This is a genomic window from Bradyrhizobium sp. Kon69, assembly GCF_055807515.1.
Window position 1 is genome coordinate 220,028 of the sequence record NZ_JBVVOS010000003.1, and the last position, 113,971, is coordinate 333,998.

The following is a 113,971-nucleotide window of genomic DNA, read 5'->3' on the forward strand; positions in this document are numbered from 1 at the left end:
ACGCTTCCTGGCATCGTCGACGAAATCCTGCGCCGTCTTCCACGGCGCCGAGGCCGGCACGGCGAGCAGCGTGGGATCGGCCAGCACCCGCGCGATCGGCATGAACTGCGAGACCTCATAGGCGACCGGACGCTCGAACAGCCGGTCGGCCTCGGGCAGCACCGCAAGCGAGGACAGCGTCATCAGCAGAGTGTAGCCATCGGGCTCGGCGCGTGCGGCGGCGGCGTTGCCGACCGATCCGCCGCCGCCTCCGGCGCGGTTATCGACGATGACCGCCTTGCCGAGGATCCGCTCCAGCGCCTGTGCGACGGGGCGCGCCGCGAGGTCCGCCTGGCCGCCGGCCGGAAACGGCACGATCATGGTGACGTTGCGCGCGGGATAGGCTTGCGCGAAAGCCGCGCTCGACAACGCAGGCAACAACGGCAATGCGGCAGCAGCGCGCAGGACATCGCGTCGATCCATGGCAGATTTCCCCCTGTTTTCTTATTTCGGCTCCAGCCTAGCGTGACCGTCCGCAAGAACAAGACGCGCGGCGGGATTAACGAAGCATTATCCATGTTCCGCCCGGTCAGGAACGTCCCTCGGATCCTACCGTTGCCTCCCAGGGAGTGGAGCGATGAATAGACTTCAGACCATTGACGTGGCGCTGGACGAGATGCTGGTGAATCTCGCCGCCATCGTCCTGCGGCTTTCAAAGCCCGACGTGACGCGAACGCCGGAAGCGCGACGCGCCTTGGCGCAATCCGTGCATCAATACGCAGTCTGCGCGAAGCGCTCGCGCGATCCGCGTGTCCATGATTTGAAGTCGCAGCTGGAAGAGACGTTGAAGCCGAACTTGCGCGTGGTCGCGCGTAATGATGTGACGGTGTCTTAGTCCAACTTCGTCATTGCGAGCGAAGCGAAGCAATCCAGAATGCCTCCGCGGAGACATTCTGGATTGCTTCGTCGCTTCGCTCCTCGCAATGACGGAGGTCGCTGAAGCCACTCGCTCTACGACGGCTTTGCTACGACGGCTTTGCCTTTCCGCGCACCTGCCGCTTGCACGTACCCGGCAGCTTCGCCGCGAGAAAATCGCCGAGCGCCTCGACGCGTGCGGGGCGCGGGCCGCCAGGTGGCGTCACCAGATGTACGGCGCCTTCGACCTGCTTCCAGTCCTTCAGGACCACTTCGACCTCGCCGGAGGAGATGGCGTCACCGACGATGAATTCCGGGAGGTCGGCGATGCCGAGGCCGGCGATCAGCGCCGGCATCACCGCTTCGCCATTGTTGACGCGGAGCTGTCCGCCTGGGCGTACACTCGCCTGCTCGCCGGCCGCATTGGTGTAGTGCCAGACGTTGGGCGTCGAGAGATAGGCGTAGCTGAAGCATTTGTGCTCGGCCAGATGCATCGGATGCGTCGGCCGTCCGTATTGCCTAAGATAGGACGGCGCGGCCACCGTAAAGCGCGGCATCGTGAAGAGCCGCCGCGCAATCAGCGAGGAATCCGGCAGCCGCGCGATCCGCACCGCCATGTCAAAGCCCTCGCCGATCAAATCGATGGTCGCATCGCTCAAGTGCAGATCGACCGAGACCTCCGGATAAGCTTCGAAGAACTCCGGCAGCAATGGCGCCACCGCCTTGATCCCGAACGACATGGGCACGGCGAGCCGCACCAGGCCGCGCGGCGCGACCGACTGCGCCAGCGCCTCGTTCTCCGCCGCCTCGCCGTCGGACAGCAGGCGCGTCGCACGCTCGGCGAGCTTATGCCCGGCATCGGTCAGCGCGAGCCGGCGTGAGGTACGGTTGAACAGCCGGGCGCCGAGCCGCTCTTCAAGGCGCGTAACCGCCTTGGACACCGTCGCCTTCGACATCGCGAGCTCGCCCGCCGCCCCCGCAAACGACCGTAATTCCACGACTTTTGCGAAAATCGCGAGTGCCTCGAAATCGGGAAGTTTGGCCATGACAGCGGATCCAATTGGGCTGCTTAGGGAAACAATGCGTTTCAACAGTTTCTATTTCTATACCACAGACGGAGGCTTATCCAAGGGTCATCAGAAATTCAGCAATGGAGAAATCCAATGACCAAGAAGCTCTCAGGCAAGGTTGCCCTCGTCACCGGCGGCTCGCGCGGCATCGGCGCGGCCTCTGCCCGCGCACTCGCCGATCAAGGTGCTGACGTCGCGATCAGCTACGTCGCCTCTCCCGATAAGGCGGAAGCGGTCGTCACCGAGTTGAAGGCTCGCGGCGTCAAGGCGCGCGCCTTCCGGGCGGACCAGGCCTCGGCCAAGGACGTGACGCAGCTCGTCAACGACGTCGCGAAGGAGTTCGGCCATCTCGACATCCTCGTCAACAATGCCGGCGTCGCGAGCGGCGGCGCGATCGACGATGCCAATGCCGACACCGAAGCGCTCGCCCGCCAGGATGCCGTCAACGTGCATGGCGTGATCGCCGCGATCCGCGCCGCTTCGCAATTGATGGGCGAAGGCGGCCGCATCGTCACCGTTGGTTCGATGCTCGCCGACCGCGCCTCGTTCCCGGGTCTTGCAGACTACGTCGCCACCAAGGCCGCCGTGGTCGGCTACACCAAGGGCGCAGCCCGCGACCTCGGCCCGCGCGGCATCACCGTGAACGTGGTGCAGCCCGGCTCGATCGACACCGACATGAATCCCAAGGACGGCGGCGAGTTCGCCGAGACCCAGCGCAAGCAGCACGCGCTGCAGCGCTTCGGCCGCCCCGAGGAAGTCGCGGCCGGAATCGTCTTCCTCGCAAGCCCGGAAGCCTCCTTCGTCACCGGCACGGTGCTCAACGTCGATGGCGGTTTCGGCGCCTGATCAAGGCGCCACCCGCCAACCAAGGAATTACGCAGATGATCGAACTCAGACCCTTCGCAAAGCTCGGCGGCGCCGATCACGGCTGGCTCAACGCCAAGCATCATTTCTCCTTCGCAAGCCATTATGACCCCAACAACATGGGTCACGGCGCCTTGCGGGTGTGGAACGACGACGAGATCGCGCCGAACACCGGCTTTCCCGCCCATCCCCACGCCAACATGGAAATCATCACCTATGTGCGCGAGGGCGCGATCACCCATCAGGACAGCCTCGGCAACGAAGGCCGCACCGAGGCGGGCGACGTGCAGGTGATGAGCGCCGGCAGCGGCATCCGCCACTCCGAGTACAATCTCGAGCCGACCAAGGCACGCATCTTCCAGATCTGGATCGAGCCGACCGCACGCGGGGGACAGCCGACCTGGGGCTCGAAGCCGTTTCCGAAAGGAGACCGCTCGGGCAAGCTCGTCACCATCGCGAGCGGCTTCGAGCATGACACGGACGCGCTGCCGATCCGCGCCGATGCGCGGGTGCTCGCCACCACGCTGAAGGCCGGCGAGAGCGCGGAGTACATGCCGCACAAGTCGCGGCACCTCTATCTGGTGCCCGCGGCGGGGTCAGTCGAGATCAACGGCGTGCGCGTCAACGCCCGCGATGGCGCTGCGATCCGCGACGAGGACCGGCTGAAGATCACGGCACTGGAAGATTCCGAGCTCGTGCTCGTCGACGCGGCTTAGCAACGCATCCGTCATGGCGGGGCTTGTCCCGGCATGACGCTCCCGACACCCACTCATCAAATCTGCATCCAACGGAGATCATCATGACCAAAGTTCTCGTCCTTTATTATTCCGCCTATGGCCACATCGAAGCGATGGCCAATGCCGTGGCCGAAGGCGCGCGCGAAGCCGGTGCCACCGTCGACATCAAGCGCGTGCCCGAACTGGTGCCGGCCGAGGTCGCCACGGCGTCCTATTACAAGCTCGACCAGGCCGCCCCCGTCGCGACGATCGAGGACCTCGCAAACTACGACGCGATCATCGTCGGCACCGGCACCCGCTTCGGCCGGATGGCCTCGCAGATGGCGAACTTCCTCGACCAGGCCGGCGGTCTCTGGGCCAAGGGCGCGCTGCACGGCAAGGTCGGCGGCGCCTTCACGGCGACCGCGACCCAGCATGGCGGCCAGGAGACGACGCTGTTCTCGATCATCACCAACCTCTTGCATTTCGGCATGGTCGTGGTCGGCCTGAACTACGGCTTTGCCGGCCAGATGAAGCTCGACGAGGTCACCGGCGGCGCACCTTACGGCGCCACCACGATCACCGGCGGCGACGGCAGCCGGCAGCCCAGCGCCAACGAGCTCGCCGGCGCACGCTATCAGGGCCGCCAGATCGCGGAGACAGCCAGGAAGCTGCACGGTTAAGCTACACGGCTGAGCTGCACGTCTGATGCGAGGGCAGCGCGTCAGCGCGTCCCCTTGCCAATCGCCTTCGCCGCAAAGGCGGCGAGCTGGGGATAACGGCGCAGGCCCTGCGCGGCGTGGTCACGCCACGCGAAGGGCATTCCGCGCCAGGACAGCGCGACGCTGACGTCGGTCAGCGGCACCGGTTCGGCGCCGAAGCGGCGCTTATAGTCCTGGTTGCCGATGCTGAGGTCGAAACGGCGCACGCCATCTGCATGCAGCGCCGCCATGGTGCGCTCGGTCACGAGCAGCCCCGGCGAGCAGCTCGACCAGGAATCGCCAGCGTGGCTGATGCGCAGCAGGAAATAGGTCGCACCAAACCTGACGCCGAGCGTGGTGGCGACGACGGCCTCGTCGCAGACCAGCGCCGAGATGACGGCGTAACCGTCCGCGACACCCTGACGGGCGACGTCGCGATAGAACTGCGCATGGGTTTCGTCGTTGAGGACGAAGCGCGAACCCAGCTTTCGCATGCGCGCCTGCTGCTGGGCATCCATCACGTCCAGGAGCTCGCGCGCACGCGCGACATCGGTAGCGATCTCGAATCGCGCGCCGTCGTGACGGCTGAAGACGCGCCAGCAGCGCGGCATCTGCATGCGCTTGATCGAGGCCTGGTAAGCTTCATAGTCGTCGCCGGTCAGCACGACGTTGCCGTTGAGCGAGCAGGATCCTATCCGGCCGAGCGCCACCAGCGGGTTCGGCCTGCCGCCGATCTGGGCCGGCATCTTCCTCAGGCGCAGCAGATCGAAGCGGTCCGGCAATGCGCGCAATGCGTCGATCAGCGCCATGCCGATCGCCTCCGTCGCCGCGGCGTCCAACGCGGCATCCAGCGCCAGGATTGGCGCGTTGTTGTCGGAGACGCCGCAATCGGCGAACTCGACGATGCGGATGCCGCGCCTGAGATGGCTGATCATCGGCACGATTACGATGTCCCTGCCGGTCGTGGCGTCGGAGATCAATGCAATCAGCGGCGAGAAATCGTGGAACGCCTCATACCAGGCGCCGAGCCAGTATCCATGCTGGAATGCAGTGCGATGGCCTGCGTTCAGGCGGGATGCGGCCCGCTGCCAGTCACGCACGAAATCGACCGCGATTCCCGACGTACTGGACACAAGACCATCTGGTTGCTCGACGCTGAGGATCGTCATCCGCGGGACATGCGATTACTGGGTGTTTCCAGATAGATTATGTTTTGTCGCGGCCACAAGTGACCTCATTGCTTATCGTTAAGCCGATGCCACTGCGGCGGCACCGGCTGCGACAAGTCGTCCGGTTCCGTTTCCGCAACGCATTGGAACCTGGCCAGGAAGTTCAGGCCGGCCACGGCAACAGCGAACATGAACCAGATCGGATTCTGCCGTTCGAGCAGGAAGGTCTCGGTGGCCCCGTAGTACAGGCCGAACAGCCACACGGTCAGGAACAGCTTAGCCAACGCACCGCTGCGGTTGTGAGTTCGGGCGGTCTGGAAATTGCCTAGCGGCGCGAGCACGAAGACGAGGATCACCAGCAACAGCCCCGGCAGGCCGATGGTGACCGCGAGGTCGAGATAGCTGTTGTGGCTGTGCGCCGCACTCGTCGCCCATTCGGCGCCCTGGACGGTCTGCCGCGCGGTCACGTCGTCCCAGAACGCGGCGTAGCCGTGACCGATGATCGGCTTCTCGGCGACGGCTGCGAGCGCGAACTCCCAGATGGCGGAACGGCCGGTGAAGGTGGGATCGAGCGGAAGCAGCCGCGTCATCGCCCCGAGCGCCGGGCTCAGGACGCTGCCGACCGTCAACAGGTTCATCACGATCAGCGGCACGAAGCAGATGATCCGCCTCAGCCACAGGCTCGGCGTGACGCAGACCAGCGAGGCGAGCGCGTAGATCGCAAGACACAGCACCGACGACGTCTTGCCGCCGGTGAAGATCAGGAAGAGTCCGGCCAGCGCGGCGATGGCCGGCCCCATCACGAACGAACCAATGGCAGACAAGTAAATGCCGACATAGACCAGGATGGTCATCACGGGCGAGGCGATGTTCTTGTGGCCGAAGCTGCCGCGCCAGTCGCCGGCCAACTGCGGCTCGGTGACGTCGAGTGCGGTGTGCATCGAGTATTGCGGCGCCACGAAGACGCCGAGATAGCAGAGTGCGAGCAATACGAGCGCGGCGCCGCCGAGACACAGGTTGAAGCTGCGCTGCGTCGGCGGCAACAACGGCAACAGCACCGCGAGCGACATCACGCTGGCTGCGAGCACGAAGCGCTGCATCGAGATTCCGCGATTCTCGGAGAAGACGATGTTGATCAACAGCCAGCCGACCAGGCAGAGATGCAGCGGCGTCACCAGGGTCTTCAGCGCGGGCGCATCCGTTGCGGCGACCAACAGGACTGCGACCGCGGCCAGCAAACCCCAGGAAACATAGGTGAGCGCCATTCGTCCGCCAACCACGGTGGCGACATCCTCGCTGCGCAGGTCCGGAAACGGATCGAGTGTCACCAGCACGAGGAGCAGCGCCGCGACTGCGACGAGGCAGCGCGCCGCCCGCACGGCGTTGACTCCCGCAAGCCCGTCGCGCAGGGCGTGGCCGAACGATCGGGCCTCGACGTCGGTCATGTCAGTGGCGCTGCGATCCATGGCTCGAGGCTGGTGGTGAAGCCGGGGGAAGCTCCAAGTCCTAGCCGATCCCTGTTAAGCATCCGTCAACCAGTCCGCCGGAGCTCTGCGGCGCCTGCTGCCGCACGATGCTCCGCGCGATCTCGTAATATTGCAGGGCACGCTGTTCCAGCGTGAGGTTGTCGAGCACGAAACCGCGCGGATCGAACGCGTCGGCGGCGCACCCGGCCCAGAAATCATCCCAGCCCGCCTCGAACCCGGCGATGTCGACGAACTTGGCGCCGCAACGATCGTCCCAGTACGGCACCGACGACACCGGCGCGAACTGGACGCGATGCGGATAATAGTCGGGGTCCCGCCAAGGGCCGCCGGGATCCCAGGCCAGCACCGGCACGCCGCAAGACAATGCCTGCTGGTAGGCAATGCCCTGGCTCTCGTTCTGGCAGAGGAAGATCATCGCACGCGATTGCGCGAGCGCGGCCAGATAGTCTTCCTCCTTGTAGCTGCCGTAACGCAGCTCGGTGAACGAGCGGCCTTCCCTCGTGAGCCGGGCGCGGACGGGTTCGATCAGCTCCGCCGCATGGCGATCGCGGTCCCAGTGCACCTTGTCGTAGATCAGGACATCGACGCTCTTTTGCAACGTCGGCGACGGCGCCCAGAGGTCCGTGTCGATGCCGATCGGCCAGGCCTCCGTGTCGGGCCAATGCGGCCGATACATGTCGGCGTACCACGGGCCGGGCACCACGACCTTCTTGACCGGCAGGCGCTTGAACAGGTCGGGATCGTCAAGCGGATGATTGTGGGCGGCGACGCCGAGCAGGATCGGATTTTTCCAGGCAAACTTGTCGAGCAGGAAGGTGCGGCCGATGATGCAGGCGAGTTCGCCCGGATGTCGCGCGATGTAGCTGTAGTCGTTGACGCGATAGCGGATACCGAGCCGATCGAGTCCCGCACAGAGATTGAGGAACACGCGGAGCTGCCCGCTCATGCGCGGCTCGCCGAGCAGCATGCGACGCGCCACGCGGCGCAGATGCCGGTCGCCGGGAAACCAGCGATCATCCTTGTCCTCGTAGAACAGGTTGAGGACCATGTCGTCGGGATCGTAGTCGAATGTCTTTGCGGGCACTGGGTCCATCCGCCGGCAGCCAGGATGCGCATTCTCGCATGGGACCGGCTGTCGCACTCTTCCAAATTTGCCACAGGCTTAATGCCGGCGGCTTAACGCTAATTGACGAAACCAACGCTGCGGCAACCTTCACGGCGACGTTTTTTTCCCCAATGCGAGTATCATTCGCGACGGCCAAAGTTGCGATCGATCGCATTGCCAACTCGCAGATGCCCCCTGGTTAACAGACCGTTAAAGGCGAGCCGTATCTTGATCACCGCGGAAGACATTCTCGAATTGCCGGAGACATCGCGCGTCGTTCCGGCGGCGCGCGTCCCGCTGCAGGTCGGCTCGACCACGTCGGTGTCCGTTGTCATTCCGGCCAAGAATGTTGCGGCCTATGTCGGCGAAACCCTCGCCAGCGCACTTGCGCAGGCCGAGGTCAGCGAAGTGATCGTCGTGGACGACGGCTCGACCGACGACACTACCGCCATCGTCCGCGCCATTCGTGACCCTCGACTGCGCCTGATGACCAACGGCGCCGCCGGCGTATCGGCAGCGCGCAATCTCGGTGCGCAGCAGGCGAGCGGCCAATGGCTGCTCTTCCTCGATGCCGACGATCGCCTGCGGCCCGGCGCGGTCGCGGCGCTGCTGGCGGCTGCGCGGGGTGCGCCGCGAGCGGTTCTCGTCTACGGCGACTACAACACGATCGACAGCGAGGGACGACAGATCGGCCGTCGGGATCTGCTGAAAGGACGCCGCAAGCCGTCCGGCGACGTGCTGGCGCGGCTCGCGGCCGGCAATTTCATCGTCAATGGCGGCATTGCGCTGGCGCGTGCAGAGGCTTTCCGCGCCATCGGCGGGTTCGACGTCTCGCTCAGATATTGCGAGGACTGGCACTGCTGGTGCCGCCTTGCCGCGATCGGCGAATTCGAATTTGCGCCCAACCTGCTGCTCGACTACCGCCTGCACACCGCCAACACCATGAACGCGGCGGTGCGGACACCGCAGGATTTCTTTCCGGCGATCGCGCGGGTGTTCGACGACGGGCTGATCATGGCGCGACTGCCCGCGGGCATGGCAGCCGGGCTGCGCCAGGCCGCCGAGGTTCATCTCGTCACGTATTCGGCGATGCAGGCGGTCCGCTTCGGCAGATATCGCCAGGCCTTCGCCTATCTCGGGATGGTCGGGCGCCGCTCGCTCAAGTCGCTGCCACGCTCCGCGGTCAGGGTCGCCCTCGCCTGTTTTGGTATTTAGCCCGCCGCCTCGGCGTCAGGACACAATCTTCGAGGCCTCATAGGGCTTCGGCTCGATGCCGAACGCGGCGAGCACCGAGCCGAGCGCGACCATCACGGGATGCATCGCGACGACGGCCTTCGACGATTTCAGCAAAGCGGCCGCGCGCACCAGCGACAACGGCAATCTCCCGAGCATCTGCGCAAACACCCACACGCGCGCCGCGGCGCCCTGCGCGGCCTTGGCCTGCACACGATAATTGATCGCGCCGATGCGCAGGCCTCGCTTCACGATCCAGCCGAAACTGGTGCGGCTTTGCGGCACCGTCTCGGTAATGACTGCCTCCGCCGTCCAGTGGAACGTCATGCCGACATCGCGGCACCGCACGAAGAAATCACAATCGCCGCCGCCGAGGAAGTTGAAGCGCGGGTCGAAGGCGGGACGGGCGAACCTCTCGAACGCCGCACGCGTGATCAGGCAATTGCCGCAGCCGTAGATCAGAGGCACAGCGCCGCTGTAATCATAGGCGGGACAGAAAACGGGGTGGCGCGAAAGCCAGGGCATGCTGCGGTCCTCGAAGACCGGCAGCACCGGCCCGCCGACCAGATCGGCGCCGGTCGCCTCCGCGGTGCGGACCATCAGCTCGAGCCAATCGGGCGAGGCGATCTCGTCATCGTCGATCATCAGGAACCGGGTCGCGGCGGGAAACAGCGCCAGCGCCGTCTCGAACGCGGCGTTGATCGCCTGAACGTTGCCTTGCCGTTTCTCGACCAGGCAGACACCCTGAAGCCTGCCATCGGCGAGATATTCCGCGGCCACCGGCGCGCTTTCGCGCCGGGCCGCATCGTTCTCGACCATGACGACGGCGAAGGAGCGCGGAGTGCGCTGGCTGGCGAGCGAGTCCAGCGTCAACCGCAGATGCTGCGGGCGGCGGAAGCAGGGGATGCAGACGACGATACCAACCGACAGGTCGATGATCCGGGAGCTGGCCGCGATCTCCCGGTTGGGATCGCGCACGGCATCCGAGATACGCGTGGCGGACAGGTCTGTCGGGATCAATGTCATGACGTCCTAGATGTCCGAGATAGATTGAAAAAGCCCTGCGTCGATCCCGGGGATCAGCGCCTTCCCGCGACGGCACATCGCCGCGGGACAGATGCGTCCCAAAATGAACGGCCGGTTTGAGCCTCGCGACGGCGCCGCCGATTTACCGCCATCCATGCACTTAACTGCTTTCGGGTGTTTCTGCTGCGAAGCCTTGCGCGCGTGATACTGCAATTCGCGGTCCACCGTGCCGACGGTGGCTGGCGCGGACGATACCGTAGTTAACGCACATGGTCATTAACCCGATCGTAAGTACCGCGACGGGTGAAGCGGCGCGGCATCGGATTTGCTCTACGGGTAGACGAGATTTTTCCTGTAAATTTAAGTCGAACAAGCGCGGTCAGAAAAAATATGAACAAGCCAGCCACGATCGATTTCGCGACAGCCACGGCGGTCCAAATTCCCGCAGCCATCACCCACACTCAGGCGCTGCACGATCTCGTCCCCGGTGAAGCCCGCGACAGCCTGCTCGCCGTTCACCACGTGCTGCGCCGCGAACTGCCGCAGGGCCAGCTCGCCACCTATGAAGCCGGCGGCGGCTCGCGCAGCGTACTGCCACCAGAGTTGCTGAGCCGCAGCAAGGTCACCGTCGTCGACATCGACGAGGACCAGGTTCGCAACAACAGCTACGCGGACGAAGCGATCCTCGGCGACGTCCAGACCTACCGCTTCGGGCGCGGGACCTTCGATCTGGTGATCTGCTACAACGTGATCGAACATCTTCCCAATGTCGACGCCGCACTCTTGAATTTCCGCGACGCGCTCAAGCGCGGCGGGATGATCCTGATCGGCGCGCCAAATCCGCGTTCGCTGTCCGGAGTCGTCACCAAATACTCGCCGCACTGGTTCCACGTCTGGTTCTACCGGCATATTCGAGGCATCAAGGATGCCGGCTTGCCGGGCGAGCCGCCGTTCCCGACCTTCTTCCATCCCCTGGTGTCGTTGCCGGCGCTCGAAGCGTTCGCCGCCGCCAATGGCCTCGAGATGATCTACCGCCGTGAGGTCGAGAGCCCGCGCTATCCCGAGATGCGCCGGCGCAAGCCGCTGTTCGCAGCCCTGGTCGACGCCGGCGCCGCCGTGCTCAACGCCGTGCTCCCGCGCGGGACCGACGTCCGCCGCGGCGATTATCACGTCATCCTGCGGAAAAGCTGACGGCCATGGTGCGCGCGCGGCCGATGGCAAGACCAGCGAACCCTCGCGGCCACGACGCACGCGGTAACGAACCGTTAATCTCTGAAGGATCGCGCCATCGCACGCGTCACGAGGGCGCGTCGAAGAGTGGCATGCGCTTAAACGCTTTGTTTGCCATTTCGGTGAATAGTCCCTCAATGAGTATGGTTAATTTTCCCTGTTGCGTTGAGTGGGCACCTATATCTGAGGTGCGTGGCGTAGAGAGAAGAGTACCCCCTCAGCACGCGGCACTTGGAATGAAAGCTGGGGATCATGCTTGACTACAACCAGCCGATAGACCGGGCCAGACCGGAGGCTCCGCAGCAACGGCCTCAGGCCGGCTTCAACGTGCTGGAGCTGGTCAATCTGCTCTGGGGGCGGAAGATCGCGATTGTCGTTGCCGCGCTGCTCGGTGCGACGCTTGCCGTCACCGTGGGCAAGAGCCTGGCGCCCCGCTACACCGCCACCGCCCAGCTCTATGTCGATCCGCGCGAGCTTCAGCTCGTCGATCGCGAGCTAACGCCTCGCGCGCAGGACGTCTCCGGCATGTCGATGGTGGTCGAGAGCCAGGCGCGCCTGATCACCTCCAACAGCGTGCTGCTCCAGGTGATCCAGCAGGCTGATCTGGACAAGGACCCCGAATTCGGCGGGGCAGATGGCAAAGGCGTGATGTCGTCGCTGCTCGGCCTGATTGGCCTTCAGCCCCACGCGCCCTCCGCCACGGAGAAAAAGGAAGTGCAGCTCGCCGCCCTCGAGGCGCTGAACCGGCACATCACGATCCGCAAGACCGAAAAGAGCTTCATTGTCGACGTCGAGGTCTGGTCGACCGATCCGGCGAAAGCGGCGATGCTCGCCAACACGCTGACCAGCGCCTACCTCGCGGAATCCCGCAACTCGCAGGCGTCGGCCGCACGGCGCGCCACCAACGATCTCTCCGGCCGCCTGAAGGAGCTGCGCGAGCGGCTGCGCAACGCCGAGACCGTGCTTGCGACCTACAAGGCTCAGAACAATTTCGTCGGCACCCAGGACGCGCTGATCAGCGACCAGCAGCTTTCCGCCAGCAACCAGCGGCTTTCCGCCGCCCGCGCCGCGACGATGGACGCGCAGGCGCGCCTCGACCAGATCGAGGCGAGCCGGCGCACCACGGCAGATGCAGGCGCAAACTCCGAGGCGCTGCAATCGCCGACCATCGCGAACCTGCGCGCGCAATATGCCGACGCGCGCAAGAAATATGCGGAGCAAGCCGGCGAGCTCGGCCCGCGTCATCCGGCGCTGCGCCAGACCGAGAAGCAGGTCGAAGATCTCAAGCGCACCATCAACGAAGAGATCGACCGCTTCGCCCAATCCGCCAAGAACGATCTGACACGCGCGCGCGACTTCGAAGCCTCCCTCAGCCGGGCGCTGGAGGCGCAGAAGCGGCAGAGCGTCCAGCTCAGCCAGGCCGCCGTGCGCCTGCGCGAGCTCGAGCGCGAGGCCGATGCCAGCCGTGACGTCTATCAATCCTTCCTCAAGCGCTCGCGCGAGACCGAGGAGCAGGAGACGCTGAACACCTCGGCGGCCCGCATCATCGGCGAAGCGACGGTGCCGCAGCGGCGCTCGTTCCCGCCGGCGATGAGCCTGTTCGCCATGATCGGTTTCATCTTCGGCGCAATCGCTGCATCAAGCTGGTTCGTCGCGGCCGAACTGCTGTTCGCCGGTGCGTTCGTGCCGGCGCCGGCGCCGGCCCGTCCCAATCGTACTCCGTTGCCGCAAGCTCCGCGAGCTCCAGAGCCTTCGCGGGCGCCGGAGACTGCCCGGCCCCAGCCGGTCTCGCGAGCCCCGGAAGTCGCGGAGGCACTGCCGGAACTCGCCGCCCCGCCGCTGCAACCTTCGATGGTCGAGAAGCCCCTGATCGAAAAGCCGCTGATCGCGCGCCTCCAGGAGGCCGACGTCATCCACACGCTCGGTGCCATTCTCGCCACCGGCGGCGGCATCGACCTCACTCGGCTGGGCTGGCCGACGCTGCGCCCCGGCTTTCCACTGACGACGCTGCTCAACGCCTGGCGCGACATGCGCGCTACGGCGGCCCGGCGCGCCGGCGGAAAGACAATGCCTGTTATCGCGCTCGTCGGTGCCAGCGAGACCACCGGGCGCAGCGTGACGGCGCTGAATTTCGCGCTCGCGGCCGCGAGCGACGGCGCCCGGGTGCTGATGATCGATGCCGACCATCAGGCGCACTCGCTCTCGAACAAGGTCAACCGTCCCGGCAAAAGCGAGCCGAGCAAGGTCGGATGGCTTTCGATCGGCAGCAAGGCCGCACGCGAGATCAAGACACTCAACGGCATCTCGGTATTGCCAGCCGTCGAAGGCGACCCAACCAAGGCCACTGACGCCATCCGCAAGGCCATCGCGCAGGCGCGCTCCGCCGGCGGCTATGACCTCGTGATCCTCGACGGCCCCGCGGCGCCACTCACGGCCAGCAGCCGTAAGCTGCTCGATGATGCCGACGCCCTGGTGGCGGTGCTGCCGACCAGCCTCGACATCAACGACGGCCTGGAAGAGATATTGAGCACGCTCGGCCGCGCCGAGCGCAAGCTCGTCGGCGTCGTGCTCGACGAACTCACCCCTATGGCCCAAGCTCGCCAACGAGGCAGACAATATGCTTGAGCGCCGCATCAATCTCGATGGCCGGGCCGCAACCGCCGACGTGCCGCGGATCACCATCGGCGGCCTTCGCATGGCCGCGCTCGACCTGGAAGCGACCGCAGATTTCATGATCGAGGCGACCGATCCGCGCCATCGCATCGGCCGTCCGCTGCACCTGACCTCGGCCAATGGCGAGGTGCTGGCGCGGTGCTCGACGGAACCGGAGACCGAACGCCTGTTCCGCGGCGCCGACCTCATCAACGCCGATGGCCAGCCGCTGGTGGCGGCGTCCAGGCTGCAATCCTGGTTTCCGCTGCCCGAGCGCGTCGCCACGACGGACCTGTTTCACGTCGTCGCGCGCAAGGCTGAAGCGGTCGGCCGCACCTTCTACATGTTCGGCGCCAGCGAGGACGAGAACGCCGCTGCGGTCGAGAACGTCCGGAAGATGTATCCAAACCTCAAGATCGTCGGCCATAGCCACGGTTATCTCCGCGGCGATGCGCTGCGCGCGAAGGTCGACGAGATCAACGCGCTCGCGCCGGATTATCTCTGGGTTGCGCTGGGCGTGCCAAACGAGCAGGCGTTCGTCGAGGAATTCACCCCGCATCTCACCAATGTCGGCGTCATCAAGACATCCGGCGGCCTGTTCAACTTCTTGTCGGGCAGCCGCGCGCGCGCGCCGCGATGGATGCAGAAGATCGGGCTGGAATGGGCTTGGCGCACCTTGCTCGAGCCCCGCCGCCTGTTCTGGCGTTATTTGACCACCAATCCTCGCGCGATCTATCTGCTGTTCAGCCGCAATCGACCCTTTAATCGCTGAGTTGACAACGACATGACCGCCGCCGGTTATCAGCCCCGCCTGCGCTATTTCAGCGCCGGCGGCGCCGGTATTGCGGCTTGCGGGTCGGGCTCATAAGCGGCTAAAGAGACTGTCACAGTCGGCGTCGGCAACTTTCCCGGCCGCCGCATGTTTTTGTATGGCCGCCGACACGAGCGGCACAATCGGCTCAGCCAATAGTGCGAGCCAGCTTTTCACAGCGAAGGCCACGATCGAGTCCGCGCATCGGCCTGCTTTCAGGCGCGACCCAAGGGAGCACGGAACGAATGCATCAGGCTGCAAGCCTGCAATTCGAGCGCATGATGGACGAGCTCGTCCTCTGGCATGCCGTGCCGGAGCACGAACGGTCGGCGGCGCCGGCCTGGTGGTGGGGCCCGGCGATGGCCGTGCTCGACACGCACGAGCCGATGCGACAGGCGTGGTGTCGTGAGCTCGGCATTGCCGACGGGTCGAGCTTTGCGGATGGAGCGCATGTCCTTGTCACGCTCTTCGCCGAACAAACCTCGCTTCCCTGGCCGGATGATTTTCCACGCAAGGCGGAGATCAGGGACGAGGACGCCCGCGAGCTTCACCCGCAGCCATCAGACGACAGCGCCTTTCAACCGTAGCACCGCGGCCGCGGTGGCGGCTTGGTCCGGCTCCGGCTGGAGCGGCGGCGCGCCGGGCAGCTCCATCGGCCGCAGCAGCTCGGCCATCTGCCGCGCCGGCACCGGCTTGGAGATCAGGAAGCCCTGCATCTCGTCGCAGCCATGGGCGCGCAGGAACGCCTCCTGTTCGGCGTTTTCGACGCCTTCCGCCACCACGGTCATGCCGAGCGCCTTGCCCATGCTGATGATCGCCTGCGCGATCGCCTGGTCTTCCAAATCCTGCGGCAAATCGCGCACGAAGGAGCGGTCGATCTTGATGGTGTCGATCGGAAAATGCTTCATCAGCGACATCGACGAATAGCCGGTGCCGAAGTCGTCGATGGCCAGGCGAATGCCGCGGCTCTGAATGGCGTCGAGCACCTTGAGCGCACGTCCGACATTGCGCATCATCATGCTCTCGGTGACTTCGAGCTGGAGCAGAACCGGCGACATGCCGCTTGCGGCGAGCGCCTCGTCGACGTCCTGCAACAGATGCTCGTCGACGAACTGCCGCGGTGACAGGTTGACCGCCATCGACACCGGCAACAGGCCGCGGCGCTGCCAGGCCATGGCCTGCGCGCAGGCCTCCTTTACCACCCAGCGGCCGATCGGCACGATCAATCCGGTCTCTTCCGCAAGCGGAATGAACTGCGCCGGCGAGATGCTGCCGAGATCCGGGTGCATCCAGCGCAGCAGGGCTTCCACGCCCGTGATCTGGCCGGTCTCCATGTCCACCTTGGGCTGGTAGTTCAAAGTGAACTGATGCCGCTCCAGCGCCCGGCGCAGCGCACTCTCCAACGACAGCCGCTCGATCGACTGCGTCTTCACTTCCTTGGAGAAGAAGCGATAGCCGTTCTTGCCGTCTTCCTTGGCGAGATACATCGCCATGTCGGCGTTCTTGGTTAGCGTCTGTACGTCGGAGCCGTTGGTCGGATACATCGCGATGCCGATCGAGGCCGTGGTGTGGCACTCGTGCCCCGCTAGCTGCATGGGTTCGGCAAGCGCCGTCAACAGCCCGGTCGCGATGCGCTGGACGTCGTCGATCTCGCCACATCGATCGAGGATCACCACGAACTCGTCGCCGCCGAGCCGCGCCACCACGTCGCTTGCGCGCAGCGCGCCACGCAGCCGGTTGGCCACTTCGAGCAGGAGCAGATCGCCGGCCTCGTGGCCCAGCGAATCATTGATGACCTTGAAACGATCGAGGTCGATGAACAGCACCGCAAAGCGATGATCGTGGCGCTGCGCTTCGTCGATCGCCTCATGCAGCAGCGCGTTGAAGGTCTCTCGGTTCGGCAGGTCGGTCAGGCTGTCGTGCGAAGCGAGGTATTCGATCCGCTCGTCGGCCTGGTTTTTCTCGTCGGCCCGGTCGAAATTCTCCATCGCGAAGGAGACGTTGTCGGCGAGGCGCTGCAACAGCTCGACGAACTCGGCCGTGAAGGTGCCGGGCTCGGTCGACATGTAGATCATGACGCCGACGGCTCGATCGTGTGCGACGAGGGGAAAAGCCGCGCCCGACCGCGCGCCGTCGTTGCGGACAATGGAATGAAAGGCGCGAACGCGATCGTCGTTGAGATAGTCGTTGCTGATGCAGGGCTGGCGGGTGCGGAACGCCGTGCCGCTCATTCCGCGCCCCTCGGGGCGCTCGGGGTCGATTGACAGGCGGACATTGCGCGTGGTGTCAGACGATGGTCCGGCGCTCGACACGATCTCCAGCTGATCGCTATCGACCCTCGCCAGCGCAATGGTGGTCGAGGTGAACTTGGCGCCGTTGGATGCGGCGAGACAGACGAGGTCGAACAGTTCGGCGCGCGACTTCGCCCGCATGATCGCCTCGTTGGTCGCGCTCAGCGCCGCGAACATGCGAGCCAAACGCTCCGTCCGCGCCTCGTTGCGGGACTTTTCCTCGGCGCGATCGAAATTATCGAGTGCAAATGACACGTTCTCGGCGAGGCGCCCGAGCAACTCGACCATATCGGGTGTGAACGTATTCTCTTCCGGCGCGAGGAAAAGCAGAATGCCGATCGGCTCCTGGCCGGCGCGCAGCAGCGGGAAGCTGGCAGCTGCTCGCGTTCCATCTTCGATCGCCTTAGAGTGCCAATGCGCCGCTCGGGGGTCGTGGAGATAGTCGTTGATCACGCTGGGCCCGCGGGTCCGCAGCGACATCCCTATGATTCCGCGACCCTCAGGATGGTCGGCGGAAACAAAACAGGTGCGTCCCACCATCCGCTCCTGGAGGCGCCCCTTCACGGCAACCACGCGAACGAGTTCACGCTGGTCGTCCATAATGCCGATTGTCGCCGAGGCGAATACGCCGCCGAGCACGGCTGCCTGGCACGCCCCTTCGAACAGCTCCTCGCGCGTCTTGGCGCGCATGATTGCTTCGTTCGTCGCGCTCAGCGCCTCGAACATGCCGCTCAACCTGTCACGCTGCCTGTCGGCCTTCGCCTTCTCGTCGGCACGGTCGAAGTTCTCCAACGCGAAGGCGACATTGGCCTGGAGCTTGCGCAACAGCTCGACGAATTCGTCCGTGAAAGTGCCGCACTCGGGCGAATTGAACAGGAATACGCCTTCGACGCTGTCGCCGTTGAACAGCGGCATCGCGGTTGAGGACCTAATGCCATTGCGATGCGCGCTGGCGTGCCAAGGCTTGAGGCGGGCGTCTGCCAGGACGTCGTTGCTGATACAGGGCCGCCGCGCCCGGAACGCGGTGCCGGTCAGCCCGCGTCCTTCCGGCTCCTTGTCGCTGACGGACAGTCTGAAGGATCGCACTTCCTCGGCATTCGGTCCGAAGGACGCGACAACACGAAGCAGTCCCGCATCGCGGTCAAGCAATGCAATGGAGGTCGAGGCGAACTTGGCGCCGTGCACCGTGGCTTCGCAAACCAGATCCAACAGTTCGCTGCGCGACCTTGCCCGCAGAATGGCTTCGTTGGTCGCGCTTAGCGCCGCGTACATGCGCGCCAGCCGATCCTCCTCCAAGGCGATCTGGGCCTTCTCCTTGTCGCGGTCGAAGTTCTCGAGCGCAAAGCACACGTTTTCGGTCATGCGCAGCAACAATGCGACGATGCCTTCGTCTTTCGCCCAGGCTTTGCTCACGAAGAAAAACAGCACGCCGATGCTGGTGCCACGCTTGATCAAGGGAGCAGCCACGCAGGCGACGGCGCCGGCATTGACGTTGGCCTGCTCCCAGGTGGTCCCCTTGGTACGATTGACGAGGTCGTCCTCGACGATCGCTTGCTGGGTCCGGAACACCTCGCCGGAGATGCCCTTGCCGTAGGGACTCTCCGGATCAATCGAGTAGCGCGATTGTCTGATCAGATCCAGATTATGTCCGGTCGCTGCCACCGGCGTCAGCCATTCGGAATCCGGCTCGTGCAGCAGAACGAAAGTGGCAAGCGATTTGCCGCTATAAACAGCGGCGTCGCAGACCCGCTGGTACAAGTCCAGCTCAGTGCTGGCTTGCAGAATTGCTTCGTTCGTCGCACTGAGCGCGCCGAACATGCGGTTGAGCCGCCGCACTGCCCGCTCGCCATCCAGGCGGGCTCCCTCGGTCGCGAAGCTCTCCAGCGCGTGAGAGATATTGGCCGACATCCGCTCGAACAACGAGACCATCGCCTCGTCGAGCGAGCCGGCGCCCGACCGCGTAACATACAACACCCCAATACTGCGTCCCATGCAGATCAGGGGTAGCGCCGCGGCCGCGCCGACACCCGCCGCCACCGCGCCGTTGCGCCATGCCAGCGAACGCGGATCGTTCAGGAAATCGTTGCTGATGCAGAGCTTCTGGCTGCGGAACGCCTCGCCGCCCACGCCCAGGCCTTCCGGCGTGCCAGCCTGCGTGGTGATCTCGATCGCGCTCAGCCGCGCCACGTCATCGCCGCGACCAGCGGCAAAGCGAAGCTTATGGCCATCCGGCTCCACAAGGAACACGGCCACGGCCATGAAGTCTCCACTCGCAAACCCGGCGTCGCAGACCTTCTGGTACAGCTCATCCGGCGATTTCGCGTAGAGGATCGCTTCGTTGATGGCGCTCAACGCCGCAAAGGTGCGCGCGAGTGTCGTCGGCACGATCTCAGCTCCCGGGCATTTCTGCCTTTTTTTCCCGGATGACGTTATGACCGGCGATCGCCTAAGTGGTCGTTATTGCGCGCTGCAAACCGTCGATCAAAGTGAACGAGCTGCGAACGACCTGCGCCAATCTGTCGAAAATGCCACCGCGCGGGACGAATCTTCGCCCGACGGCCCTGCTCGCTTCGAATTTGCAGCCCTGTATTGGTTTACAGGAGATTGATATCGCATCTGTGCTTTGAGACGATGGCCCTCAAGAACCAGAGCCCGCCAAGGGCGAGACCTGAGGAAACGCCATGCCGATCGTCCAGGCCGACCGCCTCACGCGCATCAGCGCCGCGCTGCTTCGTGCCGCCGGGGCTTCCGAGGAAGAGGCCGACGCGGTCGCAAGCGGATGCGTCAACGCCAATCTCGCCGGCCACGATTCCCACGGCGTGATCGCCATTCCCACCTATGTCGACCGGATCAAGGCCGGCCACATCGTGCCCGGCGCCAAATGGACCATCGTGCAGGAATCGCCGACGACGACCGTGATCGACGGCCAGTGGGGTTTTGGCTTCCACGTCAACGCCAAGGCGATGGCGCTCACGATCGAGAAAGCGAAGACGGCGAATGTCGCCGCCTGCACCGTGTTCCGGCAGAGCCATGTCGGCCGCCTCGCCGCCTATCCGCTGATGGCGATGCGCGAAGGCATGATCGGGATCGCGACGGCGGATTCCGGCCGCTCGCCGAAGCACGTGGCGCCGTTCGGCGGCAAGGAGGCACGGCTTGGCACCAATCCGATCTCGATCGCGGTGCCGTCCGACCTCGATGCGCCGTTCTATCTGGACATGGCGACCTCTGCGGTCGCGGCCGGCAAGATCCAGCTCGCGGTCGCCCGCGGCGAGGAGATCCCGTCGGGGTGGATCATCGATGCCGAAGGACGACACACCACCGATCCGACCCAGTATCGCAAGGGCGGCGCGCTGCTGCCGCTCGGCGGCACCGAGGGCTACAAGGGCAGCGGCCTCGCCGCCATGGTCGAGGTCCTGTGCGGCCTGCTCACCGGCCTCGGTTTCGGCGTCGAGCCTACGGGCCGGCACAATGACGGCTGCTTCATGGCCGTGTTCAACGTCGCCGCGTTTCGCCCGCTGCAGGACTTCAAGCGCGAGGTCGCCGAGTTCGCACACTATCTCAAATCGACCCCGCCCTCCGAGGGCAGCAAGGGCGTGTTCTATCCCGGTGAGATCGAGGGCGTACGCGAGCAGCAGCGCCTGCGCGACGGCATCGAGATCGAGGATGCGACCTGGGAAAAACTGCGCGCGCTGGCGCGCGAGTACAGGCTCGATACGGTCCTCGACCTGGCCTGACGGATTTCGGCCTGACGCAATTCGGAGAACAGCAGCATGACGCGGCAGATGGCACTGGTCGGCTTCCTTCAAGCCCAGAATTGCACGAATTTGCCGAGCTCGTGGCGACATCCGGACTCGCGCGACGATTCGATGTCGGCGGATTATTATCAGGAGATCGCCAAAATCCTCGAAGCCGGCAAGTTCCACATGGCCTTCTTCGACGACCGGCTGGCGATGCCGGACCGCTACGGCAACGATCACGCCCACACCGTCGAATACGGCATCCGCTGCGTGAAGATGGATCCCCTGATCGTGCTGACGACGATGGGCATGGCTACGGAGAAGCTCGGGTTGGGGGCGACCGGCTCGACGACTTATTTCGAGCCCTTCGACATCGCCCGCCGCTTCGCAACGCTCGACCTGATGTCCGGCGGACGCGCCGGGTGGAACGTCGTGACCTCGCTCAATGACGGCGAGGCACACAACATGGGGCGCGACTCTCATCCCGAACATGATTCTCGCTACGACAAGGCCGACGAATTCATGGAAGTCGTGCTCGGCCATTGGGACACCTGGCAGGATGGCGCGCTCATCATGGACAAAAAGAGCGGCCGCTTCGCCGATCCAGCCAAGGTGAAGCGGCTCGATCACAAGGGCCCATTCTACAAGTCGCGCGGTCCCTTCACGGTGCCGCGCTCTGACCAGGGCCATCCCGTGATCATCCAGGCCGGCGCGTCCGGCCGCGGCCAGCGCTTTGCCGGACGGTGGGGCGAGGTGATCTTCACTGCTGCACGCAATCTCGCCGCCGCCAAGGAAGGCTATGCGTCGGTGCGTAACGAGGCCGCGAAAGCCGGCCGCGATCCGGAGGCGATGTTCCTCTGCAACCTGACGACACCGGTTTGCGCCGCGACCAAAGCCGAGGCCGAAGACAAGATGGCGCTGATCAACAAGCTGCCGCTGCAGATCGACGCGCTGTCGCTGCTGGCCGAAGCGCTCAACTACGACTTCGCCTCCAAGGATCTCGACGAGCCGCTGACGACTGAGGAGTTGAAGAGCATGCAGGGCATTCTGGGCATCCGCGACGGCGTGCTCAAGAACTCCGGCAAGAGCAATCCGAGCGCGCGCGACTTCGTCACCTTCTCCGGCCGCGGTCAGGTCCAGGATGCGATGGTAGGCGGCCCCAAGGAGATCGCGGACAAGCTCGAAGAAATGTTCGTCGAGCGCGGCTGCGACGGGTTCGTCATCGCCGCGACCTATGTGCCCGGCTCCTATGCCGATTTCGTGCAACATGTCGTACCGGAATTGCAGCGGCGCGGATTGTTCCAGAAGGAATATCGCGGCAAGACGCTGCGGGAGAATCTCGGGCTCAAGCGGCCGGCGGCCGGCGACTGGAAAGTGCAGCCGCACGATGCCGCGGAATAACAACGGAGACACGGCATGCGCTGGCTGAAATTCACCGCTGCGGACAAGACGGCCTGGGGGATCATCGGGGGCGACCACGTGATTGCGGTCGAGGGCGGTCCCTTCGGCGAATGGCAACGCACCTCGCGCACGCATCCGCTGTCGCAGGTTAAAATCGAGCTGCCGCTGGTTCCGCGCACCTTCTACTGCGTCGGCTTGAATTACCTCAAGCATCTGAAAGAGGCCGCCGACAAGCGCGGCGAGGTGCCAGCGGTGCCGGACAGACCCGAGATCGGCTATCGCGCCCAGAATGCGCTGATCGCACATGACGAGGACGTGGTGATCCCGTCCTTCGCGACGGACAAGATCCACTACGAAGGCGAGCTCGTCGTCGTCATCGGCAAGAAGGTCAAGCACCTGACCAAACAGAATGCGATGGATTGCGTGTTCGGCTACACCATCGGCAACGACGTCAGCGAGCGGAGCTGGCAGAAGGCCGACCGCAGCCTGTGGCGCTCGAAGAACGCCGACACGTTCAAGCCGATGGGCCCGTGGATCGAGACCGAAGCCGACCTCGACAAGATGGAAACGATCGTCCGGGTCAACGGCAAGGAGACCAACCGCTTCCACACCAACGACATGATCTTTGGCCTGGTGCCCTTCCTGGTCGAGCTGACCAAATACTTTACGCTATGGCCGGGCGATGTGATCTGGATGGGCACGGACGGAGCCTCGCCTGATATCACCCACGGCGACGTCGTGGAGATCGACATCACCGGCATCGGGACGCTGCGGAACAGGTTCGTGCGGGAGGAGCGGTAGCCCACGTTGCACCAACATTGTCGTCCCGGCGAAGGCCGGGACCCATGCGCCGCAGCGGATGTTTTGATTACTACGCGTCGTTACGGCTTCGCAAGGCAATTGGCATTCGTGGTTTATGGGTCCCGGCCTTCGCCGGGACGACGAAGCGCTGCCTCTCAAAACGGCAAGGCCACGCCCGTCTTGATCTCCTTCAGCACCACGTTGCTTCTCACATAGCGAATGCCGGGAATGCGGAACATGAAGTCGTCGAGGAATCTGTTGTAGGCCGCGATGTCCTGCACGACGACGCGCAAATGGTAATCGGCATCGCCCGTGGTCGCAAAGCACTCCAGCACCTCACGCCGCGTGGTTACCCGCGCGACGAACTCGTCGACGAATTTTGCGTCGTGCCGTTCCAGCGAGACGTGGAGGATCGCGGACATCGCAAAGCCGGCCTGCTCGCGCGCGACCAGGGCCGCATAGCCTTGGATGGCACCGCTCTCCTCCAGCGCGCGCACCCGGCGCCAGCACGCCGACGTCGACATGCCAACGGCGTCGGCGAGCTGCTGGTTGGTGGCGCGGCCATCCTTTTGAAGGAAGGCGAGAATCCGCGCGTCCTGGTCTTCAATCATGGATACCGCCAAATTGGATTAATCTACCCTGGCATAGATTATTTTGGATAACTCTACCATAATAGGCGTGATGTCCGGAAAGAAAGGTAAGACCTACCAGTCGCCCAGGCCTACCCTTCTCCCAACCGGCAAGGATGCCGCGGGAGGTCCGGATGGACGCCATTTCGTCACTCGATGCCTACGAGCTTTCCGACCGCTACGATCGCGAAGCGGGCCGCGTCTTCCTCACGGGCACGCAGGCCGTCGTCCGCATGGCGCTCGACCAGGTGCGGCGCGACCGTGCCGCGGGGCTGAACACGGCGGGCTTCATCTCAGGCTATCGCGGCTCGCCGCTCGGCGGCATCGACCTCGAACTGTGGCGCATCCGGGAGCGGCTGAAGCGGGACCACATCGAATTCCTCCCGGCAGTGAACGAAGATCTTGCCGCGACTGCGGTGCTCGGCTCACAACAGGTCGAGACGCAAGCCGACCGCGCGGTCGATGGCGTGTTCGGGCTCTGGTACGGCAAGGGCCCCGGTGTCGATCGCTCCGGCGATGCGCTGAAACACGGCAACGCCTACGGCTCCTCGCCGCATGGCGGCGTGCTGGTGGTCGCCGGCGACGACCATGGCTGCGTCTCGTCCTCGATGCCGCACCAGTCCGACGTCGCCTTCATGAGCTGGTTCATGCCGACGCTCCACCCCGCAAGCGTCAGCGAATATCTCGAATTCGGCGAATATGGCTACGCGCTGAGCCGCTTCACCGGCATGTGGGTCGGTTTCAAGGCGATCTCGGAGATCGTGGAATCCGGCGCTTCCGTCGCGCTGCGCCCGCCGCGCGCCTTCCACACGCCGGACTTCACGCCGCCGCCCGGCGGCCTGCACTATCGCTGGCCCGACCTGCCCGGCCCGCAGATCGAGGAGCGGCTGGAGGCGAAGAAGCACGCGGTCTACGCCTTCGCAAAGGCCAATCCGATCGACCGTCACATCTACGACATCCCGGGCGCCACCTACGGCATCGTCACCACAGGCAAGGCGCATCTCGATCTGATGGAAGCCTTGCGGCTGATGGGCCTGGACGAAGCAGCCTGCCGCAGCATCGGCATCGACATCTACAAGGTCGGCATGGTCTGGCCGCTGGCGCTGCATGACGCGATGGCGTTCGTGAAGGGCAAGCGCGAGATCCTCGTGGTCGAGGAGAAGCGCGGCATCATCGAAAGCCAGTTCAAGGAATATTTTTACGATTATCCGGGCGAAAAACCCGAGCGCATGGTCGGAAAGCACGACGAAACCGGCGCGCGGCTGATCTCCTGGATCGGCGAATTGTCGCCACGAGCGCTCGCTGGGGTGCTCGCACGCCGGCTCGATCCGATGTTCCCGGCCCTCAATCTCGCCGCGCGCGCAGCCGGCTTGATGCCTGAGGCCGCGCGCACGATCAACGTCAGCGGTGCGACACGCACGCCCTATTTCTGCTCGGGATGCCCGCACAATACATCGACAAAGGTGCCCGAGGGATCGAAGGCGCTAGCCGGCATCGGCTGCCATTTCATGGCGAGCTGGATGGACCGCGAGACCTCGTCGCTGATCCGGATGGGCGGCGAAGGCGTGAACTGGGCCGCCTCGTCGCGATTCACCGGAAGCAAGCACGTCTTCCAGAATCTCGGCGAAGGCACCTACTATCACTCCGGTTCGATGGCGATCCGGCAGGCGATCGCGGCCAAAGCCAACATCACCTACAAGATCCTGTTCAACGATGCCGTCGCGATGACCGGCGGCCAACCCGTCGACGGCCCGATCAGCGTCCACGCCATCGCGCACAGCGTCCGCGCCGAGGGCGTTGCGCGCATCGCCTTGGTGTCGGACGATCCAGCGCAATTTTCGCCCGGCGACTTGCCGGTCGGCGTCAGTATCCATCCCCGCGAGGAGATGGACGCCGTGCAGCGCGAGCTGCGCGAAATCTCGGGCGTCTCGGTGCTGATCTATCAGCAGACCTGCGCCACCGAAAAGCGGCGCCGCCGCAAGCGCGGACAGATGGCCGATCCCAAACGCTTCGCCTATATCAACGATCTCGTCTGCGAGGGCTGCGGCGACTGCTCGGTCGAATCCAACTGCCTCAGCGTCGAGCCCAAGGAGACGCCCTTTGGCCGGAAGCGTCGGATCAATCTCTCATCCTGCAACAAGGACTTCTCCTGCCTCAACGGGTTCTGCCCGAGCTTCGTCACCGTTGAGGGCGCGACGCGCCGGAAGAAGAGCGCGAGCCGGATCGACCCGGTCGGCCACGCGGCCACGCTTCCCCTGCCCGCGCCCGCAACGCTCGACCGTCCATATGATCTGCTCGTCACCGGCGTCGGCGGCACCGGCGTGATCACGGTCGGCGCGCTGATCGGCATGGCGGCGCATCTCGAACGAAACGGCGTCTCGGTGCTGGATTTTACCGGCTTTGCGCAAAAATTCGGGCCGGTGCTGAGCTACATCCGGTTGGCTGCATCCCCCGATGCATTGCATCAGGTCCGCATCGACCAGGGCGCGGCCGATGCGCTGATCGGCTGCGACCTCGTCGTCAGTTCCTCGCCAAAGGCATCCGGCACCTATCGGAAAGGTACGCGCTCCGCGATCAACACCGCGGAGATGCCGACCGGCGATGTCGTCCGCTTCCGTGACGCCGATCTCGCCTCACCCGCTCGCCTGCGCGCGATCGGCCAAGTGATAGGCGACGGCAATCTCGACACCATCAACGCCAACGCGCTGGCCGAGCGCCTGCTCGGCGATGCCGTCTATGCCAACATCGTCATGCTGGGCTTTGCCTGGCAGCACGGGCTGCTGCCGGTCTCGCTGTCGGCGCTGTTGCGCGCGATCGAGCTCAACGGCGTCGCGGTCGAAAGCAACAAGCAGGCCTTTGCCTGGGGCCGGATCGCGGCCGCCGATCCGGACTTCTTGCCGAAGGTGGACGAGGCGCCGAAAGCCGAGACGCTCGACCAGATCATCACCCGCCGCGCCGACTTCCTCACCGCCTATCAGAACGAGGCCTATGCGGCGCGCTATCGCTCGGCGATCGAGAAAGTCCGACGCGCTGAGGCTCCGCTGAGCAGCGAGGCGCTGACCGAGACAGTTGCGCGCACCCTGTTCAGGCTGATGGCCTACAAGGACGAGTACGAGGTGGCGCGCCTGCACATGCAGAGCGGCTTCCTCGACGAACTCAAGCGCGAGTTCGAGGACGGCTTCAGCGTCAAATACCATCTCGCTCCGCCCTTCCTGCCGTCCGAGCGCGACGCCCGCGGCCGGCCGCGCAAGCGCGCCTTCGGCCAGTGGATCCAGCTGCCGCTCGCCGCGCTCGCGCGACTGAAAGGGTTGCGCGGGACAATATTCGATCCGTTCGGCTACACCGTCGAACGCCGCACCGAGCGAGACCTGATCGCCTGGTATGAGGGCGTGATCGATCGGATGCTCGGCGAACTCGATGCGGCGCGCCTGCCCGATCTCGTCGTGATCGCCAAGGCGCCGATGGAGATCCGCGGTTACGGGCCGGTGAAGGACACCGCGATCGCGAACGTGAAGCCGGCAGTCGAACGGCTTCTCGCCGATGTGACCACAGCATCGCAGGCAAAGTTGCGCGCCCACGGTTGACGTGATGCCGGCGAGGCTTCAGCCTCCCGAATTCGAGGGCTCCATGATGGAGCCGGGCAAGCGGGTGACGCATCATGGATTTCGATCAGTTGACCCTAACCCAGGCCGCCGCCGATCTCCGCGCCGGCAAGGTGACGAGCACAGCACTGACGACGGAAGCTCTTGCCCGCGCCAAAGCCAATGCCGACCTCAATGCCTTCGTCACCCTGGACGAGGCCGGCGCCCTGAAGGTTGCTGCCGCATTCGACGCGACGGGCGACCGGACAAAACTGCTTGGCGGCGTGCCCATCGTGATCAAGGACAACATCGAGGTTGCCGGGCTGCCCTGTAGCGCGGGCACGCCGGCCCTGAAGGATTACGTTCCCACGGCCGACGCGCCGGTTGCGGCAAAACTGCGGGCCGCAGGCGCGGTCATCATCGGCAAGACCAGCATGCACGAGCTCGCCTTCGGCATCTCCGGCTACAACACCGCATTCAAGACCGGCGCGGAGTTCGGCGTGCGCAACGCCTATGACCGCGCCCTGATCGCGGGCGGCTCCTCCTCCGGAACGGGCGCGGCGATTGGCGCGCGCATCGTGGCAGGCGGGCTCGGCACCGATACCGGCGGATCGGTCCGGGTGCCGGCTGCGCTGAACGGCTGCGCCTCGCTGCGCCCGACGATCGGCCGCTATCCGCAAGACGGCATCGCACCGCTCTCGCACACCCGCGACACCGCGGGTCCCATGGCCGCGACCATGGCGGATGTCGCGCTGCTCGATCGCGTCATTACGGGCGGCGATGCCATCGCGCCGGCCGATCTGAGGCTGGTGCGGATCGGCATCGTAAAGACGATGCTGAGCAATCTCGACGCCGACACCGACGCCGCATTCCAGGCAGCCCTCACGAAAATGAAGACGCAGGGCATCACGATCGTTGAGATCGAGATGCCGCAACTGGCCGAACTCAATGGCCAGGTCAGCTTCCAGTCGTACTGTACGAGGCCCATGACGACATGGTGGCCTATCTCGCGCATACCGGCACCGGCCTCTCCATCGAGGCGCTGGCAAAGGACATCTCCAGCGCCGACGTCAAGGGCACCTATGATGGCCTGGTGATCCCGCGCAAACTTCCCGCCCCTGATGGCACGCTGGTTGACGCCAAGCCGGTCTATGATGCCGCGATCAATACCGCACGCCCCAAGCTTCAGACGCTCTACAGCAGGACCTTCGCCGACAGTCGGCTCGATGCCATCGCCTTCCCGACCACGCCGCGTGTCGCCATTGCCTCCATTCCCGATTCCAGCAGCCTGGAGAATTTCGCCCTGTTCATCCAGAACACCGATCCCGGCAGCAATGCCGGCATTCCCGGCATCCAGATTCCGATCGCGCTCGGCGCCCGGAGCAAACTGCCGATCGGGCTTGAATTGGACGGCCCCGCGGGCAGCGATCGCGGCCTGCTTGCGATCGGCATGGCGCTCGACGCCGTGTTCGGGCGATTGCCGCCGCCGCGCCCGTCATGAATACGGATTGATCAGCTTCTGCTGCTCGGCGCTATGATGCACGAGCATGTCGATGAAGGTCCTGACCTTGGCCGACAGATGATGCCGGTGCGGATAGACGGCGTTCATCGACATCTCGACCGGCCGGTACTCGGGCAGCAGGCGAACGAGCCGACCGGCTTCGAGATCGTCCCGAACGAGAAAGCCGGCCATCAGGCAGACGGCAGCGCCTTCCAGCGCCACCTTCCGCAAGGCCTCACCGCTGTTGGTGATGAAGCTGCCGGAGATGCGCACCGATGCGGGCGCGCCCTTGCGATCGAAGAAGCGCCAATCGTCGCCGAACGGATAATTCAAGTGACGGGCGCAATTGTGCGCGGTGAGCTCATCGAGCTTCTGCACGCGACCGTGCCTTTCGAGATAGTCGTGCGAGCAGCACAGCACGTGGCGCCAGGTGGCGAGGCTGCGGACGATCAGGCTCGAATCCGGCGGCGCGGTCATGCGCAGGGCAACGTCGTAGCCTTCTTCGATGAGGTCGATGTCGGCTTCGCCCATGCGCAGATCGATCTTGAGGTCTGGATAGGCCGACAGGAGCTTCGCCACCACGGGCGCGACGAACGGCACCATGTGCGTGGCGACGTGGATCCGCAGCGTCCCGCGCGGCACCGACTGCAATTCGCTCGCGATATCGTCGGCCTGTTCGATATCGGCGAGGATCTGGATGCAGCGGTCGTAGTAGGCCTTGCCGATGTCGGTGAGATTGACCTTACGCGTGGTGCGCTGAAGCAGCCTCACCCCGAGCCGGTCTTCCAGCGCCTGAACGTGATTGCTCACCATGGTGGTCGACATGTTGAGCTTGCGGGCTGCTGCAGAGAAGCCGCCGGTCTCGACCACCCGGCTAAAGACTTCGAGGCTCGTCAATCGGTCCATGCCGCCTGATTATCCGCTCTTGGTCGATAATCGCAAGGAATTCTGTCCGATTATCCGTCAGATCAGCTCGCGCCCGGATGGCGGATGGGTTAGCCGCAATCCCTCGACAGAGGCGGCAATCGCTCTGGGGCAGTCGCACCTCCGGCTCGGTAGACCATACGCGAAGGCGGGAATCCCGGACTATCCACTTTCAGCGGATAATCCTTCCCGTATTTCGCTGATTATCGATCGAGCGAAGAAGACCGATAGTCTCAGCCACCCGACAGGAGACTGCCATGTCCGAGATGCCCCGCACCGAAAACTTCCAGCAAGCGACTGAGATACTGCAAGCTTCTCCGCCGGTGCCGGTGCGTGGTCCGACCCGGAATATGGTCCGGCGGGCGGCGTTGGCGCTCGCGGTCCTCGCGGGCACAGCAGCGATTGTCCATTACGGACACGACTACTGGGTCAACGGCCGTTATCTCGAGACAACCGACGACGCCTATGTGAAGGCCGACTCCACGATTGTCGCGCCAAAAGTCTCGGGCTACATCGCCAAGGTGCTGGTCCGCGACAACGAAAAGGTCAAGGCGGGCCAGCTGCTGGCGAAGATCGACGACCGCGACTTCAAGGCGGCGCTCGACCAGGCCCGCGCCGATGTCGCTGCGGCGGAAGCGTCGGTGCGCAACCTCGACGCCCAGCTCGAACTCCAGCAGCCGATCATCGAGCAGAGCACGGCCGATGTCGCTGCTGCGGACGCGAATCTGAAATTTGCGCAGGAGGAGCGCGCCCGCTACGACGACCTGATGAAATCGGGCTCAGGCACGATTCAGCGCGCACAACAGACTGACGCCGCGTTGCGCGCCAGCAACGCGCAACTGCAACATGCCAGGTCGGGCCTCGTGGCCGCGCAACGCAAGATCGACGTGCTCACCACCCAGCGCGCGCAGGCCACGGCCCAGCTCGAGCACGCGCGCGCGGTCGCGGAGCAGGCGACCCTGAATCTCTCCTACACCGAGATTACCGCGCCGGTCGACGGCACGGTCGGCGCCCGCTCACTGCGCGTGGGACAGTTCGTGCAAGCCGGCACGCAATTGATGGCGGTGGTGCCGCTCGATGCGGTCTATGTCGTGGCGAATTTCAAGGAGACGCAGCTCACCCACGTCCGTGCCGGCCAGCCGGTCGAGCTGCACGTTGACAGCTTCCGCAACCAGACCCTGCGCGGCCATGTCGACAGCCTGTCGCCGGCGAGCGGCCTTGAATTCGCGCTGCTGCCGCCCGACAACGCCACCGGCAATTTCACCAAGATCGTGCAACGGGTGCCGGTGAAGATCGTGCTCGACGACCACAGCTTGACCGGGCTGCTGCGCCCCGGCATGTCCGCGGCGCCGACTATCGACACCAAACAGGCCGTCATGGCCGAGCGCGAGACGGCGAAGCATCTCGCCGACAACGCGGCCCGTCCGAACGGCGGTTGAAGCCGGAAAGGTCCGGAAGGACTATCAAGCCCAGCCGGATGATCCTTCCCAAACTTCGTCGATTATCGAAACGAACTGCCTGATCCATCCTGTCTCCGTAACCGAGACGAGGCTTCCATGAGCACGCTCCAACCGACCGTCAATACCGCCTCCCCCGCCAATATCCCCGCTCCAGTCGCGGCCCCCGCAACGCCCGCCGTCTCGACCAAGACCTGGATTGCCGTGATCGGCGCGACGCTTGGCGCCTTCATGGCGGTGCTGAACATCCAGATCGTCAATGCCTCGCTCGCCGATATCCAGGGCGCGATCGGCGCCGGCATCGATGACGGCGGCTGGATCTCGACCTCTTATCTGATCGCGGAGATCGTGGTGATCCCGCTCTCGGGCTGGCTGGCGCAGGTGTTCTCGATCCGCATCTACCTCCTCACCAACGCGGTCCTGTTCCTGATTCTGTCCGCGGCCTGCGCGTTGGCGCAGGACCTGCCGCAGATGATCGTGCTGCGGGCAGTGCAAGGTTTTACCGGCGGCGTGCTGATTCCGATGGCGTTCACGCTGATCATCACGCTCTTGCCGCGCGCCAAGCAACCCGTGGGCCTTGCGCTGTTCGCGCTGTCGGCGACGTTCGCGCCCGCGATCGGCCCGACCATCGGCGGCTATCTCACCGAGAATTTTGGCTGGCAGTACATCTTCTACGTCAACATTGTCCCGGGCGGGATCATGGTCGGCATGCTCTGGTACGCGCTGGATGCAAAGCCCATGAAGCTTGCGCTACTGCGCGACGGCGACTGGGCCGGCATCATCGCCATGGCGATCGGACTGTCGGCGCTGCAGACCGTGCTCGAGGAAGGCAACAAGGACGACTGGTTCGGCTCGCCCTTCATCGTCAAGCTGTCCGTCATCGCGGCCGTCGCGCTGACTGCCTTCCTGATCATCGAGCTGACCGTGAAGAAGCCGCTCCTCAACCTGCGTCTGCTGGTCCGCCGCAATTTCGGCTTCGGCATGCTCGCGAATTTCCTGCTCGGAATCGCGCTCTACGGCTCGGTGTTCATCCTGCCGCAATATCTGGCCCGCATCCAGGGCTACAATGCCGAGCAGATCGGCATGGTGCTGGCCTGGACCGGCCTGCCGCAGCTCCTGCTGATCCCGCTGGTGCCGCGGCTGATGCAGAAGCTCGATGCGCGGCTCATCATCGGCGTCGGCTTCGTCCTGTTCGCGGCCTCCAACTTCATGAACATCACCATGACCGGCAACTATGCCGCCGATCAATTGCTCTGGCCCAATGTGGTTCGTGCAATCGGCCAGGCGTTGGTGATGGCGCCGCTGTCTGCGGTGGCGACCTCGGGCATCGAACCGGAGAACGCCGGCTCAGCCTCCGGCCTGTTCAACATGATGCGCAATCTCGGCGGCGCCGTCGGCATCGCGCTGTTGCAGACCCTGTTGACCAAGCGCGAGCAGTATCATTCCAACGTGCTGATGCAGTCGGTCTCGCTGTTCGAGCAGGCGACGCGGACGCGGCTGGAACAGCTCACCCAATACTTCGTCAATCACGGCATTCTCGACCGTGCGGACGCATCGCATCGCGCCTATGTTGCGATCGGCCATATCGTGCAGAAGCAGGCCTATATCCTCGCCTTCAGCGACACTTTCTATCTGCTCGGCGTGGCACTGATCGTCGCGCTGATCGCCACCCTCTTCCTGAAGAAGGCCGGCCACGCCTCGGCCGGCGGCGCCCACTGAGATCAACCCAGCAAGCAAGGAGAACGACCATGAAACCCCGCATGAATTTCTACCAGGCCGCACCCGATACGATGAAGGCACTGATGGCACTGGAAGAGCAGATCCAGTCGACCGGCCTGGAGAAATCGCTGATCGAGCTCGTCAAGATCCGCGCGTCGCAGATCAACGGCTGTGCCTTCTGCATCAACATGCACACCGAGGACGCCCGCAAGCGTGGCGAGACCGAGCAGCGCATCTATCTGCTCAACGCCTGGCGCGAATCGCCGCTCTACACCGACCGCGAGCGCGCGGCGCTGGCCTGGACCGAATCAGTGACGCTGATCGCCGAGACGCACGCGCCGGACGATGTCTACGAGCAGGTCCGCGCGCAATTCTCCGATGCGGAGACGGTGAACCTGACCATGCTGATCGGCGCCATCAATGCCTGGAACAGGATTGCGATCGCGTTCCGTGCGGTTCATCCAGTGAAGGTGAAAGCGTCGGTGGCGTGAGGTGCTGACGCATGAGGCCAAACCGCCTCAATACATTCGACTGTCATGCCCCGGCTTGACCGGGGCATCCAGTACGCCGCGGCCTGTCGAGTCCAGCACTTCCGTCACGGAGTACTGGATCGCCCGGTCAAGCCGGGCGATGACGGCGGTGGGTGGCTTAAACCGCCGTCGCCTTGGCGAACTCCACGTAGATCTCGCGCAGCCGCGCGGCAAGCGGGCCGGGCTTGCCGTCGCCGACCTTCTTGCCGTCGATCGCAACCACCGGCTGGACGAACAGCGAGGCTGAGGTGGCAAAGGCTTCCTTGGCGGCGAGCGCGTCGGCGACCGTGAAGGAACGCTCCTCGAGGCGGAGCTGGCGCTCTTCCGCCAGCGCCACCACCGCCTTGCGGGTGCAGCCCGGCAGGATCGCGTTGGAGTTCTTGCGGGTCACGATGACATCGTCCTGGGTCAGGATGAACGCCGAGGACGAACCGCCTTCGGTGATGTAGCCGTCTTGCAGCATCCAGGCTTCGCCCGCGCCGGCCTCGGCCGCGGCCTGCTTTGCCAGCACTTGCGCGAGCAGCGCCACGCTCTTGATGTCGCGCCGCTCCCAGCGGATGTCGGGCACGGTGATCACGTTGATTCCGGTCTTGGCCGAGGCGGCGTTGATGATGTCCTTCTCCGACGTGAACATCACCAGGCTCGACTTGACGTCGCCCTTGGGGAAGGCGAAGTCGCGGCCCTTGTCGGCGCCGCGGGTGACCTGGAGATAGACGAGGCCGTTCTCGACCTTGTTGCGCGCGATCAGCTCCTTCTGGAGCTCGGTGATGCGCTCGACCGTCTCGGGCAGCTTCAGCTGGATCTCGCCGACCGAGCGCTCCAGCCGCGTCAAATGCGAGGCATTGTCGACCAGCTTGCCGTCGAGCACGGCCGAGACCTCGTAGATGCCATCGGCAAACAGGAAGCCGCGATCGAGCACCGAAATTTTGGCGTCCGAGAGCGGGACGAATGAGCCGTTGACATAGGCGATCGGATCCAAGGCAGGTCTCCTGGCGGGAAGAGAGATTTGGTGCGGTTATACGGGATTTGGCGAGGCCCTGAAACCCGCCTTCGGCGCGTCCCGGAATAACGCGAGAATTAGTGCGACAGGATCTTCGACAAGAACTTCTGCGCGCGGTCGCTGCGGGGCTTGCCGAAGAAATCGTCCTTCGGAGCGTCCTCGACGATCTCGCCGCGGTCCATGAAGATCACGCGGTTGGCGACCTTGCGGGCAAAGCCCATCTCGTGGGTGACGACCATCATGGTCATGCCCTCATGGGCAAGGTCCACCATGACGTCGAGCACCTCGCTCACCATTTCGGGGTCGAGCGCCGAGGTCGGCTCGTCGAACAGCATGACAATGGGATCCATTGCAAGCGCGCGAGCGATCGCCACCCGCTGCTGCTGGCCACCGGACAGGTTCGCAGGATACTTTTGCGCCTGCTCCTTCAGGCCGACGCGCTCCAGCAGCTGCATGCCTTTTGCCATCGCCTTGTCGCGCGACCGGTCGAGCACCTTCTGCTGTGCGAGACAGAGATTGTCGATGATCTTCAGATGCGGAAACAGCTCGAAATGCTGAAACACCATGCCAACCCGCGAGCGCAGCTTGGGCAGATTGGTCTTGGGATCGTTGACCTTGGTGCCATCGACACTGATGTCGCCTTTCTGGAATGGCTCCAGCGCGTTGACGCACTTGATCAGCGTCGACTTGCCTGATCCCGACGGGCCGCAGACCACGACCACCTCGCCCTTGGTGACGCTGGTGGTGCAGTCGGTCAGCACCTGGAAGCTCGGGCTGTACCATTTGTCGACGTGGCTGATCTCGATCATGACAGACTCTATCGAATGATGGCGATGCGCGCCTGCAGGCGGCGAACGCCGAAGGACGCAACACAGGAAATGGTGAAGTAGACGATCGCTGCGAACAGATACATTTCGACCAGACGGCCGTCGCGCTGCGCGACCTTGCTGGCCGCACCGAGGAAATCGGTGATCGACAGCACGTAGACCAGGGAGGTGTCCTGGAACAGCACGATGGTCTGCGTGATCAGCACCGGCAGCATGTTACGGAAGGCCTGCGGTAGCACCACGTAGCGCATGGTCTGGGCGTAAGTCAGGCCAAGCGCGTTGGCAGCGGCCGGCTGGCCGCGCGAGATCGACTGGATGCCGGCACGCATGATCTCGGAGAAGTACGCGGCCTCGAACATGATGAAGGTGATGAGCGAGGACGCGAACGCGCCGACACTGATCGGGCGCGACGCGCCGGTCACCCACTGCCCGATATAGGGCACCAGGAAGTAGAACCAGAAGATCACCAGCACCAGCGGCAGCGAGCGCATGAAGTCGACATAGACCCCGGCGATGCGGCCCAGGATCTTGAAGCCTGATAGCCGCATCAGCGCGATAGCCGTGCCGAAGATCAGGCCGCCGAGCGCCGCAAGTCCCGTGAGCATCAGCGTGAACGTCATGCCCTCGTAGAACAGATAAGGCAGCGCGCGGCGGATGACGTCGAAATCGAAATTGCTGAACATGGTGCTATTTCCCCGTGATGTAGCCGGGGATCGCGACGTAGCGCTCGAGGAAGCGCATTGCGGTCACGACGACGGCGTTGACGAGGAGATAGAGAAGGGTCGCGGCGGTGAAGGCCTCGAACACCTGGAACGAGAATTCCTGCATGGAGCGCGCCTGTCCGGTCAGCTCAAGCAAACCGATGGTGATGGCCACAGCCGTGTTCTTGATGGTGTTGAGAAACTCGGACGTCAGCGGCGGCAGGATGATGCGAAAAGCCATCGGCAGCAAGATGTAGCGATAAGCCTGCAAGGTCGTCAGGCCGAGCGCCGTCGCCGCCATCTTCTGCCCGCGCGGGAGCGATCCGATGCCGGCCTGCAACTGCACGGCGACGCGCGCCGACATGAAGAACCCGATGCCTATCGCCGCCGTCCAGAACGGCGCATTCGGCAGCTGCTTCAGCCAGAGGCCGGCAGATTTCGGCAGCAGTTCCGGCAGCACGAAGAACCACAGGAAGAGCTGCACCAGCAGCGGCATGTTGCGGAAGAATTCGACATAGGCAAAGCCGAACCAGTACGCCCCCTTCGATGGCAGCGTGCGCATCACGCCGACGATCGAGCCCATGATCAGCGCGATGATCCATGCGAGCGCACCCGTCTTGAGGGTCAGCACCAGGCCCGACAACAGCATGTCGAGATAGGTGCCGGTCCCCATCGGGTTGGGCTCGAAGAAAATTCCCCAGTTCCAGTGGTAGTTCACGTGTCCCCCGCGCGAACGCGCCAGTCATGGATGTCCTGGCGCCTATGCAAATGTCCGGCCACCTTGGAGTCAAGATGGCCGGACACGATCCGGATCGAAAGATCGCGGTTATAGCTTACTTATAATCGTCCGGGTTCGGCGAGTCGGTCGGCTTGGCGAACTCGTTCTTCAGCTCGGCCGAGATCGGGGTGTTGAGGTTCAGACCCTTCGGCGGGATCTTCTGGGTGAACCACTTCTCGTAGATCTTCTGGCCTTCCCCGGAAGTATAGAGCGCTGCGGTCGCCGCATCGACCACCTTCTTGAACGCCGCGTCGTCCTTGCGCAGCATGATGCCGTAGGGCTCAGGCTTGGAGAACGCGTCTTTGGAGATGACGTAGTCGTCGGGCGACTTCGAGCCGGCAACGAGGCTCGCGAGCAGGATGTCGTCCATCACGAAGGCGACGGCGCGGTCGGTCTCGACCATCAGGAAGGATTCGGCGTGGTCCTTGGCCGGGATGATGTTGGCGCCGAGGCTTTTCGCAACATTGGCTTCGGTGAGCTGCTTGATGTTGGTGGTGCCGGCGGTCGAGACCACGGTCTTGCCCTTGAGATCGTCGATCGACTTCAGGCCGCTCGACTTCTTGAAGACGTAGCGGCTGGCAGTCAGGTAATGGGTATTGGTGAAGGCGACCTGCTTCTGGCGCTCGGCATTGTTGGTGGTTGAGCCGCATTCGAGGTCGATGGTGCCGTTCGCCATCAGCGGAATACGCGTCGCCGAGGTCACCGGGTTGAGCTTGACCTCGAGCTTGTCGAGCTTCAGCTCCTTCTTCACGGCGTCGACGATCTTGTAGCAGATGTCCATCGCGAACCCGATGGGCTTCTGGTTGTCGTCGAGATAGGAGAACGGGATCGAGGAGTCGCGGAAGCCGAGCGTGATGGCGCCGGTGTCCTTGATGTTCTTCAGCGTGCCGGTCAGCTCCTCGGCCCCGGCCTGGCTGACAGCGAAGGTCGCGGCGAGCGCGAGGCCGATGCTACGGAAATGTTTCACTTTTGGGTCCCCTTTCAGGATGATGCCGGCGGGATGCAAGCACAAATTGGGTTGGAATAGAATGTGACTTTTGGCTGGATCGCGGCTCCGGTTAACGGCTCAGGCCGGCGGGCGCGTTAGCGGGCTTGTTAGCGGTCCTGGCAATTCCCCGAGATCCCAGAACAGGCCGGCCATCACCGTCAAGGCCTCTTCGGTCAATGGCAGCAGGATGTGCTCATTGGGCGCATGCTGGGAGCAGCCGGGATAGGAGTGCGGCACCCAGATCGTCGGCAGGCCCAGGATCTCGGAGAACACGTCGTTGGGCAACGAGCCGCCGAAATTGGGCAGCACCGCCGGCACTTTGCCGGTGGTCTGGCGCACCGAATCCGCCGCCCATGTGATCCAGGGGCTGTCAAAATCCGTGCGCGAGGCGGCAAAGCTCTGCGCCGCCCGCACCTCGACCATCGGAAAGCCCTTCTGCGCCAGATGCGCGCGGATCGCCTCGATCAGCACATCGATCCTGGTGCCGACCACGAAACGCAGTTGCAGCACGGCATTGGCGTGGCCGGGAATGGCGTTGGCCGGCTTCTCGATATTGCCCGACGACATCGCCAGCACTTCGAGCGTGTTCCAGGCATAGAGCCGCTCGGCCGCCGAAAGACCCTCCTCGCCCCAGTCCTCGGCCAAGGCCGGCTCGTCCTCGGTCGGCACCACCTTCACGTCCGCAAGATAGCTGCGGATCTGGTTGGTGAGGCGCGGCGGCTTCAGCGCGTCCAGCTGAAGGCGGCCGTGGCCGTCAACCAGCGTCGAGATCGCGTTGACCAGAATGGTCGCGGGGTTGGCGAGCACGCCGCCCCAATTTCCGGAGTGATGGCCGCCGTCGCGAAGGGTCACATCGAGATGAATGCGGATGCCGCCGCGGCAGCCGAGGAACAGGGTCGGACGATCGGCGGACAGGCGCGGCCCGTCGGAGGCCATGAACAGATCGGACTTGAGCGCATCGCGATTGAGGTCGCAGACCTTGCCGAGATCCGGCGAACCGATCTCCTCGCCCATCTCGACGATGAACTTGGCGTTGAAGCCGAGCTTGCCGCCGCGGGCCTCACGCACCGCGCGGAGCGCGGCCATGTTGATGCTGTGCTGGCCCTTGTTGTCGGCCGTGCCGCGACCGTAAAGACGCGTGCCCGAAACCGTGGTGCGCCAGGGATCGCGGCCGTCGCGCCACTCGCCTTCCATGCCGTCGACGACGTCGCCATGACCGTAGATCAGCACGGTCGGCGCAGTCTCGCTCTCGTGGTGTTCGGCGAACAGGAACGGCGCCTTGCCGCTAGGAGATTCGATCATCCGGCTTTGGAAATCGAGCGCGGCGAAAGCGGGCACCATCTCCTGTTCCAGATAGGCGCGCAGCTCGACGCTCCGGTTCGGATTCTGGCTCTCGGTCCGGTAGGCGACGCGGCGGTCGAGCTCGGCGAGGAACGCGCCGGATTTGAAATCGTCACGGGCGCGGGCGATGGCATCGGCTCTGGTCATTATTTTCTTTTTTAGGTTGCGAGACGAAGGACCATACCCGATGCGGGCAGGCCTCCGAAAGTGGCGGGGACTTCGATAGTCTTGGGATTTCGTTCTTGCTCTCTTGAGATTGGCTTGCCAAGCGCGGCAGCGCCGCGGATTTTGGCCTTGCCAAGGTCGCGCTATATGCAAGAACTTCGCCAAGTTCGGGCGCAGCTCTATCATTCGAAGAGCGCCCGGTACAGGGCGCCGGGGGACCATCATGGCCAAGCAGATCAGGCTCAATGCATTTGCGATGAATTGCGTCGCGCACCAATCACCGGGCTTGTGGACCCATCCGCGCGACCGCACTGCCGAATATAACCGCCTGCCCTACTGGATCGATCTTGCCAAAACACTGGAGCGCGGCCGTTTCGACGGATTGTTCCTGGCCGACGTGCTCGGCGTCTATGACGTCTACGGCAACAGTCCTGACGCAGCCTTGCGCAATGCAGCCCAGTCGCCCTCGAACGATCCGCTGCTGCTGCTGTCGGCAATGGCCGCGGTGACGCAGAATCTCGGCTTCGGCGTCACCAGCAACCTCTCCTTCGAGCCGCCCTATCCGTTCGCGCGGCGGATGTCGACGCTCGATCATCTCACCGAGGGACGAATCGGCTGGAACGTCGTCACCGGCTATCTCGACAGCGCCGCGCGCGGCGCCGGCAAGGACAAGCAGATCGGGCACGACGACCGCTACGAGATCGCGGACGAATATATGGAGGTCGTCTACAAACTCTGGGAAGGGAGCTGGGAGGACGACGCCGTGCTGCGCGACCGCACGCGCGGCATCTTCACCGACCCCACAAAGGTCCATCGCGTCAACCACCAGGGCGCGAACTACCGCATCAACAACACCATCCACCTGAGCGAACCGTCGCCGCAGCGGACGCCCGTGCTGTATCAGGGCGGCACCTCACCGCGCGGACGGCAGTTCGCGGCACGGCATGCCGAATGCGTGTTCATGTCGGGACCCTCGGCAAAAGTGATCGCGCCGCGGGTGTCGGCGATCCGTCAGGAGGCCGCCGCTTTCGGCCGCAATCCGGCGGAAATCCTGATGTTCTCGATGATGACGATCATCCTCGGGCGGACGGAGGCCGAGGCGAACGAAAAATATGCCGACTATCGCCGCCATATCAGCCCGGAGGGCGCGCTGGCGCTGATGTCGGGATGGACCGGAATCGACTTCTCCGGTTACGAGCTCGATCAGCAGGTGCGTCATGTCCAGAACGACGCCGGCCGCAGCGCACTCGATAACGTCACCCGCGCAGATCCCGACCGCGTCTGGACCGTGCGCGACGTCATCGAGCATGTCGGCGTCGGCGGCGCCGGTCCCGTCGTGGTCGGCACGCCGGAGATGGTCGCGGACAAGATCGAGGCCTGGTTCGAGGCGACCGATGTCGACGGCCTCAACGTCGCCTTCGCGATCTCACCCGGCGATTTCGAGGACATCGCCGACATGCTGGTGCCGGAGCTGACGCGGCGTGGCCGATACAAGGCGAAGTACGCGCAGGGCACGCTGCGGGAGAAGCTGTTCGGTGACGGGCGTGCGCGGCTGGGTGCGCCGCATCCGGCGGCGGGATTCAGGGTGGGGAGGAAGGGGTAGGCGGAAGATCGCGCCACACCCTCGGTGTCACATCCCGGCGAAGGCCGGGACCCATAACCCCAGGGAATGGTTTGGCGAAGATTGGTCGCTGGGGACTAGTAGCACGCGTGACCGATAGATCACGCGGTTGGGTCCCGGCCTTCGCCGGGACGACAGCAGGGCTACACCTTCCCGTCCACCATCACCTCAATCAGCTTGGTTCCGGGCCGGCCAAATGCCGACGCCAGCGTCGCCTTCAGCTCGCGGGGGTCGCTAACCTTGATCGCCTCGCATCCCAGCGCCTTCGCCACGCCTGTGAAATCCACCGGCGGATCGACAAAATCCATGCCGACGTAATTGTCGTCGCCATGGAAGGCGAGCAGACGCTGCTTGATGATGCGGTAGCCGCCATTGTTGGCAATGACCACATTGAGCGGCAGCTTGTGATGCGCCGCCGTCCACAGCGACTGGATCGAATACATCGCGCTGCCGTCGCCGGAGAAACAGACCACGGGACGATCGGGATTGGCGATGCTGGCGCCGACGGAAGCCGGCAGGCCCCAGCCGATGCCGCCGGAGGCAAGGCCGTGATAGCCGAAGCGATCGCGGTGCGCACGCAGCGCCGTGATCTGGCGGCTCGAGGTGAGGCCTTCGTCGACAAGGATGGCGTTGGCGGGCATGGCCTCGACCATTTGCAGCACCAGCCAGTCTGGATCGATGGGGCTGCGGTCCGCGGCCTTGCCGATCTGCTCGACCAGCGCGGTGCGCCGCGCGGTCCAGTTCTTCGGCGCGAGCTCGGCGAGACGTTGCCTCGCACGTTGCGCCAGGACCGCGCCGCCCATCTCCTTCAGCACCGGGATCAACGCGCGCAGCGTTTCCTTCAGATCCGCCTTCAGCGCGATCTCGGCGCCGTAGTTCTTGGCGATCTCCCAATCGCCGAGGCCGATCTGCACGATGCCAAGGCCCTCCGGCAGCGCATCGACCTCGCTGTAGACCGACATCCGCAACGGATCACCGCCGAGCGCGATCAAGAGGTCGTACGGCGCAAGCATGTCGCGCGCGACTTTCTGAACCCGTGCCAACGTGCCGACGAAGCTCGGCCTCTCGGAGAGGAAGTGCGAGCCATAGGGCGTCGAGGATTGGTACGCAGCCGCGCCCAAAAGCTCGGCGAGTTCGGCGGCCTCCTTGAGCGCGTCGCTCTTCACCACCTCGTCCATGGTGACGATCACGGGACGCTCGGCCCTCAGCAGTCGCGCGGCGAACGCCTTGAGTGCCTCATCCGATGGCCTTGTGCGGGCGTCGATGCGGGTGGAGCGGCCGAGATCGATCCCGGCCTCGCTGTTGAGAATGTCGCCGGGCAACGAAATGAACACCGGCCCGGTCGGGGGCGTGGTCGCGACTTTTGCGGCGCGGCGCACGATGCGCGGCAGATCCTCGAGCCGCGTCACCTCGACCGCCCATTTCACCAGCGGCTCCGCCATGCGCACCAGCGGGCCGTAGAGCACCGGCTCCATCAGGCCGTGGCCCTGCTCCTGCTGGCCCGCGGTCAGGATCATCGGCGTGCCCGTGAACTGGGCGTTGTAGAGCGAGCCCATCGCGTTGCCGAGGCCAGGCGCGACATGGACGTTGCAGGCGACGAGCTTTCCGGAGGCGCGGCTATAGCCATCCGCGATCGCCACCACCAGGCTCTCCTGCATCGCCATCACATAGGTGAGATCAGGATGGTCCTTCAGCGCATGCATGATCGGCAGCTCGGTGGTGCCGGGATTGCCGAACAGATGCGTGATGCCCTCGTCCTTGAGCAGCGCGAGAAAGGCGGAGCGGCCGGTGATCTTGTTCTTCATGTTTCCTCCAGAGGCGGACGTTGCCGCAAGGCAGGAAGCATGATGGCCGAAATCGCGGGAGGCGCGCAAGGAAGCGCGGTCATGGCTGCGTTGCGTGGGCGCAGCACGCTACATCTCCTCGCGCCCCAGCTCGAACGGGTCCTCGCCGCTCGTCCGCTTCTTCTTTTTCGAGCGCTGCCAGACCACACCGGGAAAGCCCTTCAACGGTACCAGCGGCTCGCCGGTATAGGTCCATTCCTGCAGCTCTTCGATCGCGATGTGATAGAGCGGCTGGCGGCCGGTGCGTTCCCTAAACAGCGCACGGGGGATGTTGACCATGTGCGGCCCGCGCGGGCGCTCATATGCGATCGGCGTGCCGCAATGCGCACAGAAGCTGCGCGAGGTCTTCGTTGCCTTGTCCTCGTAGCGCGTCAGCGCCGTCTTGCCTGCGGTGATGCGAAACCGCTTCTTCCAGCTTCCGACATAGGTTGCATAGGCGGCGCCGTGGGCGCGACGGCTGGCGGCGGAGTGATCGTGCCAGGCCCAGCGTGCGGGGACGTCGATCTCGAAGGTGACCTTGCCGCAGAGGCATTGGCCGGTGGCAACTCCTGCGGCGGCTGCGGCTTTGGCCATGGGTGCTTCCCTCATCGCTCGCAATGACGGAATTCGTGGTGTCCGTCGGGGCAACACAATAACTCCGCAGCCCGGATGAGCGAAGCGACGTCCGGGAAGACCAGAGCTTAGGTGAAGACCCCGGATATCGCTTCGCTCATCCGGGCTACAGCAGTGTCAGACCGACGTCAGCTCGTCATACACCGGATAGTCCGTATAACCCTTCTCCGCGCCGCCGTAGAACGTCGCACGGTTATACGGCGTGAGAGGGTAGTCGTGCTGCAGGCGGCGCGGCAGATCGGGGTTGGAGATGAAGATGCGGCCGAAGGCGATGAGGTCGGCGTGTCCCTCTGCGATCGCGGCGTTCGCCGTCTCGCCCGTAAACCCGCCTGCCGTCATCAGCACGCCGCTGTAGAGCGGGCGGAACAGCAGCATTGCCGACGGCACGTTCTGCCAGTTGACCTCGGCGCGGCCCGAACCGCTGGAGCGCGGTTCGATGAAATGCAAATAAGCAAGGCCGAGCTCGTCGAGCGCCTTGACCACGTGCGTGTAGAGCGGCATTGGATCGGGCTCGCCGGAATCATTGGCGATGCCGTGGGGCGACAGCCGCACGCCGACGCGGCCCGCGCCCCAGACGTCGATCGCGGCCTCGGTCACTTCGAGCAGAAGCCGCGCGCGGTTTTCGATCGAACCGCCATATTGATCGGTGCGCTGGTTGCTGCGTGATTGCAGGAATTGCTCAAGCAGATAGCCGTTGGCGCCGTGGATCTCGACGCCGTCGAAGCCGGCGGCCAGCGCGTTCTTCGCGCCCTGCCTGAAGGCCTCGACGATGCCCATGACCTCGTCCGTCTCCAGCGCGCGCGGCGTCTCATAGTCGGAGATCTTGCCGTCGGCGGTCATTGCCTTCATGCCCTCGGCCCTGATCGGAATCGCCGAGGCCGAGACCGGTAGCTCCCCGCCGTGGAAGGAAGAATGCGAGACGCGGCCGACATGCCAGAGCTGGAGAAAGATGATGCCCCCCTTGGCGTGCACGGCGTCGACCACCTTGCGCCAGCCCGCGATCTGCGTTTCCGAATAGATGCCGGGCGTCGCCGGATTACCGCGACCATGCGAGAGCACGGGCGAGGCCTCGGCAATGAGCAGGCCGCCTTGGGTGGCGCGCTGACCGTAATATTCGGCATTGAGCGGCCGCGGCGAAAAGCTCTCGCGTTCGGCCCGCATGCGCGTCAACGGCGCCATCGCGACGCGGTGCGCCAGCTTGTACGGACCGATCTGCAACGGTTGAAACAACGCCTCGAATTTCATGCCGGCCCCAGAATGGCTAAGGAAGGATGCGCATCATATAGCGAGGGGGCGGCCACCGGGAAAGGCGCCGCCCCTGCAAAACCAGATATTCCCTCCCGCGGAACGCGGGAAAGACCAGTGTTACGCCGTCTTGATCCAGACGGCCTTCACGTTGAGATATTCCTCGACGTGCTGCTTGCCGGATTCGCGGCCGTAGCCGCTCATCTTGTAGCCGCCGAAGGGGACGGCCGGGTCCATCGCCTGGTAGCAGTTCACCCACACAGAGCCGGCACGCAGGCTCTTCGCGACCGCATGCGCCTTGCTGACGTCGCGCGTCCACAGCCCTGAACCGAGACCGAACGTGGTGGCGTTGGCGCGCTTGACCAGCTCGTCCATATCCTTGAACGCGATCGCGGAGATGACCGGACCAAAAATCTCCTCCTGCGCGATCCGCATGTTGTCCTGAACGCCCGCGAACACTGTCGGCGAGACGAAGAAGCCTTTTGCAAGCGCGCCCTCGGTGACGCGGCCGCCGCCGGCGAGCGCCCGCGCGCCTTCCTTCTGGCCGATATCGAGATAGCTCGTGACGCGCTCGAGCTGCTGCTCCGACACCAGCGGTCCGATCTGGGTGTTGGGATCGAGGCCGTTGCCGACCTGCAGCTTCTTGCCGAACTCGGCAACGCGGCCGACGAACTCCTCGTAGATCGACTGCTCGACGAACAGCCGGGTGCCGGCGCTGCAGATTTGCCCCGAATTGGCAAACACCGCCATTGCGGCGCCCGGCACGGCCGCATCGAGATCGGCGTCGGCGAACACGATGTCCGGCGACTTGCCGCCGAGCTCGAGCGAGACGCGCTTGAGGTTGCCGGCCGAGGCTCGGATGATCGACTGGCCCGTGACATGCGAGCCGGTGAAGGCAACCTTGTCAACGTCGTGATGCGCGGCAAGCGCCGCGCCCGCAGTCTCGCCATAGCCGGGCACGACGTTGATGACCCCGGGCGGAACGCCCGCTTCCATCGCCAGCTCGGCGATGCGCAGCGAGGTCAGTGGCGCCTCTTCGGCGGGCTTGAGCACGACGGTGCAGCCGGTCGCGATCGCCGGACCGATCTTCCAGATCGTCGCAGTCAGCGGACCGTTCCAGGGAATGATGGCGCCGACGACGCCGATCGGCTCCTTCAGCGTGTAGGAAAAGATTTCACCGGGCAGCGAGTTCTCGATGGTCTCGCCGTGGATCGCGGTGGTCTGGCCGGCATAATAGCGCAGCATGCCGACGGCGCGCAGGCGGTAGGCGCGGGTACGGCTGAGCGGCGCGCCCATGTCGAGCGTGTCGAGCTGCGACAATTCGTCGAAATTCTTCTCGACGAGGTCGGCAAGCTTCAGGAGAAGGTTCTGCCGCTCGAACGGCTTGACCTTGCTCCAGGGACCTTCGAAGGCGCGGCGGGCGGCAGCGGCCGCACGGTCGATGTCTTCCTTGTCGCCCTCGGCCACGGTTGCGAGCAGTTCGCCGGTTGCGGGGTTGTGGGTCTCGAAGCGCTTGCCGGAGGCCGCATCGACCCACTTCCCGTCGATCAGCATCTGCTTGTAGGACCCGTTGGCGAATGGATGGCGCGTGATCGGAATAGCCTGCGACACAGCCATGGCTGAACTCCCTGTCAAATGATTGATTGGTTCGATCTGGGCGGGATCGTTGGTCGATAGAATACTGCGATGCCGGACAGGCGTAAAGGAGAGGCGTAAAGTCGGCGCGGAACGAAGACCTCCCATGCCGACTTGTGCAGGGTCGCGCGAGTGCCATGTTATGGCACGACCGAGCCCCTCCCCGGAGACGATCCATGCCCCACCCCGCCATCGTCAAAGACAATGTTGCCGTGATCACCGGCGGTGCGTCCGGCATCGGATTCGCCGCCGCCGCAGCGTTCGCGCGCGACGGCATGAAGGTGTGTATCGCCGATGTGGATCAGGCGGGACTGGCGGATGCCGCAACAAGACTCTCATCCCTGACGTCCGCCACACACGTGATGACCTTCGCGATTGACGTCAGCAAGGCCGAGAGCGTGACGGAACTGGAGCGCGCCGTGCGCGAGCGCTTCGGTGGCACCGACATCCTCATGAACAACGCGGGCATCCAGCCCGGCAGCACGCTGTTCGGCGAACCCGACAACTGGCAGCGCATTATCGGCGTCAACATGTGGGGCATCATCAATGGCTCGCGCATCTTCGTGCCCAACATGATGGAGCGCGGCAGGGCGGGGCTCATCATCAACACCGGGTCGAAGCAGGGCATCACCACCCCGCCCGGCGATCCCGCCTACAACGTCTCCAAGGCCGGCGTGAAAGCTTTTACGGAAGCGCTCCAGCACGAGCTGCGCAACACCAGGGATTGCCGTATCACCGCGCATCTGCTGATCCCCGGTTTCGTCTTCACGAACCTTACCGCGAAGGGCCGGACGGAGAAGCCGGCCGGCGCCTGGACGGCCGAGCAGACCGTGGATTTCATGCTGGCGCGGCTGGAGGCCGGCGATTTCTACATCCTGTGCCCGGACAACGACGTCCCGCGTGCGCTCGACGAAAAGCGCATGCTGTGGGCCGCCGGCGACATCGTGGAGAACCGCCCGCCGCTGTCACGCTGGCATCCGGACCATGCGGATGCATTCGCGAAGTTTGTGAAGGGGGATTAGGCATTTTTCCTTCGCCCCTTGTGGGAGAAGGTGGCGCGAAGCGCCGGATGAGGGGTTGCATCCGCAATTTCAGGAGCAGTGTCTCTCGCGGAGAGAAACCCCTCACCCGTCTCGCCGCTATGCGGCGAGCCACCCTCTCCCACAGGGGGAGAGGGTGAAGAAACCTACAGCGTCTCTTGCTGGTGCCCGCAATTCTTGCAGGCGAACTTGATGCGGGTCTGGCCCTTTGGCGCCTGCACCCGGTTCGGGGCGCCGCATTTACCGCAGACGGCCTCGATGCGGGTATCACCCTGCTTGACGACGACGGTTTTCTTTTCCATCGATTCGCGGATCAGGCGCTCGGCCTCCTCACGCAGGGATTGTTTCGACAAAGCTCGTCTCCGCCATAAATGCGGGCGAGGCTTATCCCACCTGCGGCGAAATCACAATCCGAAACGGCTGCTCAGATCTCGACAATCACGTAGCTGTCCTCGACATGCACCGGAAAGGTCTCGGCAACATACGGACCTTTCTGGAGTTCCTCGCCGCGCTCCACCGCGACCGGATATGACCTGATCTTGACGCGCTTCGGGTCGAACCAGGATTGGCCGTTGCGCATGTCGAACTCCCAGCCATGCCAGGGACAACGCAGCATCTCGCCGACGCGCGAGCGTTGATAGATGCCAGGCTCGGGCGAGGTCAGTCGCGCCACACAGGCCGCTTTCTCCAGCGGCGCGCCTTCGTGCGGGCAGCGGTTCAGCAAAGCGAAGAACTCGTCATTGACGTGGAACACGACAATGTCGCGGCCATCGACATCGACGACCTTGTTGCCACCGGGTGGGATCTCTGAGGTGGACGCGACGATGTGACGGGCCATACCGTGCGGACCTTCTCAGAACTTGTAGACGGCGCGGGCATTGGTGCTGAAGATCTTCCTTCGCTCGGCTTCTGTCAGCGGCGTCTTGAAGGCGAACCGCGGATCGTCGAAATCCCAGTGCGGATAGTCCGACGAGAACAAGAGACGATCGATGCCGACCCATTCGATCAGCGACCGCAGGTGCCGGGCCTCGTCAGGTTCGTCGATCGGTTGCGTCGTGAACCAGAAGTGCTCGCGGACGTATTCCGACGGCTTGCGCTTGAGATGCGGCACCTCGCTGCGGAAGCGCTCGAAATGCTGGTCCATCCGCCACACCGCGGATGGGATCCAGCCGAAGCCGCCCTCGATGAAGACGAACTTCAATTTTGGAAAGCGCTGCGGCACGCCCTCGATCACGAGGCTGGCAAGCTGCGCCGCAATCGTGTGCGCGTTGGACTGGTGCTCCTCGACATAATAGGACGGCCAGCCGCCACCGGTCGGCGCATGCCCGCCATAGCCGCCGACATGGATGCCGAGCGGCAGACCTAGTTCTTGGGCACGCTCGTAGATCGGCCAATAGCGGCGGCGGCCGAGCGGCTCGTTGGCGCGCGGCGAGACGTTGATTTGGACGTACTCGCCGATTTTCGCGCAGCGTTCGATCTCGGCAATGGCGAGATCGACGCCGTCCTGGCCGACCAGGATCGAAGCCTTCAGGCGCGGGTCACGATGTGACCAGAACGCCAGTTGCCAGTCGTTGATGGCGCGCTGGATCGCCGCACCGAATTCGAGGTTCTGCTGCGAGAAGATGAAGAGATCGAGCACCTGCAAAATCCCGAACTCGACGTCGAGCGGATCGAGATGCTGCTTCTGCATGAAGGCGAGATCCGAGCCGGGAGGTCCGCCGGTCGGCGGCCAGGCATCGCGGCGCGCGATCAGCGGTGAGGAGCGCGGATAGGGCGTGGTGAACAGATAGGGCGTGCGCAAATGGCTGCCATATTCCTTCAGATGCTGCTGCCAGCGCTTTGGCAAGAACTCGTTGAGGTCGTCGGGCGAATGCAGGCTCGGATGGACATCGCAATCGACGATGCGCAGCCGCGAAGCAGCGGGCTTCTCGTCTTCCCGCAGCGGGCGGTCGATGACCTCACTCATGCGAACCTCCAATGTCAGTTGGCGAGCGACAGCCGCGGAAACGTCTCCAGCGGGTTGTCGACGCACATTTTCGAGATGATGCTGTTCGGCAGGTTCGGCGGGATCGGATCGTCGCCGTCGAACTGCCAGTGCGGATAGTCGGACGCGAACAGGAACATCTTTTCCGAGCCGATCTGGTCGATGATCTCCTCGACGCTTCTGGCGTCGCCCGGCGCATCGAACGGCTGCATGGTGACGCGGAAATTCTCGCGAATGATCGCGGCAGGCTCGCGCTCGACCCAGGGCACCTCGACGCGCACCCCGCGCCAGGTCTTGTTGGCGCGCCACATGAACGCCGGCAGCCAGCTCACGCCGGATTCCATCAGCACGACCTTGAGGTTCGGAAACTTGCCGAACACGCCCTCATAGATCAGGCTCAAGATCTGCGCCTGAAATGCCTGCGCCTCGACGAAGTAATATTCGTAGCGGTGCGACGGCCAGCCGGCCGAGCTCGGCGCCTGCCGATATTGCGTGCCGGCGTGGATCGCGAGCGGCAGCTTGTATTTCTCCGCGAGCCGATAGACCGGCCAGAAATGCCGCCGTCCCAAGAGCGTCTCGCCCTGTGCCAGCACGAGGATCGAGACGAAGCGGTGATCGCCGGCGCGGCGCTCGATCTCCTCGACCGCCAGATCTGGGTCCTGCATCGGCACCACGATCGAGGCACGCAAGCGCGGATCGCGCGACAGCCACTCAGTCGCGATCCAGTCGTTGATCGCTTTGCAGAAGTCGGCCGCCATGTAGGGATCGAACACGGCCTGAGCGCCGTAGAGCACGTTGAGAATCGCGTGGCTGGCACCCAACTGCTCGAATGCGCCCTTCTGTACCATCGCAAGATCGGAACCAGGCTTTGCGCCGTTCGCCGGACGCCAGTCGGTACGACCCGCCAGCGGCATGCTCGGTGGATAGGAGGTGAGATCGAGCCCGTCGATGGCACGGCTCACCACCTGCTCTTTCCAGTGATCGCTGAGATAGGGCAGTAGCGTCGTGCGCGTGCCACCAACCGCCGGGTGGATGTCGCAGTCGATCCGCGTCGCTGCCATGAGGTTCCTCGCCGAGATCTTGTAAGCACATCTTATTGGCGGCGTTCTTGTGCGCCGCCTGTGAAGACTGCCCCTGCCCGTGCGGTTGCGCAAGAGCGCACGCCCGCGCGATCGTCATGGCTCTGTTGCATTTCGCAGGCGCGATATGAGGTATGGCGAAATGCGTTCCGGCGCCGAAGCCGCGGAGCGCATGGCTCCGCTGCTTCCTTGCGGATTGTCTATGCCCGTCAAGCAGCCTTGGAGACTTCCATCAGCAGACGTTCCGCCTTGGCATCCTCGATGCGGTTCACCATCCGGCTGCTTTCGTGATTGTCGCGGATGGTCTTGGTCAGGGTGACGCAGGCCTGGATCAGCATCACGACGCCCATCGTGAGATAGCCCTTCATCCAGAAATCGATCGGCAGGAAGAAGATGCCGATGGCGACGAGGAAGGCGGAGGCTGCGAAAGACACGTAAGTGAAGGTCACCCAGGCGCCGCTGTGGAGCTGGCCGTTCTGGTTCATGATGGTCTCCTGTTGGTTCGAATGATGATGGGGATTGGGATCAGACAGTCGGCGTGCGCTTGGACTTCAACCGCGCCAGCACGTCGTCCGCGGTCGTCTTGAGCCGGGGGCCAAAACCCTGCTCGGCGAGTTTTTCGGCGGTGGCGAGCGGACCGGTGGCCGCATCGAGCTCGACCAGCACGTCGTCGGCGGCCTGGGCTTCCATCTGCCGCTCACGAAGACGCCTCAAAGTGCTCTCCGCCTCCGGCAGCGTGGATTCGTAGGGGCGCGCCGCCTCGATGCCGCTGCGGCGAAGCGAGCGCACCGCTTCCGAGGCACGGGCCACGCGGCGGCCACGGTCGAGCTCGGTGATGCGGGCCTGCGCGCTCGCGACGTGCCGCTTCAGCCTGACGATCTCGGTTGCGAACAATGCGCGTGCCGTCAGCGCCGCATCGCGATCGGCCTCCAGGCCCGCGATGGCCTCGGCGGTGTCCTTGGCGAGATCCTCACGGCCGCCATCGAGCGCAGCAACCGCGCGCGTCTCGAGATCGGCGATGCGGGCGACGGTCGCCTCGAGCTTGCGACCTTCCTGCTGGTCCTGTGCGATCGCCAGCGCCAGGGTCCGTTTGCCGCGCTCGACGGCGGCGGCCGCGTCGCGCATCTGTTGATCGAGGATCAGAAGGGCCGTCCGGTCTTCCAGTTCTTCCCCCGCGGCGGCCACGCTGCCGCGGAAAAGTGTCACTACGGTCTTGAACATTGTTGGCTCCCTGTTATGAGCGTTGCTCACGGTTGGTTTGTAGCAAGAAACTTGAACTTGGTTCAAGAAATATTTGAGCAACGCTCAGAAATTTGATTGCAGATGACTAAGGCATTGGCACGCCGAGAGAAACTTCGATCCGACCTGATCTTGGCGGCGGAACGAATGATCGCCGACAGGGGGTTGGCAGGCCTAAAAACCCGCGATCTCGCCCGCGAGATCGGCTGCGCCAACGGGGCGGTCTACAATCTCGTCGCCGATGTGGACGAGCTGATTTTGCGTGTGGGCTCGCGCACCTTGCGTCGGCTTGACCAAGCCCTGAGCGTGGCGGAAAGCGCGGGCGAGCCGTCGCCACCGGAGACTCTGGTCCGCATCGCCCTCGCCTATTGCGATTTCGCCGCGGAAAATCTCGAACTGTGGCGCGCGCTGTTCGAGCACCGCATGGAAGCCGACAAGCCCCTCCCCGACTGGTCCATCGACGACCAGCTGCAGCTGTTTCGCCACGTCTACGAGCCGCTGGCCGCGCTGTTTCCACAACGCAGTCGGGAGGAGCTCGGGATCACGGCGCGCAGCCTGTTCTCGGCGGTGCATGGGATGGTGGCGCTGGGACTGGAGCAGAAGCTGGTCGCGGTACCGCTGCCGGCGCTCCGGAAGGAAATCGCGGGCCTGGTGCGCGCGATGATTGACGGACTGATCGCGCGGGCGGTGTAGAGGCCGGGACAGCACAGCTCAACTGCCGGCCACGCCTGACTAAAATTTCACCTGTCGCGGCGCATGCAGCGCGCCTAGCTTCGCGAGGTTCACGCCTCTCTCGGGAGCCTCCCATGCCCCTCCTCATCCGCGGCGGCACCGTCGTCAATCATGATCATTCGCGCCGCGCTGACGTGCTGATCGACGGCGCGACCGTCGTCGCGGTCGGGCAATCGCTCGATGCGCCGACGGGGTGCGAGATCATCGATGCCGGCGGCGCCTACGTCATCCCGGGCGGCATCGATCCGCACACCCATCTCGAAATGCCGTTCATGGGCACTGTCACCGCCGATGATTTCGAATCGGGGACCAAGGCGGCGCTGGCCGGCGGCACCACCATGGTGGTGGATTTCTGTCTGCCCGATCCCGGCCAGTCGATGCTCGCGGCCTATCAGGAGTGGCGACACAAATCCGAGAAGGCGGCCTCCGACTACGGCTTCCACATGGCCGTAACATCCTGGTCGAAGCAGATCCATGACGAGATGGAGACCGTGGTCAAAACCTACGGCATCAACACCTTCAAGCACTTTATGGCCTACAAGGGCGCACTGATGGTGAACGACGACGAGCTCTATAACTCGTTCGCCCGTTGCGCCCATCTCGGCGCCATGCCGGTCGTGCATGCGGAGAACGGCGACGTCGTCGCCCTGATGCAGGAGGCGCTGATCGCGCGCGGTGTCACCGGGCCCGAGGGACACGCTTATTCACGGCCACCAGAGGTCGAGGGCGAAGCCACCAACCGCGCCATCATGATCGCCGACATGACGGGGACGCCGGTCTACATCGTGCACACGAGCTGCCGCGAAGCGCATGAGGCGATCGCGCGCGCACGTGCGGCGGGCAAACGCGTCTATGGCGAGCCGCTGATCCAGCACTTGCTGCTGGACGCCGGTGAATATCAGAACAAGGATTGGGATCATTCCGCGCAGCGCGTGATGTCGCCGCCGTTCCGCGACAGGTCGCATCAGGATAGTCTTTGGGCCGGTCTGCAAGCCGGCTCGCTGCAGGTGGTCGCGACCGACCACTGCGCCTTCACCACCGACCAGAAGCGATTCGGGCTCGGCGACTTCAGAAAGATCCCGAACGGCACCGGCGGCCTCGAAGATCGCCTCGCGCTGCTGTGGACCGCGGGCGTCACCACGGGGCGGCTGACGAAGGAAGAATTCGTCGCAGTGACCTCTGCGAACATCGCCCGCATCCTCAACATCTATCCGCGCAAGGGCGCGGTCGCCGTCGGCTCGGATGCGGATGTCGTGATTTGGGATCCCAAGGCGAGCAGGACCATCAGCGCGAAGCGACAGATGAGCCGGATCGATTACAACGTGTTCGAGGGCTTTTCCTGCACCGGCGGAGCGGCGGCGACGCTGTCGCGCGGCCGAATCGTCTGGAAGGAGGGCGATCTGCGCGCCGAGGCCGGCGACGGCCATTATGTCGAGCGCCCGGCGTTCTCGCCGGTGCATGTCGCCAATTCCACCTGGAAAGAGCTGACTGCCCCGCGGGCCGTGAGCCGCGGAGCGGTGACGCCGTAGCGCTCAGGCCGCCTTGCCGGTCCGCAGCCGGTCCAGCACCGGCAGCAGCTCGGACGGATCGGGACGATGCGTGTAGTCCGGGTTCACCTCCGCATAGGCGATGATGCCGTCGCGGCCGATGACGTGGCGAGCGGGCATCGGCAGGACCCACGATGGATCGTCGTTGAACGTTGGCAGGTCGTTCTTGAACGTCTTGTAGAGCGCAACCAGCTCGCCCGAGAGCGCGAAGCGGATGCCGAAGGCATCGGCGACCTCGCTCCTGACGTCGCTCAGGATCGGGAACGATAGGTTGTTGTCACGCTCCGACTTGCGGCTGTTCGGCGCGGTCTGAGGCGAGATCGCAACGAGGCTGGCTCCGCGCGCGGCAATCTCGGGCAGCGCCTCCTGGAGCGCCTGGAGCTCGAGATTGCAGTACGGGCACCAGACACCGCGATAGAACGACACGACCAGCGGCCCCTTCGCGAGCAGGTCGCGCGAGGACACCGGCTTGCCGTCGGGGTCGGTGAGCGTGAATTCCGGCGCGACATCGCCGGCCTTCCTGGCACGCTGCGCCTGGCCGCTTGCGATCAGTTCGGCGGTGGCGCGATGCATGGTGTCGAGCGCCTCCCTGGGGGGCTTGACCGGAAACCGGCCGCTTTCGAAGTCGGCTTTGAACGCATCGAGTTTGTCTTGCAGGGCCATGGAGATCTCCATCGATTGCTGTTGGCCCGCAACATCTGGCTCATTTGAAAATTAAGGGGTATATGGCCGATATGGACAACATTTATTTGAAAAACAAATGAGTGACAGGTTGCAGGAGCTGACTGTCTTCGTCCGGGCGGCGGAGAGCGGCAGCTTTTCGAAAGCAGCCCGCGAACTCGGTCTGTCGCAGCCCTCGGTGTCGCGCATCATCGGCGAGCTGGAGGCGCGGCTCGGCGTCAAGCTGTTGTTGCGGACCACGCGCCGCATCACGGTGACGGACGCCGGTGCGCTGTTCCTCACGCGCGCCCGTGAAGTGTTGGCCGATATCGAGGACGCCGAGGATGCCGCGCGCGGCGTGGACTCCCTGCGCGGGACATTGCGGGTCACGATGCCAGTCGTGTACGGCACAAGGAACATCATCCCGCGCCTCCCGAAATTCCTTCGTGCCCACCCCTTGCTGCGCGTCGAGCTGTCGGTCGCCGATGAGAGGCAAGACCTCGTCGTGGAAGGCACCGACGTCGCCATCCGCCTCGGCCCGCTCAACGACTCCGGTTTTGGTGCACGCAAGCTTGCGACGCTGCCGCGTTTCCTCGTCGCCGCGCCGTCCTATCTTGCCGAACGCGGCACTCCTAAGACGCCCACCGATCTCGCCTCGCATGACTGCATCTTCGGTCCCGGCCTGTTCGGCCGCACCACCTGGTCGTTCAACCGCAATGGCGCGGAGACGTCGGTCGATGTGCGCGGCCGCATCAGCACCGACTCAGGCGCCGGAATGTTTGCGAGCGTGCTGGCCGGGCTCGGCATCGCGATGATGTCGCCGGTGATGGCCGGCCCCGAGATCGCATCCGGTGCACTGGTGCCGCTGCTGAAGAGCTACAAGCTCGCACCGGTCGAGCTGTACGCCGTGTTTCCGGCCGGTCCGCGGCCCTCGACCAAGGTCCGCGCGCTGGTCGACTTCCTGGCCGAGGTGCTGAGATAGGCCGCCGGGTACCGCTTGCGACACCTTGAAGCGCGCCGATGGCATGCGCCTTGCCTCTTTACGGTGCAAATCACCGAGGAGTGAGGCCGCGATGAGCGCATCATCTTTCGATATGAACCGCCGTAACGTGATGCTCGGCGGCCTAGGCCTCGCCGGAATGACCGCCCTCCCTCCGCGCTTTGCCCGGGCGCAGGGTCGGGCCGAGACGCTGCTGGTGGTGCAGGAGCTGGGCCCGAATTCGCTCGACATGCAGGGCGTCGGCTCTAACCAGACCGTGAACGGGCTGTCCTGGAATTGCTACGATCGCCTGCTGAGCTACGCCTCCAAGACGCTCCCCGACGGCACGCTGTCTTATGACCGCGAGAAGCTTGCGCCTGAACTCGCCGAGAGCTGGGAGGTTGCCGCCGACGGCATGTCCTGCACCTTCAAATTGCGGAAGGACGCGAAATTCCACGACGGTATGCCGGTCACGGCGAAAGACGTCAAATGGTCGTTCGACCGCGCGGTGAAGGTCGGCGGCTTTCCGACCTTCCAGATGTCGGCGGGATCGCTGGAAAAGCCCGAGCAGTTCGTCGTGGTCGATGACCACACCTTCCGCATCGACTATGTGCGCAAGGACAAGATGCTGCTGTTCAACGTCGCGGTCGTCGTGCCCTTCATCATCAACTCGGAGCTCGCGAAAAAGAACGCGACGGCGGAAGACCCCTGGGCGCTGGCGTGGCTCAGGAACAATGAGGCCGGCGGCGGCGCTTACAGGATCGAGAGCTGGAAGCCGGGCAGCGAGACCGTGCTGGCGCGCTTTGACGATTGGAAGAGCGGACCTCTCCCGAAGCTCAAGCGCGTGATCGCGCGCGACGTCCCCTCCGCCGGCACTCGTCGCGCCATGCTGGAACGAGGCGATGCGGATATTTCCAGCGGCTTTGCGCCGCGTGACTTCGAGCAGATCATTCGGGAGGGCAAGGTCAAGGTCTCGGGCGTGCCGATCCCGAATGCGCTCTGGTCGGTCGCGCTCAACGCGGCAAAGCCGCCGTTCGACAATGTGAAGCTGCGCCAAGCCGTCGCCTGGGCGATGCCTTATGAGCAAATCCAGAACAGCGCGTTCTTCGGACGCGCCGTGCCCATGTATGGCGGAGCGGCGGACGTCTCAAAGCCAGTGTGGCCGCAACCGTTTCCCTACGTCACCGATCTCGACAAGGCCAAGGCGTTGATGAAGGAGGCGGGCTTCGAGTCAGGGCTAGAGACGACGCTGTCACTCGATACCGGCACCGCCACGGTCGGCGAGCCGACTGCGATCCTGATCCAGGAGAGCCTCGCCAAGATCGGAATCAAGGCGGCGATCGAGAAGATCCCCGGCGCGAACTGGCGCACCACGCTGAACAAGAAGGAGCTGCCGCTCGCGCTCAATCGTTTCAGCGGCTGGCTCGATTATCCCGAATATTACTTCTACTGGAATTTCCACGGCAACAACTCGATCTTCAACATCTCCTCCTACCAGAACAAGGAAATGGACGCGCTGATCGACAAGGCACGGTTCACCACGGATGCCGCCGAGTACGACAAGGCCGCTAAGGATTTCATCGCGCTCTGCATGCGCGATGTTCCCGTCATCCCGCTCAACCAGCCGATCCACGATGTCGCCATGCAGAAGGCCATCACCGGTTACGAGTTCTGGTTTCATCGCGAGCCCGACTACCGGCAGTTCGCGAAGGGCTAATTTTGGCGGGCGACGGTCACAGTGCGTGAGGCGGCGCGCGCCTGCGCGGTCGGAAAGCTCCGCTCCAGCCGCGCCTCGCTCGCGCGCAGCATCGCTGTGTCGAGCTTGCCGTGCCGCGATCCATCCAGGGCGCAAGCGAAAATCCGGTAGAATTGCGCGCCGTCATAGGCGACCAGCAGCAGATCCACGCCCGCGTTGATGGCCTCGACCACGGCCCGGCAGACGTCGTGCTGGTAGATGGCGCCCATCACGAGATCGTCGGTCATGACGACGCCCTGGTAGCCCCATTTGTCGCGAATGATCCCCTCGACGACGCGCTTTGAATGCGAGGCGGCGCGATCGGGATCGACGGCCGTGAGCGTGACATGGCCAACCATGAGCGCGCTGCGCGAATGCGACAGCACCTCGCGGAACGGGAGCCAGTCGGTTGCCTCCAACTCCTTCACCGGCGCATCCAGATTGGCGCTGAAATGATGCGTGTCGGTGCGCACGCGCCCGATACCGGGAAAATGCTTGAGCGTGGCGCCGACGCCGGATTCTTCCAGCCCGCGCACATAGGCGCTCGCGATCGCGCCGACGACGGCGGGATCGGTCGCAATCGCGCGCTGACCGATCAGGGTGTGGAAGTCGAGGCGATTGCGCCGGCCCGGCGGCTTGAGATCGAGCACCGGCGCGAGATTGAGGTTGACACCGAGCCCGGCGAGTTCACGTCCGTGGATACGGCCGAACTCTGCCGCTTTGGCCTGCTGGTCATCGGGGGCAAGCCCGGCAAGCGTCGCCAGTGCCGGCAGCTTCGTCAACGGCGGCGCAAGATGTCCGACGATGCCACCCTCCTGATCCGCGGCGATGACCAGCTGCGGCAGGCCGGCGGCTCGCCGCTTGTCCTGGAGCGTCGCGATCTCGGTGCGCAACGTCTCGACGGGCCGGCCACGGATGTTGTGCCGGGTGACGTAGATGCCGCCGATCAAGCCTTGCTCGGCGAGGCGCGCGACCTCCGGGAAGGAGGTATAGCCGACCATGAAGTGAGACCCGAGCTGACGTGCCTCGGCCGCACTGGCGGCAAGAACATCGTGCTTGCGCAGTTCGAATTTCTGGTGCGCCGCCGACATCAGGAGCGGCGGAACGCACCAGAGCATGACGAGCAGCTTGCCGGCGATGCTATGCCAGCGCCCGCGGCGCAGCAGCACGATGACGATCACGATGCTTGTGACGACAAGTGCGATGTTTCCAACGCCGCGCAGCACGAGCAGATAGGGGTCGTTCTTATTCGCGGCCGCGAACGCGACGAGAGGCGCGGCAAGCCAGAGCAGAATGAGGCCGATGCGGTTGAGGGATTGCATGATGCGTCACGCCCAATGTGATGAACACATCGCACCTATCAAAGCGATTTGCGCCACGCGAGGACCAAAACCGCGCCTGCACGAAATCTGCAAAAGACTCCTGAAACCGTGCAGACGACGATCCCGCCTTCTGCACAAACGACGTTCAGACTTCGTGATGCCACCCATCACGAAAGGTCTTCTGGACATGACGAGCCTGGCTACGACGATCGCGGCGGAAATCCAGCCGATCAGGCATTCCTCGATTCCGGCCAAGGTCGGCCTCGCGCTGATTCTCGCCGCGCTCGCCGACTGGCTGTTCTATGGTCCGCGGATCGGGCTGTCGCTGACGCTGTTTGTGATCGCGATGGCTTGCGTGTCGATGCTGTTCAATCATGCGGCCCTGGATCTGCGGCGCGCCATGATCGGCGGGAGCATTCTCGTCGCCGGCCTCGTCCCGGCCGTCGAGGAGGTCAACACGCTGTCCTTCCTGATCCTCCTTGCGTCGCTGGCGATTGCGCTTCTGCTCGCGACCAATCCGGAAACGACCGGGCTGACTGAACGTGCCCGCGCGCTGCGCAACCTCTTCCTGCTCGGGCCCTTCAGGTTCTTCCTCGACGCGCTGCAGATCTTCAACATGTCGGGGTTCACCCGGGGCATCGCACTCTGGTTGATGCCTGCTGTGCTGAGCACCGTCTTCATCGCACTGTTCGCCGCAGCCAATCCGCTGATCGAGCAGTGGGTGTTCCTGCTCAATCCAAAGCTCATCCTCGACTATGTCAGCATCCCGCGCGTGCTGTTCTGGACCATGATGCTGTCGCTGGTCTGGCCGTTCATCCATGTGCGCTGGCGGCGCAGAAAGATTGTCACCACGACCATCGCCGATATCCCCGTGCCGCCGCCGCTGCAGTCGCAAGTCTCAGCTGAGTTCCTAGGCTCCTCCACCATCCTGCGCTCGCTGATTCTGTTCAACCTGCTGTTCGCGGCACAGTCCATTCTCGATGGCATCTATCTCTGGGGCCATGTCGCGCTGCCGACCAATTTGACCTATGCGGCCTATGCCCATCGCGGCGCCTATCCGCTGATCGCGACCGCACTACTCGCCGCCGCCTTCGTGCTGGTGGCGATGCGCCCGGGCGGTCCGGCGGAGAAATCGAAGATCATCCGGCCGCTGGTGTATCTCTGGGTGGGACAGAACGTCCTGCTCGTCGCCTCCTCCATCCTTCGCCTCGAACTTTACGTCGACATCTACATGCTGACCTACTGGCGCATCGCGGCCTTCATCTGGATGGGGCTGGTGGCACTCGGGCTGATCCTGATCGTGGCCCGCATCGCGCTCGACCACACCAACCGGTGGCTTGTCGGCGCTAATCTGATCGCGTTAACGATCGTGCTCTATACTGTCTCGCTGGTGAACTTCGACGCGTTCATTTCCGACTACAATCTGGCGCACAGCAGTGAAGTGTCGGGCAAGGGCATGATGATCGATACCGACTATCTCCTCACGCTCGGACCGCAGGCGCTGCCCGCGCTCGACAAGGTAATAGCCCATCGCAAGGGCGACGACTGCCTTGCGCGGCGCCGCGATCGGCTTGTAGAAGCTCAGCGGCTGAACATGGTCTGGCGGGCCTGGAGCTTTCGGAGCTGGCGGCTGCAGCGCCGGCTCGATGCTGGGGCCAAAAGCCAGCCCGGCAATCAGCCGGCAGGCTGAGCGGAGAGATTCTTGGCGCATCGCATTCTCATCGTCGACGACGAAGGCCATATCCGCGAGGTCATCCGCGTTGCCTTGAAGAAAGCCGGCATGGACGTGATCGAGGCGCGCGACGGCAAGGAGGCGCTGAGCCGCTTTGCCGCCGACAGGCCCGATCTGATCGTGCTCGACATCGGCATGCCCGAGTTCGACGGCCTCGACGTCTGCCGCGAGGTGCGCAAAGGCTCCGACGTGCCGATCCTGTTCCTGTCGGCCCGGGACGAGGAGATCGACCGCATCCTTGGCCTCGAGATCGGCGGCGACGACTACGTGACGAAACCGTTCAGCCCGCGCGAGCTGGTGGCGCGGGTCAACGTCATCCTGCGCCGTCTCGGCCCGCGCAATGGCGAGGCCAAGGCGGGTCCGTCGACACTCACACAAGGCGGCCTCCTGGTCGATCCCGAGCAGCATGTCGCGTCGTTCGCCGGCACGCCGCTGAAGCTGACCGCGATCGAGTTCGGCATCTTGCGCGCGTTCCTGACCCGGCCGACCTCGGTGTTCAATCGCGAACAGCTGATGCGGGCGGCCTATCAGCTCAACATCCAGGTCTCCGACCGCACCATCGACAGCCACATTCGCAACATCCGCGCCAAGCTCGCGGCGCTGGCCTGCGACAATGTCATCGAGACCATCCACGGCGTCGGCTTCAAGCTAGGCCGCTGCGAGAAGGACGCATGAGCGCGGCGCCAGACAAATGGCGGCCGTCGCTTACCCTCGTGATCTTCACGGTGCTGGCGACCGTCGGCGTGCTGCCGCTGGTCGGCCTGTTCTTCTTCCGTCTCTACGACAACCAGCTGATCCGCCAGACCCAGGCCGAGCTGATCGCGCAGAGCCGCGTGCTCGCGACGATCTACGCGCAGGAGGTCACGGCGCGCCTCGACAGCGGCCTGACGCTCGGCGCCGAGGTGCCACCGAACGTGCTGCCTGATCCGGGCGACCAGGTCACCCCGATCCGTCCCGCGCTTGACCTCACCGCCAACGACCTGCTGCGGCGGCGGCCCGAGGCGCAAGCCGCTCCACAGCCGCCGCAGCCCGTCTATGTCGAGATCGGCGCTAGACTGACGCCGATCATCCGCGAGACCCAGAAGGTGACGCTGGCAGGCTTTCGCATCCTCGATCCCCAAGGCGTGGTGATCGCCGGGCGGCAGGAGGTCGGGCAGTCGCTCGCCCATATCGAGGAGGTCGCGGACGCGCTGCACGGGCAATACCGCGCCACCTTGCGCAACCGCGTGCCCGACAAGCCGCCGCCGTCGATCTACTCCTTCAGCCGCGGCCTCGGCGTCCACGTGTTTTCGGCAATGCCTGTCATCGTCAACAACCGCGTCGCGGGGGTGATCTACACGACGCGGACGCCGAGCAACATCTTCGATCATCTGTATCAGGAGCGGGCCAAGTTCGTGCTGGCGGCGCTTGCCGTGGTTCTCGGCACGATCGCGATCGGCCTCGTATTCTCGCGCACCATCACGCTGCCGATGCGCGAGCTGATCGATCGCGCTACCAGAATAGGCCGCGGCGACCGTGAGGCGTTCAGGCCGCTCCGACACTACGGTACGCGCGAGTTCGCGCAGCTCTCGCACAGCTTCCTCGGCATGGCCGAACAGCTGGCGCGGCGCTCGGACTATATCGCAACCTTCTCGGCCCACCTCACCCACGAACTGAAATCGCCGCTGACCTCGATCAAGGGCGCCGCCGAGCTGTTGCAGGATTCGGTTCAGGGCAAAGCGGGCAGCCTGACGCCGGCCGAGCAGGAGACGTTCATCGCCAACATCCTGTCCGACACAAAGCGGCTGGAAGCGATGGCGCAGCGGCTGCGCGAACTCGCGCGTGCCGAAAGCCTGCCGCAAAACGAGCGCACGGAATTGGCGCCCGTGGTTGCCGACCTCAGGAGCCGCTTTCCGACGAGCTCAATCGAGGCCAGCGGCAGCCTCGACCGGATGATCGGCATGTCGGCTGAGAAGGTGCTGATCGTGCTGTCGCATCTCGCGGACAATGCGATGCGGCACAAGGCTGGGGCCATCAAGCTGGAGGCGGTCGACGAGCGCACGACTCTGCTTCTGACTGTGAGCAATGACGGGGAGCCGATCTCGGTGCCGAACCGCGACAGGATCTTCGACGCGTTCTTCACCACCCGCCGCGACCAGGGCGGCACCGGGATGGGGCTCGCGATCGCGCGCGCGGTGATGGCGAGCCATGGCGGCTCGATCAGGCTCAAGCCGACCGATCAGGGCGCGGCGTTCGAGCTCCAGTTTCCAATGGGCTAGATCGCGAACACCCACGCGGCGACGATGGTGCCGATGGTGACCAGACCGGCGATGGTCCAGCCGGCGGCGTATTCCAGCTCAGGATGACCGGTCGCCCGCATGATCTCTGCCGGATCGGCGGTATGCTTCTCTGCCATGACAGCCTCGCACGTTACTTTCCGCGTCATATGTAAGTCGCATCAGCCACCATTAGGTTCCATCACGGAAATGCGAGGAATGACGCAGCTTGGTTTGTTCGCCGATCCGCACGCAGGGCCTGCCGGCCTTCGCTACGCCGATGACTTCGTCCAGGCCGCCGCCGAGCAGGCGCTCATCAGCCGCATCGCAGCATTGCCGCTCCAGCGCTTCCAATTCGGCGCCTTCGAGGGCAACCGTCGGGTGGCGTCCTTCGGCTATCGCTATGACTACACATTGCAGCGGCTGGCCGAGGCCGAGCCGATCCCCGACTGGGTCCTCCCCGTCGCGCGGCAGGTCGAGGCATGGGCGGGTCTCGCCGGCGGCAGCGTGCGGCAGGTGCTCTGCACCGAATACGAGGCCGGCGTCGGCATCGGCTGGCACCGCGACAAGCCGCACTTCGACAAAATCCTCGGCCTGTCGCTGGGCTCGTCCTGCAAATTCCGCTTCCGCCGCCGTAGCGGCGACAAATGGGAGCGCCATACGCTCGAAGCCCGGCCGCGCTCGCTTTACATGATAGACGGCGAGGCGCGGTCGCAATGGGAGCACAGCATCCCGCCGGTCGAGGCGCGCCGCTATTCCATCACCTTCCGGACGATGAAGCAGGCCTGACCGGCCGGCCAAACAAAAAAACGCGAAAACAACCCCATGCACAGTAGAACGGCCGTGTCGGCGTGAGGCTTGGCCCCGCGGCGTAACCGTTTGACACCTCGGGGCAAAACAGCCGCAGCGCGCAAAGGCGCAAGGCCCGGCGAACTTGCCTTCCAATTCGCGTTTACATGCTAAACTGGTTCCACGCGCCGCGCGGAAGGGAAGTCGCGATGGCAGGTCCAGGGAGGCAAGATGAAGCCCGGTCGATTGATCCTCGCCTCCACCCTCATCGTCGCAACCGCCTCCGGCGTCGCCGCTGCCTCCGACGCGACGCCCGCAAAAGTCTCGGGCTCGACGGCGCTGGCGCTCGCGGGGGTGATCGCGCCGCTGTCGTCGGTCCTGTCCGGCGCCGAGAAGAAGGCGATGGCGATGCTGTTCGCCGCTAACAGCGACATTCCCTACAAGAAACCGATCGTGGTCACCGCCGATCGAATCGTCTGTCGCGCCGGCAATGTCGACATCACCGTGCGGAACTGCGAGGTCACCTTCGGCAAGAAGACCAGGACGGTGAACGGCTCCACGGCCGGCGAGATCTTCGCCACCGAAGCCCTGGCCGGCATTCCGCCCGACGGCGCCGCGGGATCGAATTTCGAGAGCCTGACCAAGCTGAGCTGCACGATCGACCCCAACGCCATCCGCCGGAAGGACGGCAGTGGAGCGGAGTGCACCTTCCAGCCGGGGAATTGAACCACGCGCGGAGACGCGCCGAGAGAACCGTCGGTGCCGTGAAATCGCCTCAAGGCCAACTAACTAATAAGGCGAATTGAAAAGACGGGCCAAACGCGCGAGCCCATATCGGGCACGCAGGGCCGACACCGACATGAAGAATTTTCTCGCATTTTTTCTGATCCTGGGCATCACGGCAGCCTCGGCACACGGTCCCCTGCCGATGCGGTCGGCCGCGCCGTCCGATCTCGTCCGGGTCGGCCTCACCGACAACGACACCACCGCGGGCGGCACGGCGCGGCTGTGCGAGCAGGTCACCTTCTCGCGCGGCCTGCGCTACGGCGAGAGCGAAGCCAATGTGCTTGATGTCGCCACCGCCACGACCAAGGCGGATACGCCGCGGCCGGTGCTGCTGTTCGTGACCGGCGACACCTTCACCGGCGACCGCGCCGCGCCGGAGTTGGCGCGCCAGATCCAGGACCAGGCCATGTGCTTTGCCGCGCGCAACGACATGATCGGCGTGCGCGTCAACTACCGGCTGGCGCCCTCGGCGACGTGGCCGGCGGGTGCGACCGACGTGGCGGCGGCGCTGTCCTGGGTCCACGGCAATATCGACCTGTTCAACGGCGATGCCCGCGAGATCGTCGCGGTCGGCTACGGCGCCGGCGCCTTCCATGTCGCCACCCTGCTGGCCCATCCCGAACTCCAGACCGACCGCGCCGATGTCGCGGCGGTCGTGCTGGTGTCCGGGGTCTACCGCGCCGGCAAGGACGCGAGCGACAGCGAGAAGGCCTATCTCGGCAGCGACGCCAGCCAGTACAACAAGCGCTCGGTCTTCCCTGGCATCCTCAATGTCGACGTCCCGATCGTGCTGGCCTGGGCTGCGGATGATTCCGCCGGCATCACGGCTCAGGGCGAAATCCTGAAGAAGACGCTCTGCGGCGCCGGCCATTGTCCGCGCAGCGCGCTGCTGCGCAGCCGCGACGGCATCGCAAGCGCCTTCGGCCTGGACGGCTCCGGCGACAGCCTCGCCGAGCCGACGCTGCTGCTGGTGCATCAGCTCGAGGCGCGCGGGCTGCCGTAGCCGCCCCTCCGTCAGTACGGCTGCCATTTGGCCCGGCGCGACGAGCAACTTCGAAACGAGCTGCCAAGACACACGAATGACAAACGCTTGACGTAGATCAACTCGCCTTGCTGCGGACTGAGCCGACCTCGTTGGGGGCCAACGACAAGGTGTTGAGCATGCGCGTCACCGGCAGGATGCTATTCGCCTCGATGATCGCGTTCGCGTCGCTCGGCGCGATGTCCGAGCAACGCGCCGATCAACCGACCGCCGACAACGAAATCCGCATCGGCAATGTTATGCCGTATTCGGGACCGCTCTCGGAGTTCGGCGCTATTGGCCAGGCGGAAGCGGCCTATTTCGACATGGTCAACGCGCGCGGCGGCATCAATGGCCGCAAGATCCGCTTCATCACCCGCGACGACAATTCCGATCCGACGACCGCGCTGGAGCTGACGCGCAATCTGGTCGAGACGGACGACGTGCATTTGATGTTCGGATCATTCGGCACGCCCGGTAATCTCGCCACGCGCTGGTATCTGAACGCGAAGAAGATCCCACAATTGTTCGTCGCCTCCGGCGACGAGGAGCTGAGCCAGGCCAAGGCGTTTCCCTGGACCATGGGCTGGCAGCCATCGTTCCGGTCGGAGGGGCGCATCTACGCCAACTATCTCCAGGCCTATTATCCCAGGAAGAAGATCGTGGTGCTCTGGCAGAACGACCAGTTCGGGCGTGCGCTTCTCAAGGGCATGGAGGAAGGTCTTGGCGATCTGAACCGTCTCGTCCTCGTCGACATCGCCTTCGACATTGCCGATGAGCATCTTGACGGACACGTCTCGATCCTCAAGCGCGCAGGCGCCGATATCTTCGTCTTTCTCGGCGTGCCGTCGACGGCGTCCAAGGTGATCAAGCTGGCCGCATCAATGAAATGGCGCCCGGTCTTCATCGTCAACGACGCCTCCGCCTCGATCGCCAACGCGATGGCGCCCGCAGGCCTGGAGAATTCCTCCGGCGTGATCTCGGCGGCCTTTCTGAAGGACCCGAGCGATCCCGCATGGAAGGACGATCCTGCCATGAAGGACTGGTTCACTTTCATGGACAAGTACCATCACGACGAAAGCACCAACAGCAGCGCTGCACTCTTTGGCTACGCCGCGGCAGAGGCGCTGACGCAAGTGCTGAAGCAATGCGGCGACGATTTATCGCGCGAGAACATCATGCGTCAGGCTGCTTCGCTAAGGAATTATCAGCCCTCAGTCGCCCTGCCGAACATCAGGATGAACACCTCGCCAAGCAGCTACCTGCCGATCAGGCAGATGCGGCTGGTCCAGTTCGACGGGCGTTCCTGGCAACCCTTCGGCGACGTGATCGAGACCGCCTTCACGGAAGGCGCGGCGCGGTGAGGTGACTGACGCCCACCTTTTGCTGGGCTTACCCCTCTCCCCCGCCCTCCCCCCTCGTGCGGGAGGGTTAGGGAGAGGGGGCCACACGGGGACTCTCTCGATCACACAAGCAGCTCCGCAAGTCTGTCCGCTCCCCTCACGCCGGCTTCAGTGAGGCCAGCGCGTTCTCCAGCAGCGAGCGCACCCGCGCTGCGTCGCCGGATTTCACCACGGCCGGATCGAGATAGAGCTCCAGCCCCGGTGCGCGCTCGGTGATGATGCCGCTTGTCTCCACTGAAGCGTCGTTCAGCGCATCCACGGAGTACGGAATCACTTCGCGGCTGATGCCCTTCATCGTGATCGCGGGCAGCGCGTGGGCGCGGACGATGTCGCTGACCAGCGCGAAGGTTTCATAGCTCAGCACGATGCCGCCGGGCTCGGCGATCGATTGCAGGCGAGCGGCGAGGTTCGCCTCCGCACCGATGATGGTGTAGTCCATGCGGTCGCTGCTGCCGAAATTACCGACATTGCAATAGCCGGAATTGATGCCCATGCGCGCCTTGAACGGCAGCTCGATGCCGGAGGCGCGCCATTTCGCATTGAGCTCGGTGAGACGGTGCTGCATGCGCCAGGCCATCCGGAGGCAGGCCTGGGCGTCAGCGCGGTCGCCCTTGGTCTCGGGGTCGCCGAAGAAGATCAGCATGGCATCGCCGATGAACTTGTCGATGGTGCCGCCAAATTCGTGGGCGACCGTCGACATCTCGGTGAAATATTCGTTGAGAAGCTGGGTCAGCAACTCCGGCTGGAGCCGCTCCGCCGTCGCGGTGAAGTTCTGGATGTCCGAGAAGAAGATGGTGAGCTTCTTGCGTTCGGTGTGGATGGTGACGTCCTTCTGGCCGGAGAAGATGCTTCGGTAGACCTGCGGCGGAATGTAACGCGAGATCTTCATCGAGAGTGAGGCGAGGAAGTCGTTGGCGGATTCGAGCTCCTTGTTCATGCCCTTGATGCGGCTCGCCTGACGGCGCTGCAGCGAGAGAAACGACAAGCCGCTGCCGGCCGCGATCAGGAAATAGGCCAAGAGGAATTTGAACGAGAAGATGTTGGCGGCGATCGGCTGGGCGATGATCACCTCCTGGATGCCCCTGACGTCACCCACCTTCCAATCCTTCTTCGGACTTTCGGGGTGGCTGTTGTGGCAACTGACGCAGGCCGGGCCCATCGTCACCGGAGCGATCAGGCGGACCTTGTCGTTGAACAGCGAGGTCTCGGTCTCGACGATCTTCTGCTCGGGATCGTTGCGAAGCGATTCGAGCGCATCCTTCTCGAACTTGTCGAGCTGGTGCGGGGCGCGATTCTGGAACGGGAAGTCCGAGACGAAACGGTAGGTGATGTTTTCCTGCTGCGCTCCGATCACCCGCCCGAGCTCCAGCGACAGCGTGGCCGGGATCGGGACCCCGCCGGGGACGGATTCGTAGTTGTGAACCACCCTGGTCGTGCCGTTCGGATTGGCGATGATGCGCCCGACCACGTTGGTCGCGTAATAACTGCGCACGCTCGTGATCACCGAATTCAGGTCGATCGCCTGCCGGCGCAGCGCGGTCTTGCTGAGTTCGGTAAGGTCCAGCCACACCGCGAGCGGCAAAGCGAGCAGGAGGAAGGCGACCGCGGCACCGGTCAGGATGCCACTCTTGCGCTGTTCTTCGGAGATCTCTTGCTTCACTCTTTGGCTCCGTGATGAGCGTTCTTGTCTCGAACTCGGGGGATACGGAACAGAGCCAATAAACGCGCTCCCGCGCAACCCCATTTTATGGTGGTCGCGCCAAGCGGCTTTTCGTTTCATGGCGAATGTTTAAGATCGGCATTAATCTGCATTCACTCCACCGGGAGATCCATCAAATGGCCGAGACCATCCGCATCAAGCGCTTCAATGCGCGCCCCGTCATTGTGCCGATGAACCTCCCGCTCAAAACCTCGACCGGGGCGGTCGCAAAGGCGCCGCTGGTGCTGATCGACTGCGAGACCGACCTGGGCGTGCGGGGGCACGCCTATCTGTTCTCGATCACACCCTCGGCCTTGAAGCCATTGACGGCGATGGTCGCGGAAATGTCAGAGCTGCTCGCGGGCGACGAGCTGCTGCCGTTCGAGATCGAGCGCAAGCTGACCCAGCGCTTCACGCTCTTGGGTTTGGCCGGCCTGCAGCGGCTGGCGCAATCCGGCATCGACATGGCGGCATGGGACGCGTTGGCGCGCGCACGCGGCCTGCCGCTGGCGCGGCTGCTCGGCGGTGCGCCGAAACCTGTCAGGGCCTACAATTCGAAGGGACTCGGCATCATGCCGGCGGGCGCCGCGGTGGAGGAAGCCCACAAGCTGCTGGCCGAGGGCTTCCAGGCCGCAAAGATCCGCGTCGGCCGTCCCGATGCGCGGGAAGACCTGAAGGTGGTGCGCGCGGTGCGCAAGGCCGTCGGCGACGACGTGACCTTGATGTGCGACTACAATCAGGCGCTGACGGTCAGCGAGGCCATCCGCCGCGGCGAGATGCTCGACGACGAGGGGCTCACCTGGATCGAGGAGCCGATCCGTCACGACGATTATTCCGGCTGCGCCCGCATCGCGGATGCACTGCGCACCCCGGTCCAGATCGGCGAGAATTTCGACAGCGCGTTCGCGATGCAATCCGCGCTGTCGGCGGAAGCCTGCGACTATTTGATGCCCGACGTGCAGCGCATCGGCGGCGTCACCGGCTGGCTGCGCGCCGCCGCACTGGCGCATGCCGCCGGGATCGAGATGTCGACGCATCTGTTCTCGGAAGTCAGCGCGCATCTGCTCTGCGTGACGCCCACCGCGCACTGGCTGGAGTATGTCGATTGGGCCGATGCGGTGCTGGCGACCCGTTTGCAGATCAAGGACGGCTTTGCCCTGCCAAGCGAGGAGCCCGGCAACGGCATTGCGTGGGACGAGGCCGCGGTGAAGAAGTATCTGGTCGGATAGGCCGCGTTCGTCGCGGCGCATCACATCGCGGACTTCGGAACCTGACGATCACCGAGCGAACATGCCATCTACGACCGAACAGCCGCAATCATACTCAGCTCGACCGGTGCGCCCCGCGGCAACTCGGCGACGCCAACAGATGTACGCGTATGACGACCGCGATCACCCAGGCGCTCGATCAGCCGGTCGGAGGCGCCGTTCATGACTTGCGATTGCTGCGTAAATCCAGGCGCCGAGGCGATGTATCCAACGAGCTGCAAGACCTGGACGATGTTGTCCTCTCCGCCTGTTGCGTGATTGATGGCCGAAAGGCAGAGATCAGCGCAGAGCGCAGCAGCTTCCTGTGCGGCGGCGACATCGACACCTGCGCCGACTTTGCCTGAGTACAGCAGGTCTTCGCCGCGACGCGGCAGCTGACCACTGACATACGCAATTCCACTATGGATGATCACCGGCAGGTAGTTGCCGCCGGGCTTGTTCACGCTACTCATTCGGCCACCTGCCTTCTTTCCACATCCCGCTAAGCGATACAGTTTCGCCGAATGCCAGGTTCGCCGCCGCGGTCAAGGATCGGACAATGGCAGGCGGAGAGTCACGGATCAAGGCTGCGCCGGGCATCGCGTTCGGCAGCCAGCACCGAGCCTCTATCCGACCGGATTGAAGGACCTGCGGCGCGAGCCGAAGAAGGCGCCCCCCTGAGAGGCCCCCGCGCTACCACGTCTCTGCGCCGGGGATTTTTCTGCGTACCGCCATGCGCTGGATCCATATGCAGCGACGCACGGATCTGTTGGAGCGGCCGACCGCGGATATTCCTTGGCCGGCCTGCAGCAGTGGCGCCACGTTTTCGCGCAGCGCGCGGCAGCGCTGGAGCTCGGCCTGCCAGTCGATGATGGCGGCGTCAGCCTGCGACGCAATTAGCGACAATATCGCCACGGCAAGACAGCTCGCTCGCATGGTGCGGAGTTCCTTCACCGTGGTCCGCCCGGATTACGCCAGGCGGCATCGTGGCCCGGATGCCCACCCGGGCTAGTGACACCGCCAGACGATAACTCAACTTGATGCCGGCGGCGAGAGTTTGCGCTACTTCCCACGGAATCCGACCGTGGCCGGACCAACGCATCTGTGATGCAGCTGTGAGCTCTGATCGCGCGATCCTGAAAAATCAGCGAAGCGATCAATGGTATGACAACCAGCATTCAAAATGCCAACCGGCAAACGACGAGAGGTGAACATGATCCGTCCGAGGAAGTCTTTTGCCGGCGCCGGGCCACGACCGATTGCGCGACGCTCCCATCTTGCCGCGATGACTGCAGCGCTGTTTTTCGCCGCAACGTTCTGGCCGGCGGGATCTGCGCTGGCTGCCGCAAATGATGCTGAGGCGCGAACCATCTTCGACAAGTTCATTGCCGCGCAGAATGCGCATAACGCGGACGATGTGAAAGCCATGCTCTGGACTTCGCCGAGCGCGCTGTTGTTTGCGAGAGGCATCGAGACCAGAGGGCGCGATGCGGTCGCCGAACGCTTCAAGGCGTATTACGAAGGCACCTGGCACCTCGAACCCGACATGTCGAAATTCCACGTCGCCGTGATCTCGAACGAGGTCATGCAGATCCTCGTCCCTATCGTTTTCACGCGCGGCCTTCCGGGCAAGCCGCCACAACAAAATACGTTTCTGATCAGCCAGACCTACGTTCAGGATCCGGACGGCTGGCACGTTGCCTCCATCCTTCCGGTCGCGAATACGGAGCTGAAATAGGGGGATTGAGCGGCGGTGTGTCGGCGAAGGATGCTGCCGCTCCAGTCCGTCTACGCTCTTCGAGCTACGCCGGACACGGTTCGCCGCAATGAGATTGGTGGCTTGCCCAGCCGTAGCTCGCGGCGGCAGCCCGCCTGCGCCCTTTGGGCTTCGGCGTGGCATCCTTCACTCGTTTCGTGAGCGAAGATTGCGGCTTGCCGAGCCGGGGCTCGCTGCAAAAAGTCCGCCTGCGCCCGTTGGGGCGTCGGCGCGACATCCTTCTCTCGCTTCGCGAGCGAAGGATGGTGGGCGCGACAGGGATCGAACCTGTGACCCCTACCATGTCAAGGTAGTGCTCTCCCGCTGAGCTACGCGCCCTAGATGTCGTCTAGATCGGGTCGGGTCCCTATAACGGCTCAGGGGAGCCGGTGCAAGGACGGAAGGGGGCCGATTTAGGCCGCCAGCATCTTGTTCACTTCGCTGACCAATTCGCGCAAATGCACGGGCTTGGACAGCACCTTGGCGTTCTTGGGAGCGTCCGAATCGGAGTTCAGGGCGACCGCGGCGAAGCCGGTGATGAACATGATCTTGATGTCGGGGTCGAGTTCCGAGGCCCGGCGGGCGAGCTCGATGCCGTCCATCTCCGGCATCACGATGTCGGTGAGCAGCATCTCGAACGGCTCTTCCCGCAGCCGCTGATAGGCGGCCATGCCGTTATCGTGGGACGAGACCTGAAAACCGGCGTTTTCCAGCGCCTTGACCAGGAATCGGCGCATGTCGTTGTCGTCTTCGGCGAGCAGGATCTTTGGCATGGCGGAAATGTCGAATCCCCAGAGGATATCAGCAGAGGTCACTAAGCCCGACGGAGGGTAAATTTGGGGTGAAAATCTTTGCCCTGAGCCGGTTGTGCTTGCCGACCCCTTGTGAACCTGAAAGCAGTTCGAAGCAATCGAGCCGTACCTGCCGGTCCCCACCTCGCTGCCCGCAGGGTTAAGACATGTTCCAGCGTAGATCTCATCTTTTCGCTTGGCAGGATGGTTGCGATTCCGGACAATGACGACACATAAGAGCCGCTCGATCGGCCGAATCAATGCGTTGAGGCCGGTGCGGGCTTGTTGGATCGTGCGGCGCCAAGGGCGAAGCCTGATTACCAAGGACGAAGCCTGACACCAAGGGACGAAGCCTGAGAAGATGACCCGGTTTGACGGCGACAAGTCGCCAGCCTTCGAGATCGTTGAGCCCGCGCAATGGCGCGCGCCGGTTATCTTCAACTCGCCCCATTCCGGCTCGACCTATCCGGACGAATTTCTCAGCGCCTCCAGGATCGACCTGCCGACGCTGCGGCGTTCCGAAGATTCCTTCATGGACGAGCTGATCGGCCATCTCAGCGAGCGCGGCTTTCCGACCGTGCGGGTCAACTTTCCGCGCTCCTATGTCGACGTCAATCGTGAGCCCTACGAGCTCGACCCCCGGATGTTCACCGGGCGCCTGCCGAGCTTTGCCAACACTCGCTCGATGCGGGTCGCCGGCGGGCTTGGCACCATTCCGCGCGTGGTCGGCGACGGCCAGGAGATCTATCGCGAGCGCATCCTGGTCGACGACGCGCTAGGGCGGATCGAGACGCTGTACAAGCCCTATCATCGCGCGCTGCGCCGGCTGATCAACAAGGTGCACCAGATGTTCGGCACCGTCGTGCTGGTCGACTGCCATTCGATGCCCTCGGTCGGCGTCTCCCGCGACGAGCCGCGCCGGCCCGACATCGTGATCGGCGACCGCTACGGCACGAGCTGCACGCCGCTATTGCCCGACCGGGTCGAGGAGACCATGACCGGGCTCGGCTATTCGATTGGCCGTAACAAGCCCTATGCCGGCGGCTTCATCACCGAGCATTACGGTAACCCGGCCAGCGGCCTCCACGCCGTGCAGCTCGAGCTCAACCGCGCAATCTACATGGACGAGCGGCGGCGCGAGCGCAGCCCGCGCTTTGCGCAAGTGGCGTCGGACTTCGGCGTGCTCGCCGACGTGCTGGCAACCACGGTCCCGTTCGGCGATCTCGGCCCGTTCCAGGCCGCTGCGGAATAAGCGCGACGTTTTCTGCGAATGACTGTGTTGGGTGCGATCAGCGCTAACGCGTTTCGCGGCGCGCATTGAAATGAAAGCCAAGGCTTAAAGAAATAAGAGGCTGAAAGAAAAAAGGGCCGCTTCTAATGAAGAAGCGGCCCAAGTCTAGGGAGGAAACGCCCAAGGAGGGCAGCAGTAACGCGAGAAGCGCTACCGCACCGCAACAATATGCGGCCGCGACGCACAAAGTGCAAGGGCTTTCGAGCGATTTCCCATGCAATGAGGACATAGCTCGGTTGCTTCCAGAGAAACCCAGATTCAGTTCCTTTGATAAGGAAATTCAATGGGTTGATAGTCATTTGCATACCAACGAGGCAGACCCGGAACTAAGGTTTCAACTCAATGATCGATATTTGCCCAGCGCGTGACTTTGACGAGGCGAACGCTTCCCGCATCCAAAATACCAGGGTGCAAAAGCAAGACAGCGCTGCACGATCCTTCCGATTTGAGCTAGGCAGGAGTGAGCTTCACCCGACTTTCGCTTTTTGAGGAAACGCCGTGACGGTGATCGATTTCTCCGCCTTCATCGGACGGCTCGCCACCGCCTCCGGCGAAACCATCCTGCCGTTCTTCCGCACCTCGCTGTCGATCGAGGACAAGAGCAAGACCAGGGAATTCGACCCCGTGACCGAGGCCGACCGCGCTGCGGAGGCGGTGATGCGGCGTCTGATCAAGGCCAACTTTCCCCAGCACGGCATCGTCGGCGAGGAATTCGGCAACGAGCGCGAGGATTCGGATTACGTCTGGGTGCTCGACCCCATCGACGGCACCAAATCCTTCATCGGCGGCTTTCCGATCTGGGGCACGCTGATCGCGCTCCTGCACAAGGGGACGCCGGTCTACGGCATGATGCACCAGCCCTTCATCGGCGAACGCTTTTCCGGCGACAGCGGCTCGGCTCATTATAATGGCCCCTCCGGCGAGCGCCGGCTCCAGGTCCGGCGCTGTGCTTCGCTGTCGGAGGCGACGACCTACACCACCAGCCCGCTGCTGATGAACGAGCGCGACCGCGCCATCTTCGGCCGCATCGAGAAGGGCGCGCGGCTGTCGCGCTATGGCGGCGACTGCTACTCCTATTGCATGCTGGCGGCGGGTCACGTCGATCTCGTGGTCGAGACCGAGCTGAAGCCTTACGACATCGCAGCCCTGATCCCGATCGTGACCGGCGCCGGCGGCGTCGTCACCACCTGGGAAGGCAAGCCGGCGCAGGGCGGCGGCCGCATCGTCGCGGCCGGCGACGCCAGGGTTCACGAAGAAGCACTGAAACTGCTCAACGGATAAGCGCCTCAAAGGAGCCTGCATGAAAACCCGGCGTAGGCTCCTCCTCGCATTCCTGCTTCTGTTTCCGACGCTCGCCTCCGCCCAGAATTTCCCGGCCAAGCCGATCAAGCTGATCGTGCCGTTTCCGGCCGGAGGCCCCAACGACATTATCGCGCGGGTGATCGGCCAGCGCATGTCGGAGCTGTCAGGACAGCCGGTGCTGATCGACAATCGCGGCGGCCAGGGCGGCGTGCTTGGCACTGACGCCGTCTCCAAGGCTGCACCTGACGGCTACACCATCGCGATCTCCAGCGCCGGCGCGCTGGCGATCAGCCCGAGCATGGAAAGGGTCGCCTACGATACGCTCAACGACCTCACGCCGGTGACTCTGGTCGCGACCGTGCCGGAAATGCTGGTTGTCGCCACCAACGTCCCCGCAAAGGACATCGCGGAATTGATCGCGCTCGCCAAGGCGCAGCCGGGAAAACTCAACTTCGCCTCCTCCGGCCCCGGCAGCCTGCCGCATCTCGCCGGTGAACTGTTCAAGCTGACGGCGAAGATCGACATCGTGCACGTGCCCTATCGCGGCGCGGCGCCGGCCGTGAACGATCTGCTGGGCCAGCAGGTGCAGATGACGTTCCTGGATCTCCCCGTGCTGCTGCCGCAGGTCAAGGCGGGCGCCCTGCGACCGATCGCAGTTGGCTCCGCCGAGCGTTCGCCGACGGCGCCTGATGTGCCAACCACCGCGGAAGCCGCCTTTGCCGATCTGCGCATCGAGAACTGGTACGGCATGGTGGCACCGAAGGGCACGCCGAAGGAGATCGTCGCCGCGCTGCATGGCCTGGCGACAAAGGCGATGGCGGATCCCGCGGTGAAGGAAAAGCTCGCCGCCCAGGGCGCAACCCTAGTCGGCGATGATCCGGAGCATTTTCGCACATTCATCGCAGACGAGATGAAGAAATGGGCGAAGGTGATCAAGGACGCTGGCGTGGAGACCGCGAAGTAGCGCAGAGCTCACACTGCCGCCGCCCGCAGATGCTCCACCAGCATCTTGGCCGGGCGCGGCAGCGTCTTGAAGCTTCGCGCGCAGATCACGAGTTTGCGGTTGGCCCAGGTGTCGCGCAGGCGGACCATGGCGAGCGGCATCAGTTTTGCGCAGCGGCGGGCCGCGGCTTCGGGCACCAGCGCGACGCCCACATCGGCGGCGACCATCTGGCAGATCGCGTCGAAGTCGCGCAGGCGCGCGCGGTAATGCGGCCGCATGCCGAGCCGGGCGGCGTGCTTCGAAATATGCACCTGAAGCGCGGTGGCGCTGGTCAGCCCGACGAAGTCACAAGCGCCCGCCTCCTGGAAATCGATCGCGCGGCGGCCGGCGAACGGGCCGCGCCTGGACGTCACCAGCGTCAGGCGATCCGCGCTGAAGGCGAATCTCTCGATATGATCGGGCAGCGCGTGCTCGGCGGCGAAGCCGAGATCGGCCGCGCCCGCAGTGATCGCGGCCGCGATGTCGGTGCTCTCGCGCTCCTCGATGTCGATGGCGACGTCGCGGTGCTCGCGCAGGAAGCCGGCAAGCGCCTTCGGCAGATGCTCCGAGAGGCCGGAAGTATTCGCGAGGAAATGCACGCTCGCGCGCACGCCGCTGGCAAAGCCGGCGAGATCGCCGCGCATGGCGTCGATCTGGTGGATGACGAGACGGGCGTGATCGAGCAGGCTCTCGCCGGCCGAGGTCAGTTCGACGCCGCGGCGCCCGCGCTTGAGCAGCGCGACGCCGAGCGCATCCTCCAGCCCCTTGATGCGCGCGCTGGCTGAGGCTAGCGCCAGATGCGACCGCTCCGCACCACGGGTGATGCTGCGCTGGTCGGCGACCGCGATGAACAGCTGGAGGTCGACGAGGTCGAAGCGCATCCCGGGTCCCTTCAGCCTTCGCTCCAGACGAAGGCTTGCTCCGTAAGCTACAGATTGTGCCGGCGCGCGGCATCGGTCAATGTGCAGATATGATCGACCCGCTCCTCATTCTCATCGCCGCCGTCTTCCTCATCGCCGGATTCGTCAAGGGCGTCGTCGGGCTCGGCCTGCCGACGGTGTCCATGGGACTGCTCGCCGTGAGCATGGCGCCCAGCCGCGCGATCGCCATCGTGATCGTGCCCGCCATCGTCACCAACATCTGGCAGACTTTCGTCGGTCCCCATTTGCGCGACATCCTGAGGCGGCTGTGGCCGCTGATGATCGGCACCGTGATCGGGTGCTGGCTCAATGCCGGCGCGCTCACCGGTCCGCATGCGCGCTACGGCACGATCGTGCTCGGCGCACTCCTGGTGATCTACGCGATCATCGGGCTGAACAAATTCCAGTTTCACGTTGCGCCAAAGAACGAGAAATGGGTCGGCGGCGTGGTCGGCGTGGTCACCGGCGTGATCTCGGCCTCAACCGGCGTGCAGGTGATCCCCTCGATGCCGTTCATGCAGGCGATCGGCATGGAGAAGGACGAGCTGGTGCAGGCGCTCGGCGTGTTCTTCACGACAGCGACACTGGCGCTCGCCTTCAATCTCACTGCGGGCGGATTGCTGACGCCGGCCAACGCAGTGCCGGGTGCGGTCGGCATGGCGTGCGCGTTTGCCGGCATGTATATCGGCCAAACGGTGCGGGCGCGAATGCCGGCGGAAGCGTTTCGCCGCTGGTTCCTGATCGCGATGATCCTGCTCGGCCTCTATCTCGCCGGCAGCGCGCTGCTGAAGGAATTCGCGTAAAAGAAGTTACCGCGCCTCCAGCATGGCGACGCGGATGCCGAGATAGATGAAGAGGCCGCCGAGGGCACGGTTGACCCAGGCGACCGCGCCTTCGGAGCTCCGCAAGCGGTGGGCGGCCTTTGCCGCGAACGCCGCCAGCACCAGGCACCATAGCGTTCCCGTGCAGATGAAAATCAGGCCAAGCGTCAGGAAGGCGAGCGGCTTGTGCGCCGAGTCGGCTGCGACGAATTGCGGCAGGAAGGCCAGGAAGAACAGCGCGACCTTGGGATTGAGCGCGTTGGTGAAGACGCCCTGGAGGAAAACCCGCCGCAGCGAGCTCTGCACCGGCTCGTCGATGGCCGAGGCCAGCACAGGGGGCGACCACAGCATCTGAAGCCCGGTCACGACGAGATAGGCCGCTCCGACCAGCTTCAGGATCGAGAATGCGGTCGACGAGGCCATCAGCAGAGCCGAAAGGCCGATCGCGGCGCCCGCGACGTGGAAAAAGCAGCCGCAACTGATGCCCAGCGCGGCCGCGGCGCCACCTCGCCAGCCCAGCTGCATGCTGCGGCCGATCACATAGACCGTATCAGGCCCCGGCGTGATGTTGAGCAGCACGCCTGACAGGACGAAGAGCCAGATTTCGTGAATGCCCAGCATGTGTGACGTGCCTCCGTCGCCCAACCATGGCCCAAGAGGCCGGCTTAGTGGGTTCGCTCGTCCTCGTCCACTGCCGGGATTGCCGAGGATTTACCTCGAATTTGCAATGCGGTTCGTACTTTCGCTCGGCCTCATCTGCTCTATAAGGAACGGGTTCTTTGAACGCGGGATTCGAGGCGACTGCCACGCCGTGGCCGGTCCTCGATCTCTTCCAAGTCTCTTGCAAGTCTCTTGGAGCTCCGGGATATGGAAAGACGTCTGGCTGCCATTGTCTGCGCCGATGTCGCCGGCTATTCGCGCATGATGGGCACCGATGAGGCCGGCACCCATGCCGCCTTCAAGGCCCATCGCAGCGCGATCCACCCCATCATCCTCAATCACGGCGGCCGCGTCGTCAAAAACACCGGCGACGGCTTCCTGCTGGAATTCCCCTCGATCGTCGGCGCCACCGAGGCTGCCATCGCGATGCAGACGCTGATGGCGGAGCGCAATCACCATCTGCCCGCCGATCGCGCCATGCAGTTCCGCCTCGGGATCCACATGGGTGACGTTATCGCCGACGAGGACGAGGTCTTCGGTGACGATGTCAACATTGCCGTCCGCCTCGAAGCCGTGGCGAGCCCCGGCGGCTTTGCGATCTCGGCCAAGGCCTACAAGGAGGCCAGCAAGCATCTCACCGTGCCGCTGGTCGATGCTGGCAACCACCGCTTCAAGAACATCAAGGATCCGATCGGGGTCTGGACCTGGACGCATGAGGGTGCACCGGCGCTTGCGCCCGCGTTGAGGGAGGCATCCGCCCTCTCGCAGCAGTACCGCACCGCGATCGTCGGCGTGCTGCCTTTCGCCAATCTCAGCGACGCCCAGGACGAGTATTTTTCCGACGGCCTGACCGAAGATTTAATTCACGCGCTGTCGCTACAATCCTTCTATCGCGTGCTGAGTCGCAACTCGACCTTCGTGTTCAAGGGCAACAACGTCAGCACCCGCCTGATCGCGCGGGAGATCGACGCCAGCTATCTGATCCAAGGTTCGGTGCGGCGCGCCGGAGCCAAGATCCGCGTCACAGCCGAGCTGATCGCGCCGGAGACCGGCGAGCAGCTCTGGACTGGCCGCTACGACCGCGACATCGGCGATCTCTTCGCGATGCAGGACGAGATCACCACCAACCTGTCCGCCGCCATCGCCACCGAGATCGTCCGGGCCGAGGCCTCGGCGCCGGCGCGGCTCTCGACCGATGTCACGGCCTGGGACCGCTTCCTCAAGGGGCTGTCGCACTATTATCGGCAGACCAAGGAAGACCTTGCCATCGCCGTCGACCTGTTCCGGGAGGCCATCAGGCTCGAGCCCAAGCTGTCGATTGCACACGCCTATCTCGCCACGATCCAGATCCAGAGCATCCACTTCGGCTGGGTCAAGGGCACGCGCGAGATGTGGGCCGAAGCGATGAAGCTTGCCGAAACCAGCGTCCGGCTCGATCCGCGCTCGTCATTTGCGTTCTCGATCCTGTCCTGGACCCACGCGCTGGAGGGCCATTACGAGGCAGCAATGGACGCCGCCAAGCGCGCCGTCGCGCTCAACCCCTACGACAACGGCGCGCGCGGCGTGCTCGGCATCTGCCATTTCGCCATCGGCGAGCACCGCGAGGCGATCGAGCTGTTCTCGATGGCCGCACAGCGCGACAACAGCGATCCGCGCTATCAATGGGCCGCACTGAACGCGTTCAGCCATTATCTGCTGGGCCAATATGACGCGACCCTGTCATGGGCTCGAGAACAGCTCTACATCAACCCGAACCATTTGCAGGCGCTGGCAATCCGCGCCGCGGCGCTGGCGCAATTGGGGCGGGGCGACGAGGCGGTCGAGGCGACCCGCGTGCTGATGGCTAACTACCCGACACTCAATGTCGACCGCCATTTGCGCAATTTCCACTGGAAGCGGCCCGAGGACCTCGCCCACTACCGCGCCGGACTCTTGAATGCGGGCGTGCCGCTCGGCAAACTGACCCTGGTCTCGAGCGACGTCAAACGCATCGCCGAATCCTGAGGGCCAGCCGCGGCCACGCGGCAATGTCCCCTCCGCCTTTATTGACACGACAGTGAATTCAGCCACACTCCGCTACACGCTGAAGTAGTATGAAGTAGTATAACGTGTTGTCGGTTTGTCAGGACTTTCCGCGCTCTATCGCCGCGTCTGTATTTCACGATTCGCCGTTTTCAGGATTTTGGGCCATGCATGACTCCGCTCCGAAGCCCCCCTTCGACCCTTCGATCCAGGTCTCGCCGAACAATCCCTGTCCATTCCTCCGCGGCCTCGTCGGCGAGGGGTTTGTCGACGGCGGAACCGTGCCGCTCGGCACGCTGTCGCAAACGATCGCGAATGCGAGCGGCGAGACTGGGCTGAAGAAGGTCTCGGCCCGCATCCAGGTCCGCGGCGTCGCGCTCATCGCGAACGGTCTGGGTCACATCCTGAAGAGCATATTTTCGGGCGCGCAGCTCGACGCGTTGCGTGGCGGCCCTCTCGACAAGCGCGGTGCCGGCTCGCGCGTCCTCGGCGTCGACGGCAAGGTCGATGAGGACGAGCTTGCGCGGTTTGCGAGCTTCGGCCGGACCTACCAGGATCCGAACGGCGGCGGCTCTGAGCCGGGTCTCAACGCCTCGGAAATCGGCGTCTTCATGCGCGACAATCTCAAGCGGGCCGGCAGCGCCGCACGCTGGTACTACCCCCTGCTGATGAAGTTCGAGTGGCCGATCCTCCTGAAGATCGCGGGCAAGGGCGCGGGTGAGGACCGCTATCTCAGCGTGGCCGACGTGCGCACTCTGTTCAACGAGCGGCAATTCCCTGCTCGCATCAACCAGCGGCTCGTAGCGCAGCCGGTGCTGTCGACCTGCCAGCGCGTGGTGCGGGGCGCGCTCAAGGTTGCGGCCCTGCTGGTCGCCCTCGGTCTCGCCTTGCTCGTTGCGCTCGCCGAATTCCCCGACCAGGTGCGCGCGATGCTGCCGCAAAAGGGAATCCTCGTGAATCTCCTGCCGCCGCCGTTGCCCACGATCCCCGAGACGAAGGCGGCCTTTTGGCTCGAACAGAACTGGTCGCTGAAGGACAGGCACTGGTTTCACCATGCCAGCCAGGGCACCGCGACCTTCCCGGTGCCTTACGAATGGTTCATGGCCCTGGAGCAGCCGCGCCTGCATCTGTTGTCGCGGCCGGGCATGATGACGGACAGCGCCTATCTCGAGCGCTTCGGGTTCATTCCGAGCCCGCAGTCGATCCAGACCGACGCGACGTCCCTGCGCCGCTTCGGCTACGCCAATGTCTACGAGACGACGCAGGTGCCGGACTGGTCGACCAGATGGACGCCGGCGGACAACGTCGACGGCCTGCCGGTCGGCTTTGCACGGATGACCGGGGTCAGCGATCCCGCGACCGGCCGTCGCGAAGAGGACAAGATCGGGCTGACCTGCGCCGCCTGCCATACCGGCCAGATCCACTACCAGGGCGTGGACGTGCGTTTCGACGGCGGCCCGGCCATGACCGACTTGAAGAAGCTCGAGCTCTCCACCGGCCTGTCGATCGCCTACACGCTTTACGTGCCGTTCCGCTTCCAGCGCTTTGCCGATCGCGTGCTCGGCCCCGATGCCAGCAAGGCTGACCGCGCCGCGCTCAAGCAGAAGCTCAGCGCGATCGGCAACTTCCTGATCGACTGGGCGAAAACCCAGCAAAAGACGATTGAAGGCAAGAAGACCTGGAACGGCCGGCAGCAGAGTGACACCGAGGAAGGGTTCGGTCGCCTCGACGCTCTCAATCGCATCGGCAATCAGGTTTTTTCGCAGGATCTCGCGCTGAGCGGGCTTAAGGGTTTCGAGAAGAACCTGCACGCCCAGGACGCCCCGGTCAGCTATCCCCCGATCTGGACCGTGCCCTGGTTCAAGTTCGCCCAGTACGACGCCTCGATCGAGCAGCCGCTGATCCGCAACGCCGGCGAAGCCCTCGGCGTAACGGCGCTGCTCAACCTGTCCGACGCCTACCCGGAAGACAGGCTGTGGCGGTCCTCGGTTCATATCAACACGCTCGGCTGGATCGAGGACATGCTCAGGGGCCCCGATCCGTTCAAGACGGCGGATCCCTCCACCGGTCCGAAGTTCGGCGGCCTGCTGGCGCCGAAATGGCCCTCTCAGATCCTTGGCGACAATTGGAGGCTCGATCAGAAGAAGGTGGACAATGGCCGCAAGATCTACGCCGAAATGTGTTCCGGATGCCATTTGCCGGCGATCGACACTCCGGCTTTCTGGTCTTCGGGACATTGGGAGCCGAGCGGCGACAGCAAGGTGCTGAACGCGGTGACGATCCCCCTCGACGAGATCAAGACGGATCCCGAACAGTCGCTCGTGCTCAGCAACAGGATCGTCGATTTGCCTGGCTTCCTGAAGGTGAATACGGCCGACCTCCAGAAATGGTGGCAATGCGACGTCTCGACCGCAAGCTCGCCGACCGAGATGGTGTATGCGCTCGGGCTGATGACGGTGGTGGACCTCGTCGCCCGCAAATGGATGGATGACGAGAAGACTCCGGATGCCGAGCGGGCGAAATTGTGGAATCTCGCACGCAAGAACTGCCTCAATCCGGTGGGGGGAGCGCGCTATCGGGCACGGCCGCTGAACGGGATCTGGGCCACGGCGCCCTATCTGCACAACGGTTCGGTGCCGTCTCTCTACTGGCTGCTGAAGCCCGCAAGCGAGCGCCCGCAAAAATTCTGCATGGGCCGCCGCGACTACGATCCCGTGACCGTCGGCTTTGCGGTCACCGCCGACGAGAAATGCAAGACGGGTGAAACCGAGTTCTCGGCGGGGTCGGAGAAGGATCCGATCCAGGGCAATAGCGTGCTCGGCCATTCCTTCGAGCGCAAGCCGGGCGAGGAAAAACGTCCCGGCGTCATCGGCCGCGTGTTCAAGGACGACAACGAGCGCTACGATCTGATCGAGTATCTGAAAACGCTGTAGTGAGCCTTACCTCGCCCCGCTTGCGGGGAGAGGTCGGATTGCATCGAAGATGCAATCCGGGTGAGGGGGTACAGGTTCTCGACGATCTTGCGTGCCGAGAGAGGCCCCTCACCCCAACCCTCTCCCCCTAAGAACGGGGCGAGGGAGCGCACCTCGCGCGCGGCAGCCATTCACTTCAACCCCTCACTTGAACAGCGGCGTGCCCGGCACGAAGGCGTCGAAGGCTGCCCAGAATTGGGAGCGGTAGCGGTCCTGCTCCTGGAGAATCTCGTGCTTGGCGCCGGCGATCACGAGATGGGAGCCGGCGCGCAAATGATAGGCGAACTCCTCGATCGCCGCGATCGAGACCACGGTGTCGCTGGAGGCCGCCAGCATCAGGATCGGCTGACGGATCTCGGACGGGTAGTTCTTGCCCCTGAAGGTGTTCATCGCGCGGAAGGCGGTATCGGCCCAGGCGACCGTCGGTGACGCGAGCCCGAGGGTCGGATCCTCCTCCAGGATCGCGGCATTGCGCGCATAGCGCACGGGATCGCTGGTCAGCGGATTGTTGATGAAGGGATTGAGACCGGTGATCTGGTCGCTGCCGCCGGGGACATAGCGGCCGCCCATCCCCAACACGCGCATCGTCTTCAGCAGAGCCCGCGCCGGAAACGAGGTGGCGCGGCCGGGCAGGTCGATCATCGGCGCCGACAGCACCATGCGGTCGAACCAGCGCTTGCCCGCATGCGCCACCCGCAGCATCACCGTGCCGCCCATGGAGTGGGCGAGCGCGAAGAAGGGCGGCGGGCAATCCGGCAGCACCACCTGCTGCACGAAGGTCTCGACGTCGATCTCGAAATCCGCGAAGTCGCGGACATAGCCCTTGCGGGGATCGCGCAGGCGGCGCGAGGAGTGGCCCTGCCCGCGCCAGTCGATCATCGCCACCGCAAAGCCGCGGTCGCGCAAATCGCGCACGGTCTCGAAATATTTCTCGATCTGCTCGCTGCGTCCGGTGAAGACGCAGACGGTGCCCTTGCGGTTCGCCGGCGGCGCCCAGCGCGCAAAGCGCAGCTCGACGCCATCGGGGGTCTTGATGGTGCCGCTGACGACGTCTTCGGGAACGGGATTGGATGGTATCGAGACCAGCGTCATGATGGGGAGGGCTTGGGCACGAAGTGCTGCAAATCAGGGGGCGGGAGCGCCGAAAAGGCCAAGTATCCGCCCTCTTGAACGCCGTTCTCGTCAACCCATATCACCTTGGTGCAGGCCGCTACCAGTGTTTCGGAACCGGAACATCAGGCTGCACACAGACGAAAGCCCGGCCCGATTGGCGGGCGGGTTACTCAAACAGTCGCTCAATGGAGGACTTGACCATGCGTACGTACGACCTGACCCCCTTCTACCGTTCCACCGTCGGCTTCGACCGCCTCTTCAACCTGCTCGACCAGGCCGGTTCGGACGGCAGCCCCGGTTATCCCCCCTACAACATCGAGCGCACCGGCGAGAACGACTATCGCATCACCGTTGCGGTCTCGGGCTTTGCCAAGGATGAGCTCTCCATCGTCGCGAAGGAAAACACGCTGACGATCAAGGGCGAGAAAGTCGCCAACGAGAACTCGAAGGCCGAAGTGCTGTACCGCGGCATCGCCGCGCGTGCTTTCGAGCGCGCGTTCCAGCTTGCCGATTTCGTGCAGGTGAAGAACGCCTCGCTCGAGAACGGGCTGCTTCACGTCGATCTCGTCCGCGAGATTCCCGAAGCGAAGAAGCCCCGCCAGATCGCGATCAACACCGGCGCGCAAGGCGCACAGGTGATCGAGAACTCGGTAGCCGCGTAAATCACGTCGGCCGCTTCCAGGTTACGAAAACGCCCCGGTGCCCCGGGGCGTTTTTTTGTTGGGCTCTCCTCGTCCCGGCGAGAGCCGGGGAATCCTGCCGCGAGATCGATCAATCGTGCGCGGAAGAAATACCGAACGACGGATCTGCCATACCTTGCCAGAGGATGGTCTCGGCCATCGCCGGGACGTCACCGATTGCTGAACGGCCGTGCTGGACTGTTGCACCGCATCACAGAGCGGTGAATTGGCGTAACGCCGTCGGCCCGCGCGTCGTCCTTTGGCTATCGAACCCAAAACAAGACGGAGAACAATCATGACTTTCTGGCGCAGCTTTTTCGTCGCCGCGAGCCTGCTGGCGGCTCCGCTCACCCTTGCTCACGCGCAGACGCCGCAGACCGTGAAGGCCAAGAACGTCGTGCTGGTGCACGGCGCCTGGGCCGACGGCTCGAGCTGGTCGGAGGTGATCCCGATCCTGCAGGCCGCCGGTCTCAACGTAACTGCCGTGCAAAATCCGCTGTCGTCGCTCGCGGACTCCGTCGAGGCCACCAAACGCGTGCTGGCCGAACAAGAGGGGCCGACCGTGCTGGTCGCGCATTCCTGGGGCGGCACCGTGATCAGCCAAGTCGGCACCGACCCGAAGGTCAGCGGCCTCGTCTATGTCGCCGCACGTGCGCCCGATGCCAACGAGGATTTCGTCGCACTGTCGAAGCAGTTTCCGGCGGGACCGGCACGCGCCGGCGTCGTCGAGCGCGACGGCTACACAAAACTCTCGGAAGACGCCTTCCTGAAGTACTTTGCCAATGGCGTGAAGCCGGAGCAGGCCAAGGAGCTCTACGCCGTGCAATGGCCGACCGCCGCCTCGATCTTCGCCGGTCGCACCACCGAAGCGGCATGGCATTCGAAGCCGAGCTGGTACGCGGTGTCGAAGAACGACTACACCATCAATCCCGATCTCGAACGCTTCCTCGCCAAGCGCATGAACGCCACCACGATCGAGCTCGATGCCGGCCACCTCTCGCTGGTGTCGCATCCGAAGGAGGTGTCGAATTTGATCCTGGAAGCGGCGGGGTATGGGCGGAGCTGAGCGGCGGTTGCAGTGATGCAAAAGGCGCCCGGATGCTCAGGCGCCTTTTGTTTGGGGCTAACTCTCTCTCCAACGTCGTCCTGGCGAAGGCCAAGACCCATTACCACAGGGAGGAGTTTGGCGAAGACTCGTCGTCCGGTACTCGCACCTCAATCGCTCGATAGACCTCGCGGTATGGGTCCTGGCCCCCGTGCGCAATTGCGCACTAGGCCAGGACGACATCGTGGGTGTGATGCGGGTCATCGCATCAAACGCCCAGGCTCAATCCAGCCCCTGCGCTGCAGGCATGTCCTGCGTCGGCAGGATCGTTGGAGCAGGTTTGGCCAGACCGACGGTTGGAGCAATGACTTGCGGCGCGGCCTCGGCGGGCTTTGCAGGCACGGCCGCCACGGTCTGCGTGGTAGGTTGAGCCTGCGCTGCCTGCGCCGCCGCGGGTTCGGCTGGCTTGGCGGCGACCGGCGCCTCGCGTGGCGGGGCAGCCTTAGGTAGCGGGACGGTGCGGCTGGCGACATGTGGAATCGGGGCCGGTGGGCGGGGCGGGCCACTGCGGACCATGGTCGGCGGCGGCAGCGCACTTTGCGGGCGGTAAGGTGCAACCGCAGGCTGCTCGTAGCCCGGTGCCATGCCGTAGGCGTCGGCAGCCGGCATGAAGCGCAAGATCCTTCCGTCGCGGGCATCGATCACGAGCCGGCCGTCTTCGCCGCGGCGGTCGATCACCGCGATGGTGTAGACACCGCCGCGCAGGCGCGGGATGCCCAGTGGAGAGAAGCCGTTCTCGCGCAGCACCGCGTAGACCTCGGTCGATGGCAGCAGCACCGGAGCCGGCCCACGCTCTTCGTAGCCATAGCCGTAGCGCGGCGGCGGCGGCGCGGCCTCCGGTGGCGCATAGGGTCCGTCGAAATCCGAGACTGCGATCATCGCCCCTCGCGCTGGAACTTGCGCTTGAGCGGCGGTCGCGGCCAGCGCCAGCGCGGCGGCAGCCATCCATCCTGTGAAAAACTTCATGATCGAGACGCTCCTGTCAGGCCCCCGGATGGATCGCGCTCTTTCGCTTCTTGCGGCGTGGCGCGGCTTCCGAAGGGTTGATCCGAAGCTTCATTGGGGATTCCGGCGTCGGCGGGGCCGGATCAGGGCGCGTTTGCTTCAAAAGCGGGGCCGCGCAACTTTTGGAAAGCGATTGATTGATCTATGGGGAATCGGGACTTGCGCGCGCTTGTGTGATAGACAAAAATTTGGCAAGGTGACGGTTAGGACAGGAAGACTGTCTCAATTTTGCTTGCGGTTCCGGCATAGGGATTGCAACGAAAGTCGGTGCTTTCGAGCGCCAAGAAGGCAACAGGCAAAGCCGTTCTCGGGGACGAAGAACGCCTTGGCCTGAATTTAAGAAAATGCGGCTCGCAAGCGGACGAGCGGTGACCCAGAAGCGGGTGCCGCGGGACGCCCAAGGTGCGCCGAAGATGGCGGTGAGGCAGCTTGCCGCATGGAGAGGACGAGAACATGAACGGGTCGCAAGTCGAGCGCGGAAACATCGTGGCAGAACAACTGTCGGCGACGGTCGCCTCGAAAACGACCGATCCGATTCAGGAACACAATTCACGGCCGCCGGCCGTAGGTCTCTACGATCCGAGCCTGGAAAAAGATTCCTGCGGCGTCGGCTTCATCGCCAACATCAAGGGCCAGAAGTCCCACGAGATCGTCGCGGACGCGCTCAGCATCCTCTGCAACCTCGAGCACCGCGGCGCCGTCGGCGCCGACCCGCGCGCCGGTGACGGCGCCGGCATTCTGGTGCAGATCCCGCATGCTTTCTTCAGCCGCAAGGCGAAGGAGCTCGGCTTCGCACTGCCCAATCCCGGCGAATACGCCATCGGCGCGTTGTTCATGCCGCGCGACACCGCCTGGCGCAACGTCATCAAGAGCATCATCGCCGACCAGATCAAGGAAGAGGGCCTGACGCTGCTCGGCTGGCGCGACGTGCCGACCGACAATTCCTCGCTCGGCGTCACCGTGAAGCCGACCGAGCCCGCCTGCATGCAGGTGTTCATCGGCCGCAACGGCACCGCCAAGACCGAGGACGATTTCGAGCGCCGGCTTTACATCCTGCGCAAGTCGATCTCGCAAGCGATCTATCAGCGTCGCGACCGCGGCCTCGCCGGCTATTATCCGTGCTCGATGTCCTGCCGCACCGTGATCTACAAGGGCATGTTCCTCGCCGACCAGCTCGGCAAGTACTATCCCGATTTGCACGAGAAGGACTTCGAGAGCGCGCTCGCGCTCGTTCACCAGCGTTTCTCGACCAACACCTTCCCGGCGTGGTCGCTGGCGCATCCCTACCGCATGATCGCGCATAACGGCGAGATCAACACGCTGCGCGGCAACGTCAACTGGATGGCGGCGCGCCAGGCCTCGGTGAGCTCCGAGCTGTACGGCAAGGACATCAACCGGCTCTGGCCGATCTCCTACGAAGGCCAGTCGGACACCGCCTGCTTCGACAACGCGCTCGAATTCCTGGTGCAGGGCGGCTACTCGCTGCCGCACGCCGTCATGATGATGATTCCGGAGGCGTGGGCCGGCAATCCCTTGATGGATGAGAAGCGCCGCGCCTTCTACGAATATCATGCAGCCTTGATGGAGCCGTGGGACGGCCCCGCCGCGATCGCCTTCACCGACGGCCGCCAGATCGGTGCCACGCTGGACCGCAACGGCCTTCGGCCGGCGCGCTATCTCGTCACCAAGGACGACCGCATCGTGATGGCGTCCGAGATGGGCGTGCTGACGATTCCCGAGGACCAGATCATCACCAAGTGGCGCTTGCAGCCCGGCAAGATGCTGCTGGTCGACCTCGAACAGGGCCGCCTCATCCCCGACGACGAGATCAAAGCCGAGCTCGCCAGGAGCCATCCCTACACCGAGTGGCTGGAACGGACCCAGATCGTGCTGGAAGAGCTGCCGAAGGTGCCGACCACCGGCGTGCGCTCCAACCTGTCGCTGCTCGATCGCCAGCAGGCGTTTGGCTACAGCCAGGAAGACATCACCATCCTGATGACGCCGATGGCCTCCACCGGCGAGGAAGCCGCAGGTTCGATGGGCAACGACACGCCGATCTCGGCGCTGTCAGCCAAGGCCAAGCCGCTGTTCACCTACTTCAAGCAGAACTTTGCGCAGGTCACCAATCCGCCGATCGATCCGATCCGCGAGGAGCTGGTGATGAGCCTCGTCTCCATCATCGGACCGCGGCCGAACCTGTTCGACCTGCAAGGCCTTGCCACCACCAAGCGCCTCGAAGCGCGCCAGCCGATTCTGACCGACGCGGACCTCGAAAAGATCCGCTCGATCTCCGAGGTCGCCGAGTCGCACTTCAAGTCGCGCACGCTGGACACCACCTTCCACGCCGGCCTCGGCGCGGCCGGCATGGACCAGGTGCTGGACGAGCTCTGCGCACGCGCCGAGAGCGCAGTGCGCGAGGGCGTCAACATCATCATCCTGTCCGACCGCATGGTCGGCACCGACCGGGTTCCGATCCCGTCGCTGCTGGCCTGCGCCGCCGTGCATCATCATTTGATCCGCACCGGCTTGCGCACCTCGGTCGGCCTCGTCGTCGAATCCGGCGAGCCGCGCGAAGTGCATCACTTCGCCTGTCTCGCCGGCTACGGCGCGGAAGCGATCAATCCGTATCTGGCGTTCGAAACCATCATCGCGATGAAGGACCGCCTGCCCGGCTCGCTCGACGACTACGAGATCGTCAAGCGCTACATCAAGTCGATCGGCAAGGGCCTGCTCAAGGTGATGTCCAAGATGGGCATCTCGACCTACCAGTCCTATTGCGGCGCGCAGATCTTCGACGCCATCGGCCTCAAGGCGGAATTCGTCGGAAAATTCTTCGCCGGCACGCATACCCGGGTCGAGGGCGTCGGTCTTGGCGAGATTGCCGAAGAGGCGGTGCGCCGTCATGCCGACGCGTTCGGCGATGCGCTCGTTTACAAGACTTCGCTCGATGTCGGCGGCGAATATGCCTATCGCAGCCGCGGCGAGGACCATGCATGGACCGCCGAGTCGGTGGGGCTGCTGCAGCACGCCGCGCGCGGCAATTCGCTGGAACGCTACCGCGCCTTCGCGAAGATCCTCAACGAGCAGTCGGAGCGTCTCCTGACGCTACGCGGCCTGTTCCGGATCAAGAACGCGGACGAAGAGAAGCGCAGGCCGATACCGCTCGACCAGGTCGAGCCGGCCAAGGACATCGTCAAGCGTTTCGCCACCGGCGCGATGAGCTTCGGCTCGATCTCGCGCGAGGCGCACACCACGCTCGCGATCGCCATGAACCGGATCGGCGGCAAGTCGAACACCGGCGAAGGCGGCGAGGAAGCCGACCGTTTCAAGCCGCTGCCGAACGGCGACAGCATGCGCTCGGCAATCAAGCAGGTCGCCTCGGGCCGCTTCGGCGTCACCACGGAGTATCTCGTCAACTCCGACATGATGCAGATCAAGATGGCGCAGGGCGCCAAGCCCGGCGAAGGCGGCCAATTGCCCGGCCACAAGGTCGACGCGACCATCGCCAAGGTCCGGCATTCGACGCCTGGCGTCGGCCTGATCTCGCCGCCGCCGCACCACGACATCTACTCGATCGAGGATCTGGCGCAGCTCATCTACGACCTCAAGAACGTCAACCCGGACGGCGCGGTCTCGGTCAAGCTCGTCTCGGAGATCGGCGTCGGCACGGTGGCGGCGGGCGTCGCCAAGGCGCGCGCCGACCATGTCACCATCGCGGGCTTCGAGGGCGGCACCGGCGCTTCGCCGCTAACCTCGATCAAGCACGCCGGCAGCCCCTGGGAGATCGGCCTCGCCGAAACCCACCAGACGCTGGTGCGCGAGCGGCTGCGCAGCCGCATCGTGGTCCAGGTCGACGGCGGCTTCCGCACCGGCCGTGACGTCGTGATCGGCGCGCTGCTCGGCGCCGACGAGTTTGGCTTCGCCACCGCGCCCTTGATCGCGGCCGGCTGCATCATGATGCGCAAGTGCCATCTCAACACCTGCCCGGTCGGCGTCGCGACCCAGGACCCCGTCCTGCGCAAGCGCTTCACCGGCCAGCCCGAGCATGTGATCAACTACTTCTTCTTCGTCGCCGAGGAGGTCCGCGAGATCATGGCCTCGCTCGGCTTCCGCAGCTTCAACGAGATGATCGGCCAGGTGCAGCTGCTCGACCAGACCAAGCTGGTCGCGCACTGGAAGGCCAAGGGCCTCGACTTCTCCAAGCTCTTCGTCAAACAGAAGGAAGAGAAGGGCCAGAAGATCTATCACTCCGAGCGCCAAAACCATCATCTGGAAGCGGTGCTCGATCGCACGCTGATCGAGCAGGCGACGCCTGCGCTCGACCGCGGTGCGCCGGTGAAGATCGAGGCCAAGATCAACAGCACCAACCGCTCCGCGGGCGCGATGCTGTCGGGTGCGGTCGCCAAGATCTACGGCCATGCCGGCCTTCCCCATGAGACCATCCATGTCAGCCTCAAGGGCACCGCCGGCCAGGCCTTCGGCGCGTGGCTGGCGCAAGGCGTCACCTTCGAGCTCGAAGGCGAAGCCAACGACTATGTCGGCAAGGGCCTCTCGGGCGGCAAGATCATCGTCAAGCCGCCGGCCAACAGCGGCATCGTGCCGGAAGAGAGCATCATCGTCGGCAACACCGTGATGTACGGCGCCATTCAAGGCGAGTGCTACTTCCGCGGCATCGCCGGCGAGCGTTTTGCCGTGCGCAATTCCGGCGCCGTGGCGGTGGTCGAGGGCGCGGGCGACCATTGCTGCGAATACATGACCGGCGGCATCGTGGTCGTGCTAGGCAAGACCGGGCGCAACTTCGCGGCCGGCATGTCCGGCGGCATCGCCTATGTGCTGGACGAGACCGGCGACTTCGACAGGCTGTGCAACATGGCGATGGTCGAGCTCGAGCCCGTGCTGTCGGAAGAGCTGATCAACGCCGGCACCTATCACCACTCCGGTGACCTCGAGGCGCACGGCCGGGTCGACGTGTTCAAGGACCTGCTCGCCTCCGACGTCGAGCGATTGCACGTCCTGATCACGCGCCATGCCAAGGCGACCGGCTCCAGGCGCGCCGCCGACATCCTGGCCAACTGGAAGGACTGGCTGCCCAAATTCCGCAAGGTGATGCCGGTCGAATACCGGCGCGCGCTGCGCGAGATGGCCGCCAACGCGGACGCCGAGCCGAAAATCGCGATCGGGGCTTGAGCATCACACCCCGTCATTGCGAGCGTAGCGAAGCAATCCAGACTTTCTCCTCTGATGCGGACTGGATTGCTTCGAAGCTCACGCTCCTCGCAATGACGACGAGAGAGAAACACAACGAATTTAAGCGGCAGGGACTTCGGGTTTAATGGGCAAGATCACGGGTTTTCTCGAAATCGAACGGCACGACCGCAAGTACACCCCGGTCGCCGAGCGCGTGAAGCATTTCCACGAGTTCGTCGTTCCTCTCTCCGAAAAGGAAACGCGCGACCAGGCCGCGCGCTGCATGAACTGCGGCATTCCCTATTGCCACGGCACCGGCTCGGTCTCGCCCGGCACGCCCGGCTGCCCGGTCAACAACCAGATCCCGGACTGGAACGACCTCGTCTATCAGGGCAACTGGGAAGAAGCCTCACGCAATCTGCACTCGACCAACAATTTCCCGGAGTTCACGGGGCGCATCTGCCCGGCGCCGTGTGAAGCCTCCTGCACGCTCAACATCGATGACAACCCCGTCACCATCAAGACCATCGAATGCGCGATCGTCGACCGCGCCTGGGACAATGGCTGGCTGAAGCCGGAAGTCGCGGCCGTGAAGACCGGCAAGAAGGTCGCGGTGATCGGCTCGGGTCCGGCCGGCATGGCCTGCGCGCAGCAGCTCGCGCGCGCCGGCCACGACGTGCATCTGTTCGAGAAGTTCGCCAAGGCCGGCGGCCTGCTGCGCTACGGCATCCCCGACTTCAAGATGGAAAAGAACGTCATCGACCGCCGCGTCACGCAGATGGAAGGCGAAGGCGTCACGTTCCACTATAACAGCCATGTCGGCGTCGACGGCAATGTCGATCCGCGCGAGATGCTCAACGAGTATGACGCCGTGGCGCTGACCGGCGGCGCCGAAGCCCCGCGCGACCTGCCGATCCCCGGCCGCGACCTTGCCGGCATCCACTACGCGATGGACTTCCTGCCGCAGCAGAACCGCCGCGTGTCCGAAGAGCCGCTGGGCGGCGTCCAGGAGATTTTGGCCGGTGGCAAGCATGTCGTCGTCATCGGCGGCGGCGACACCGGATCCGACTGCATCGGCACCTCGTTGCGCCAGGGCGCGCTCTCCGTGACCCAGCTCGAGATCATGCCCGCCCCGCCGGAGCACGAGAACAAGGGCCTGACCTGGCCGAACTGGCCGCTGAAGATGCGGACGTCCTCCAGCCAGGCCGAAGGCGCGGTCCGCGAATTCGCCGTGCTGACGCAAAAGTTCACCGGCGAGAACGGCCAAGTCAAGAAGCTGCATTGCGTGCGCGTCGACGACAAGTTCAAGCCGATCGCCGGCACCGAGTTCGAGCTCGACGCCGACCTCGTCCTGCTCGCGATGGGCTTCGTCCACCCCGTGCACGAGGGCCTGCTCAAGATGCTCTCGGTCGAGCTCGACCCCCGCGGCAACGTCAAGGCCAACACGCTCGACTACCAGACCTCGCGCCCGAACGTGTTCACCGCCGGCGACATGCGCCGCGGGCAGTCGCTGGTGGTGTGGGCTATCCGCGAGGGCCGGCTGTGCGCCCGGTCGATCGATACGTTCCTGATGGGGAAGACGGATCTGCCGCGCTGAGTTGGGCGAGCTGCCACCGCTTAAGGCAGACAAACAGTCCGCTGTCGTCCTGGCGAAAGCCAGGACCCATACCGCGGAATCTCTCGATGGTAGACGGCGCTAATCCCGAGCGATCAGTCTTCGCCAAATCACTCCTGGGGTAATGGGTCCTGGCTTTCGCCAGGACGACAGGTTTGGCTTCATTAGGAGCCTACGGTCAGGTGCCCGCTAATTCTGCAACCTCACGCCCACCATCACCACCGTCCCCTGCGAGCTTGAGCCCGCCTGGTTCGAATCCAGGATGTCGTGGCGGAGCGTGCCCTTGATCCAGATGTTGCGGTTGAGCTTGTAGATCAGATTGCTTTCGAACGAGTAGGTCTTGTCGTTGCGATTCTGGCCCTGGTAGTCGTAGGTGCCGTAGGTGAACTTGCCCACTGCCGTAAGCCAGCGGCGGAAGTCGTGATCGACTTCGACCCCGTAGGTGTGCACCAGCACGCCGGAGGAGCCGGGGATGGTGGTCTCGGCGATCTGCGTGTCGGTGGCGAACTTCACCGTGGTCAGGCCGCTTGCATTCCAGATCAGCGAGCCCGAGGTCAGGAAGCCCGCGAGCTGGCTGAGGCGCGGATCGACATAGTTGCGCGCGGAATAGCCGACCGAGACCTCGCCGGTGAGGATGCGCGAGAACTCGAAGGACGTGCCGACCTTGGCGTAGCCGCCGTTCGAATCGCGGAAGAAGCCATTGCGGTCGGCGGCCTGGTCGTGGACGCGGGTGTCGCCCTGGATCTCGACGAACGGCTTCAGGCCCGGCTTCAGCTCGTAGGAGAAGCGCCCCACGCCGCCATACTGGTTAAAGTCGCGGTCATCGTTGCTGAAGGTCGAGCCGTCGGTGAGTTTTGAGTTGGTGTAGGCGGTGCGATCCGCGGTGGCGCCGGCCGCGACTTGGAAGCGGTTGAAGGTCTGGTCGAAGCCGACGGTCGTGCCATAGGTCGCGTAAACAGGATATTTCTGCAGGCCGGCCTGCACGTTCGGGCTGCCGGGATTATCGGTGGCGAGCCGCAGGCGCAGCTGCGTGGTCAGCTTGAGATCGCGATTGACGTCGATGCGGCCGTCGATGTGGCCGTTGAAGTCGGGGCGGTCGACCTCGACCGGCGAGGGCGAGGCAAAGCCGTCGATCGTCGCCGGCATGTTGTTGGTGTAGCCCGAGAACGAGCCGCGCAGATCCGCGACCAGCGCGTGGCGCTCCCAATCGGACGCCACGAGCAGGTCGGGCGCAACGACATAGGCCGGCGAGCCGACCGGCTTGTTCAAACGCGCCGGGTTGGTGTCGTAGCCGGTGGAGAGTTCGAGCCCCCCCTTGATCAGGAAGCTGCCGGCATAGTCGCCGACCGCGCCGAACGCATCCTCGTCGAGCTTGAGGCGGCGGCGCAGCGGCTGGCCGGGCACGTTGCCGGCCAGTGCCGGCGGGACCGGTGTCTTGTGCGCGGTCTCGGACGGCGGCGGCGCGATGCGTGGCGGACCGAGCGTTCGCTCCGGCGTTGCCGGCGGCACCGGCGAGCCGGGTCCGACCGGACGCTTCGGCTTCGGCTGTCCGGGATGGAGCTTGGGCTGCTGTCGCTTACGGTTGAGCGAATCGTAGCCGGAGGCGCTGGCGCCATTGGCTGCGGGCAGGCCGTAGATCGGGACCTGGTTGGTCGGATTTTGGTTGTTCGGGGTCTGGCCTGGGCGCGCCGGCGCCTGCTGGCGCTTGCGCAAATCGGCATTGGGATCGGGCAACGTCGGCAGCGCATCCGACGGTGCCTGCGGCACGCCCGCGGTGCGGCGCGTCGGCAGCGTGTCGGGCGAGGCGAAGCCACCGCGGTTAGGACTGAACAGGTCGGGGGTGAGGCTCTGGGCGGCCCCGGGGGCGCTTCCAAGGACCGTCAGCGCAAAGCACGGCAAAGCCGCGCGCAGGAAATGCGCGCGTTTGCTCCGGCTCGTGCCTGGAGACGACCCCACGATGGAAGAACTCCAACGAAATCAAACACTTTCGCGATTATCCCCGCCGATCGGAGGGAACCATCGTTAATGGAGTTAAAACAATTATGGTTAACGACCGGTTGAGGGCTGGGGAGCCCTCGTCGCCTCGAAGGCCCTGGCGTGCTAAGCAGACGCCAACGGGCAAACGCCTCTCCTCCCTGGACCAGAACATGCCGAGTTCGAAACCGCTGATGACCCAATCATCCGGCCCCATTCCCGACAGTGTCGAATCCGCACTCCGCACCCTGGAAACGGAAAGCGGCGGTATCAACGCGCTCGCCGCCGCCCTGCGCGGCCCGCTCGGCGCGAGCTTCGCCAAGGCGGTCGATCTGATCCGCAACGCAAAGGGCCGCGTCATCGTCACCGGGCTCGGTAAGTCGGGCCATATGGGCCGCAAGATCGCGGCAACGCTGGCCTCGACCGGCACGCCCGCCTTCTTCGTCCACGCCGCCGAAGCCGGTCATGGCGACCTCGGCATGATCACGCCCGACGATGTCATCATGGCGCTGTCCTGGTCCGGCGAGCAGCCGGAGATGAAGACGCTGGTGAACTATTCGGCCCGGTTCGCCATTCCCATGATCGCGGTGACGTCGAACGCGGCGTCCTCGCTGGGACAAGCCGCCGACATCGTGATCGAGCTGCCGAAGGCGCGCGAGGCCTGCCCGCACAATCTGGCGCCGACCACCTCGACCCTGATGCAGGCCGCGATCGGCGATGCCATCGCGATCGCGCTGCTCGAAGGCCGCGGCTTCACCGCGCTGGAGTTCGCGCATTTCCACCCCGGCGGCAAGTTAGGGGCGATGCTGAAATTCGTCCGCGACTACATGCGCACCGGTGTGGAGATCCCGGTCAAGCCGCTCGGCACCAAGATGTCGGACGCGGTGATGGAGATGTCGGCCAAGGGTCTCGGCTGCGTCTGCATCGTCAACGATGCGGTCGAGGCCGTCGGCATCATCACCGACGGCGATTTGCGCCGCCAGATGCGGCCGGACCTGCTGGCGGCGTCGGTCGACGACATCATGACCAGGCAGCCGAAGACCGTGCCGCCCTCGATGCTGGCCACCGAGATGATCGAGGTGCTCAACACCCGCAAGATCACGACGCTGGTCGTGACCGAGGCGGACAAGGTGGTGGGCATCGTGCACCTGCACGATCTGCTGCGGGCGGGCGTGGCGTAGAGGGCTCTCTCCACTCGTCACTGCGAGCGCAGCGAAGCAATCCAGACTGCCTCCGCGGAAACAGCCTGGATTGCTTCGTCGCAAGAGCTCCTCGCAATGACGGTGGTTAGGGCAGCGCCGGAAACCGCGCCGCCGTCTCTTCCAGCGGCAGCCGCAGCCCGTTCGCCAGATACGACACCGTGCGATAGAAGCCGCACAGCAGCATGATCTCCAGGATCTGCGTCTCATCGTAATGCGCCGATAGCGCGGCGAACTCGGCGTCGTCAAAGGTCGCGCGGTGATGCAGCGCGTCGACGGCGGCAATCAGCGCCTGCTCGGCCGGGGACCAGCACGGCGACCTCGCATTGCCTCGCACGGTGGCGTGCACTTCCTCCTCGGTGAGTTTCGCTGGCCCGGCAAAGACCGCGACGTGCACGCCCCATTCATATTCACATTTGTTCAGCCCGCAGGTGCGGTCGATCACGATCTCGCGCTGGCGCAACGAGAGCGGGCCGGGATCGAGCAGACCGCCGGCGCGAAACTTGTCCCAGGCGCGGGTGTGGCCCGCCATAACCCGGAACAGCAGCAGCGGCGGCGCACCGCGCATGATGCGGTCGAACTGCGCCTGGATCTCCAGGGGATAAGGCGGGGTGAGCGGGGCAATACGCGGCGTGGCTTGGGACATTAGCCGTCTTTCTTGCTACATTTAATGTAGCATAAAGCTACATTATTTGTAGCGCTGCGCAAGAGGACGACGATGGCGAAACAGACCACTTCGAGATCGCGCGGCGTCCGGGGCTCGCGCACCGCGCGGCCGGTCATGGTGCTGCTCGACCTCCTGGGACGACGCTGGGCCTTGCGAATCCTGTGGGAGCTGCGCGACGCCCCCCTCACCTCGCGCGCATTGCGAGCGGCCTGCGACGAGGCCTCGCCGACCGTGCTGCAGGCGCGGCTGGACGATTTGCGCGAGGCCGGGTTCGTGGAGCTGGGCGAAGCTGGCGGTTACGGGCTGACGGCGCTGGGGCGGGAATTGTGCGAGACGTTCATGCCGCTGCATAGGTTTGCGGAGCGGTGGAAGAGGTAGCGTTAGTCGTAGCTCCGCACTCCAATCTTCCTTCTCCCCTTGTGGGAGAAGGTGGCGCGAAGCGCCGGATGAGGGGTTTGTCTCCGCAAACTCAGCTCAGCGTTGGAGGCGAGATACCCCTCACCCGTCTCGCCGCTCCGCGGCGAGCCACCCTCCCCCACAAGGGGGGAGGGAAAATAGCTACGCCGCCGCCACCGTCAGATTCGCACCGTCGACCTGCACCACTTTCACACGCGTGCCCGCCGGCGTATCAGGACCTGCGACGCGCCAGACGGTGTCGCCAATGCGCATGGTGCCGTTGCCGTCGACGATCGGCTTCTCCAGCGTGAACTCGCGGCCGAGCAGCGCATCCGCGCGCTTGTTGAGGAAGGGGCTGGCGGCAACTGCATCCGGCTTCGGCCGGGCGAGCCGGCGCCAGACCGGCACGGCGGCGGCGGCGAAGATCGCGAACATCACGAGCTGGATCTGCCAGGATATCGCTACTCCGAACGAGATCAGTCCGACCAGCAGCGCGGCGAGCCCGAGCCAGAACAGGAAAACGCCCGGCGCCAGCACCTCCAGCGCCATCAGGATGAAGCCGAAGATCAGCCAATTCCAGGTGCCGAGCGATACGAACATGTCGGTCATGACACGACCTCTTTGAAATGGCGCATGCCCTCCGCGCAAACGCGTTCCGCGTTTGTCGCGAGGGAAAACCGGTGTCCACTTTTCCGGGGCATGCGCTTTACCCCTGCCGCGGCGGCACCGCCGGCGGCGTGCTGCCGGTCGTCGGCACCGAACCGCGACGAGCGGCGGCAGCGGCGGATGCCGCACTCTCGCCGAACGTCGCCTTGGCGATCTCGCCGATGCCGGCGAGCGAGCCGAGCATGCTGGTGGCTTCGATCGGCAGCATGATGATCTTCTGGTTCGGTGAGTCCGCGAACTGGCCGAACGCCTTAATATACTTGTCGGCGATAAAATAGTTCAGCGCCGCGACGTCGCCCTTGGCGATGGCTTCACTGACCATCTGCGTTGCCTTGGCCTCGGCTTCCGCCGAACGCTCGCGCGCTTCGGCGTCGCGGAAGGCGGCCTCGCGGCGACCTTCCGCCTGGAGGATCTGGCCCTGCTTGGCACCCTCGGCGCGCAGGATCTCGGACTGGCGTGCACCTTCAGCCTGAAGGATGTCGGCGCGTTTGACGCGCTCGGCCTTCATCTGTCGGCCCATAGCTTCGACGAGGTCCGCCGGCGGCACGATGTCCTTGATCTCGATACGATTGACCTTGAGGCCCCAGGGCGAGACGGCGGCATCGACCACACGCAGCAGGCGCTCGTTGATTTCGTCGCGATGCGACAACACCTGGTCGAGATCCATCGAACCCATCACCGAACGGATGTTGGTCATGGTCAGCACGGTGACGGCCTGGGTCAGGTTTGAGACCTCGTAGCTCGCCTTGGCGGCGTCGAACACCTGAAAGAAGGCGACGCCGTCGACTGTCACGGTGGCGTTGTCCTTGGTGATCACCTCCTGCTCGGGGATGTCGATCACCTGCTCCATCATGTTGATCTTGCGCCCGACGCGATCGAAATAGGGCACGATCAGATTGAGCCCGGGGCTCAGCGTCTGGGTGTATTTGCCGAACCGCTCGATGGTCCAGTCATAGCCCTGCGGTACCGTTTTCACGCCGGCAACCAGCGTGACGATGACCAGCAAAACCAGCACAATTGCGAAAATGTCGAAACCGCTCATATTTCCTCCAAGGCGGAAAAGATTGTCGGGAAAAGGCCCTTTTCCGCGCTGTCATTGGTCGGGATCGCGACCCCAAGGGTTCAGTAAAGGGTTCAGTAAAGGATTCAGTCTTCAGCGGTCGTAGATGATTTCGGCATCGGCAGGATTCTACACAAGACGCCGGGAGAGGGAATGGTCGCGATTATGTATTTGCGAGGCGCTCTTGAAAGCGTGCTGGCGCAGACCTAGCGACGACGTTAACGAATCCGGCCATGCCGACGGTCGCAGCCAAATCCTACTCGATGACTTCGTTCGCGGTTGCGAGCAGGCTTGGCGAAAGCGTGACGCCGAGCGCCCTGGCCGTCTTCAAGTTGATCGCCAGCTCGAACGTGGTTGGATTTTGGACCGGCAGGTCGGCCGCCCGCGCCCCCTTCAGGATGCGATCGATATAGGAGGCGGCGCGGCGGAGCTGCTCGGCGCTGTCGGTGCTGTAGGACATCAAGCCACCCTCGTCCACGAAGGTGCGGCTCCAGAACACCGCCGGCACGCGCGCGTCATTGATCGCCGCCAGCAGAAGCGCGCGGTTGGACATGGTGAAGAAGTCCGGCAGCACCAGCAGGCCGCCGTCCTTTCGCGAGGCCAGGGCGGCGATCGAGGCCGTGTCATGGACCGGCGCGGGCTCCACCGTCACATCGAGCGCGCGGCCGGCGTCCTCGATCGTACGCAGCATCAGGGGCGCGAACGGCGCGGTGGCGGGATTGTAGACCACGAACACACGGGACGGTCTTGGCGTGACCTGCGTCAGCATCTCCAGCCATTTGCCGGCCAGCGGGCCGTCGTAATCGGTGAAGCCGGTGACATTGCCGCCGGGATGGGCGAGATTCTGGACAAAGCCCTGGCTGACAGGATCGGTGACGACGGCGAAAACGATCGGGACCGTCGTCGTGCGCCGGCGCAGCTCCTCCACGGAGGGCGTGCCGACCGCAAGCAGGATGTCGGGCTTGAGCGCCACGAGTTCGTCGGCGAATTGCGCGATCCGTGCGCGGTCGCCGCCGCCGTTGCGCCAATCGATCTTGAGGTCGTCGCGCTCCTTCCAGCCATGGTCGGCAAGCGCCTGGACCAGGACCGCGCTACGCGTCTGCCCGATCGCATCGTCGGCCGCCGTAACCGAGAGCACGCCGAGCCGGCGCGTCGCATTCGTTTGCGCCAGCACCGAGGCCGGCAGCGCAGCGGTCACCCCAAGAAGCGCCAGGCATTCGCGGCGATTCATGGGGGTCCCATCAGATCCAGGCTCACTATATCCAGCCCTGGAGCTCGCGCAGCACCAGCGTTCGGATCACATCCATGCCGGGGGCGCTGTCGTTGAGGCAGGGGATCGCGGAAAACTGCTCGCCGCCATTGTGCTCGAAGATCTCGGCATTCTCCTGCGCGATCTCCTCCAGCGTCTCCAGGCAGTCGGCGGAAAAACCCGGGGTGATCACCGCGATGCGGCGCACGCCCTCTTTCGCCAGACGCTCCATGGTCTTGTCGGTGTAGGGTTGCAGCCACTCGTCGAATCCGAACCGCGACTGGAAGGTCAGCAGCAGCTTTGTCTCGTCCATGCCGAGCCGGCGTCGCAGCGCCTCGGTGGTCGCGACGCATTGGCTCTGATAGGGATCGCCCTTGTCGACATAGGCCTTCGGCATACCATGGAAGGAGGCGACGATCAGCTCCGGCTCGAAGGGCAGGCTCGCCAGATGCGTCTCGATCGAGGTGGCGAGCGCGTCGATATAGGCTTCGTCCTCGTAATAAGGCGGCGTCACCCGCAGCGTCGGCTGCGCGCGCAACCGGGAGAGTACGCGAAACACCTCGTCGCAGACGGTGGCGGATGTCGCTGCCGAATATTGCGGATAGAGCGGTACGGCAAGGATGCGATCACATCCCTTCGCAATCAGGGCATCGATGCCCGACTTGATCGAAGGATTACCATAGCGCATTGCCCACTCCACCGTGACCTGGTCGCGGTCCGAAAGCATGGCCGCGAGCCTGTCGCTCTGCGAGCGCGTGATGGTCTTGAGCGGCGACTCGTTCTTCTCGGTGTTCCATATCTTCAGATAGTCGCGCGCCTTGGCGCGGGGGCGGGTGCGCAGGATGATGCCGTTCAGCACCACCTTCCAGATCAAGCCCTGATCCTCGATGACACGGGCGTCCGAGAGGAACTCCTTCAGATAGACCCGCACGCCGCGCGCGTCGGCGGTATCGGGCGTGCCGAGATTGACCAGGAGCACGCCGACGCGCGAGGGGGCGGGCTGCGTGGCCGGCATCGCGGTCTGGCTGGGGGCGATTGTCATCATGATCCGTTGCGTCGCGCGTTGTTCCGAACTTGTCAAGATTGGGGCGGTTTCGCTAGGGTCAGTACACAGGGGGAGAACCATGACGCTGGCGGAATGGTGCGTTTTCGGGGCGCTGCTGCTCTATCTCTTAACGATCGTCTCGATCAAATGGATCAGATTTCGCGGCTTCGACAATTCGCGGCCGCGCGATCCAGCCTTCTTCGAGGACGCCATCGCGCAGCGCGCGCTCGGCGCGCATCAGAACGGCATCGAGACCTTTCCGTTCTTCGCCTTTGCGGTGCTGCTCGCCGAATACAGGGATTCGCCGCAGCGCCTGATCGACGAGGTCGCGGTGCTGTTCCTGATCGTACGGATCGCCTATGTGCTGACCTATCTCGGCAACCGCCCGACGCTGCGCTCCATCCTCTGGAGCATCGGCTTCGCGATCAATCTCGGGATCTTCTTCATGCCAGCGTTGAAGCAGTTTCTGCCGGTGTGACTCTTTTCATTCCTTCTCCCCTTGTGGGAGAAGGTGGCGCGAAGCGCCGGATGAGGGGTTCTATCCGCGACGCAGCTGCAAGAGGATCGCTCGCGGAGGCAACCCCTCACCCGTCTCGCCGCGACGCGGCGAGCCACCCTCTCCCACAGGGGGAGAGGGAAAAAACTCAAAAACACGTCGTCCGTTCGGCCGCGACGTAGCCCAACAACAGGCCGGCGCCGAACAGCAGCACGAGGCCGGCGGCGGCGAATTCGATGCCGCGCATGAAAAGTGCGCCGCCGCCGTCGCGCCCGGCGCTCAGGCGGCCGGCGATGTCCTTGGCGGAGACGGCGATCACGGCGATGGCCGCGACCGTGATCGCGGTGCCGAGCCCCATCAGCACGGTCGCGGCAATGCCGGCCCAGAACAGGCCCTGGGCCAGCGCGAACACCAGCACCAGGATCGCGCCCGAACAGGGGCGAATGCCGACGGTCAGGATCGCGGCAAAGCCGCGTCCCCAGCCACCGGGGCCGGCGAGCTCGCTCGGCGTGGGACCGTGGGAATGGCCGCAATGCTCGTCATGAACGTGGTCATGCTGGTGGTGATGATGGGCCTGGGCGTGGTCGTGACCATGATCATCGTGCGCATCGTGGTGGTGGTGGTGGTCGTGGTCATGATGGTCATGCGGCACGCCCGCGATCGCGGGCACCGGCTGAACCGCCTGCAGCGCACGGATGAAGGTGCGGCCCTTGACCCAGACCAGCCGCAGGCCGAACAGCGCGATCAGGGCGTAGCTCGCGATCTCGATCGCGCCCTCCGCCTTGCACATGGTCTTGGCGGTCGCATTCAGCACCCAGGCCGAGATGCCGACGATCAGGATCGCCACCAGCGACTGCATCAGCGCGGAGGCAAACGACAGCACGATGCCGCGCCGGGCGGTCTCGCGATTGGCGACGAGATAGGAGGCGATCACCGCCTTGCCGTGGCCGGGGCCAGCCGCGTGGAAGATGCCATAGGCGAACGAGATGAAGAGCAGCGTCCACACCGCGGAGCCATCGGACTTCGCGGCGCGGATGGTCGCCGACATCTGGCGGTAAAATTCCGACTGTTTTGCCAGCAGCCAGCCGATCAGGCCGCTGGCCTCGGGCTGGGTGGCTTGTGGCGAACGCGGCGCGCCGAACGGGTTCTGCGCGAGGAGATCGTGGAGCGCCGCATCGGCCGCGCCCACGATGAGAAGAACGCCGGCGCAGACAGCGAGCCCGCGCGCCATGGGCGTGAGTTGCGGCTTCAAGGGCAATCCACCGTGATCTTGTTGGCGAACATCATGCCGAAATTGGAATTCTCGCCGTTCATGAACGTCTGCTCGTTGAGCTTCTGCGCGGTCGCGGTGCCGTCGCTCGGCCGCTCAAGTTTCATCTGGCAGCCGACGGGCGCGCCGACCAGCCTGACCGGATTGTCCTTGGCCATCTGGAAGTCGATGAAAAAGGAGCGGTCGAACACTTCGAGCACCAATTGCTTGGGCTTGACCGGGTTCTTCAGGGGCAGCGTGAAGTGCAGGGTCAGGACCGTATCCTTGTAGTCGAGAAAGTAGTCGACCGGCTCCTGGAATCGCTCCTTCTTGCCGTCGGCTCGCGCGAAGGTGAAGTAGGCGTATTCCTTCAGCGACTCGACATTGGTCTGCGCCAGTGGACCCAGCTCCTCGCGGGTGTAGGCGCCCTTGACCTTGCTCTCGAGCCCCTGCACCGCATAGGCCGAGAACATGTCGTCAAAGGTCCAGGCGTGGCGGACGCCGGTGATGGTGCCGTCCCCACTATAGAGCAGCTCGCTGGTCGCGGTGATCCAGACATGCGGATGCGCCCGCGCCGCGTCTACTGCGAGCGACAGGGCGACAGCGAGCAGCAGCCCGAACAGGGCGCGCATGCCGATCAGGCCGCCTTCGGAGCGTCGAGCAGGCCGCGGCGGCGCAGCAGCGCGTCGGGCTCCGGCGGCCGGCCGCGGAAGGCCTCGTAGGCGGCTTCCGGATCAACCGATCCGCCGCTCGAGTAGATGTCGTCGTGCAGGCGCTTGGCAACGGCGGGATCGAAGATGTCGCCGGCTTCCTCGAACGCGCCGAAGGCGTCGGCGTCCATCACCTCCGACCACATGTAGCTGTAATAGCCGGCCGCATAATGATCGCCGTTGAAGATGTGACCGAATTGCGTCGGACGATGACGCAGCGAGATCTCCTCGGGCATGCCGATCTTTTCCAGCTCGCGTCTCTCGAAGGCGCGGACATCCTGCGCGGCGGAGGCCGGCTGGGTGTGGAATTCGAGATCGATCAGCGCCGAGGAGACGAACTCGACGGTGGCAAAACCCTGGTTGAATTTTCGTGCGGCCAGGAACCGTTGCAGCAGATCGTCCGGCAGCGGCTCGCCGGTCTGGTAGTGGCGTGCGAACTGCTGCAGCACCTCCGGCCGCTCCTGCCAGTGCTCGTAGAGCTGCGAGGGCAATTCGACGAAGTCGGTGAACACGGAAGTGCCCGACAGCGACGGATAGGTCACGTTGGAGAGCATCCCGTGCAGGCCGTGGCCGAACTCGTGGAACAGGGTGCGGGCATCGTCGGGCGACAGCAGCGAGGGTTCCCCATCCGCGCCCTTGGAGAAGTTGCAGATGTTGAGGATCAGCGGCGCGACCTCGCCGTCGAGCTTCTGCTGGTCCCGCAGCGAGGTCATCCAGGCGCCGGAGCGCTTCGACGGCCGGGCGAAGTAGTCGCCATAGAACAGCGCCTTGTGCTTGCCGTCCCGCCCCTTCATCTCCCAAACCCGGACGTCTGGATGCCAGACCGGCACGTTCTTGCGCTCCTCGAAGGTGACGCCGAACAGGCGCGTGGCGCAGTCGAAGGCGGCGGCGATCATGTGATCGAGCGCGAGATACGGCTTGATCGCGGCGTCGTCGAAATTGGCGCGCTGAAGACGCAGCTTTTCGGCATAGAAGCGCCAGTCCCAGGGGGCGAGCTTGAAATTGCCGCCCTCCTCCGTGATCAGCGCCTGCATATCGTCGCGGTCGGCGAGCGCCCGCGCCCGCGCCGGCTTCCAGACCCGCTCCAGAAGGCCGCGCACCGCTTCGGGCGTCTTGGCCATGGAATCCTCGAGCCGGTAGGCCGCGAAGGTCGGGTAGCCCAGGAGATTGGCGCTCTCCTCACGCAGCTTCAGGACCTCGACGATGGTCGCGTTGTTGTCGTTGGCATTGCCGTTGTCGCCCCGCGCGGTGAAGGCCTTGTAGACCTTCTCGCGCAGGTCACGCCGGGCCGAGCTCTTCAGGAACTGTTCGACCGAGGAGCGCGACAGGGTGACGATGGCCTTGCCGGCCATGCCGCGTTCTTCTGCCGCAGCCTTGGCGCTGGCGACAAAACTCTCCGGCAGGCCCTGGCGGTCGGCTTCGCCGAGCTCCATGAACCATTCCTGCTCGTCGCCGAGCAGATGATGACTGAAGCTGGTCCCGAGCTGGGCGAGTCTCTCGTTGATCTCCGCCATCCGCGTCTTGGCCTCTTCGGAGAGGCCGGCGCCGGAGCGGTGGAAACGGGTGTAGGTGCGCTCGAGCAGGCGGAGCTGTTCCGGTGTCAGACCGAGATTGGCGCGGTTCTCGTGCAGCTGGGCGATGCGACCAAACAGCACGGCGTTCATCATGATCGGATTCCAGTGCCGCGCCATTCGCAAGGAAACCTCCTTGTCGATCTCCAGGATGGCCGGGTTGGAATGCGCCGAGACCAGATCGTAGAAGACCGACGCGACCTTGCTGAGCAGCTTGCCCGAGCGCTCCAGCGCCGTGATGGTGTTGGCGAAGTCGGCCGCGGTCGGGTCGTTGGTAATCGCTGCGATCTCGGCGGAGTGGTCGGCGAAGGCCTGCTCGAAGGCCGGGAGGAAGTGCTCCGGCTTGATCTCGTCGAAGGGCGGGGTCGCAAACGGCGTCACCCACGCCTTCAGCAGCGGGTTGGTCTCGGAGTCCGTAGTTTGGCGGGGTTCTGACATTACAAGTCCCGATTTGTGGCTCGATTGTTGCGGCCAGCTATAGCACGCGATGGGGCTTTTTTGGGCCATTTGCCCTTGCTCCCGGCTGCCTTTTCGGGGAGATTGCGGCCCTCCAAGCCTAGGACCCCTGAGCTCATGAACGCGACCTCCTCGTCTTCCCGTCGGATCGTCTGGCCAAGCGTCATCACCGTCATCAGCGCCGCCATCCTGATCGGCGCCGAGGTGTTCGGCGCGGCGTTTGCCGGCGGCTGGGCGCTCGCGATCCTGTTCGGGCTGGGCGAGCAGGGCACGCACATCCTTCAGGCCGCGCTATTTGCGCTCGGCGTGCTCGTGATGACTGCCTTCATCCGCGCCGCTCAGCGCGTCGAGCCGTTCACGAAGCGCGGCTGAAGCGCGTAGGCGTGCGAGAGACACGCGCGCAGAAAACTTAACGCGCGTTCATCTTCCGCGTCGCTCGCGCAACACTGCGCAAGCAGATGTTAGGCAATTCTGTTCGCAGTCTAAAAAATCTCTTGCGAAGCAGAGTCAAAACACTTATGTGCGGATTGCCCAATTTCGCACGTGCCTGTGGTCGTGTGTCAGTCGGTAGGTATCCGGACAAGAGGCCGGACAGCCGCCAAGGGGTGAAGAAGCCGAGGGGCTCTTCGGAAGTGTGGAAGTCGGAAGGCTGATAGCCGGAAGACGAAAGCAAACCCGGAGGGTCCAGCATCTCTCTCAAAGAGATGCCTTGTCGAAGGTGACTTTGCTCTTTGCAACCGTGACTGGCAGCCGGAGGCGAACCGGCGCACCCCGCTCTCAACGGGGGACGCGACTTAAAGCAACGACGGATCGGGCTTTTTTGGTCTCTACCGGCAGTCCAACGCCGGCGCGGGCTACTGAAAAGGCTTGTCCTTCATTGCCAGGTGTGCGGGCGGGAACATTCCCAACCAATCCACGGCAGCACAGTCTGATGTGAGTCTTTGGCTCGTCGCGCCTCCATCGCGCGATCTGGCCGGAGCGCTCTTATCCGACGTCATTTTTTGAACGGATCCCCGTCGCTGGGCCGTTTGGGAGAGTGCTATGACCGACCGTATCCAGGAATTCCTGCGCAACCGCCGCAGCGAGGGCCTCGACACCGAACCGTGCCTCGTCGTCGACCTCGAAGTCGTGCGCGACAATTACCAGACCTTTGCCAAGGCGCTGCCCGACAGCCGCGTGTTCTATGCCGTCAAGGCGAACCCGGCGCCGGAAGTGCTGGCTTTGCTCGCCTCCATGGGCTCCTGCTTCGACACCGCGACGGTCGCCGAGATCGAGATGGCCCTGGCCGCCGGTGCGACGCCCGACCGCATCTCCTTCGGCAACACGATCAAGAAGGAGCGCGACATCGCGCGCGCCTTCGCGCTCGGCATTCGGCTGTTCGCAGTCGATTGCGCCGCGGAGGTCGAGAAGGTCGCCCGTGCCGCGCCCGGCGCAAAGGTGTTCTGCCGCATCCTCTATGACTGCGCCGGCGCCGAATGGCCGCTGTCGCGCAAGTTCGGCTGCGATCCGGAGATGGCCGTCGACGTGCTCGACGTTGCCAAGCGTCTGGGCCTGGAGCCGTGCGGCATCTCCTTCCATGTCGGCTCGCAGCAGCGCAAGGTGAAGGCGTGGGACCGTGCGCTGGCGATGGCCTCGCAGGTGTTCCGCGACTGCGCCGAGCGCGGCATCAACCTGACCATGGTCAACATGGGCGGCGGTTTCCCGACCAAGTACCTGAAGGACGTGCCGCCGGTGGTGACCTACGGGCGCTCGATCTTCCGCGCGCTGCGCAAGCACTTCGGCAACCAGATTCCGGAGACCATCATCGAGCCGGGCCGCGGCATGGTGGGCAACGCCGGCATCATCGAATCCGAGGTCGTGCTCATCTCGAAGAAGAGCGACGAGGACGAGGTGCGCTGGGTCTATCTGGACATCGGCAAGTTCGGTGGTCTCGCCGAGACCATGGACGAGTCGATCCGCTACGCCATCCGCACCCCGCATGACGGCGCGGACATGACGCCGTGCGTGCTCGCTGGGCCAACCTGCGACAGCGCCGACGTGCTGTACGAGAAGAACCCGTATCCGCTTCCGGTGACGCTCGAGATCGGCGACAAGCTGCTGATCGAAGGCACAGGGGCCTATACGTCGACCTACTCGGCGGTGGCGTTCAACGGCATCCCGCCGCTGAAGACCTATCACATCTGATCGCCTCTCTTTCCGAGGCCTGACGAACCCGGGAGCCGGCTTGCCGGCTCCTCCCTGACATTTCGATCTGACGACGCCTTGGACCGGCGTGCTTTGCGCACGTCGGTTTCAAGCGGGGACTGACGCGCCATGACTGCTCTTCGGAAGACACAGATTGACCCCACCTCGAAAGCCGCTCCGTTCGCGATCCGTGCGGAGCGTGCGGCCGACGTTGCGATGCGTGAAGCGCTGCTCGATGCGTCCTTTGGCGATAACCGCCATGGCCGCACCTGTCAGCGCCTGCGCGACGGACGCGCACCCGCTGCTGGCCTTGCGCTGGCCGCGATGCGCGAGGGGAAGCTCGTGGGAACCGTGCGGCTGTGGCACGTCAGCGCCGGAGGCAGGCCCGCTCTGGTCCTCGGACCGCTGGCGGTGGACCCTGCCTGCCGCGAGCTCGGGATCGGCGCCGCGCTGATGCAACAAGCGCTGGCTGCCGCCCGGGCGCGCGGGCATGCCGCCGTGATCCTGCTCGGCGATGCCCCTTATTACGCCCGCTTCGGCTTCTCCGCGGCCAACACCGGCGAGCTGTCGCTGCCCGGTCCGTTCGAGCGCGACCGCCTGCTGGCGATCGAATTCCATGCCGGTGCGCTGGATGGCGCCGAGGGGATGATCGTCCCGACTGGCGCGGCCCTACCCAAACGGAGGGTAGTTCGCGGCCTCGAGGCGCGCGCGGCGTAAGGGATTGCCATGATGGCGATACCAAAGCCGCGCCGAGCGCAGATGCTCGCGCGTGCCCTTTGCTTTAGGGTTGCGCGGGCCTGAGAAACGCCCTTTAACCCGCCAAACGCCCTCTTCAGTCGAGGCCCACGACCATGTCCCGCCGCCTGATTTCCACCGGCTCCCCGTTCGAGAAGACCGCCGGCTACAGCCGCGCCGTGATCGACGGCGAGTTCGCCTTCGTCGCGGGGACCACCGGTTACGACTACACCACGATGACGATGCCGGCCGATGTCACGAACCAGTCACGCAACTGCTTCAAGACCATCGAAGCTGCCCTGAAGGAGGGCGGCTTCGAGATGGCCGACATCGTCCGCGTGACCTACTACCTCACCGACATCAAGGATGCGGACGCGCATTTCGCGGTCTGCGGCGAAGTCCTCGGCGAGATCCGCCCGGCCGCCACGCTTCTGGTCGTCTCGGCGCTCTACAAGCCCGAGATGAAGGTCGAAATCGAAGCCACTGCCAAGCGCCGCAGCGCCTGAGCCATCCCTCACCATTTGTTCGCCAGCACGTTCCGGAGAAACCATCCCATGAGCCCCGCCTCGCAGATCTACGCGAAGATCACTGGTCCCATCGTCATGGTCGGCTTCGGCTCCATCGGCAAAGGCACGCTGCCGCTGATCGAGCGGCATCTCGATTACGACAAGTCGCGCATCACCGTGATTGATCCGAAGGACGAGGGTCGCAAGGCCCATTGCGAGAAGCACAATGTGCGCTTCATCCAGAAGGGCGTGACCAAGGACAATTATCGGGAGTTGCTGACCCCGCTGCTCACTGAGGGCGGCGGCCAGGGCTTTTGCGTCAATCTCTCGGTCGACACCGGCTCCACCGACATCATGGAGCTCTGCAACGAGCTCGGCGCTCTCTATATCGACACCGTCAACGAGCCCTGGCTCGGCTTCTATTTCGACTCGTCGAAGGGCCCGGAAGCGCGCTCCAACTACGCTCTTCGCGAAGCGACGCTGGCCGCCAAGAAGGCGCGCCCTGCAGGCTCGACGACGGCCGTCTCCTGCTGTGGCGCCAATCCCGGCATGGTCTCGTTTTTCGTGAAGCAGGCGCTGCTCAACGTCGCCGCCGATCTGAAGCTCAATGCCCCCAAGCCGAAGACCAAAGCCGAATGGGCGGACTTGATGCGGCAGGCCGGCATCAAGGGCATCCACATCGCGGAACGCGACACCCAGCGCTCCAAGAAGCCGAAAGAGCCCGATGTCTTCGTCAACACCTGGTCGGTGGAAGGTTTCCTGTCGGAAGGCGTGCAGCCATCAGAACTCGGCTGGGGCACCCACGAAAAATGGATGCCCGAGAATGCGCGCACCCACGAATCCGGGTGCGGCGCCGCCATCTATCTGATGCAGCCCGGCGCCAATACCCGCGTGCGCACCTGGTGCCCGACCCGCGGCGCGCAGTATGGCTTCCTTGTCACCCACAACGAATCGATCTCGATCGCGGACTATTTCACCGTGCGCGACGCATCGGGCACGGCGGTCTATCGGCCGACCTGCCACTATGCCTATCATCCGGCTGACGATGCCGTGCTGTCGCTGCATGAAATGTTCGGCCGCGCCGCGAAGATGCAGGAAAAGCATCACATCCTCGACGAGAACGAGATCGTCGACGGTATCGACGAACTCGGCGTGCTGCTGTTCGGCCACGACAACAATGCCTATTGGTACGGCTCGCAGCTCTCCATCGAAGAGACCCGCAAGCTCGCGCCCTATCAGAACGCCACCGGCCTGCAAGTGACCTCCGCCGTGCTCGGCGGCATGGTGTGGGCGCTGGAAAATCCGAAGGAAGGCATCGTCGAAGCCGACGAGATGGATTTCGACCGTCTGCTGGAAATCCAGTTGCCGTATCTCGGCCCGGTGAAGGGTTTCTACACCGACTGGACGCCGCTCACGGATCGTCCGGGACTGTTTCCGGAAGATATCGACACGAGCGATCCCTGGCAGTTCCGGAATGTCCTGGTGCGGTGAGGCCGGCGCGCCACGGCCACTACTGTCATGCCCCGCGAAGGCGGGGCATCCAGTACGCCGTGGCCTCTCCGTATCCACGCACCGCCTCTGGAATACTGGATCGTCCGCCTTCGCGGACGATGACAGCGAGCGCGCGGCCGTGACCTGACCTACTTCCTCTCGATCGGCGGCGCGATCTTCTCGGCTGGCGCCGGCGGCAATGCTGGTTTAGCCGCGCCGGCAGCGCCTTGCGTCTGCGGGTCGGGCCGCGCGGGCTCCGGGGCCGGCGTGGTCGGCCGGTCGCCGCCGGGCTTGGCTTCCGCGGGCTTGTTCTGATCGTCGGACGGCGTGCCCTGAAGCGGTTGCGTTGCCTGGGCCGTCTGCATCCGGGTCTCGGCGCGGATTTGCGCCAGCGACATGCCTGACACCACGACGCCTGCCGCGAACAGCGAGCAGGCAACCATCAGGTCGAGTTTCAGTCTGCGCTTGTCATATTGGCCGGGCATGTCGATCACCGCCTTTGTCCGTGGGATCAACGAAATCGCCGGTCCGCGGTTCCCTGCCCGCGATGGCGGGAACTCGGCGGCTGCGCGCCCAATTGCCGCGCTCAGTCCGTGGTGCTGACTTCCCAGGTGGCGTGGCGGACGCCGGGCAGGTGCTGGAGATCGGTCGCCACTGCATTCAGCTCGTTTGGATCGACGGCGCTCGCGACCAGCTTTGCCACGATCTCGATCAGATCATCCCCGGTTTCGACCATTTCGATATCGGCCACCAGATATTTTGCGCTCTCGAGCTTCTCGACCAGCCGGTCACGCATGTCGGGCAAGGCGTCCGATGCGACCGCGAGCTTGAAGTAATAGGTCGCCTCGGAGGTCTTCTCGTTGAGAGGGATGCGGTTGATGGCGTTGACCAGTGGCCGCAGCATGGTGTTGCCGGCAATGACGAAGACGGTGAGCGCCGCGGCCTGCGCGACCATGTCGGCGCCGGCGCAGGAGCCGACCGCGGCCGAAGCCCACAGCGTCGCCGCGGTATTGAGCCCGCGCACGTCCATGCCCTGCTTCATGATGACGCCGGCGCCGAGGAAGCCGATGCCCGAGACGACGTAGGAGATCACCCGCACCGCGCCGTCGGCGCCGGTCAGGTGCATGGCGAGATCGACGAAGGCGGCGGCGCCGACCGCGACCAGCACGTTGGTGCGCAGGCCCGCGGTGCGCTGCCGGTATTGCCGCTCGGCGCCGATCAGCGTGCCCAGCACGAAGGCCGTGAACAGGCTGACCAGCGTGTCCGCGAAATCAGCGATCTGGAAGGTCGTCAGAAACCGCATGGCCCCCTATACGGTCGGAACGATGACAGATTAAAGCTCGAGCAGGCCGCCGTCGCCATTTTCGTCGGCGAACGCCAGCAGCGTCCCCTTGGCGTTCCAGGCGAGCGCGGCCACCGGCGGGGTGCCATTGCGGCGGACGAGGATCTCGGCGCCGTCTTCCAGGCGCACCATCAGCACGGTGCCGTCGCTATAGCCGGCGGCGAAGATATCGTTCCTGGGGTGGCAGGCAACGACCGACACGCGCGCCTGGAGCGGCGCGAGCATCGCGGGCTCCTTGCCCATCGGCCCGTCCTTGCTGGCGAACGGCCATATGATGACGGTGTCGGCGCCGGAAGTCGCGAGCCCCTTGCCGCCCGCGCTCCACGACATCGAGCGAACGCGGCCGGGATAGCCGGTCATGCGCATGTGCCTGTTGTCGGCAAGCCGCCAGCCGTGCAGCGCCGATTCGTGCATCGTGGTGACCAGGAATTTGTTGTCCGGGCTGAAGGTGACGCCGAGATGCGAGCCGGCCCAGGGCAGGAATTCGGCCGATCCCGCCATGTTGGGAAACCACAGCGTCGCGCCGTTGTAATGGGCAATCGCGAGACGCTGGCCCTTCGGCGCAAACGCAAGGCCGCCGACGGTCGAGGGCACCTCGAGCGACTTCTCCTCGCTCTTGCCGCTCTTGAAGAAGGCGGTCTTGCCGGCCGACCATGCATAGGCACCGTCCGGATGCAGCGCCACCGCATCGATCCAGCGACGCTTCGGGTCAGTCGCAAGCAGCGTCACTTCGCCCTTGGCGTCGAGCGACACGACTTTTCCATCGTCGCCGCCCATCACGAGGCGCTTGCCATCGGAGGCGGCCGAGAGAATGCCGCCGCTGTGCACGGCGACCTTGCTGATCTCGCCCTGACCATCCACGAACGCAACGTTCTCCTCGCCGCCGACGAAGGCGGCGCGGGGCCCAAGGAAATGCACGGAGGTCACGACCATGCCGAGCGCAAGCGGTTTGACGCGCTCGGTGACGGAGACGATCGAGGCGGAATCGGCGGGCGGCGTAAACTCTTTCATCACGAGACGATGCAGCTCTCAAAACCTTGGCGAATGAGGTCTTGCGGCAATTCGCGGCCGATGAAGACGAGGCGGCTCTCGCGCGGCTCGCCCTCCTTCCACTTCCGCTGGTGATTGCCCTCGAGCATCATGTGCACGCCCTGAAAGACGTAGCGGTCGTCGTCGTCGTGGAAGGCGAGGATGCCTTTGGAGCGCAGGATCTTGCCG

At 64.4% G+C, this 113,971-nt stretch carries 99 protein-coding genes, 1 tRNA gene and 1 pseudogene (2 of these 101 cut by a window edge); 51 read left to right on the forward strand and 50 right to left on the reverse strand.

What is annotated here, in order from left to right; all coding sequences use genetic code 11:
• On the reverse strand, positions 1–462 hold the start of the coding sequence (locus AC0L3U_RS05495; protein WP_473360974.1) for a tripartite tricarboxylate transporter substrate binding protein. It extends 522 nt beyond the left edge of the window; only the first 462 of its 984 coding nucleotides appear in the window; it begins with the start codon at positions 460–462; the stop codon falls past the left edge of the window.
• A gap of 154 nt (positions 463–616) precedes the next feature.
• Between AC0L3U_RS05495 and AC0L3U_RS05500 the strand changes: the two genes are divergently transcribed.
• Entirely contained in the window at positions 617–874 is a 258-nt protein-coding gene (locus AC0L3U_RS05500; protein WP_027520456.1) for a hypothetical protein, read from the forward strand.
• A gap of 130 nt (positions 875–1,004) precedes the next feature.
• Here AC0L3U_RS05500 and AC0L3U_RS05505 read toward each other — a convergent pair whose 3' ends face one another.
• Positions 1,005–1,940 (reverse strand): LysR family transcriptional regulator, encoded by a 936-nt coding sequence (locus tag AC0L3U_RS05505; protein ID WP_473360975.1) that lies wholly within the window; start codon positions 1,938–1,940, stop codon positions 1,005–1,007.
• 117 nt (positions 1,941–2,057) lie between these two features.
• Here AC0L3U_RS05505 and AC0L3U_RS05510 point away from each other — a divergent pair, with 117 nt between their 5' ends.
• The 3 genes from AC0L3U_RS05510 to wrbA all read left to right on the forward strand — a co-directional run bounded on the left by AC0L3U_RS05510 (position 2,058) and on the right by wrbA (position 4,227).
• Positions 2,058–2,810 (forward strand): SDR family NAD(P)-dependent oxidoreductase, encoded by a 753-nt coding sequence (locus AC0L3U_RS05510; protein ID WP_473360976.1) that lies wholly within the window; start codon positions 2,058–2,060, stop codon positions 2,808–2,810.
• Between the two features lie 35 nt (positions 2,811–2,845).
• The gene (locus tag AC0L3U_RS05515; RefSeq protein WP_473360977.1) at positions 2,846–3,544 is read left to right on the forward strand and encodes a pirin family protein; all 699 of its coding nucleotides are present in this window, start codon (positions 2,846–2,848) and stop codon (positions 3,542–3,544) included.
• Positions 3,545–3,627: 83 nt separating this feature from the next.
• Positions 3,628–4,227, forward strand: a complete 600-nt coding sequence (wrbA, locus tag AC0L3U_RS05520; RefSeq protein WP_473360978.1) for an NAD(P)H:quinone oxidoreductase — start codon at positions 3,628–3,630, stop codon at positions 4,225–4,227.
• A 41-nt stretch (positions 4,228–4,268) separates the two neighbouring features.
• On the opposite strand, the gene AC0L3U_RS05525 is transcribed toward wrbA, so the two are convergent.
• From AC0L3U_RS05525 to AC0L3U_RS05535, 3 genes are all read right to left on the reverse strand, one after another.
• On the reverse strand, positions 4,269–5,414 hold the full coding sequence (locus tag AC0L3U_RS05525; protein WP_473360979.1) for a GNAT family N-acetyltransferase: 1,146 nt from the start codon (positions 5,412–5,414) through the stop codon (positions 4,269–4,271).
• A gap of 65 nt (positions 5,415–5,479) precedes the next feature.
• Positions 5,480–6,880 carry an O-antigen ligase family protein gene (locus tag AC0L3U_RS05530; protein WP_473360980.1) on the reverse strand — a complete coding sequence of 467 codons (1,401 nt, stop codon included), beginning with the start codon at positions 6,878–6,880 and terminating at the stop codon, positions 5,480–5,482.
• A gap of 40 nt (positions 6,881–6,920) precedes the next feature.
• A complete protein-coding gene (locus AC0L3U_RS05535) occupies positions 6,921–7,985 on the reverse strand; it encodes a glycosyltransferase (protein WP_473360981.1) in 1,065 nt (354 codons plus the stop codon).
• A 249-nt stretch (positions 7,986–8,234) separates the two neighbouring features.
• Here AC0L3U_RS05535 and AC0L3U_RS05540 point away from each other — a divergent pair, with 249 nt between their 5' ends.
• Positions 8,235–9,221 (forward strand): glycosyltransferase, encoded by a 987-nt coding sequence (locus AC0L3U_RS05540; RefSeq protein ID WP_473360982.1) that lies wholly within the window; start codon positions 8,235–8,237, stop codon positions 9,219–9,221.
• Between the two features lie 15 nt (positions 9,222–9,236).
• On the opposite strand, the gene AC0L3U_RS05545 is transcribed toward AC0L3U_RS05540, so the two are convergent.
• Positions 9,237–10,265, reverse strand: a complete 1,029-nt coding sequence (locus tag AC0L3U_RS05545) for a glycosyltransferase family 2 protein (protein WP_473360983.1) — start codon at positions 10,263–10,265, stop codon at positions 9,237–9,239.
• Positions 10,266–10,655: 390 nt separating this feature from the next.
• Between AC0L3U_RS05545 and AC0L3U_RS05550 the strand changes: the two genes are divergently transcribed.
• From AC0L3U_RS05550 to AC0L3U_RS05565, 4 genes are all read left to right on the forward strand, one after another.
• Complete coding sequence (locus tag AC0L3U_RS05550; protein ID WP_473360984.1) at positions 10,656–11,456, forward strand: class I SAM-dependent methyltransferase; 801 nt, start codon at positions 10,656–10,658, stop codon at positions 11,454–11,456.
• Between the two features lie 291 nt (positions 11,457–11,747).
• Entirely contained in the window at positions 11,748–14,120 is a 2,373-nt protein-coding gene (locus AC0L3U_RS05555) for an exopolysaccharide transport family protein (RefSeq protein ID WP_473360985.1), read from the forward strand.
• Positions 14,113–14,919: a WecB/TagA/CpsF family glycosyltransferase gene (locus tag AC0L3U_RS05560; protein ID WP_247404052.1), complete on the forward strand. Its 807-nt coding sequence runs from the start codon at positions 14,113–14,115 to the stop codon at positions 14,917–14,919. Before AC0L3U_RS05555 ends, AC0L3U_RS05560 begins: the two co-directional genes overlap by 8 nt.
• 284 nt (positions 14,920–15,203) lie before the next feature.
• The gene (locus AC0L3U_RS05565; RefSeq protein ID WP_473360986.1) at positions 15,204–15,545 is read left to right on the forward strand and encodes a hypothetical protein; all 342 of its coding nucleotides are present in this window, start codon (positions 15,204–15,206) and stop codon (positions 15,543–15,545) included.
• Here AC0L3U_RS05565 and AC0L3U_RS05570 read toward each other — a convergent pair.
• Positions 15,519–19,634: a sensor domain-containing phosphodiesterase gene (locus tag AC0L3U_RS05570; RefSeq protein WP_473360987.1), complete on the reverse strand. Its 4,116-nt coding sequence runs from the start codon at positions 19,632–19,634 to the stop codon at positions 15,519–15,521. The two genes, AC0L3U_RS05565 and AC0L3U_RS05570, sit on opposite strands and share 27 nt — an antisense overlap.
• Before the next feature lie 46 nt (positions 19,635–19,680).
• On the opposite strand from AC0L3U_RS05570, the gene AC0L3U_RS05575 reads away from it, so the two are divergent.
• The 4 genes from AC0L3U_RS05575 to AC0L3U_RS05590 all read left to right on the forward strand — a co-directional run bounded on the left by AC0L3U_RS05575 (position 19,681) and on the right by AC0L3U_RS05590 (position 23,188).
• Positions 19,681–19,857, forward strand: a complete 177-nt coding sequence (locus AC0L3U_RS05575; RefSeq protein ID WP_473360988.1) for a hypothetical protein — start codon at positions 19,681–19,683, stop codon at positions 19,855–19,857.
• A gap of 73 nt (positions 19,858–19,930) precedes the next feature.
• Positions 19,931–20,983, forward strand: coding sequence for an Ldh family oxidoreductase (locus AC0L3U_RS05580; RefSeq protein WP_473360989.1), 1,053 nt, complete (start codon positions 19,931–19,933; stop codon positions 20,981–20,983).
• Positions 20,984–21,019: 36 nt separating this feature from the next.
• Entirely contained in the window at positions 21,020–22,387 is a 1,368-nt protein-coding gene (locus tag AC0L3U_RS05585) for an LLM class flavin-dependent oxidoreductase (protein WP_473360990.1), read from the forward strand.
• Positions 22,388–22,402: 15 nt separating this feature from the next.
• A complete protein-coding gene (locus AC0L3U_RS05590; RefSeq protein ID WP_473360991.1) occupies positions 22,403–23,188 on the forward strand; it encodes a fumarylacetoacetate hydrolase family protein in 786 nt (261 codons plus the stop codon).
• A 155-nt stretch (positions 23,189–23,343) separates the two neighbouring features.
• On the opposite strand, the gene AC0L3U_RS05595 is transcribed toward AC0L3U_RS05590, so the two are convergent.
• Positions 23,344–23,799: an Lrp/AsnC family transcriptional regulator gene (locus AC0L3U_RS05595; protein WP_473360992.1), complete on the reverse strand. Its 456-nt coding sequence runs from the start codon at positions 23,797–23,799 to the stop codon at positions 23,344–23,346.
• Between the two features lie 152 nt (positions 23,800–23,951).
• Between AC0L3U_RS05595 and AC0L3U_RS05600 the strand changes: the two genes are divergently transcribed.
• Positions 23,952–27,401, forward strand: coding sequence for an indolepyruvate ferredoxin oxidoreductase family protein (locus tag AC0L3U_RS05600; protein WP_473360993.1), 3,450 nt, complete (start codon positions 23,952–23,954; stop codon positions 27,399–27,401).
• Positions 27,402–27,475: 74 nt separating this feature from the next.
• Positions 27,476–28,899: pseudogene (gene iaaH, locus AC0L3U_RS05605) on the forward strand (indoleacetamide hydrolase).
• Here iaaH and AC0L3U_RS05610 read toward each other — a convergent pair.
• The gene (locus AC0L3U_RS05610) at positions 28,894–29,805 is read right to left on the reverse strand and encodes a LysR family transcriptional regulator (protein WP_473360994.1); all 912 of its coding nucleotides are present in this window, start codon (positions 29,803–29,805) and stop codon (positions 28,894–28,896) included. The pseudogene iaaH and the gene AC0L3U_RS05610 overlap by 6 nt on opposite strands.
• A gap of 275 nt (positions 29,806–30,080) precedes the next feature.
• Between AC0L3U_RS05610 and AC0L3U_RS05615 the strand changes: the two genes are divergently transcribed.
• The 3 genes from AC0L3U_RS05615 (at position 30,081) to AC0L3U_RS05625 (ending at position 33,490) form a co-directional block, all read left to right on the forward strand.
• Entirely contained in the window at positions 30,081–31,262 is a 1,182-nt protein-coding gene (locus tag AC0L3U_RS05615; RefSeq protein ID WP_473360995.1) for an HlyD family secretion protein, read from the forward strand.
• A 117-nt stretch (positions 31,263–31,379) separates the two neighbouring features.
• Complete coding sequence (locus AC0L3U_RS05620; RefSeq protein ID WP_473360996.1) at positions 31,380–32,999, forward strand: MDR family MFS transporter; 1,620 nt, start codon at positions 31,380–31,382, stop codon at positions 32,997–32,999.
• A gap of 29 nt (positions 33,000–33,028) precedes the next feature.
• On the forward strand, positions 33,029–33,490 hold the full coding sequence (locus AC0L3U_RS05625; protein WP_473360997.1) for a carboxymuconolactone decarboxylase family protein: 462 nt from the start codon (positions 33,029–33,031) through the stop codon (positions 33,488–33,490).
• Positions 33,491–33,647: 157 nt separating this feature from the next.
• Here the strand turns inward: AC0L3U_RS05625 and AC0L3U_RS05630 are convergent, their stop codons facing one another.
• The 6 genes from AC0L3U_RS05630 to AC0L3U_RS05655 form a co-directional block, all read right to left on the reverse strand.
• Positions 33,648–34,508: a D-amino-acid transaminase gene (locus AC0L3U_RS05630; protein WP_473360998.1), complete on the reverse strand. Its 861-nt coding sequence runs from the start codon at positions 34,506–34,508 to the stop codon at positions 33,648–33,650.
• A gap of 98 nt (positions 34,509–34,606) precedes the next feature.
• Entirely contained in the window at positions 34,607–35,338 is a 732-nt protein-coding gene (locus tag AC0L3U_RS05635) for an amino acid ABC transporter ATP-binding protein (RefSeq protein ID WP_007597027.1), read from the reverse strand.
• Between the two features lie 8 nt (positions 35,339–35,346).
• Positions 35,347–36,039, reverse strand: coding sequence for an amino acid ABC transporter permease (locus tag AC0L3U_RS05640; RefSeq protein WP_473360999.1), 693 nt, complete (start codon positions 36,037–36,039; stop codon positions 35,347–35,349).
• 4 nt (positions 36,040–36,043) lie between these two features.
• Positions 36,044–36,775 carry an amino acid ABC transporter permease gene (locus AC0L3U_RS05645; protein ID WP_027565487.1) on the reverse strand — a complete coding sequence of 244 codons (732 nt, stop codon included), beginning with the start codon at positions 36,773–36,775 and terminating at the stop codon, positions 36,044–36,046.
• Positions 36,776–36,890: 115 nt separating this feature from the next.
• Entirely contained in the window at positions 36,891–37,802 is a 912-nt protein-coding gene (locus tag AC0L3U_RS05650; RefSeq protein WP_027565488.1) for an amino acid ABC transporter substrate-binding protein, read from the reverse strand.
• A gap of 99 nt (positions 37,803–37,901) precedes the next feature.
• Complete coding sequence (locus AC0L3U_RS05655) at positions 37,902–39,311, reverse strand: M20 family metallopeptidase (protein ID WP_473361000.1); 1,410 nt, start codon at positions 39,309–39,311, stop codon at positions 37,902–37,904.
• A 241-nt stretch (positions 39,312–39,552) separates the two neighbouring features.
• Here AC0L3U_RS05655 and AC0L3U_RS05660 point away from each other — a divergent pair, with 241 nt between their 5' ends.
• Positions 39,553–40,932: an LLM class flavin-dependent oxidoreductase gene (locus AC0L3U_RS05660; RefSeq protein ID WP_473361001.1), complete on the forward strand. Its 1,380-nt coding sequence runs from the start codon at positions 39,553–39,555 to the stop codon at positions 40,930–40,932.
• A 161-nt stretch (positions 40,933–41,093) separates the two neighbouring features.
• On the opposite strand, the gene AC0L3U_RS05665 is transcribed toward AC0L3U_RS05660, so the two are convergent.
• From AC0L3U_RS05665 to AC0L3U_RS05680, 4 genes are all read right to left on the reverse strand, one after another.
• Entirely contained in the window at positions 41,094–42,755 is a 1,662-nt protein-coding gene (locus AC0L3U_RS05665) for a thiamine pyrophosphate-binding protein (RefSeq protein WP_473361002.1), read from the reverse strand.
• A gap of 108 nt (positions 42,756–42,863) precedes the next feature.
• Positions 42,864–43,367, reverse strand: coding sequence for a GFA family protein (locus tag AC0L3U_RS05670; RefSeq protein ID WP_473361003.1), 504 nt, complete (start codon positions 43,365–43,367; stop codon positions 42,864–42,866).
• 156 nt (positions 43,368–43,523) lie between these two features.
• On the reverse strand, positions 43,524–44,651 hold the full coding sequence (locus AC0L3U_RS05675) for an alkene reductase (protein WP_473361004.1): 1,128 nt from the start codon (positions 44,649–44,651) through the stop codon (positions 43,524–43,526).
• A 120-nt stretch (positions 44,652–44,771) separates the two neighbouring features.
• On the reverse strand, positions 44,772–46,268 hold the full coding sequence (locus AC0L3U_RS05680) for an aldehyde dehydrogenase family protein (RefSeq protein ID WP_473361005.1): 1,497 nt from the start codon (positions 46,266–46,268) through the stop codon (positions 44,772–44,774).
• Between the two features lie 194 nt (positions 46,269–46,462).
• Here AC0L3U_RS05680 and AC0L3U_RS05685 point away from each other — a divergent pair, with 194 nt between their 5' ends.
• Positions 46,463–47,308 carry an SDR family NAD(P)-dependent oxidoreductase gene (locus tag AC0L3U_RS05685; protein WP_473361006.1) on the forward strand — a complete coding sequence of 282 codons (846 nt, stop codon included), beginning with the start codon at positions 46,463–46,465 and terminating at the stop codon, positions 47,306–47,308.
• 164 nt (positions 47,309–47,472) lie between these two features.
• Here AC0L3U_RS05685 and AC0L3U_RS05690 read toward each other — a convergent pair whose 3' ends face one another.
• The 6 genes from AC0L3U_RS05690 to AC0L3U_RS05715 all read right to left on the reverse strand — a co-directional run bounded on the left by AC0L3U_RS05690 (position 47,473) and on the right by AC0L3U_RS05715 (position 51,610).
• Positions 47,473–47,679, reverse strand: a complete 207-nt coding sequence (locus AC0L3U_RS05690) for a hypothetical protein (protein ID WP_007615092.1) — start codon at positions 47,677–47,679, stop codon at positions 47,473–47,475.
• Between the two features lie 71 nt (positions 47,680–47,750).
• The gene (locus AC0L3U_RS05695) at positions 47,751–48,164 is read right to left on the reverse strand and encodes a Rieske (2Fe-2S) protein (protein ID WP_473361007.1); all 414 of its coding nucleotides are present in this window, start codon (positions 48,162–48,164) and stop codon (positions 47,751–47,753) included.
• A 15-nt stretch (positions 48,165–48,179) separates the two neighbouring features.
• A complete protein-coding gene (locus AC0L3U_RS05700) occupies positions 48,180–49,292 on the reverse strand; it encodes an amidohydrolase family protein (RefSeq protein ID WP_473361008.1) in 1,113 nt (370 codons plus the stop codon).
• 14 nt (positions 49,293–49,306) lie between these two features.
• Complete coding sequence (locus AC0L3U_RS05705; RefSeq protein WP_473361009.1) at positions 49,307–50,371, reverse strand: amidohydrolase family protein; 1,065 nt, start codon at positions 50,369–50,371, stop codon at positions 49,307–49,309.
• 227 nt (positions 50,372–50,598) lie between these two features.
• The gene (locus AC0L3U_RS05710; RefSeq protein WP_473347184.1) at positions 50,599–50,874 is read right to left on the reverse strand and encodes a YiaA/YiaB family inner membrane protein; all 276 of its coding nucleotides are present in this window, start codon (positions 50,872–50,874) and stop codon (positions 50,599–50,601) included.
• A gap of 40 nt (positions 50,875–50,914) precedes the next feature.
• Positions 50,915–51,610, reverse strand: a complete 696-nt coding sequence (locus AC0L3U_RS05715) for a PspA/IM30 family protein (protein ID WP_473361010.1) — start codon at positions 51,608–51,610, stop codon at positions 50,915–50,917.
• A gap of 102 nt (positions 51,611–51,712) precedes the next feature.
• On the opposite strand from AC0L3U_RS05715, the gene AC0L3U_RS05720 reads away from it, so the two are divergent.
• Together AC0L3U_RS05720 and hydA are read left to right on the forward strand one after the other, a co-directional pair.
• Positions 51,713–52,321 (forward strand): TetR/AcrR family transcriptional regulator, encoded by a 609-nt coding sequence (locus AC0L3U_RS05720; protein ID WP_473361011.1) that lies wholly within the window; start codon positions 51,713–51,715, stop codon positions 52,319–52,321.
• 113 nt (positions 52,322–52,434) lie between these two features.
• The gene (gene hydA / locus AC0L3U_RS05725) at positions 52,435–53,889 is read left to right on the forward strand and encodes a dihydropyrimidinase (RefSeq protein WP_473361012.1); all 1,455 of its coding nucleotides are present in this window, start codon (positions 52,435–52,437) and stop codon (positions 53,887–53,889) included.
• A 3-nt stretch (positions 53,890–53,892) separates the two neighbouring features.
• Here hydA and AC0L3U_RS05730 read toward each other — a convergent pair whose 3' ends face one another.
• Positions 53,893–54,570 (reverse strand): peroxiredoxin-like family protein, encoded by a 678-nt coding sequence (locus tag AC0L3U_RS05730; RefSeq protein ID WP_473361013.1) that lies wholly within the window; start codon positions 54,568–54,570, stop codon positions 53,893–53,895.
• 97 nt (positions 54,571–54,667) lie between these two features.
• Between AC0L3U_RS05730 and AC0L3U_RS05735 the strand changes: the two genes are divergently transcribed.
• Positions 54,668–55,549: a LysR family transcriptional regulator gene (locus tag AC0L3U_RS05735; RefSeq protein WP_473361014.1), complete on the forward strand. Its 882-nt coding sequence runs from the start codon at positions 54,668–54,670 to the stop codon at positions 55,547–55,549.
• A gap of 91 nt (positions 55,550–55,640) precedes the next feature.
• Positions 55,641–57,263: an ABC transporter substrate-binding protein gene (locus tag AC0L3U_RS05740; RefSeq protein WP_473361015.1), complete on the forward strand. Its 1,623-nt coding sequence runs from the start codon at positions 55,641–55,643 to the stop codon at positions 57,261–57,263.
• On the opposite strand, the gene AC0L3U_RS05745 is transcribed toward AC0L3U_RS05740, so the two are convergent.
• Positions 57,260–58,603, reverse strand: a complete 1,344-nt coding sequence (locus tag AC0L3U_RS05745; protein ID WP_473361016.1) for a glycoside hydrolase family 3 N-terminal domain-containing protein — start codon at positions 58,601–58,603, stop codon at positions 57,260–57,262. The two genes, AC0L3U_RS05740 and AC0L3U_RS05745, sit on opposite strands and share 4 nt — an antisense overlap.
• A 187-nt stretch (positions 58,604–58,790) precedes the next feature.
• Here AC0L3U_RS05745 and AC0L3U_RS05750 point away from each other — a divergent pair, with 187 nt between their 5' ends.
• From AC0L3U_RS05750 to AC0L3U_RS05760, 3 genes are read left to right on the forward strand one after another with little or no spacing between them, the layout of a single operon-like run.
• Entirely contained in the window at positions 58,791–60,293 is a 1,503-nt protein-coding gene (locus AC0L3U_RS05750) for a DUF4153 domain-containing protein (protein ID WP_473361017.1), read from the forward strand.
• A gap of 12 nt (positions 60,294–60,305) precedes the next feature.
• Positions 60,306–61,010 (forward strand): response regulator transcription factor, encoded by a 705-nt coding sequence (locus AC0L3U_RS05755; RefSeq protein WP_473361018.1) that lies wholly within the window; start codon positions 60,306–60,308, stop codon positions 61,008–61,010.
• Complete coding sequence (locus AC0L3U_RS05760; RefSeq protein ID WP_473361019.1) at positions 61,007–62,593, forward strand: ATP-binding protein; 1,587 nt, start codon at positions 61,007–61,009, stop codon at positions 62,591–62,593. Before AC0L3U_RS05755 ends, AC0L3U_RS05760 begins: the two co-directional genes overlap by 4 nt.
• On the opposite strand, the gene AC0L3U_RS05765 is transcribed toward AC0L3U_RS05760, so the two are convergent.
• Entirely contained in the window at positions 62,590–62,730 is a 141-nt protein-coding gene (locus tag AC0L3U_RS05765; RefSeq protein ID WP_007597071.1) for a hypothetical protein, read from the reverse strand. The genes AC0L3U_RS05760 and AC0L3U_RS05765 overlap by 4 nt on opposite strands.
• Before the next feature lie 79 nt (positions 62,731–62,809).
• Between AC0L3U_RS05765 and AC0L3U_RS05770 the strand changes: the two genes are divergently transcribed.
• From AC0L3U_RS05770 to AC0L3U_RS05785, 4 genes are all read left to right on the forward strand, one after another.
• On the forward strand, positions 62,810–63,379 hold the full coding sequence (locus tag AC0L3U_RS05770) for an alpha-ketoglutarate-dependent dioxygenase AlkB (protein WP_473361020.1): 570 nt from the start codon (positions 62,810–62,812) through the stop codon (positions 63,377–63,379).
• A 231-nt stretch (positions 63,380–63,610) separates the two neighbouring features.
• Complete coding sequence (locus tag AC0L3U_RS05775) at positions 63,611–64,105, forward strand: hypothetical protein (RefSeq protein WP_473347195.1); 495 nt, start codon at positions 63,611–63,613, stop codon at positions 64,103–64,105.
• Between the two features lie 133 nt (positions 64,106–64,238).
• Positions 64,239–65,168 carry an alpha/beta hydrolase gene (locus tag AC0L3U_RS05780; protein ID WP_473361021.1) on the forward strand — a complete coding sequence of 310 codons (930 nt, stop codon included), beginning with the start codon at positions 64,239–64,241 and terminating at the stop codon, positions 65,166–65,168.
• A 158-nt stretch (positions 65,169–65,326) separates the two neighbouring features.
• Positions 65,327–66,550 carry an ABC transporter substrate-binding protein gene (locus AC0L3U_RS05785; protein WP_473361106.1) on the forward strand — a complete coding sequence of 408 codons (1,224 nt, stop codon included), beginning with the start codon at positions 65,327–65,329 and terminating at the stop codon, positions 66,548–66,550.
• Between the two features lie 136 nt (positions 66,551–66,686).
• On the opposite strand, the gene AC0L3U_RS05790 is transcribed toward AC0L3U_RS05785, so the two are convergent.
• The gene (locus AC0L3U_RS05790; RefSeq protein ID WP_473361022.1) at positions 66,687–68,249 is read right to left on the reverse strand and encodes an adenylate/guanylate cyclase domain-containing protein; all 1,563 of its coding nucleotides are present in this window, start codon (positions 68,247–68,249) and stop codon (positions 66,687–66,689) included.
• 176 nt (positions 68,250–68,425) lie between these two features.
• Between AC0L3U_RS05790 and AC0L3U_RS05795 the strand changes: the two genes are divergently transcribed.
• Positions 68,426–69,517 (forward strand): enolase C-terminal domain-like protein, encoded by a 1,092-nt coding sequence (locus tag AC0L3U_RS05795; protein WP_473361023.1) that lies wholly within the window; start codon positions 68,426–68,428, stop codon positions 69,515–69,517.
• A 68-nt stretch (positions 69,518–69,585) separates the two neighbouring features.
• Here AC0L3U_RS05795 and AC0L3U_RS05800 read toward each other — a convergent pair whose 3' ends face one another.
• Both AC0L3U_RS05800 and AC0L3U_RS05805 read right to left on the reverse strand, forming a co-directional pair.
• The gene (locus tag AC0L3U_RS05800; RefSeq protein ID WP_473361024.1) at positions 69,586–70,008 is read right to left on the reverse strand and encodes a RidA family protein; all 423 of its coding nucleotides are present in this window, start codon (positions 70,006–70,008) and stop codon (positions 69,586–69,588) included.
• 220 nt (positions 70,009–70,228) lie between these two features.
• Complete coding sequence (locus AC0L3U_RS05805) at positions 70,229–70,471, reverse strand: hypothetical protein (protein ID WP_473361107.1); 243 nt, start codon at positions 70,469–70,471, stop codon at positions 70,229–70,231.
• Positions 70,472–70,748: 277 nt separating this feature from the next.
• On the opposite strand from AC0L3U_RS05805, the gene AC0L3U_RS05810 reads away from it, so the two are divergent.
• On the forward strand, positions 70,749–71,273 hold the full coding sequence (locus AC0L3U_RS05810) for a Cif family virulence factor (RefSeq protein WP_473287874.1): 525 nt from the start codon (positions 70,749–70,751) through the stop codon (positions 71,271–71,273).
• Positions 71,274–71,555: 282 nt separating this feature from the next.
• Here the strand turns inward: AC0L3U_RS05810 and AC0L3U_RS05815 are convergent.
• Positions 71,556–71,630 (reverse strand) — tRNA-Val (locus AC0L3U_RS05815).
• Between the two features lie 74 nt (positions 71,631–71,704).
• Positions 71,705–72,064, reverse strand: a complete 360-nt coding sequence (cpdR, locus tag AC0L3U_RS05820) for a cell cycle two-component system response regulator CpdR (protein WP_007597092.1) — start codon at positions 72,062–72,064, stop codon at positions 71,705–71,707.
• A 379-nt stretch (positions 72,065–72,443) separates the two neighbouring features.
• Here cpdR and AC0L3U_RS05825 point away from each other — a divergent pair, with 379 nt between their 5' ends.
• The 3 genes from AC0L3U_RS05825 to AC0L3U_RS05835 all read left to right on the forward strand — a co-directional run bounded on the left by AC0L3U_RS05825 (position 72,444) and on the right by AC0L3U_RS05835 (position 75,639).
• On the forward strand, positions 72,444–73,334 hold the full coding sequence (locus AC0L3U_RS05825) for an N-formylglutamate amidohydrolase (RefSeq protein ID WP_473361025.1): 891 nt from the start codon (positions 72,444–72,446) through the stop codon (positions 73,332–73,334).
• A gap of 537 nt (positions 73,335–73,871) precedes the next feature.
• The gene (gene hisN / locus AC0L3U_RS05830) at positions 73,872–74,654 is read left to right on the forward strand and encodes a histidinol-phosphatase (protein ID WP_456767625.1); all 783 of its coding nucleotides are present in this window, start codon (positions 73,872–73,874) and stop codon (positions 74,652–74,654) included.
• 19 nt (positions 74,655–74,673) lie between these two features.
• Positions 74,674–75,639, forward strand: a complete 966-nt coding sequence (locus AC0L3U_RS05835; RefSeq protein WP_473361026.1) for a Bug family tripartite tricarboxylate transporter substrate binding protein — start codon at positions 74,674–74,676, stop codon at positions 75,637–75,639.
• 8 nt (positions 75,640–75,647) lie between these two features.
• On the opposite strand, the gene AC0L3U_RS05840 is transcribed toward AC0L3U_RS05835, so the two are convergent.
• Positions 75,648–76,538, reverse strand: a complete 891-nt coding sequence (locus tag AC0L3U_RS05840) for a LysR substrate-binding domain-containing protein (protein ID WP_473287871.1) — start codon at positions 76,536–76,538, stop codon at positions 75,648–75,650.
• An 89-nt stretch (positions 76,539–76,627) separates the two neighbouring features.
• On the opposite strand from AC0L3U_RS05840, the gene AC0L3U_RS05845 reads away from it, so the two are divergent.
• Complete coding sequence (locus AC0L3U_RS05845; RefSeq protein WP_473361027.1) at positions 76,628–77,380, forward strand: sulfite exporter TauE/SafE family protein; 753 nt, start codon at positions 76,628–76,630, stop codon at positions 77,378–77,380.
• 6 nt (positions 77,381–77,386) lie between these two features.
• Here the strand turns inward: AC0L3U_RS05845 and AC0L3U_RS05850 are convergent, their stop codons facing one another.
• A complete protein-coding gene (locus AC0L3U_RS05850) occupies positions 77,387–78,019 on the reverse strand; it encodes a LysE family translocator (protein WP_473361028.1) in 633 nt (210 codons plus the stop codon).
• 246 nt (positions 78,020–78,265) lie between these two features.
• Between AC0L3U_RS05850 and AC0L3U_RS05855 the strand changes: the two genes are divergently transcribed.
• Together AC0L3U_RS05855 and AC0L3U_RS05860 are read left to right on the forward strand one after the other, a co-directional pair.
• Positions 78,266–80,062, forward strand: a complete 1,797-nt coding sequence (locus AC0L3U_RS05855; protein ID WP_473361029.1) for an adenylate/guanylate cyclase domain-containing protein — start codon at positions 78,266–78,268, stop codon at positions 80,060–80,062.
• A 185-nt stretch (positions 80,063–80,247) separates the two neighbouring features.
• Positions 80,248–83,013, forward strand: coding sequence for a di-heme-cytochrome C peroxidase (locus tag AC0L3U_RS05860; protein ID WP_473361030.1), 2,766 nt, complete (start codon positions 80,248–80,250; stop codon positions 83,011–83,013).
• A gap of 183 nt (positions 83,014–83,196) precedes the next feature.
• Here the strand turns inward: AC0L3U_RS05860 and AC0L3U_RS05865 are convergent, their stop codons facing one another.
• Positions 83,197–84,144 carry an alpha/beta fold hydrolase gene (locus AC0L3U_RS05865; RefSeq protein WP_007597126.1) on the reverse strand — a complete coding sequence of 316 codons (948 nt, stop codon included), beginning with the start codon at positions 84,142–84,144 and terminating at the stop codon, positions 83,197–83,199.
• 221 nt (positions 84,145–84,365) lie between these two features.
• Here AC0L3U_RS05865 and AC0L3U_RS05870 point away from each other — a divergent pair, with 221 nt between their 5' ends.
• Together AC0L3U_RS05870 and AC0L3U_RS05875 are read left to right on the forward strand one after the other, a co-directional pair.
• Complete coding sequence (locus AC0L3U_RS05870) at positions 84,366–84,827, forward strand: Hsp20 family protein (protein ID WP_007597127.1); 462 nt, start codon at positions 84,366–84,368, stop codon at positions 84,825–84,827.
• 313 nt (positions 84,828–85,140) lie between these two features.
• The gene (locus tag AC0L3U_RS05875) at positions 85,141–85,911 is read left to right on the forward strand and encodes an alpha/beta fold hydrolase (RefSeq protein WP_473361031.1); all 771 of its coding nucleotides are present in this window, start codon (positions 85,141–85,143) and stop codon (positions 85,909–85,911) included.
• Positions 85,912–86,172: 261 nt separating this feature from the next.
• Here AC0L3U_RS05875 and AC0L3U_RS05880 read toward each other — a convergent pair whose 3' ends face one another.
• Positions 86,173–86,916 carry a hypothetical protein gene (locus tag AC0L3U_RS05880; RefSeq protein ID WP_473361032.1) on the reverse strand — a complete coding sequence of 248 codons (744 nt, stop codon included), beginning with the start codon at positions 86,914–86,916 and terminating at the stop codon, positions 86,173–86,175.
• 492 nt (positions 86,917–87,408) lie between these two features.
• On the opposite strand from AC0L3U_RS05880, the gene gltB reads away from it, so the two are divergent.
• The gene (gene gltB / locus AC0L3U_RS05885) at positions 87,409–92,142 is read left to right on the forward strand and encodes a glutamate synthase large subunit (RefSeq protein ID WP_473361033.1); all 4,734 of its coding nucleotides are present in this window, start codon (positions 87,409–87,411) and stop codon (positions 92,140–92,142) included.
• 145 nt (positions 92,143–92,287) lie between these two features.
• Positions 92,288–93,739 (forward strand): glutamate synthase subunit beta, encoded by a 1,452-nt coding sequence (locus AC0L3U_RS05890; protein WP_473361034.1) that lies wholly within the window; start codon positions 92,288–92,290, stop codon positions 93,737–93,739.
• Between the two features lie 207 nt (positions 93,740–93,946).
• On the opposite strand, the gene AC0L3U_RS05895 is transcribed toward AC0L3U_RS05890, so the two are convergent.
• Entirely contained in the window at positions 93,947–95,713 is a 1,767-nt protein-coding gene (locus tag AC0L3U_RS05895; RefSeq protein ID WP_473361035.1) for an outer membrane beta-barrel protein, read from the reverse strand.
• Between the two features lie 191 nt (positions 95,714–95,904).
• Here AC0L3U_RS05895 and AC0L3U_RS05900 point away from each other — a divergent pair, with 191 nt between their 5' ends.
• Positions 95,905–96,912 carry a KpsF/GutQ family sugar-phosphate isomerase gene (locus AC0L3U_RS05900; protein WP_473361036.1) on the forward strand — a complete coding sequence of 336 codons (1,008 nt, stop codon included), beginning with the start codon at positions 95,905–95,907 and terminating at the stop codon, positions 96,910–96,912.
• 106 nt (positions 96,913–97,018) lie between these two features.
• Here the strand turns inward: AC0L3U_RS05900 and AC0L3U_RS05905 are convergent, their stop codons facing one another.
• Positions 97,019–97,576, reverse strand: coding sequence for a carboxymuconolactone decarboxylase family protein (locus tag AC0L3U_RS05905; RefSeq protein WP_473289977.1), 558 nt, complete (start codon positions 97,574–97,576; stop codon positions 97,019–97,021).
• A gap of 72 nt (positions 97,577–97,648) precedes the next feature.
• Here AC0L3U_RS05905 and AC0L3U_RS05910 point away from each other — a divergent pair, with 72 nt between their 5' ends.
• Positions 97,649–97,975 (forward strand): winged helix-turn-helix transcriptional regulator, encoded by a 327-nt coding sequence (locus tag AC0L3U_RS05910; RefSeq protein WP_473361037.1) that lies wholly within the window; start codon positions 97,649–97,651, stop codon positions 97,973–97,975.
• Between the two features lie 180 nt (positions 97,976–98,155).
• Here the strand turns inward: AC0L3U_RS05910 and AC0L3U_RS05915 are convergent, their stop codons facing one another.
• The 4 genes from AC0L3U_RS05915 to hemH all read right to left on the reverse strand — a co-directional run bounded on the left by AC0L3U_RS05915 (position 98,156) and on the right by hemH (position 102,013).
• A complete protein-coding gene (locus AC0L3U_RS05915; protein WP_473361038.1) occupies positions 98,156–98,602 on the reverse strand; it encodes an NfeD family protein in 447 nt (148 codons plus the stop codon).
• Positions 98,603–98,699: 97 nt separating this feature from the next.
• Positions 98,700–99,701, reverse strand: a complete 1,002-nt coding sequence (locus tag AC0L3U_RS05920; RefSeq protein WP_007615156.1) for an SPFH domain-containing protein — start codon at positions 99,699–99,701, stop codon at positions 98,700–98,702.
• Positions 99,702–99,975: 274 nt separating this feature from the next.
• Positions 99,976–100,950 (reverse strand): ABC transporter substrate-binding protein, encoded by a 975-nt coding sequence (locus AC0L3U_RS05925; protein ID WP_473361039.1) that lies wholly within the window; start codon positions 100,948–100,950, stop codon positions 99,976–99,978.
• Positions 100,951–100,975: 25 nt separating this feature from the next.
• The gene (hemH, locus tag AC0L3U_RS05930) at positions 100,976–102,013 is read right to left on the reverse strand and encodes a ferrochelatase (protein WP_473361040.1); all 1,038 of its coding nucleotides are present in this window, start codon (positions 102,011–102,013) and stop codon (positions 100,976–100,978) included.
• Positions 102,014–102,092: 79 nt separating this feature from the next.
• On the opposite strand from hemH, the gene AC0L3U_RS05935 reads away from it, so the two are divergent.
• The gene (locus AC0L3U_RS05935; protein WP_473361041.1) at positions 102,093–102,491 is read left to right on the forward strand and encodes an MAPEG family protein; all 399 of its coding nucleotides are present in this window, start codon (positions 102,093–102,095) and stop codon (positions 102,489–102,491) included.
• A gap of 166 nt (positions 102,492–102,657) precedes the next feature.
• Here AC0L3U_RS05935 and AC0L3U_RS05940 read toward each other — a convergent pair whose 3' ends face one another.
• Genes AC0L3U_RS05940 through AC0L3U_RS05950 form a run of 3 tightly spaced genes read right to left on the reverse strand, consistent with a single transcriptional unit; the run spans position 102,658 to position 106,477 of the window.
• A complete protein-coding gene (locus AC0L3U_RS05940) occupies positions 102,658–103,740 on the reverse strand; it encodes a nickel/cobalt transporter (RefSeq protein ID WP_473361108.1) in 1,083 nt (360 codons plus the stop codon).
• Between the two features lie 17 nt (positions 103,741–103,757).
• The gene (locus AC0L3U_RS05945) at positions 103,758–104,396 is read right to left on the reverse strand and encodes a DUF1007 family protein (RefSeq protein WP_473361109.1); all 639 of its coding nucleotides are present in this window, start codon (positions 104,394–104,396) and stop codon (positions 103,758–103,760) included.
• On the reverse strand, positions 104,396–106,477 hold the full coding sequence (locus tag AC0L3U_RS05950; protein WP_473361042.1) for a M3 family metallopeptidase: 2,082 nt from the start codon (positions 106,475–106,477) through the stop codon (positions 104,396–104,398). The genes AC0L3U_RS05945 and AC0L3U_RS05950 overlap by 1 nt, the downstream gene beginning before the upstream one ends.
• Before the next feature lie 135 nt (positions 106,478–106,612).
• On the opposite strand from AC0L3U_RS05950, the gene AC0L3U_RS05955 reads away from it, so the two are divergent.
• The 5 genes from AC0L3U_RS05955 (at position 106,613) to AC0L3U_RS05975 (ending at position 111,411) form a co-directional block, all read left to right on the forward strand.
• The gene (locus tag AC0L3U_RS05955) at positions 106,613–106,867 is read left to right on the forward strand and encodes a hypothetical protein (protein ID WP_007597166.1); all 255 of its coding nucleotides are present in this window, start codon (positions 106,613–106,615) and stop codon (positions 106,865–106,867) included.
• Positions 106,868–107,536: 669 nt separating this feature from the next.
• Positions 107,537–108,679, forward strand: coding sequence for a type III PLP-dependent enzyme (locus tag AC0L3U_RS05960; protein ID WP_018453321.1), 1,143 nt, complete (start codon positions 107,537–107,539; stop codon positions 108,677–108,679).
• 129 nt (positions 108,680–108,808) lie between these two features.
• Positions 108,809–109,396, forward strand: a complete 588-nt coding sequence (locus tag AC0L3U_RS05965; protein ID WP_473361043.1) for a GNAT family N-acetyltransferase — start codon at positions 108,809–108,811, stop codon at positions 109,394–109,396.
• 134 nt (positions 109,397–109,530) lie between these two features.
• Positions 109,531–109,920 carry a RidA family protein gene (locus AC0L3U_RS05970; RefSeq protein WP_027565547.1) on the forward strand — a complete coding sequence of 130 codons (390 nt, stop codon included), beginning with the start codon at positions 109,531–109,533 and terminating at the stop codon, positions 109,918–109,920.
• A gap of 48 nt (positions 109,921–109,968) precedes the next feature.
• On the forward strand, positions 109,969–111,411 hold the full coding sequence (locus AC0L3U_RS05975; protein WP_473361044.1) for a homospermidine synthase: 1,443 nt from the start codon (positions 109,969–109,971) through the stop codon (positions 111,409–111,411).
• Positions 111,412–111,560: 149 nt separating this feature from the next.
• Here the strand turns inward: AC0L3U_RS05975 and AC0L3U_RS05980 are convergent, their stop codons facing one another.
• The 4 genes from AC0L3U_RS05980 to AC0L3U_RS05995 all read right to left on the reverse strand — a co-directional run.
• Entirely contained in the window at positions 111,561–111,896 is a 336-nt protein-coding gene (locus tag AC0L3U_RS05980; RefSeq protein ID WP_007597175.1) for a hypothetical protein, read from the reverse strand.
• Positions 111,897–111,997: 101 nt separating this feature from the next.
• Positions 111,998–112,714, reverse strand: coding sequence for an MgtC/SapB family protein (locus AC0L3U_RS05985; RefSeq protein ID WP_027565549.1), 717 nt, complete (start codon positions 112,712–112,714; stop codon positions 111,998–112,000).
• A 30-nt stretch (positions 112,715–112,744) separates the two neighbouring features.
• Entirely contained in the window at positions 112,745–113,764 is a 1,020-nt protein-coding gene (locus tag AC0L3U_RS05990; protein WP_473361110.1) for a WD40 repeat domain-containing protein, read from the reverse strand.
• Positions 113,764–113,971, reverse strand: the end of a protein-coding gene (locus AC0L3U_RS05995) for a CobW family GTP-binding protein (protein WP_473361045.1). It continues 842 nt past the right edge of the window; the window shows 208 of its 1,050 coding nt (coding positions 843–1,050); the start codon falls outside the window, past its right edge; its stop codon occupies positions 113,764–113,766. Before AC0L3U_RS05995 ends, AC0L3U_RS05990 begins: the two co-directional genes overlap by 1 nt.

Excerpts from the sequence above, each read along its gene's own strand:
- AC0L3U_RS05500 (WP_027520456.1), top strand. The coding sequence starts at position 617 with ATGAATAGACTTCAGACCATTGACGTGGCGCTGGACGAGATGCTGGTG.
- AC0L3U_RS05505 (WP_473360975.1), bottom strand. The coding sequence starts at position 1,940 with ATGGCCAAACTTCCCGATTTCGAGGCACTCGCGATTTTCGCAAAAGTC.
- AC0L3U_RS05510 (WP_473360976.1), top strand. The coding sequence starts at position 2,058 with ATGACCAAGAAGCTCTCAGGCAAGGTTGCCCTCGTCACCGGCGGCTCG.
- AC0L3U_RS05515 (WP_473360977.1), top strand. The coding sequence starts at position 2,846 with ATGATCGAACTCAGACCCTTCGCAAAGCTCGGCGGCGCCGATCACGGC.
- wrbA (WP_473360978.1), top strand. The coding sequence starts at position 3,628 with ATGACCAAAGTTCTCGTCCTTTATTATTCCGCCTATGGCCACATCGAA.
- AC0L3U_RS05525 (WP_473360979.1), bottom strand. The coding sequence starts at position 5,414 with ATGACGATCCTCAGCGTCGAGCAACCAGATGGTCTTGTGTCCAGTACG.
- AC0L3U_RS05530 (WP_473360980.1), bottom strand. The coding sequence starts at position 6,880 with ATGGATCGCAGCGCCACTGACATGACCGACGTCGAGGCCCGATCGTTC.
- AC0L3U_RS05545 (WP_473360983.1), bottom strand. The coding sequence starts at position 10,265 with ATGACATTGATCCCGACAGACCTGTCCGCCACGCGTATCTCGGATGCC.
- AC0L3U_RS05550 (WP_473360984.1), top strand. The coding sequence starts at position 10,656 with ATGAACAAGCCAGCCACGATCGATTTCGCGACAGCCACGGCGGTCCAA.
- AC0L3U_RS05555 (WP_473360985.1), top strand. The coding sequence starts at position 11,748 with ATGCTTGACTACAACCAGCCGATAGACCGGGCCAGACCGGAGGCTCCG.
- AC0L3U_RS05560 (WP_247404052.1), top strand. The coding sequence starts at position 14,113 with ATGCTTGAGCGCCGCATCAATCTCGATGGCCGGGCCGCAACCGCCGAC.
- AC0L3U_RS05565 (WP_473360986.1), top strand. The coding sequence starts at position 15,204 with ATGCATCAGGCTGCAAGCCTGCAATTCGAGCGCATGATGGACGAGCTC.
- AC0L3U_RS05575 (WP_473360988.1), top strand. The coding sequence starts at position 19,681 with ATGACCGGCGATCGCCTAAGTGGTCGTTATTGCGCGCTGCAAACCGTC.
- AC0L3U_RS05580 (WP_473360989.1), top strand. The coding sequence starts at position 19,931 with ATGCCGATCGTCCAGGCCGACCGCCTCACGCGCATCAGCGCCGCGCTG.
- AC0L3U_RS05585 (WP_473360990.1), top strand. The coding sequence starts at position 21,020 with ATGACGCGGCAGATGGCACTGGTCGGCTTCCTTCAAGCCCAGAATTGC.
- AC0L3U_RS05590 (WP_473360991.1), top strand. The coding sequence starts at position 22,403 with ATGCGCTGGCTGAAATTCACCGCTGCGGACAAGACGGCCTGGGGGATC.
- AC0L3U_RS05595 (WP_473360992.1), bottom strand. The coding sequence starts at position 23,799 with ATGATTGAAGACCAGGACGCGCGGATTCTCGCCTTCCTTCAAAAGGAT.
- AC0L3U_RS05600 (WP_473360993.1), top strand. The coding sequence starts at position 23,952 with ATGGACGCCATTTCGTCACTCGATGCCTACGAGCTTTCCGACCGCTAC.
- AC0L3U_RS05610 (WP_473360994.1), bottom strand. The coding sequence starts at position 29,805 with ATGGACCGATTGACGAGCCTCGAAGTCTTTAGCCGGGTGGTCGAGACC.
- AC0L3U_RS05615 (WP_473360995.1), top strand. The coding sequence starts at position 30,081 with ATGTCCGAGATGCCCCGCACCGAAAACTTCCAGCAAGCGACTGAGATA.
- AC0L3U_RS05620 (WP_473360996.1), top strand. The coding sequence starts at position 31,380 with ATGAGCACGCTCCAACCGACCGTCAATACCGCCTCCCCCGCCAATATC.
- AC0L3U_RS05625 (WP_473360997.1), top strand. The coding sequence starts at position 33,029 with ATGAAACCCCGCATGAATTTCTACCAGGCCGCACCCGATACGATGAAG.
- AC0L3U_RS05635 (WP_007597027.1), bottom strand. The coding sequence starts at position 35,338 with ATGATCGAGATCAGCCACGTCGACAAATGGTACAGCCCGAGCTTCCAG.
- AC0L3U_RS05640 (WP_473360999.1), bottom strand. The coding sequence starts at position 36,039 with ATGTTCAGCAATTTCGATTTCGACGTCATCCGCCGCGCGCTGCCTTAT.
- AC0L3U_RS05655 (WP_473361000.1), bottom strand. The coding sequence starts at position 39,311 with ATGACCAGAGCCGATGCCATCGCCCGCGCCCGTGACGATTTCAAATCC.
- AC0L3U_RS05660 (WP_473361001.1), top strand. The coding sequence starts at position 39,553 with ATGGCCAAGCAGATCAGGCTCAATGCATTTGCGATGAATTGCGTCGCG.
- AC0L3U_RS05665 (WP_473361002.1), bottom strand. The coding sequence starts at position 42,755 with ATGAAGAACAAGATCACCGGCCGCTCCGCCTTTCTCGCGCTGCTCAAG.
- AC0L3U_RS05670 (WP_473361003.1), bottom strand. The coding sequence starts at position 43,367 with ATGGCCAAAGCCGCAGCCGCCGCAGGAGTTGCCACCGGCCAATGCCTC.
- AC0L3U_RS05675 (WP_473361004.1), bottom strand. The coding sequence starts at position 44,651 with ATGAAATTCGAGGCGTTGTTTCAACCGTTGCAGATCGGTCCGTACAAG.
- AC0L3U_RS05680 (WP_473361005.1), bottom strand. The coding sequence starts at position 46,268 with ATGGCTGTGTCGCAGGCTATTCCGATCACGCGCCATCCATTCGCCAAC.
- AC0L3U_RS05685 (WP_473361006.1), top strand. The coding sequence starts at position 46,463 with ATGCCCCACCCCGCCATCGTCAAAGACAATGTTGCCGTGATCACCGGC.
- AC0L3U_RS05695 (WP_473361007.1), bottom strand. The coding sequence starts at position 48,164 with ATGGCCCGTCACATCGTCGCGTCCACCTCAGAGATCCCACCCGGTGGC.
- AC0L3U_RS05700 (WP_473361008.1), bottom strand. The coding sequence starts at position 49,292 with ATGAGTGAGGTCATCGACCGCCCGCTGCGGGAAGACGAGAAGCCCGCT.
- AC0L3U_RS05705 (WP_473361009.1), bottom strand. The coding sequence starts at position 50,371 with ATGGCAGCGACGCGGATCGACTGCGACATCCACCCGGCGGTTGGTGGC.
- AC0L3U_RS05710 (WP_473347184.1), bottom strand. The coding sequence starts at position 50,874 with ATGAACCAGAACGGCCAGCTCCACAGCGGCGCCTGGGTGACCTTCACT.
- AC0L3U_RS05715 (WP_473361010.1), bottom strand. The coding sequence starts at position 51,610 with ATGTTCAAGACCGTAGTGACACTTTTCCGCGGCAGCGTGGCCGCCGCG.
- AC0L3U_RS05720 (WP_473361011.1), top strand. The coding sequence starts at position 51,713 with ATGACTAAGGCATTGGCACGCCGAGAGAAACTTCGATCCGACCTGATC.
- hydA (WP_473361012.1), top strand. The coding sequence starts at position 52,435 with ATGCCCCTCCTCATCCGCGGCGGCACCGTCGTCAATCATGATCATTCG.
- AC0L3U_RS05730 (WP_473361013.1), bottom strand. The coding sequence starts at position 54,570 with ATGGCCCTGCAAGACAAACTCGATGCGTTCAAAGCCGACTTCGAAAGC.
- AC0L3U_RS05735 (WP_473361014.1), top strand. The coding sequence starts at position 54,668 with ATGAGTGACAGGTTGCAGGAGCTGACTGTCTTCGTCCGGGCGGCGGAG.
- AC0L3U_RS05740 (WP_473361015.1), top strand. The coding sequence starts at position 55,641 with ATGAGCGCATCATCTTTCGATATGAACCGCCGTAACGTGATGCTCGGC.
- AC0L3U_RS05745 (WP_473361016.1), bottom strand. The coding sequence starts at position 58,603 with ATGCAATCCCTCAACCGCATCGGCCTCATTCTGCTCTGGCTTGCCGCG.
- AC0L3U_RS05750 (WP_473361017.1), top strand. The coding sequence starts at position 58,791 with ATGACGAGCCTGGCTACGACGATCGCGGCGGAAATCCAGCCGATCAGG.
- AC0L3U_RS05760 (WP_473361019.1), top strand. The coding sequence starts at position 61,007 with ATGAGCGCGGCGCCAGACAAATGGCGGCCGTCGCTTACCCTCGTGATC.
- AC0L3U_RS05765 (WP_007597071.1), bottom strand. The coding sequence starts at position 62,730 with ATGGCAGAGAAGCATACCGCCGATCCGGCAGAGATCATGCGGGCGACC.
- AC0L3U_RS05770 (WP_473361020.1), top strand. The coding sequence starts at position 62,810 with ATGACGCAGCTTGGTTTGTTCGCCGATCCGCACGCAGGGCCTGCCGGC.
- AC0L3U_RS05775 (WP_473347195.1), top strand. The coding sequence starts at position 63,611 with ATGAAGCCCGGTCGATTGATCCTCGCCTCCACCCTCATCGTCGCAACC.
- AC0L3U_RS05780 (WP_473361021.1), top strand. The coding sequence starts at position 64,239 with ATGAAGAATTTTCTCGCATTTTTTCTGATCCTGGGCATCACGGCAGCC.
- AC0L3U_RS05785 (WP_473361106.1), top strand. The coding sequence starts at position 65,327 with ATGCGCGTCACCGGCAGGATGCTATTCGCCTCGATGATCGCGTTCGCG.
- AC0L3U_RS05795 (WP_473361023.1), top strand. The coding sequence starts at position 68,426 with ATGGCCGAGACCATCCGCATCAAGCGCTTCAATGCGCGCCCCGTCATT.
- AC0L3U_RS05800 (WP_473361024.1), bottom strand. The coding sequence starts at position 70,008 with ATGAGTAGCGTGAACAAGCCCGGCGGCAACTACCTGCCGGTGATCATC.
- AC0L3U_RS05805 (WP_473361107.1), bottom strand. The coding sequence starts at position 70,471 with ATGCGAGCGAGCTGTCTTGCCGTGGCGATATTGTCGCTAATTGCGTCG.
- AC0L3U_RS05810 (WP_473287874.1), top strand. The coding sequence starts at position 70,749 with ATGATCCGTCCGAGGAAGTCTTTTGCCGGCGCCGGGCCACGACCGATT.
- cpdR (WP_007597092.1), bottom strand. The coding sequence starts at position 72,064 with ATGCCAAAGATCCTGCTCGCCGAAGACGACAACGACATGCGCCGATTC.
- AC0L3U_RS05825 (WP_473361025.1), top strand. The coding sequence starts at position 72,444 with ATGACCCGGTTTGACGGCGACAAGTCGCCAGCCTTCGAGATCGTTGAG.
- AC0L3U_RS05835 (WP_473361026.1), top strand. The coding sequence starts at position 74,674 with ATGAAAACCCGGCGTAGGCTCCTCCTCGCATTCCTGCTTCTGTTTCCG.
- AC0L3U_RS05840 (WP_473287871.1), bottom strand. The coding sequence starts at position 76,538 with ATGCGCTTCGACCTCGTCGACCTCCAGCTGTTCATCGCGGTCGCCGAC.
- AC0L3U_RS05845 (WP_473361027.1), top strand. The coding sequence starts at position 76,628 with ATGATCGACCCGCTCCTCATTCTCATCGCCGCCGTCTTCCTCATCGCC.
- AC0L3U_RS05850 (WP_473361028.1), bottom strand. The coding sequence starts at position 78,019 with ATGCTGGGCATTCACGAAATCTGGCTCTTCGTCCTGTCAGGCGTGCTG.
- AC0L3U_RS05855 (WP_473361029.1), top strand. The coding sequence starts at position 78,266 with ATGGAAAGACGTCTGGCTGCCATTGTCTGCGCCGATGTCGCCGGCTAT.
- AC0L3U_RS05860 (WP_473361030.1), top strand. The coding sequence starts at position 80,248 with ATGCATGACTCCGCTCCGAAGCCCCCCTTCGACCCTTCGATCCAGGTC.
- AC0L3U_RS05865 (WP_007597126.1), bottom strand. The coding sequence starts at position 84,144 with ATGACGCTGGTCTCGATACCATCCAATCCCGTTCCCGAAGACGTCGTC.
- AC0L3U_RS05870 (WP_007597127.1), top strand. The coding sequence starts at position 84,366 with ATGCGTACGTACGACCTGACCCCCTTCTACCGTTCCACCGTCGGCTTC.
- AC0L3U_RS05875 (WP_473361031.1), top strand. The coding sequence starts at position 85,141 with ATGACTTTCTGGCGCAGCTTTTTCGTCGCCGCGAGCCTGCTGGCGGCT.
- AC0L3U_RS05880 (WP_473361032.1), bottom strand. The coding sequence starts at position 86,916 with ATGAAGTTTTTCACAGGATGGATGGCTGCCGCCGCGCTGGCGCTGGCC.
- gltB (WP_473361033.1), top strand. The coding sequence starts at position 87,409 with ATGAACGGGTCGCAAGTCGAGCGCGGAAACATCGTGGCAGAACAACTG.
- AC0L3U_RS05890 (WP_473361034.1), top strand. The coding sequence starts at position 92,288 with ATGGGCAAGATCACGGGTTTTCTCGAAATCGAACGGCACGACCGCAAG.
- AC0L3U_RS05900 (WP_473361036.1), top strand. The coding sequence starts at position 95,905 with ATGCCGAGTTCGAAACCGCTGATGACCCAATCATCCGGCCCCATTCCC.
- AC0L3U_RS05905 (WP_473289977.1), bottom strand. The coding sequence starts at position 97,576 with ATGTCCCAAGCCACGCCGCGTATTGCCCCGCTCACCCCGCCTTATCCC.
- AC0L3U_RS05910 (WP_473361037.1), top strand. The coding sequence starts at position 97,649 with ATGGCGAAACAGACCACTTCGAGATCGCGCGGCGTCCGGGGCTCGCGC.
- AC0L3U_RS05915 (WP_473361038.1), bottom strand. The coding sequence starts at position 98,602 with ATGACCGACATGTTCGTATCGCTCGGCACCTGGAATTGGCTGATCTTC.
- AC0L3U_RS05920 (WP_007615156.1), bottom strand. The coding sequence starts at position 99,701 with ATGAGCGGTTTCGACATTTTCGCAATTGTGCTGGTTTTGCTGGTCATC.
- AC0L3U_RS05925 (WP_473361039.1), bottom strand. The coding sequence starts at position 100,950 with ATGAATCGCCGCGAATGCCTGGCGCTTCTTGGGGTGACCGCTGCGCTG.
- hemH (WP_473361040.1), bottom strand. The coding sequence starts at position 102,013 with ATGATGACAATCGCCCCCAGCCAGACCGCGATGCCGGCCACGCAGCCC.
- AC0L3U_RS05935 (WP_473361041.1), top strand. The coding sequence starts at position 102,093 with ATGACGCTGGCGGAATGGTGCGTTTTCGGGGCGCTGCTGCTCTATCTC.
- AC0L3U_RS05940 (WP_473361108.1), bottom strand. The coding sequence starts at position 103,740 with ATGGCGCGCGGGCTCGCTGTCTGCGCCGGCGTTCTTCTCATCGTGGGC.
- AC0L3U_RS05950 (WP_473361042.1), bottom strand. The coding sequence starts at position 106,477 with ATGTCAGAACCCCGCCAAACTACGGACTCCGAGACCAACCCGCTGCTG.
- AC0L3U_RS05955 (WP_007597166.1), top strand. The coding sequence starts at position 106,613 with ATGAACGCGACCTCCTCGTCTTCCCGTCGGATCGTCTGGCCAAGCGTC.
- AC0L3U_RS05960 (WP_018453321.1), top strand. The coding sequence starts at position 107,537 with ATGACCGACCGTATCCAGGAATTCCTGCGCAACCGCCGCAGCGAGGGC.
- AC0L3U_RS05965 (WP_473361043.1), top strand. The coding sequence starts at position 108,809 with ATGACTGCTCTTCGGAAGACACAGATTGACCCCACCTCGAAAGCCGCT.
- AC0L3U_RS05970 (WP_027565547.1), top strand. The coding sequence starts at position 109,531 with ATGTCCCGCCGCCTGATTTCCACCGGCTCCCCGTTCGAGAAGACCGCC.
- AC0L3U_RS05975 (WP_473361044.1), top strand. The coding sequence starts at position 109,969 with ATGAGCCCCGCCTCGCAGATCTACGCGAAGATCACTGGTCCCATCGTC.
- AC0L3U_RS05980 (WP_007597175.1), bottom strand. The coding sequence starts at position 111,896 with ATGCCCGGCCAATATGACAAGCGCAGACTGAAACTCGACCTGATGGTT.
- AC0L3U_RS05985 (WP_027565549.1), bottom strand. The coding sequence starts at position 112,714 with ATGCGGTTTCTGACGACCTTCCAGATCGCTGATTTCGCGGACACGCTG.
- AC0L3U_RS05990 (WP_473361110.1), bottom strand. The coding sequence starts at position 113,764 with ATGAAAGAGTTTACGCCGCCCGCCGATTCCGCCTCGATCGTCTCCGTC.